The following is a 115,343-nucleotide window of genomic DNA, read 5'->3' as shown; positions in this document are numbered from 1 at the left end:
AGATGGTCGATCTCACTCTCCCGTTCCTCGGGTCGCCGCGCGATGCGTGGCAGTATCCGTTCGGCGGCCTGCTGCGCGCGGGTACTGTGCTCGCGGCGGGCAGCGACTGGTCGGTGTCGAGCCCTGATCCGATGGCGGCAATTCACACCGCCGTCAACCGCAAGGCGGCGCCGGGCCACGAGGAGGGCGAGTACGACGCGTTCCTGCCCGAGCAGGCGATCGACCTCGCGACCTCGCTCACCGCGTACACGGCGGGCTCGGCGTGGGTGAACCACCTCGACGACTCCACCGGCACGATCGAGGTCGGCAAGCTCGCCGATCTCGCCGTGCTCGACCGTGACCCCTTCGCCGGTCCTGCCGACCAGATCGGGGCGACCCGCGTGCTGCAGACCTTCGTCGAGGGCGAGCGCGTCTACGCCGCGGCCCACGCCTGATCGGGCCGCGGCACGCGCGCCTGGCTGCCGGCAGCCCGGGCCGCGGCACGCGCGCCTGGCCGCCGCACGCACGCCTGGCTGCGTCACGCACGCCTGGCCGCCGCACGCGCGCCTGGCAGCATCACGCACGCCTGGCTGCGTCACGCACGCCTGGCTGCCAGCGGCCCGGGCCGCCGGCATCCGTCGAGTTCATGTCCTCTCGCCGAAACCGCACGTTACACACGGCGACGACCTGCGTTCTCGACGAGAGGATACGTATTCGACAGGGGTGGGGACGCCGACGCGCTGGTTGCGGAGGTCCCCGCGCGCTGATCCGGCCCCGACAGGCTGTCCGGCGACCGGGGAAACTCCCGACACCGGCTGGATGCCGCCGCCGCGGTGCGCGCGGGATGATGGTCGAAACCTTCGCATCGGAGTTGATACCCGTGGGCACGACCGTCTTCGAACGACAGCGGCCGGCAGCATCCGTCGTCCATCGATCCCTCGCCGAGACCAGGCACTCGGTGTTCTGGCGGGACGATCTCCCCGAGAGCCTCCTGCCCGACCGCCCCCCGCTGGTGGGTACGCACCGCGCCGATCTCGTCGTCGTCGGCGGCGGCTACACCGGGCTGTGGACCGCCCTGCTCGCGACCGAGCGCGACCCGGGCGCGAAGGTCGTGATCGTCGAGGCCCAGCGCGTCGGCTGGGCGGCATCGGGTCGCAACGGCGGCTTCTGCGAGGCGAGCCTGACACACGGCCACGAGAACGGGATGGCCCGCTGGCCCGACGAGATGCCGGTGCTCGAACGGCTCGGCAGAGAGAATCTCGACCAGATCGAGGCGGCCGAGGCCCGCTACGGCATGGACTTCCAGTTCGAGCGCACCGGCCAGCTCGCGCCGGCGATCGAGCCGCACCAGGTGCAGTGGCTCAAGGACTGGGCCGCCGAGGACGAGGAGGGCGTGGTCTACCTCGACGAGGCCGAGGTCCGGGCATCCGTCGCCTCCCCCACCTACCTCGCGGCGGTGTGGGAGCAGCGCACATGCGGGCTGCTGCACCCCGCGCGTCTGGCCGCCGAGCTCGCCCGTGTGTGCGAGGAGCGCGGCGTCGAGATCTTCGAGCGCTCCCACGTCACGGGGCTCGACACCTCGGGCCCGGGCGCGGTCATAGCGACGGACACCGGCCGCGTCGAGGCATCCCGTGCCGTGCTCGCGACCAACGTCTTCCCGTCGCTCATCAAGCGCAACCGGCTCATGACCGTTCCGGTATACGACTACGTGCTGATGACCGAGCCCCTCACCGCCGAGCAGCTGGCGAGCATCGGCTGGCGCGACCGCCAGGGCATCGGCGACCTGGCCAACCAGTTCCACTACTACCGGCTCACCGCCGACAATCGCATCCTCTTCGGCGGCTACGACGCGATCTACCACTACGGTCGTGCGGTGCGCCCGGAGTACGAGCACCGGCCCGCGACGTGGGAGAAGCTGGCGAGTCACTTCTTCACGACGTTCCCCCAGCTGGAGGGACTGCGCTTCAGCCACAAGTGGGCCGGCGCGATCGACACCTCGACCCAGTTCACGGCCTTCTTCGGCACCGCGCGCGAGGGCCGCGTCGCCTACGCCGCGGGCTTCACGGGGCTCGGCGTCGCCTCGACCCGCTTCGCGGGCGAGGTCATGCTCGACCTGCTCGACGGCGCCTCGACCGAACGCACCGGCCTCGAGATGGTGCGCAAGCGCCCGCTGCCGTTCCCACCCGAGCCGGCCGCTGCGATCGGCATCAACGCCACCCGCTGGTCGCTCGACCGCGCCGACCACAACGAGGGCCGCCGCAACGTGCTGCTGAAGACGCTCGACGCGCTCGGATTGGGCTTCGACTCGTGAACCCGGGAACGGTGACGGATGCCGCGGCCCTGGCGCTCGCGATGACGCCGGTGCCTCACGACCAGGTCACGGCCGGCTCCCCCGAGACGGGGCTCGTCGAACTGACCGAGACGATCGGGGTGTGGGAGCACACGCCCGGCACGTCGACCGACGTCGAGGCCGACGAGGTGTTCGTGGTGCTGTCAGGCTCGGCGACCGTGTCGTTCGACGAGACGTCGCTGCCGCCGATCGAGCTGCGGGCCGGTTCGATCGTGCGACTGACGGCCGGCATGCGCACGGTGTGGACGGTGCACGAGACGCTCCGAAAGGTCTACGTCCTGGGCTGACCGGGTCAGGCGCCGCCCGGGTTCAGCGGCCGGCCGACCTCCGCACCAGCAGCGCGAGGTGCAGGGCGGTCTGCGTCTCGCCGTCGTCGAGGTCGAGTCCGAGCAGCTGCTCGATCAGGGCGATGCGCTGATAGAACACCGAGCGAGACAGATGGGATGCCGAGGCTGCCGCCGTGCGGTTGCCCGGGTGAGACAGCATGGCCTCGAGCACGTCGAGCAGGTCGCCGGAACGGCTCAGGTCGTGAGCGATGAGCGGGGCCAGCATCCGCTCTCCGTGCTCGAGGACGCGATGGTCATCGCGCAGCGCCGTGACCAACTGCACCAGGGGCCGGTTCTCGGCGCGGCGCAGGTGCGGGCCTCGACCGGCACGGCGCCGGCGTCCGCGGGCGAGGTCGACCGCCTCGTGCAGTGAAGCCAGCGCAGCGTCGAGGCCTTCGTCGGCGCCGCGGCCGATCGACACGGTTACGCGGTCGATCTCGGCCGGGTCTACGAGGGCGCGTGCGAAGGCGCGGACCGCATCGTCGTCGAAGATGGCGGTCGCTGGCAACGAGAGCAGCATGGCCGATGCGGGCGCGGCGACGCCGTCGGGAGCCGAGCCGGCCAGCACGCGTCCGCGCAGGGCGCGGGCCGCGGCATCCGCTCGCTCCGTCGCCACGGCCGCACCCGACACGACGATCCCGAACTGCCGCGCGTCGCGCAGCGGCAGGCCCGCCGCCTCGAGCCGTGCGCCCGCACCGCCCACTCCCGCGAACCGCCCGGCGAGCAGACCGTCGATCAGCCGCCGACGCCCGATGCGGGCCCACTCGTCGGCCTCGCCGTCGGCGAGCCGTCCCACCGCGAGGGCGATCGCGCCCTGCTCGAGCACGGCGGTGCGTCCAGCCGGATGCTCGGGCCCCGGCAGCGCGACGAGATTCCCCCACCGGATGCCGCGTGCCTCGACGGGCACGATGAGCCAGTCCTCGCCGCCGGCGGTGGCACCCCGCTCGCGCCGATACTCCGCGCGCCGGTGCGCCGAGCGGGATCGCAGCTCCCACTCGGTGAAGAGCTCGTCCTCCAACGAGAGAGGCACCTCGGCGGCCACGACCTCGTACGCGAGATTCTCGAGCACCACCGGCGCACCCAGGGTCTGCGCCAGCTGGTGCACGATGAAGTCCGCGGGCGATCCCCGCAGCGCCAGGGCGGTGAACCGCTCCCGCACCTCGTCACGAGCGCGCAGCGCATCGGTCTGGCCGCGGATGATGCGATTGTGGACGGCCTCGGTCAGCGTCACGAACTTCAGTTCGCGGTGGAGCACCACCAGCGCCAGCCCGCGATCGCGTGCGGCCTCGACGACGATCGCGGGAACGTATCGGTAATGGGTGCCGAGCTCGAGCACGAGGCCGGATGCGCCGGCGTCGGCGAGCTCGTAGATGAAGCGCCGCAGGTCGCCGGGCTCGGCCGGCCATGACGACCCGGTCGACAGCAGCAGTTCGCCGCCGTCGAGCAGCCGCGGCACCCCCGCACTGTCGGAGACGTGCAGCCAACGCACGCGCGCGTCGAGCGCGTCGTCCCCGACGAGCACCTCGGGAACACCGTTCGCCACCGCCTCGAGGGCGATCACCTCGCGCACGCTGGGCAGCGTTTCATCGGCCGAGAGATCGGCCGGACGATCCGTTTGGATCGCTCGATCTTCGCGACGGTCGGGCACCGGCTCCGCCTCTGCTGCTCTGAAACACTGGACGCGTTCAGCCTATGTGATCGCCGCACGATCTGTCCGGAAGCCGTCAGGAGCCCCATGACCGACACCCTCACCGGCATCCAGCCCGACCTCGAGGCCGACGCGCGGGTGCGCGCCGACGACCGCGGCCACGTCTTCCATTCGTGGAGTGCGCAAGCGCTCATCGATCCGCTTCCGGTCGCGGCGGGCGAGGGGTCGACCTTCTGGGATTACGCGGGCAAGGCCTACCTCGATTTCGGCTCGCAGCTAGTGAACCTAAATCTCGGGCACCAGCATCCGGATCTCGTGGAGGCCATTCAGCGGCAGGCCGGGCGTCTCGCGACCATCCAGCCATCGATGGCGAACGACGTGCGCGGCGACCTCGCACGTCGCATCGCCGAGGTCGCGGGCGACGGCTTCGAGAAGGTGTTCTTCACCAACGGCGGCGCCGACGCGAACGAGAATGCGGTGCGTATGGCCCGTCTGGTGACGGGCCGGCGCAAGGTCCTGTCGATGTACCGCAGCTACCACGGCAACACTTCCACCGCGATCGCTCTGACGGGCGACCCGCGCCGCTGGCCGAACGAGCCCGCCGACGGCTCGGTCGCCAAGTTCTTCGGACCCTACCCCTACCGGTCGCCCTTCCACTCGTCGAGTCCGGAGGAAGAGACGCAGCGCGCTCTCGCCCACCTCGAGCAGACCATCGTGCTCGAGGGCGCGTCCACGATCGCCGCCGTCGTGATCGAGACGATCGTCGGCACAAACGGCGTGCTCGTGCCACCGCCCGGGTATCTCGCCGGCGTGCGCGAGCTGTGCGACCGGTTCGGCATCGTGTTCATCGCCGACGAGGTCATGGTGGGGTTCGGCCGCGTCGGTGAGTGGTTCGCGTTCCAGGCGTTCGATGTCGTGCCCGACCTCATCACGTTCGCGAAGGGCGTGAACTCCGGCTACGTGCCGCTCGGCGGTGTCGTGATCTCGGAGCGGATCGCGGCGCACTTCGACACCGTCGCCTTTCCAGGCGGCCTCACCTACTCCGGGCACCCGCTCGCATGCGCGGCGGGCGTCGCGACGTTCGAGGTCTTCGAGCGCGACGGCATCCTCGAGCGCGTCCGCGACCTCGGCGCGCGCGTCGTGGAGCCTCGTCTGCGCCAGATCGCGGCGCGGCATCCGTCCGTCGGCGACGTGCGCGGCATGGGCCTGTTCTGGGCGATCGAATTGGTGAAGGATGCTGGGACCCGCGAACCGCTCGTGCCGTTCAACGCCACCGGCGCCGAGGCCGCGCCGGTCGCTGCGGTCGCGGCGGCCTGCAAGCGCGACGGCGTGTGGCCGTTCACGCACTTCCACCGCATGCACATCGCACCGCCCCTGGTGATCTCGGAGGACGAACTCGTGCGCGGCCTGGACGTGATCGACCGCGCCCTCTCCGTCGCCGACGAGCACGCCGCCCGGTAGCCTCCTCGGACCCGCAGCGCTGGGCCCGCCCCGCCCGTGCGGCGGCCCGGCCCGCCCGGCCCGGCCCGGGCCAGGCCACCACGCCGGGCCGCCGGCATCCGTCGAGATCATGTCCTCTCGCCGAAACCGCACGCTACGCACGCCGACGACCTGCGTTCTCGGCGAGAGGATACGTACTCGACGGGGGGTGGGCGGCGGGCGGCGGCGTCCGTCGCGGGCAATCCGGTCGCTACCTCGCCTCCGAACAACGTGCAAGCCCGTTCCTCGAATCGATCCGATGCGCGGGAATGAAATTGAAGGCACCGAGGTTGTTTCTTTACTCGGCACAGAACCGTGCCGTAGGAGGGGACAGTGGGCAAGAACTACGTCGACATCGAGAACGACCGGGGCGAGACGCTGCGCTATCGCAAGCACGTCAACGGCCGTGGTCTGATCGCGCATGGAGCGAAGGTGCACCCGAGCGCCATCGTGGAAGCGGGGGCGTATGTCGAACCGGGTGTTCAGATCGCCGCGGGCGCGCATGTCGGCCGCGGCGTGTGGGTGGAGTCGGATGCCGTGATCGGCCCCGACGCCGAGATCGCACCCCATGCCCACATCGGTCCGCGCGCCGCCATCGGCCCGCGCGCGAAGATCGGGGTGCGCACCCAGGTCGGCAGCGAGGCTCGCGTCGCGGGCGGCTCGCTCATCGGCGACGACGAGACGATCGCCGACGGCGAGCGCGTCGCGACCGACCGCCGGGGGCTGCGGCTCGCCGCCTGATCCGGGACGCCGGGGCGCGGCATCCCGCGCTGCCCCACTGCGAAAACACTGGTCGGTGACGCCGACTCGACGTCTCGTTACACGGCGTGTCGCCGTGACGGGCCAGTGTTTTCGCACAACGCGGCGACGGACGGGCGCCGTGCCCTGTGGACAACGGCCAGGGCGCTCGGGCCGATCTGCCTAGCCTGGCGCGGTGAGAGACGACTTCGGCACCCGCCCGACACGCCGGCGGCCCCGAAACCTCGAGCTGCTGCTCGTCGTGGTGGCGGGCGTCGTGGTCTTCGTCGTCGCGATGGTGTGGCGCGGCACCTCCGGCCTGGATGACGGAACGTGGGGCTTCGACGTCGGTCGCCGCGGCATCAGCGTCGACATGGATCGCCGCCTGCACGAGATGCTGCCGACCCCGACCCCGACGCCGCAGGCCACCGAGCAGCGGGCACCGTCGGGCACCGGCATCCCGTCCCGTCCGCTCGCGGCCTTCCCGCTCACCGTGACGCACGTCTACGACGGCGACACGATCGAGGCACGCGTACAGACCCCGAACGACATCGTCACGACCGAGCGGCCGATCCGCATCCGGCTCATCGGCATCGACACCCCCGAGGGCACGCCGTCGCTCGAGTGCTGGGCCGACGAGGCGCGCGCACACCTGGCGCGGCTCGTTCCCGAAGGCTCGACCGTGTGGGCTGCGCCCGACATCGAAACATGGGACGACTACGACCGCCGCCTGTTCTATCTGTGGACCGACGACGGCCGGTTCGTCAACCACGAACTCGTCGCGGCCGGCGACGCCGAAACAATGCGGATCTGGCCCAACGTCGAGCATCACGATCTGCTGGCCGCCGCACAGGCGCAGGCCGAGGCATCCGGAGCCGGTCGCTGGAGCGCGTGCCGCTGACCGTCTACGCGAACAGCACCAGCACGAACCCGATGAGCGGCAGTGTGCCCTGGATGAGCGCGGGCCGCAGGTACTTCATGCCCGTCGTCAGCAGCACGAGGGCAGCAGCCACCATCGACCCGAGGCAGAACAGCACCAGCGCGAGGCCGGCCGCGCGCAGACCGGGGTCCGCCGACCCGGCCAGGAACAGCACGATCCCGATCACCGCGCCGATCGCGAGGAAGAGGTTGTAGAAGCCCTGGTTGTACGCCATCGGCTTCGTCGTCTCGGCGGCGGCCTGGTCGGTGACGCCGAATCGGCGCCAGATGCGCGGCTGCGTCCACTGCACGCTCTCCATCACGAAGATGTACACGTGGAGCAGGGCGGCGAGAGCGGCGAAGACAGTGGCGAGGATGGCGAGCATGAGCGAACGATAGCGCCCCGGCTACCCTGAGGGATATGGCGAAGGGCAGGGCGGGCGGCGGGCGCGGCGGAAGACCGCGACGGGATGCCCTGACCCGGCGCACGGCGAAGGCCAAGGGCTCCCCGCTTGCGGGCAAGAGCGCGGCCGGCCGGCCGCAGCGCACGCCGAAGCCGTCACCCGGTCCTGCGCCGACCCCTCCCGCGTCGGAGCCGGCCGGTCCGTTCCGGCTCGGCGCGATCCCCGGCGCGACGCCCGGCAAATGGATCGACACGTGGAACGAACGGATGCCGCGCACCGCGCTCGAGCTCGTGCCCCTGGCCGTGTCGGACCAGCATCACGCGCTGATCGAGAGCGAGGTCGACGCCGCGCTGGTGCGGCTGCCGATCGACAGGGACGGGCTCGACGTCATCCCGCTCTACGACGAGGTGCCCGTCGTGGTGTGCGCGCGCGACTCCCATCTCACCGTGGCAGCCGAGCTCGACGCCGTCGACCTGGAGGGCGAAGTGCTCATCGTTCCGCGGGACGACGTGCTCGGCATCCGGATCCCCGGCACTGTTGCGCCGCGGTTCGCTCCGCCGCCCGACACCGCAGAGGCCATCGCGACGGTGGCGGCCGGCGTAGGGATCGTCGTGGTGCCGATGTCGCTCGCGCGCCTGCATCAGCGCAAAGACACGGAGTACCGGCCCCTGCGGGGCGGTCCGGTGTCGACGGTCGCCCTGGCGTGGGTCACGGACCGTACGTCGGCCGAGGTCGAGACCTTCGTCGGGATCGTGCGCGGACGCACGGCGAACTCCTCGCGCTGAACCCGCGGCAGGGTGTGCGGGGGATGCCGCCGACCCGGGTCGTACGACATCCCCCGTGGAATCCGCTCGCAAGACCGTGCGCCCCAGACGCATCCCCGGGCGGGTCTCACGCTCCCAGCATCCGGCGCCCCCAGGTGCCGGACTGCGACGAGCAGCTCCGATCACCTGGAGTCGCGAGCTGCGGCGCTGATACATCGTTGCCGGAATTCTTCGCGACCCGCTCAGAAGCCCGCGCCGTGCACTTGGAACGGCGCGACGATGCCGGTGCGCTCGGATGCCGCAGCCAAAGCTTCGGACGGTGATGCCCCTGCCGCGAGGCGCTCGTGCATCGCCCCGAGCAGCTCGCACGCGTCGTCGTCCGCGACGATGACCGGTGCTGCCACAACGCTTCGTGTGCCGGCGTGCAGCCAGATGCGCGTCATCCCGATCGCTTCCTCGCCCCATCGCACGGACGAGCGTCCTCCTTCGCAGGCAGAGAGGATGATGGTGTCAGGAACTTTGTCGATGAGGTCGATGTCATAGCCGAACAGCGTCCCGTCGGAGAGCTCCAGGCCCGAGAACATCGGATTGTCCGCCGCGTGGCGGCCGTGCGCGGCGATGTGGAGCACGTCGACTTCGGAGCCCATCGCGACGAGCGCGTCCACGGTGGCCGTCGCCCCGGAGAGCGTGCGCGCGGCGTGCCAGGCGTGCGATGCGACAGCGGTCTCCTCAGCGCCCCGCGCCACCCGCGGCCCTACGGCGAAACCCGCGGTCGGTCGGTCGGCTCCGGTGCCGTGGCGTCTGTGCTGCCATTGAGTCGCCGAGACCGCGACCGTCAGGACGCGATCCCGGAGAGCAGGGAGCATGGCCCACGGGACTCCGCTGAGAATGCCCGGGATGGTGAGGGCGACTCTCCGGGCATCAGTCGACGACAGCACGTCTGCGAGGAGCGCCGAAGAGAGCGCCGACATCCGCTCTTCGAGCGCGGCGCGCACCACTGAAGCCACGGGACCGGAACGTATCGAAGCCGACACGTCGAGGTCGGCGCGCAGGCCGCTCAGAAGGCGCTGGATGTCCGCCCACGGTCGCAACCGGTGCACCGCAGTGCGGTCCGACGTGACAACGAGTGCTGCCATCTCGACGCCGGTGAACACGTAGGTCACGAAGGCCGTGCCGTCTTCGAGGCCTTCCTGCAATTCGGTGAGAGAGATCCGGTCGTAGGCGGCTCCCGACCGGACGGCCGTCCACTGTCGTTCGCGCGCGCGCTCCCGCAACGCCGCTGCCCGGGGGTCTGAGAGCCAGTCACCTCCCCTGTCGGCGTTTTCCGCTCGCAGCATTCGCAGTTGCGCGAGTTCCGCCGCCATCTCGGGATCGGGCGGCGGGCGAAGAGGCGCGACCTGCTGGCTCAACTGGCGTGCCCGCTCAGACCACTCGAAAACGACGTCCGGACGACCGCTGGCGAGCGCGGACCTCAGTCCCGCGAACATCAGGCTCGCTCCGTGCATCGCCACGGATGTCTGCAGATCGAGGCTTCCGAACGAGCGCTGCCATTCGGCCAGAGTGTCCAGTCCGCGTGCGATGTTGGCCCGGACCTGCGTCGGCCGGCCGTTCCTGCTCGCCCGAGCCGCGCGGACCTCGTGGGTCAGCAACTGCACCTCCATCGAGGCCCGCTTCGGTATCCGCAACACACCCGGAACCAGCCCACCCGTCCGGGCATCGGCGAGCGCGGCAGTGAGCCTGAGTGACGCCGCTTCGTTCTGGAAGCCGTGCCGGACGAGTTGTTCGACTGAGGCAGCGACGGCGGCACGGCTTGCACGCGTGAGGCGCCGCGCCGGCGGAGGCGACCCACGCGACCCGACCTCGCCCGCGAGGGCTGCGCGCAACCGGATCCCCTCGGCGCGCGCCGCCCACGCGTCATTGCCGAGGGCCCGAAACCGCCGCGCCGCTGCCGCGGCGACGGTGCGGGCGCGGTCCGCGTCATGGGAGAGCAGCGAGCGGGCCAACTGGAACTCCGCCTCGGCGCGCGACTGGCGCATCCGGTATGTGCCGAACACGTGCGCCACATGCGCCAGCGTCCGCTCGGCCTCGCGCGGGAGACCGGCGTCCCGTAGGACCTCGGCGCGGTCGAGATCTCCGATCGCCGTCGCGACCGGGGATGCCGCGGCGTCCGGGCGCGCGGCGAGCATTGATTCCAGAGCGCGGACGAGGTCGCCGGACAAGAGCGCGACGTATCCCACGTTGTGTCGCGCCTGCGCCTCGTCCATCGTCATGCCCAGACTCGCGAACGTGGCCGCCGCTGCCTCGAGGTCAGCGTCGGCTTCGCGCAGGCGGCCAAGCTGCATGAGCGCCACACTTCGATTCAGCAAGTTGCGGGCAGCCGCCGGGCGATCGTCCGCCAGGTCGGCGATGGCGCGACTCAGCCATGTCACCGCATCCTCCAGCCGACCACCATGCAGCGAGATCACACCCATCTGACCGGCCAGGATCGCGACCGTGTGAGGTGTCAGGCCCGGCATCGCCAGCGCATCGCGGCAGGTGCGCTCGGCTGCTGCTGGATCCCCGGTCCGGTGCTGCACATACGCCGACGTCCCGAGGATCCGCGCCCGAACGTCCGCTTCGTCTTCCGTGGCGACGGCCGCCGCGCGCGCCAGTGTGCGACGCGCCGCGGCGTACCTGCCGACGACGCTCAGCTCGACGGCAGCGCGGTGCAGCTCCTCTGCAGCACTCGTCACGCTCCTATCTTGGCGAAGCAGACGTGTCTTGGCGAAGCGGGCGCGAGAGCGGGCCCCTTCGGGTCATGGCTCGTCGACCGGCCGATCATCGCGAAGGCGGGCCAACTCCGGTTCGAGGTCGGTGAGCGTCTTGTGCAGAGCGGCCCATCGTTCGTCGGTCGCAGTCAGCGAGCCGTCCATGAGCTGTCCGGCGATGCCGGCGGCGAGCTTGCCCGCAACGTACGGGGCGGCGAATGAGGTTCCGCTCCATACCGCATACCCACCGCTGAAGTCGTCGGGATCGATGGTCTCACGGCGGAGACGACCGGCGTGCTGCCGGGTACCGGGCTGCACGCCTCCCCGGAAGGGCGGCGATGCGCTGAGCACACCCACGCCAGGCGCGTAGGCGCGTACCCATCGGCCGATGTTGCTGAACAGCGCCACGGTGCCGTTCGGGTTCAGCGCCCCGACCGAGACGTGCGGTGCCGCCTCCTGCTGAGGATCTTCCACGCTGAACTCGGCATCCTCCCATGCCCAGAGAGCGGCCGGGAAGGACGGCCGGTCGGTCGCGGCGTTGCCGGAGGAGCACACGATCGCGCACCCGAGCCGCCGCAGCGCCACGAGCCGGTCACTCAGCGCCTGCTCGAACAGCCCGTCCTCGGGCGTCTCGTGGAAGAAGCCGAGCGACAGGTTGAGCACATCGACGAGGAGGCCGCCCTTCTCCACCGGCGTGGCCAGCAGTTCAAGAAGCACATCGAGGGAATCGAGGAAGTCGCTTTCCAGTACCGTGCCCTGGCTGTCGGCGATCCGGAAGGTCACCAGATCGGCTTCCGGACAGACCTGCCGCACGATCCCTGCGATGAACGTGCCGTGGCCGGACGCGGCATCGAGAAAGCCGTCCAGGGGGCCGGAGACGTCACCGGATCCCTCCGGGTCGGTGGGGTCCCACGCCCCGGAGGGGATCTTGTTCCCCTGGGCATCGCGCCGGTCGACGATCGAGTCATCGAGCCACGGGTGCACGCCGCAACCTGTGTCGAAGACGGCGACCACGGGACGTCTGCCCTTGCCCAATGGCAGTCGGCGCTCGGGTGCGGGACCGACGTAGTGCACGACCTGCCGGCCGCCCGTTCCCGGACGAGCGTAGGCGTCAGGACCGGGCGCATTCGTCGAGGTGTAGGGATTGGTTGTCGTGTACGGGTTCGTGGTCGTGTACGGGTTGGTGGTCGTGTACGGATTGGTTGACGTGTAGGGGTTGAGGCCGTCGGTCGACATGACATGGTCCAGACCAACGCCGGACAGGTCGCGCCGGGTGCGAAGTCGCGCGCGCTGCAGCAGTCGCCACGCGTCCACGGGAGGAACGGGCTCGTCGTCTCGCTCGCGCTGGGGGTTCGGGAAGATCCTGACGCGCTGTGCGGCTGCAGGAGCTCGGTCCGCCCGTCGCTCGGCGCCCGCGCTGCGCAGCCCCGCCGAATCGCTCGCCTCGCCGGCGGCGGTCTCGGGCGCGAGACCCCATCCGAACTCCGCAGCCGCGGCTTCCAGCACCGGCAGCAACGGATCCACCTTGGTGATGTCGATGAGCACGCGGCGCGGGAAGTACATCGTCGGATATGCCGCGATGCCCGCCTCCGGCTCAACACTCGTGTCGAGCGGGACGCCCGTGGGCACTTGGGCGTCGAGACGCTCCCGCCAGGACATCCGGTCGTTCCGGTCTCGTCGCGGTGACTCGCCAGGGGGCAGGTCAGACATCTGTTCTCCTCGTCAGACAGCGGACACCCCGGCCCCCAGGCCGCAGCATCCGGATTCCTATACTTCGAACTGCGGGGTCTGGAAGTCGTGCAGGGTGCCGTCGGCGGCGCGCACCACGAGGCGCAGCCGCGCCATGCCGGGCGTGACCTCGTCGAAGGCGAAGCGGCCATGCGCACCCGGATCTGCCGGCCATTCGCGCTCGCCCTGCACGAGGCGGATGGCGAGGACCGCGGCATCCACCCATCCGTCGACGCGGCGTCCGCCGTCCTCCGTGGCCGTCACGTGGAGCAGCACGCTGGTCTCACCGTCGCTGAACTGCAGGGTCGCCGTGTCGCTCTCGCCACGGACGGCGGCGAGGGATGCCTCGACCATCGTGAGCAGCGCATACTCCCGCGAGAGGTCCTCGACCGCGACGGCGGCGACCATGCGATCGACGAGGTCAGCGGGCGCGGGGTCGACCTCCTCCCACATGCGCCGCATGCGCGCGAAGAGCGCCGCGTCGGCGGCGAAGTCCGCGTTCTGGTCGGTCTCCATCCTCACCCCTCCTCCCCCGCGCCCTGGAGGACGGCGCGGAGCTTCGAGAGACAGCGCTGGCGTGTCGGCCCGATCGAACCGACCGGCATCGCGAGGTCCTGCGCGATGCGTGCATAGTCGGGGCGGTCATCGAACGCGACGATCCGCAGCAGACGCTGGCATCGTTCGTTGAGCGTGGCGACCGCGTCCCATAGGCGACGGGTCTCGTCGTCTGCGACCGCGGTCTGCTCGGCGGATTCGTGAACGGGCAGATGGGGCTCGAGCGACTCGACCTCGGTCGGGTCGGCGCGCCGCTGCTGCCGGCTCACCCGCCATGCCTCGCGGCGCGCGCACATGGTGAGCCACCCCGAGATCGCCCGGTCGTCCTGGACGCTCGCATGCCGGCGCACCAGCGTGAGCCACGTCGTCTGCACGACGTCCTGCGCGAGGGCATGGTCGAGTCCGTACGCGCGCACGACGTGCCACAGGGTCGGTGTCATGAGCCGCACCAGGTCGTCCATCGCGCGACTGTCACCCTCGCGCCACCGCACGAACAGCGCGGCGGCGCGCTCCCACCTCGGCTCGGCCGGCTCGACGGGGTCGGCGCCTGCCGCTGCCTCCGCACGCGCCGCGGACGCGTCGCGCGGGTCGTCGGGCAGCGGAGGCCCGGCTTCGGCGCTCGCATGCGTCATAGCGCCCATTGTGTCCACACCTGAAGGAGAGCGGTAGTGCGCGCTTGATACATCCAGTCCCGAGAGCATTCGTGAGACACCGTCCGATCGCGAGACGGTGGGCATTACCCAGCGTCTCGGCTGTCGGATGCAGCCTCACCGGTCCGGCATACAATTCCAGGATGACCACTGCGCCGCTGCTCTACGTGTGCGTGCGGCCGCAGCAGGGCGCAGCAGCCGCGGAGTACGAATCGTTCCGGTCGGCGATGCGCGTGGGTGAGGGCGAGCTGCAGCGACATGACCTCGTGCGCGACCCGCTGCCGCCGGACGTGTTCGACCGCTTCAGCGGATTCGTGATCGGCGGCAGCCCGTTCAACGTCGCCGATCCCGAATCGACCAAGACCGACCCCCAGCGACGACTGGAGTCCGACCTCGAGCGCATCGCCGCGCGCACGGCCGAGGGCGATGGGCCGGCGGCGCTGTTCACCTGCTACGGCATCGGGATCGTGACACGGCTGCTCGGCGGGCGCGTCAGCCGGGCGTTCCCCGAAGACACCGGCCCGGTCACGATCGAGCTCACGGCAGCCGCCGCCGCCGATCCTGTCTTCGGCGGCATCGCGAACCGGTTCACCGCGCTGACCGCTCACAAGGAGGGCACCGAGGCGATGCCGACCGGCGCGATCCAGCTCGCGACGAACCGGGCCTGCCCCGTGCAGGCGTACGTGGTCGGCGACCGGCTGTACGCGACGCAGTTCCATCCCGAGCCGACCACCCAGGCGTTCACCGAACGCATGGCCGTCTACCGCGACGACGGGTACTTCGAAGCCAGCGCCTACGACGAGATCGCCGCACGGGTGCTCGGCGCGTCGCTCACCGAGCCCGCCCGTCTCCTCCGTGCTTTCGCACGCCGCTTTCGGCCCGCAGCCGACTGAGCCCGGCCCAGCCGACTGAGCCCGGCCGCGGCCGACTGAGCCCGGCCGCGGCAACTGAGCCCGGCCGCGGCCGGCGACGCCTCACTCGGCGTTGCGCACCTCACTCGGCGTTGCGCACCTCACTCGGCGTTGCGCACCTCACTCGGCGTTGCGCACCTCATCGGACCTGCGCAGCACCATGCCGACCAGCGACACCAGCAGCACGACGCCGGCCGCGACCAGCGCCGTCACCCCGATCGCTGCGCTCGCCGGCTCGAACACCAGCCGTCCGATCCCGATCCACGCGAGGCCCCATGCCATCGCGAGGGCGGGGGCGATCCTCCAGCCACTCGCCCACGAGACAGCGACGCCGATGAGCGCCACCACGACGAGCACCGCGATCCCCCACGCCGATGCGGCTTCGCCCCAGGATTCCGGAACGGTTCGGGTGAGCCAGGCCGCGGTGTTCGCGACCGTCGCGAGCGCCACCCAGCCGAGGTGCAGGCCCGTGACGCCGTCGATCAGCAGCGCGTCCACGACGCCTCGTCCGGGGACCGCAACCGCACGCTGGAACGTCACGCCGAGCAGCGCCAGGAGTACGACGATCGCGAGCACGGTGAGCGGCAGCGTCGCGAACTGCGCCGTGACCAGCCACAGCCCGTTGAGCACCATCGTGCCGGCGATCAGCCAGCCGAGCGCACGCTGCCGGTCCCGGTCGCGCTGGCTCGGAAGCGCCTGCCACACCGTGTAGGCGAACAGGCCCACGTAGATGACGGTCCAGATCGAGAAAGCCGCGCTCGCCGGCGCGAGATACGAGCCGTCGGCGTCGAGCGCCCCGTCTTGGAGGTCCTGCACGGGCGTGCCGCCGAACAGCCCGGTGCCCACCATGGCGGCGACGATCATGAAGCAGAAGGCGCTGATCACGGCGATCTGACGGACGAGACCTCTGGTTGCCGGCATCCCCCCACGTTAGGGTCGGCCGCGAACCGGCGGCACCTGGTTGACATCGCGGCGCGCGGCCCCTATCGACGCCCGCTCACGCACCGGCCGGTGGCTCGAGCAGCAGTGCGACCCGCTCGTCGAGATACGAAGCAAGGGGCGTGTACCCGCCGGCCGCGCTCCACCGCACGCTCGGCACGCCGTCGATCAGGGCCAAGGGGCCCGTTCGCCCGCCCCGATCGACGGCCGCGGCATCCAGCATCCGCCATCCGATGTGCACGACTTCGCCCTCGTCGAACCCGCCCCGGCGTGCCGCGGCGGCCAGCTCAGCGCGCTGTCGCTGCGATTCGGCGGCGTATCCGCGGCGGGCCTCCTGCCGAGCGCGGATGACATCGCCGGTCGCGAGCACGGCATCGTCGGTGAGCAGCAGCACACCCAGGTGCCACGCCGACCCCCGGCGCACGATGCGCGCTGCACGCGAGATGCCGAGCACGCGGCGCGGCGTGACGAGTTCGCCCAGCGCTTCGCGCGGCGCGTCGCCGAGGCGGCCGCGCGAGGCATCGAGGAGCTCGGCGGTGGTCACGCCATGTCGTCCTGCAGCGTGCCGCCCCGGACGCGCTCGCCTCGCAGCGCCATGCCCAGCAGCGGGAAGACCAGCACCGACAGCATTCCGGTGGCGACCAGCACCGCATGCTGCCAGGAGGTCAGGATGCCTTCCTCGACGCCGATCGCGGTGACGGCGACGATGATCGGCAGCCCCGTCGCGCCCATCAGCGCGATGGAGAGGCGATCGCGACGCGTCGACCCCTCGGGCGCCGACAGCATCGAGGGCAGCCCGCGGATGACGAACAGCGCCACCAGCCCCACCGGCAGCAGGAGGAAGAGCACCGGCTCGTCCAGGAGCGACTGCAGGTCGAACGTGACGCCCGTGTAGATGAAGAAGATCGGCACGAGGAAACCGAACGCCACGCCCTCGATCTTGCTCTCGACAGCCTCGCGGTCGGGCTCCGAGGCGTCGCGCATGATCAGTCGCCAGATGATCCCGGCGGTGAACGCCCCGAGCAGCAGGTCCAGGTCGAGCACGATGCTCAGGGCGACCAGTGCCGAGAGGATCAGGAACACGACGCGGATCGCGAACTGCCCGGACGTGTGCAGCGTCGAGTTGACGAACGCGTGCATCGCGCCCCGCGGCAGCCGGAAAGCGAGCCAGATCGCCAGCGCGGCCACGAGCGCGAAAATGCCGAGGATGACGGTGGAGATACCGGGCTCGCGACCGCCGAGGAAGATCGAGATCGCGATCAGCGGACCGAACTCGCCCACCGCGCCGATGGCTGCGACGGCCTGGCCGAAGGGCGTGCGCATCTCACCGGCATCCCGCAGCATAGGCAGCAGCGTGCCGAGCGCCGTCGAGCAGAGCGCCACGCCGATCACGATGCCCGCCTCGCCCGGGGCCAGGAGGAATCCTGCCGCCACACCGGCGGCGAGGCTGATCAGCCATCCCGTCGCCGCGCGCCGCCCCAGCCGTCCGCGGAACGCCCCGAACTCGATCTCGGTCCCCGCGACGAAGAAGAGCATCGCGAGCCCGAACTCCGAGAGGGTGTCGACGAACGCGCTGGGCACGGCCCAGCCGAGCACCGCGGGACCGACCAGGATGCCGAGCATCAGCTCGAAGACGACGACCGGCACGCGCACCCAGCGGCCGAGTCCCCGCGCCGCCAGCGGCGCGAGCACGGCGAGGAGCGGAATCACCAGCAGCGTCGGCTCGAGGTCGTCCACGGGAGAAGACTACCGACGCGCCGGTGCTGCGCACGGGTGAGTTCGAGATGGCCGACGGCGGGGGCACGCCTGGTGCGCCAACGGGTGGGCTTCACCGGCGAGCGGGTGGGCTATACCGGGCGGGCGGGCGGGTGGATCACACCGGGCGGGCGGGCGGCCGTGGGGACCGTCGCCGAATCCGGGGGCGTCACCACCTCGAGTTCGCGAGCGGCGATCACTCGGCCGCCGGCGCCGCCCGGGCCGCCGCCGCGGATCGACCGGTGCAGGCGCTCCATGCGCTCATCGAGCTCGGCCGCGGTGTCGGCGGCGTCCTTGAGGCTGGCGAGCAGCTCGTCGGGCACGAGCGTCTCGTACTTGTAGTAGATCTTGTGCTCGAGGCTCGCCCAGAAATCCATCGCGATCGTGCGGAACTGCACCTCGACGGGCACCTCGATCCGCCCGGTCGACAGGAACACCGGCACCTCGATGATCGCGTGCAGGCTCTTGTAGCCGTTCGACTTCGGCGCGGCGATGTAGTCCTTCACCTGGACCAGGCGCACGTCGTCCTGCGCGGTCAGCAGGTCGAACAGGCGATACACATCGGCCACGAAGCTGCACGTGATGCGTACCCCGGCGATGTCGGTGACGTGACGGCGGATCGTGGCGAAGTCGCCCTCGATGCCCTTGCGCTGCACCTTCTCGACCAGGCTGTCGGGCGATTTCACGCGGCTCGACACGTGTTCGATCGGGTTGTAGTCGTGCGTGAGCAGGAACTCGTCGCGCAGAATGCCGATCTTGGTCTCGACCTCTTGCAGGCCGAACCGGTACTCCATCAGAAACCGCTGCAGCCCGTCCCGCATCTCTCGCAGCTCCGCCGCCGAGATCGTGAACTCGGTGTCGTCATCGGATGTCGTCACGGGCACCAGCGGCGCGGGGTTCGGCATGCCCTCCACGGTAGGGAGGGCGGCTACGAGAGTCCTGTGAGAACCGGATGCCGCGCGTCTGCGTAGCGCGCCTTGCCCACGTCGAGCGGCCCAGCTACGTCGAATACGCACGTTCCCGCCGAGACCGCACACTGGCGACGCACACGACGTGCGGTTTCGGCGAGTACGTACGTTTTCGACGAGGTGTGGGCACGGAGTCGGGCGCGAGAGCGGGAGTGGGGCGCGGGAGGGGGCCAGGGCCAGGGGCGGCGCTTCGGCTGCGTCGGCCGCAGGGCTTCGTCGGCGCTTCCGCTACGTCGAATACGCACGTTCCCGCCGAGACCGCACGCCGGCGACGCACACGACGTGCGGTTTCGGCGAGTACGTACGTTCTCGACGAGGTGTGGGCAGGGAGTCGGGCGCGAGAGCGGGAGTGGGGCGCGGGGATGCCAGGGCCAGGGGCGGCGCTTCGGCTGCGTCAGCCGCGGGGCTTCGTCGGCCTCGCGGCTGCGTCAGCCTCGCGGCTTCATCGGGCGCGGGGCTTCGTCGGGCGCGGGGCTGCGTCGGCGCTTCCGCTACGTCGAATACGCACGTTCCCGCCGAGACCGCACACTGGCGACGCACACGACGTGCGGTTTCGGCGAGTACGTACGTTTTCGACGAGGTGTGGGCGGGGAGCGGGATGCCGGGGGGTGGAGGCCCGGCGAGGTCAGGCGTCGAGCTCGCGCTGCGCCCGCTCGGACGCCTTCGCCGCCTCTCGGGCCTTGGCCGCGGCGTCAGCACGCTCGGCCTCGATGGCCTCGAGCTTCGCCGCGGCTGCGGCCTCGTCCTCCTCGAGCCGCGCGAGGTCGCGGCGAAGATCGTCGATGCGCTCGCGGACATGGTCGACGCGCTCCTGCGCCTTGGCACGGCGATCGTTCATGCGCGCGAGCGCGCGCTCGGCTTCGTTCGCGAGCCGTTCCGCTTCGCGGGCGGCCTTCTCGGCGGCCTTGCGCGCGCGGCGTTCGGCGAGGTCGTCGCGGCGGGCGGGTTCGGGCGCGCCGGGCAGCGACCCGCCGACGGCGTCGGCGAGCGCCTCGGGCTCGATGTCGCCGGCTTCGAGCGGCTTGACGAGACGGCCGGTCATGACCGCTGCGGCGGCCGCGGCATCCATCACCGCCGCGTTGATCGTCTTCTCGACGTCTTCGCGCGCCGCCGCGCTCACTGCGACACCGGCGTCCTTCGCGAGCTCGACCGCCTGCTTGGCCAGCGCGGCGACCAGCTGCCTACGCTGCTTGCCCAGGCGCGACATCTCGGCGGCGTCGAGATCGTCCTGCGCCTCGCGCAGCGCCGACGACAGCTCGAGTGCCTCACCGAGCTGCCCCTGGCGGGCCAGGAGGTTGACCGCCCAGGCAGCGACGGTGGGCTTGCGCAGCGCCTTCACATCACGGGCGACGACCCCGCCCGCCATGCCGGCGCGGGCATTGCGGGTCTTCGTGAACTCGTCCGGTGGCAGCGCGTACAGCTCGGCGGCGATCTCGTCGAGCTGATCGGAGGCGTCGGCCTGCGGCATCCGCCCATTCTTGCGCGTTCCGGCTGCGAGTCACACGGCCTCGCGCCAAGTGCGGCTTCGAGGTCGTCCCGCACGGCGGTCAGCTCCGCCGTGTGCGGCTGCCGCGGATTCATGGCGGCCGTCGCCAGGGCCCCGGGCCGCGTCCGATCGACGGAAAGGATGCGGCCGACGGTGCACCACCGTGAACAGTGCGAGCATCACGCCCATCGAGACCAGGTAGAACCCGTGCAGCACCCAGATCGGTCCCCAGGGGAGGCTCACGACGTAGATGGTGTGCACGACGTTTCCCACGTTGCCCAGGATCAGCGCGGTCCCGCTGTACGAGCGGAGGTCGCGCGTACGGACGGCTTTGACGACCATGGGCAGGTTCGCCGCGGCGAACAGCACCGTGGAGACCGCACCCGCGACCATGGGAATGTCCATGTCGACGACGCTAGGAGCCAGGACGCGATCGCGGATCGGCTGATCGATGCATCTTGTGGTGAGCGTGTGCATGGTTCGCCCCATGCTGCCGCTGCCGCTGCCGCTGCCGCTGCTGCCGCTGCCGCTGCCGAGAAGTGCCGGGTCAGGCGGAGAGGACCCCGGCCGCCTGCCGGGCGGCGCCGAGTGCGACGTACTCGCCCGGCTCGGGCACCTCGACGGGCAGTCCGAGCACGAGGGGCGCGATCTGGCGTACGGCCTCGGACTGCGCACCGCCGCCGATGAGTACCGCGCGCTCGAGCGGCACGCCGAGGCCACGCAGAGCCTCGAGGCCGGCCGCGAGCCCCGAGAGCATGCCCTCGACCGCGGCGCGCGCGAGGTTCTCACGGGTCGTCGAGGCCAGCGTCATGCCGGTGAGCGATGCCGTGGCGTCGGGCAGGTTCGGAGTGCGCTCGCCCTCGAAGTACGGCACGAGGGTCAGGCCGCCGGCGCCCGGCTCGGCGGCGAGTGCGAGGCGCGACAGCTCGGCGTGGTCGACGCCGAGCACGCGCGCGATCGCGTCGAGCACGCGCGCAGCATTGAGGGTCGCGACCAGCGGTAGGAACCGGCCCGTGCAATCCGCGAAGCCCGCGACCGTGCCGGTCGGGTCGATGGTCCGGTCCTCGCTGACGGCGAACACCGTGCCCGAGGTCCCGATCGAGACGACCACGTCGCCCGGCCCGGCGCCGAGCCCGAGGGCTGCACCCGCATTGTCGCCGGCGCCTGCGCCGACACGCCGGCCCTCGGCATCCGTCACCCACTCCTCGGGTCCGAGCACCCGCGGCAGGATCGCGTCATGGCCGAGCGCGGCAACGAGGAGTTCGCGATCGTAGTCGCCTGAAGCGGGGTCCCAGTAGCCGGTGCCCGAGGCATCCGACCGGTCCGTCACGAGCTCGTCGAGCACCGGTCCGCGCGGCGACTCGCCGGCCGGACCGAACCCGCGCAGCCGCCACGTGAGCCAGTCGTGCGGCAGCGCGACGGCTGCCACACGGGCCGCGTTGTCGGGCTCGTGATCGCGCAGCCATCGCAGCTTGGTGATGGTGAAGGATGCGACGGGCACGAGTCCGGTGCGTCGCGCGAGCTCTCCGGCGCCGAACTCGGTCGTGAGGTCTGCAGCCGCCTGTGCCGAGCGGGTGTCGTTCCACAGCAGCGCGTCTCGGATCACCCGGCCGTCGGCGTCGAGGGCTACCATGCCGTGCTGCTGCCCGCCGATCGCCCACGCCTCGACGCCGTCGAGCCCAGCGCCGTCGAGCCCAGCACCGTCGAGCCCACCGGCGTCGGCGACCGCGGTCTGCAGCGCGTGCCACCACGCCTCAGGATCGACCGACGTGCCGGCGGGGTGCGATGCACGTGCGGTACGAACGACGTCACTCGTCGCGGTGTCGACCACCACGACCTTGCACGACTGCGTCGACGAGTCGACTCCCATCACCAGCGCCATTGCCCCGTCTCCTTCATGTCCCGATTGCTGCTCTTCATGTCCCGATTGCCGCCGATAGGGCCGCTGTATCCGACAGAAAGTGGGACACGCTCAACCGGCGGGAGGGAAGACGGATGCTGTGGCCGACGCGCGGGCGGCCACAGCATCCGTTTCGCGGGTCAGCCGCGGGCGCCGAGCAGGTGCTCGGTCGCGAGCTGCTGCAGGCGGACGAAGCCGAAGCCCTTGCCGCCGAGGTAGGCGCTCGGGTCGAAGTCCTCGTAGGCGGAGCGGTCCGCGAGGAAGTCGTCGTACGACTCGCCCGGGTTGAGCGTGGGCACCGAGAGCTCGTCGACCTTCGCGGCGGCGAGCGCCTCCTGCACCTCGGGGTCGGCGCGGAAGGCCGCGGCGCGCTCCTTGAGCAGCAGGTACGTGCTCATGTTGGCCGCTGCCGAGTCCCACACGCCCTTCTCGTCCTCGGTGCGCGAGGGCTTGTAGTCGAAGTGGCGGGGGCCGTCGTACGCGGGCACGCCGCCCGGGCCGCCGTTCTCGAGCAGGTCGACCAGCGCGAACGCGTTGTGCAGGTCGCCGTGGCCGAACACGAGGTCCTGGTCGTACTTGATGCCGCGCTGACCGTTGAGGTCGATGTGGAAGAGCTTGCCGTGGTACAGCGCCTGCGCGATGCCGGCGGCGAAGTTCAGGCCCGCCATCTGCTCGTGTCCGACCTCGGGGTTCAGGCCCACCAGCTCAGGACGCTCGAGCGAGTCGATGAACGCGATCGCGTGACCCAGGGTCGGCAGCAGGATGTCGCCGCGGGGCTCGTTCGGCTTGGGCTCGATGGCGAAGCGGATGTCGTAGCCCTTGTCGGTGACATAGTCCCCGAGCAGGTTGACGGCCTCGCGGTAGCGCTCGAGCGCCGCGCGGATGTCTTTCGCGGAGTCGTACTCGGCGCCCTCGCGGCCGCCCCACATGACGAAGGTCTTGGCGCCGAGCTCGGCACCGAGGTCGAGCTGGCGGAACACCTTGCGCAGCGCGAAACGGCGCACGTCGCGGTCGTTGGACGTGAAGCCGCCGTCCTTGAAGACGGGGGCCGAGAAGAGATTGGTCGTCACCATCGGCACGATCAGGCCGGTGTCGGCGAGCGCGCCCTTGAGGCGATCGATCTGGTTCTGGCGCTCGGCGTCGCTCGATCCGAATGCGAACAGGTCGTCGTCGTGGAACGTGAGCCCGTAAGCGCCGAGCTCGGCGAGCTTCTCGACCACGTGCACGACATCGAGGGCGTTGCGGGTCGGCCCGCCGAACGGGTCCGTGCCGTTGTAGCCGACGGTCCAGAGGCCGAACGAGAACTTGTCGGCGGGAGTGGGGGTGGGCATGGCGCTCCTTCGCGGGAATTGTTGCTGACGACAACCTATACCAGAAGGGATGCCGCGTCCAGCCTTCGCACGAACGCCACCGCGCCACCGCGTCACCGCGTCTCGCGCGAAGCCGGCGCGGCCGCCCGCATTCAGCCGCCGTCAGCGCGCGCCCGCGCCGGCGGGGGCCGCGGTCGAGGCGCGGATCGCGAGGCGCGGTGTGACCACACGGTGAAGCCCTGCCCCGGTCGGCTCGTGATGATCGATCCGCTCCAGCAGGAGCTCGACGGCGAGCTCGCCGCACTCGGTCAGGTCAGCGCCGACGCTCGTCAGGCGCGGCGACGACAGCTCCGCGACGAACGTGTTGTCAAAGCCCATGAGACTCACGTCGTCGGGGACCCGGATGCTGCTCTCGGACCATCGCGCAAGGAGCCCGAGGGCTACGAGGTCGTTGTAGGCGATGACCGCGGTCGCACCGCTGTCGCGGGCCGCCGTCGCTGCGGCCCGGCCGCCGTCGACGTCGGGCGCGAAGGAGCCCACCTCGATCAGCGTCACCCCGTCCAGCTCGGCCGCAGCCGCACGAGTGCCCTGGGCTCGGCGGCCTTGCGACCACGAGCGCTCAGGCCCTCCGACATACGCGATGCGGCGGTGCCCCAGCTCATGCAAGTGGCCGACCGCGATGCGCGCACCGGCACGCTCATCGATCGTCACGGTGGGGGTGGTCACGCCGAGTTCGCTCAGATCCCGGTTGATCAGTACGCAGTTCGTCGTGCTCGCAACCTCGACGAGACGGTCATCAGGCAACCGCGAGGAGGCCAGGATGATGCCGTCGATCTGCGAGCGCAGCGCCGCGATCTCCTCAGCTTCGACTTCGGCGAGCTCGGTGGTGTCGACGACGACGAGCCCGTAGCCGCGCTCGCGAGACAGTCCCTGCGCTCCCTTGGTGAGCGACGAGAAGTACGGGTTGACGATGTCGGGCACGACGAGGGCGATGACGCCGGTGCGTCCGCGGCGAAGGCTGCTCGCCGCCCGATTCGGCCGGTACCCCAGGTCGTGGACGGCAGCCAGGACTCGATCGCGGGTGTCTTCCGAAACGCGGTGGGGCTCGCGCAGTGCACGAGATACGGTCGCGATCGACACGCCGGAGCGAGCGGCGACATCATGTACGGTCACCAACCTGTGCGCCACCTTGCTGCTCGGAGGAGGCCATTCTCCCGCAGATCCTGCGGGAGCGACACCGACGGAAGCATGTCGTACCGTCACGACCACAATAACGTTTACAGTGGATAATAACGTTTACATTGAAGGAGCACGCCGATGACGGTTCTCCCCGCGGACGAGGCGACGCGCACGTGGGCGCTGCATCCCGACCGGGCACTCCCGTCCGATCCGGGCGTGCGCAGCGTGGCTCGCGAGATCCTCCGCTCCACCCAGCACCTTCCGATCGTGTCGATGCACGGCCACGTCGATGCGGCGATGCTCGCCGACGACGAGCAGTTCCCCGATCCCGCCGCACTGCTGGTGACTCCCGACCACTATCTCGTGCGAATGCTGGTCTCGCAGGCCACGGCGCCGGGAGCCGTCCGGGATGCCGGAGTCCGGACGGTCGCCGATCTCGGCGTGGGACCTGACCCCGAGACCGATCCCCGCGTGATCTGGCGGCGCTTCTGCGCCGGGTGGGAAGCGTTCCGCGGCACCCCCACGAGGTTCTGGCTGGAGCACGTCTTCATCGAGGTGTTCGAGGCACCAGTGCCGCCGTCGGCCGCCACGGCCGACGTGCTTTTCGATCACCTCTCCGATCGCCTGGCGCGCCCCGAGTACCGGCCGCGCGCACTGTTCGAGCGCTTCGGTATCGAAGTCCTCGCGACCACCGACCCGGCGACGGCATCGCTCGAGGCCCACGCGCGCCTCGCCGCCGACGGCTGGGCCGGGCGCGTCATCCCCACCTTCCGCCCCGACCCGCTGCTCGAGCCTGCGCGGGGCGATTGGGGATCGCTGCTGTCGGGGCTGAGCGAGTCCAGCGGCATCGACGCTCTCCGTTACGACGGCTTCCTCGAGGCGCTGCGCGCGCGCCGACGCGCCTTCATCCGCGCCGGCGCGCGGGCGACCGACCACGGGCACCTGCGCCCTGACACGACGCCGCTCGCCGACGCCGACGCGCGGCGCCTGTTCGACGACGCGCGGCGCGGCGAGATCGACTCCGCCGCCGCGGCCGCGTTCACCGCTCACATGCTGTTCCAGATGGCCGAGATGTCGGCCGAGGACGGCCTCGTGATGCAGCTGCACCCGGGGGTCGTCCGTGATCATGACCGCGGTGCGGCGGCCCGATACGGGCACGACATCGGCTACGACATCCCGATCGCCACGGAATTCACGCGCGCGTTGCGCCCCGCTCTCGAGGCGTTCGGACACCACCCGAACTTCCGCATGGTCGTCTTCACGGTCGACGAGACGGTGTACTCCCGTGAGCTCGCCCCGCTGGCCGGGGCATACCCGGGGCTGCGCCTCGGAGCACCGTGGTGGTTCCTGGACTCCCCCGACGCGATGCGGCGCTTCCGCGAGTCGACGACCGACACCGCGGGGTTCCGCAACACCAGCGGGTTCGTCGACGACACGCGCGCGTTCTGCTCGATCCCCGCTCGACACGATCTGTCGAGGCGAGCGGATGCCGGCTACCTCGCGCGCCTGGTGGCCGAGCACCGGCTCGACCTCGACGAAGCGCTGGACGCCGCGGCGGATCTCGCCTATCGGCTCGCCCGCGACAGCTATCCGGCGCCGGCCGGGGCAGCCGCATGACGGCGCTCGCCCCGGCGATGGCCGGCATCCGGTCGGCGGAGGTGCTCGTCTCCAGTCCGTCGCGAAACTTCGTCACGCTGCGCATCACCACCGAGGACGGCGTGGTGGGGCTCGGCGACGCGACGCTCAACGGGCGCGAGCTGGCGGTGGCCTCGTACCTGCGCGACCACGTCGCCCCGCTCTTGGTCGGCCGCGATGCGCACCGCATCGAAGACACCTGGCAGCTGCTCTATCGCTCGGCGTACTGGCGGCGCGGGCCGGTCACGATGTCGGCCATCGCAGCCGTCGACATGGCGCTGTGGGACATCAAGGCCAAGCTCGCGGGCGTGCCGCTCTACCAGCTGCTGGGCGGGGCCTCGCGCAGCGGCGCCCTCGTCTACGCGCACGCGTCGGGCAGCGATCTCGCATCGCTCGGTGACTCTATTCGTGCCCGGCTCGAGGAGGGCCACCGCGCCATTCGCCTGCAAGTCGCGGTGCCGGGCATGGGCGCGATGTACGGCGTGGCCGCCGCGGTGGCCGGCCGCTACGCGTACGAGCCGGCGAAGCGCGCCGGCCTCGCGGTCGAGGAGGGCTGGGACTCTGCGCGGTACATGCGGCACCTGCCCGGCGTCTTCGAATGGGCCAGGGCGGAGTTCGGCCCGGAGTTGCTGCTCCTTCACGACGCGCATCACCGGCTGACGCCGATCCAGGCGGCGCGGCTGGGCCGCGACCTCGAGCCGTACGACCTCTTCTGGCTCGAGGACTGCACGCCGGTCGAGAACCAGGAGTCGCTGCGGCTCGTCCGGCAGCACACCACTACGCCGCTGGCGATCGGCGAGGTGCTCAACTCGGTGTGGGACTTCACCACGCTGATCCAGGAGCAGCTCATCGATTTCGTACGCGCGTCGGTAACCCACTCCGGGGGGATCACGGGCCTGCGCCGCATCTTCGACTTCGCCGCGACGTATCAGGTGCGCTCTGGCAGCCACGGCCCGACCGACATCTCGCCCGTCGGCATGGCCGCGGCGCTGCACCTGGACCTCGCGATCCACAACTTCGGCATCCAGGAGTACATGGAGCACCAGCCGCTCGCCGACGAGGTGTTCCGCACCTCGTACTCCTTCGCCGATGGGATGCTGCATCCCGGCGACGAGCCGGGGCTGGGCGTCGACTACGACGACGCCGCCGCCGCAGGCTTCCCCTATGAACCCGCCTACCTGCCGACGGCTCGGCTCGTCGACGGGACCGTCCATGACTGGTGAGGGATGCCGGCTGCCGGCATTCCGGAGGAGATGACATGACCGTGCACTCGATGTGGCTGCCCGACGACCTCGCCGACCGCGAGGATGCGGGCCTGCGCGACCGTTCGATCGCAATCACCGGCGAGGGCGCCCTCCTCGAGACGGTGCGACGGGATGCCGCGGCACTAGGCCTGCGCCTGGTCGACGTCGCCGGAGGCGACGGCACCGACATCCTCGTCGAGCCGGCTGCCGCAGCCGACGCGCTCGGACCGGAGTCCTTCACCCTGACGCGAGAAACGGCCCGTACGGTCGTCCGCTACGGCGCCGAAGCCGGAGCCCTGTACGGATGGTTCCAGCTGCTGCGTGAGGCGGCCCAGCCCGGGACGCACCACGTCGGAGAGACCACCCGCCACGAGCCGGCGCACGATCTGCGCATGCTCGACCACTGGGACAACGTCGCGGTGCACCCCGTCATGGGGCAGGTCGAGCGCGGGTACGCGGGCGGGTCGATCTTCTACGACGACGGCCGCTTGCGCGACGACCTCACGCGGGTGGAGCGATACGCACGGCTTCTCGCCTCGATCGGGATCAACCGGGTCGCGATCAACAACGTCAACGTCCACGCGCGCGAGGCACGGCTGCTCACCGACGACCTGCCCGGCGTCGCGCGGCTGGCCGGAATCTTCAGAGAGTGGGGTATCCGCACGCATCTGTCGGTGAGCTTCGCCGCCCCCCTCACGCTCGGCGGGCTCGGCACGTCCGATCCTCTCGATGACGGAGTGCAGGGGTGGTGGGCCGAGACGGCGAATCGCGTGTACGCCGCGATCCCGGACTTCGGCGGGTTCGTCGTCAAGGCCGACTCGGAAGGGCAGCCCGGCCCCTTCGCCTACGGCCGCAGCCACGCCGAGGGCGCGAACATGCTCGCGCGCGCACTCGCGCCGCATGGCGGCATGGTGCACTGGCGGGCGTTCGTCTACAACCACCGGCAGGACTGGCGCGATCGCTCGACCGACCGCGCTCGTGCCGCATACGACCACTTCGCCCCGCTCGACGGTCAGTTCGACGACAACGTCGTCCTGCAGGTGAAGTACGGACCGCTCGACTTCCAAACCCGCGAGCCGGTGTCGCCCGTGATCCCCGTGATGCGCGACACGCGCGTGGCGCTCGAGCTGCAGGTCACGCAGGAGTACACCGGGCACCAGCTCCACGCCGTGTACCTCGCCCCGCAATGGCGCGAGATCCTCGACTTCCGGCCGTTCGGCGACGACGGCCCGGCGGTTGCCGAGATCGTCCGCGGCGGGATCGTCGCGGTGTCCAACATCGGCGACGACGCGTTCTGGACGGGGCATCCCCTCGCCCAGGCCAACCTGTACGCCTACGGCCGCCTCGCGTGGGATCCGACGCTCGACCCGGCGGCGATCCTCGACGAATGGATCGCGCTGACTTTCGGATCCGACCAGCGCGTGCGCGACGGCATCCATTCGATCCTCGACGATTCGTGGCGCACCTACGAGTCGTACACCGCGCCACTCGGCGTCGGCTTCATGGTGTCGCCGCAGGGGCACTACGGACCGGCGGTCGACGGCTACGAGTACTCGCCGTGGGGCACGTACCACTTCGCCGATCGCGACGGCATCGGGGTCGACCGCACCGTGGCGACGGGAACCGGCTACGCGGGGCAGTACCCGTCACCGTGGCGCGAGGCGTACGAGTCGCTCGACACCGTCCCCGACGAGCTGCTGCTGTTCTTCCATCACGTGCCCTACACCCATCGCCTGCGCAGCGGATCGACGGTCATCCAGCACATCTATGACACGCACTTCGCCGGTGTCGAGGCCGTCGAGGCGCTCCCGGCCGTCTGGGCCGGGCTCGAAGGCCGGGTGGATGCTGCGCTCCATGCCCGCGTGAACAACCGGCTCGCCGAGCAGGTGCGTTCGGCGGTGGAGTGGCGCGATCAGATCAACACGTACTTCTGGCGCAAGTCCGGCATCCCGGACGAGCACGGCCGCACGATCTACTGACGTCCGGCACCGGAGCCTCTACGACTCGTCGGGTGCGACGAAGCGCGCGGTGATGTCGGCGATCATCGGCCGCGCGGTCACCCGCGCGAACGCGGCGAAGAAGACACCGAGCAGGGCCAGCACCCAGTCCGATGAGAACGCGACGATCGCTGTCGCGAGCACGAGATACGACAGGGCCCCGAGCGTGACGAGGGGTTTGGCGGCGAGGTAGTACAGCGCCAGGCGGGCGGTGTCGCGGGCACGGAAGCGGAAGCACGACGCGATGACGAGGCCGTTCGCCGCCCACACCGCGAGGAAGACCAGCAGCACGATCGAGGCACCGATGAAGAATCCGTCGACGCCGACCGTGCCCCCGAACGCGATGTTCATGCCCAGGATCGTCGCGACCGCGAGCGCGGGGATCCACACGAAGAGCACATCGCGTAGGTTTCCGGCGTACGAGCGCCAGAAGCGCGGCCAGACCGAGAGCTCCTGGTCGCGGGTGCGTGCGGCCATCGCCGACATCGCCGCCGAGAACGCCGGGCCGACCGGTATGAGGCACACGGCGTAGAGCGGGATGTTCGACGGCGCCCGCTCCAGCAGCACGATGCCGACGAAGCCGGGCAGCGCGGCGAGGAGGAAGCACAGCTCGACGATCAAGAACCAGTAGATGACGCCCGTGACGCGCCCGAACAGCTCCCGCCGGGGATCGGGGGCGCCGCCGCCGGTCATCGGCGCCGCCCGTGATCGGTGTGATTCGACATCGGAGACCATCCTGCCTCGTGCGCGGTCGCGCGGCGCGTACGTCATCGAGCTTCAATGATCAGCACGCCGGCAGGGGCGATCTCGAGGGTGTCTCCCCCGCCGATCGTGCGGCCGGTGAGGATGTCGGTGCCGGCGAAGGGCGATGGCACCGCAACCGCACCGTCGGCGTGGTTGAGTACGAAGTCGTACCGCCGATCGCCCACCTCGCGGCTGGTGTGCTCGAGATCCCGCACATCGGCGAACGGTCCGACCAGCCCGTGACGCTCGAGGACGCGGCGCACCACCCAGTCCACGCCGTCCTGGTCCAGGCACGTGGCGACGTACCAGCCTTCGCCGTCGCCGAACGCGTTGCGCGTCACTGCGGGCGTACCCGCGTAGAAGTCCTCGGTGTAGGCACCGACCGCGGTCGCCTCCTGCAGCTGCACGACGTCGAACAGATGGGATGCCGCCACCGTGGTCTCGGCGCCGTCGGGCATCGACAGCACGACCGGCTGCGAGTGCTCGGGCGGGAGAGAGTCGGTCTCGTCGATGCGGATGCCGGTGAGCGAGCCCAGCGGCCCCGGCACGTCCATGAGGAAGGCGTTGTCGTCCTCGTCGACGCGGCCCGACATCACCGTGGTGAGGACGGTACCGCCGCGGCGGGCCACATCCTCCAGTCGCGTGGCGGTGTCGCGCTTGAGCATGTGCAGGAAGGGCGCCACCACGACGTCGTAGGCCGAGAGCTCTGCTGTCACCGGCACCACGTCCACGATCGCGCCCGCCTGCCACAGCGCCTCGTAGTACGACACGACCTGCGCCTCGTACTTCGCGGCGCGGCTGAAGCCGTCCGAGATCTCCAGCGCCCACCACGAGTCCCAGTCGAACAGCAGCGCGACCCTGGCGGGCGTCCGGGCGTTCAGCAAGCGATCGCCCACCGCCTCGAGCTCCGCGCCCAGGGCCGCAACCTCGCCGAACGAGCGCGTATCGGTGCGACCCGCGTGGTTCAGGATCGCGCCGTGGTACTTCTCGGAGGCACCTTTGCTGTGCCTCATCTGGAAGAACAGCACCGAATCCGAGCCGTGCGCGACGGCCTGCCACGACCACAGCCGCATCACGCCCGGTCGCTTGACAGGGTTGAAATCCCGAGTCGCCGTCATCGTCGGCGTCTGTTCCATGAGCCAGAACGGCTGCCCGTCCTTGAGCCCGCGCATGAGCGAATGGCTGAGCGCCATGCGAGAGACCGGCGACCCGTCGGTGGGGTAGTTGTCCCACGACGCGAAGTCCAGGTGCGGGGCCCAGCGGTGGTAGTCGAGGTGGCGATAGATGGCCATCATGTTCGTCGTCGCGGGCAGGTCGGAGTGGGCGCGGATCGCGTCCTTCTCCTCACGGAACGTGCGCAGGATGTTGTCGGTGTTGAAGCGGTGATAGTCCAGCGTCACGCCCTGGAACGCGGTGTGGTTCGGGCCTCGCCAGTGCTCCGAAAGCATGTTGGGCGGCACGATCTGCTCCCAGTCGGTGTAGCGGTGGGACCAGAAAGTCGTGTTCCACGCGTCGTTGAGGCGATCGAGCGTGCCGTACCTTTCCTGCAACCACAGACGGAACTCCGCCGCGCAGTTCTCGCAATAGCAGAGGCCGCCGTACTCGTTGTTGATGTGCCACGCGACCACGGCGGGGTGGTCTGCGAACCGCTCGGCGATCCGGCCCGCGACCGCCGCCGCCAGGCGACGGTAGTTCGGCGAGCTCGCACACGCGTTGTGGCGCACGCCGAACACGTGGCGCCGGCCCTCGAAATCGGTGCGGCACACATCGGGATGCCGGTGCGCCAGCCACGGCGGGACCGCTGCGGTACCCGTGGCCAGGCACACCCTGCGGCCCTCCGCCTGTGCGCGATCGAGGATGCGCTGCAGCGCCGCGAAGTCGTAGGTCTCTTCGTCAGGCTGCGTGAGGGCCCACGTGAAGACGCCGACCGTCAGCAGGTCGATCCCCGCGAGATCGAAGGCCCGATAGTCGGCATCCCACACCCCCTCGTCCCACTGCTCGGGGTTGTAATCCCCGCCGAAGGGGATCTTGCTCATCGCGGGAAGGGACATCGAAGCTCCAGAAATGGGTGATGGCGATCCGTGCGGATGCCGCAGCCCCGCGCCTCACACGGAGGTACGGGGCCGCGGCATCCGTCAGTGTCAGTTGTTCTCTTCGTACCGCTGGGCGGCCTCATTGACGATGTCGATATAGGCGCCCATGTTGAGCCCTTCAAGCTCGGCCACGTACGCGTCCCACTCGTCCATCGGACGCTGCCCGAGGATGAACTGCGCGGTGTTCTGCCATACGTGGTCCTTCAGAGCCGACTGGTACAGCGAGACCTGCTCGCGCTCCACCTCGCTGAGCGGGGCGGGAGGCGGCAGCTCGAGCACGTTCTTCGTCGACATCTTGTCGAGGAACTCCAGAGTCTCTTCCCGCAGCATCGAGCGGTCGAGGTCGAGCGTCGATCCGTGCGCGAGCGACCACACGCCGTTGGAGAACCCGTAGTCGGCCTGCAGGTTCTCAGGCGCGCCGGGGTTCAGCCCCATCGCGGTGATGTTCTCGTTGAGCGTGCGCGTGCCCGAGCCGTCCTTCGCGTAGGTCTCGCCCTCAACGCCCCACTTGGCGAACTCGAGGCCCTCGTCGGAGTAGTAAAGCCAGTCCAGGAACTGCAGCAGCGCCAGGAAGTTCTCGGACTCGGCGGCCTGGCTCGAGAGCATGAACCCGCTGATGAGGCGCTGCCCGTACTGGAAGTTGTCACCGGCGGGACCCGCCGGCACCCGGATCATGGCCATCTCGGCATCGGTGCCGAGCTCTTCGACCGTCGTACGGTAGCGGACGATCTCCTGGTCGTTGGTGCCGATCGACAGCGCCTCTCCCGAAGCGAACTTCTGGATCGCCTGGTCGTCGTCCTGCGTCACAGCCTCCGGGTCGAGCAGTCCCTCTTCGACCAGGGAGGCGTAGAACTCAACGAGATCGCGGTATTCGTCGGTGGCACCGGTGTACGCGAACTCGCCGTCCTTGTGGGTGAGCCCCTCACCGAAGCCCCACCCGGCCTGCGTGCCGAAGTTCGGCGACACGAACCCGAGCGTCCCCTCGAGCGGGCCGTTGGCCGACCAGCGGTCGGTCATGGGGTAGAGGTCGGGGTACGCCTCTTTCACGGCGCGCAGCTGTTCGCGGAAGTCGTCGAACGTCTCGGGCTCGAGGCTGAGTCCCAGTTCCTCCCAGATGTCGCTGCGCACCGCGAACGAGTACTCCGCGCGCGGTTCCTCGCGGAAGCCGGGGAAGAGGTAGAACTTGCCGTCCTCCTGACGCAGCTGATCGAGGTCGGCCTCCAGGTCCCACTTCTCGACCTTGTCCATGAAGTTCGGCATGTACTGCACGAAGTCGCTGGCGGGCAGGATTGCACCGCCCGAGACGAACGACACCTCCTGGCCGGGGTAGGTGACCGAGATGATGTCCGGCGCGTCGCCGGCGCCGATGACGAGCGATTTGCGCTGGTCCCACTCCGAAAGCGGCGCGCTGACGAAGTCGAAGGTCACCTGCTGGTTCGCCTCGAGCTGCTCCAGGATGAGCCAGTCCTCGTCGAGCGGATAGTTGGGGTGATCGCGATAGAAGAGCCCGAACTCGACGGGCTCGGTCGCGCTGAACGTGTCGCCGACGCCGTAGTCCTCCATCGCACCGACATCCTTGCCGGTGAAGTCGAACTCCGACGCCTCGCCTTCGGGTCCGGCGCTCGGGGAGTCGCAGCCGCTGAGGACGAGGGCGCCCGCAGCGAGCAGCGCACCGGCGAGCATCACGCCGCGTCGCGTGCGGCCGATCGCTCGGATCTGCTGTGCCATCAGATTTCCTTTCTTAGGGGGTTGAGAAGATGCGCCTCGAGGACGACGGGTCACTGCTTGACCGAGCCGAGCATCACGCCCGAGACGAAGTACTTCTGGATGAAGGGATAGAGGCAGATGATCGGCAGCACGGTGAGCAGCATGGTGACCGCCTTGACGTTCGAGGCCACCTGCGCCGAATCGCCGGAGCCGCTGCCGGCCCCCAGAGCCTCCGTGCCGGTGGCGGCCGCGAGTAGATTCCTCAGATACACCGTCACCGGATACAGCTGCGCGTCATCCATATAGAGGAAGGCCGCGAACCAGGAGTTCCAGAACGAGACCGCGTAGAAGAGAACCATGGTCGCGATCACCGCCTTGCTCAACGGCAGCACGATCTTCCACAGGATGCCGTAGGTGGTGAGGCCGTCGATCGCCGCCGCCTCTTCGAGGTCGGTCGGGAAGTTCTCGAAGAACGCCTTCATGACCAGGAGGTTGAACACGCTGATCGCGTTCGGGATGACGATGGCCCAGAGCGTGTTCTTGAAGCCGAGGGTGTTGATCAGGATGTAGTTCGGGATCAGGCCGCCGTTGAAGAACATCGTGAACACGGCGACGCCGATGAAGAACGCCCGCGCCTTCAGGTGCCGCTTGGACAGCGCGTAGGCGAACGTCGTCGTGAGCACCATCGCGATCGCGGTCGCCACGACGGTATAGACGACGGTGTTGCCGTAGTTGCGCCAGAACAGCGGGTCGCTCATGACGTAGCTGAAGGTGGTGACATTGAATCCCTGGGGAATCAGGTTCACCTGCCCGGCGCGGATGTAGGCCTCGGAACTGAACGCCTGTGCGACGACGTTGAGGAACGGGTAGAGCGTCACGAAGCAGATCACGACGATGAGCACCGCGTTGACGACGCGGAACACCGTATAGCTGCGGGAGTCGCGGATGCCGCCCTGTACCGCGGGCCGGAAGATGCGATCCACCGCCCTCCGAGGCACGGTGCGCATGCTCTCGGTCACCACAGGCTCGTCCCCACGACTCGGCGCGAGATGGCGTTCGCGCTCAGGATCAGGGTCAGGCCGATGACCGCCTCGAAGAGGCCGATCGCGGTCGCGTAGGAGAAGTTGCTGGAGATGATGCCCACCCGGTAGAGGTATGTCGAGATCACGTCGGCGGTCGGATACAGGAGCGGGTTGTACAAGAGCAGGATCTTCTCGAACCCGACCGCCATGAACGTCCCGATGTTGAGGATCAGCAGCACGACCATCGTCGGGCGGATGCCGGGAAGCGTGACGTGCCAGATCTGGCGCCACCTGCTCGCTCCGTCGATGCGCGCCGCCTCGTAGAGCTGCGGATCGATCGTCGTGAGGGCGGCGAGGTAGAGGATCGTGCCCCACCCGACGGTCTGCCAGATCTCAGAGCTCACATAGATGGGGGGAAACCACTGCGGGAGCTGCATGAACGGTATGGCCTCACCGCCGAGAGCCTCGATGCCCTGGTTGATCGAGCCGCGCAGGGCGGTGAGCTGAAGGACCATGCCGGCGACGATGACGATCGACATGAAATGCGGCAGGTACGAGATCGACTGCACGATGCGCTTGAAGCGGTACGAGCGCAGCTCGTTGAACATCAGCGCGAGGATGATCGGCAGCGGGAAGACGATGATGAGCGCCAGGCCACCCAGGATCAGGGTGTTGCTGAAAGCCCGCCAGAACGTCGGATCGTTGATGAAGAGCTCGACGTAGCGCAGGCCGACCCACTCGTCCCCGAACATGCTGCCGCCGGGACGGAACCGGCGGAAGGCGATCACGTTGCCGGCCATCGGGACGTAACGGAAGATCAGCAGGAAGACCACCGGCAGGATGAGCAGCGTATAGAGCCGCCAGTCTCGCCGAAGCGCCTTCCGCCAGGTCAGCCGAGCCGCGGAGCGCTGCCTGCGCAGACGCCGGGGCCTCCGAGAGCCCGGACTCGTCCGCCCTTGCTCGTCCTTCTCCGTGCGCAGTTCCACCGCCTCGGCGGCGACGACGCTGTTGTCGATCGACATGCGCTCCCTTGCGTTGTGATGCCTCTGATCGGGCTCGAATCGACAGCGAAACTTTCGCCATCGTCCTCGATACGGGTTGACGCTAACTCGCCGTTGCGCGAATGTCAACGTTTTCATTGTATCGTGTGAGCGGTGCGATCCACCTCCGACGTCGGCGGTGGGAATGACGGCATCGATCGGATGGTGAATTGCGTGGCCCGCTTCGACCTCACCCCAGCGGCACTCGAGTCGTACCGCCCGGACGTCGAGGAGCCCGAGGATTTCGATACGTTCTGGCAGGCGACGATCGACGACGCGCGGCGCGTGGACGCCGCCGTGGAGCGCGTGCCCACGGCGTCTCCGCTCGCCCTCGTCGACGTGGACGACGTGACCTTCCCGGGCTTCGCCGGGGATCCCGTTCGCGCGTGGCTCGTCCTGCCGCGGCACCTTCCCCGTCCGCTCCCCGCCGTCGTCGAGTTCGTCGGCTACGGGCGTGGACGCGGCCTCGCCCTGGAGCGTCTGCACTGGCCCGCCGCGGGATTCGCCCAGCTCATCGTCGACACGCGTGGTCAGGGAAGCCAGTGGGGGACGGGTGGCGACACCGCAGATCCGCATGGTGCGGGACCGGCGGCATCCGGTTTCCTCACGCGCGGGATCGACGACCCCGCCACGTACTACTACCGCCGCGTCTTCACCGACGCCGTCCGCGCGGTGGACGCCATCCGCTCCTTCCCCGAGGTCGACCCCGATCGGGTGTCCGTCACCGGCAACAGTCAGGGCGGGGCGATCGCGATCGCCGCTGCCGGCCTGTCCCGGGACTTGATCGGCGCCCTCCCGTCCGCACCGATCCTGTGCCACGTCCGCCGGGGCATCGGTCTCACCGACGCCGACCCGCACTCCGAGGTGACGCGGTACCTCTCGGTGCATCGCGGCGCAGAGCACCGGGTCTTCGAGACGCTGTCGTACTTCGACGGCGTCAACTTCGCCAAGCGGGCGACGGCGCCGGCGCTGTTCGCGGCGGGGCACATGGACACCATCTCGCCGCCCTCGACGGTGTACGCCGCGGCGAACCATTGGGCAGCGGGCGCCGAGGTGGCGGCCTACGCGTGGAACGGGCACGAGGGTGGCGAAGGGCGGCACCAGCTGCGGCAGCTCGAGTGGCTCACCGACCGCATCGGGACGGTGTCTTCGTGAGCCTCCAGACGCTTCCCCGGCTGACGCGCACCGAGCTGACCCGCGCGGGACGCGCCGCCGCGGCGCCGCCGGTGCGGATCGTGCACCTCGGTGCGGGGGCGTTCCATCGTGCGCACCAGGCGTGGTTCACGGCGCACGCGACGGATGCCGCCGCGTGGGGCATCGCTGCGTTCACCGGTCGGCACGACACCGTGGCACGGCAGCTCGCGCCCCAGGACGGCTTGTTCACCCTCGTCGAGCGCGGCCCCGAGACGGACCGCTTCGAGGTGGTCCCGACGATCGCCGAGGTGCATCCCGCATCTGACGCCGCACGGTTCGCCGCCCGCATGGCAGCCCCCGCGACGGCTGTGGTCACCCTCACCGTCACCGAGGCCGGCTACCACCAGCGCCCTGACGGCACGCTCGATCTGCACGATCCGGCTGTGCGGCATGACATCCAGGCTCTGCGAGACGAGCGGTACGCCGCCGTGCGTACGCCCACCGGCCGACTGCTCGTGGGGCTGGAGGCCCGCCGGCTTGCGGGGGCACCCCCGCTGACGGTCGTGCCGTGCGACAACGTGCCGGCAAACGGCGCGCGACTTCACGCCGCCGTCCTGACCCTCGCGAAGCGCACCGGTCTCGAGGCCGCGCTCGCGCGCACGGCGTTCGTCACGACGAGCGTCGACCGCATCACGCCGCACACCACCGAGGACGACCGCGTCGCGGTCGCCGATGCCACCGGCTGGCGCGATGAGGGCGCCGTCGTGGCCGAGCCGTTCGCCGACTGGACGCTCTCGGGCGACTTCGCCGGTGAGCGTCCGGCGTGGGAGGGCGCCGGCGCGCGGTTCGTCGCCGACATCGAGCCGTACGAGCGGCGCAAGCTTCTGCTGCTCAACGGCGGCCACCTCGCCCTCGCGTTCGGGGGGCTGCTTCGTGGCCACACAACGGTGGCGCAGGCGATGGCCGACGAGCGCTGCCGGCGCGATCTCGACGCGTTCTGGGACGAGGCCGCCCGCGCCGCCGGATCCGTCGACACGCGCGACTACCGCGCGGCGCTCGTGCGCCGCTTCGAGAACGGACGCATCGAGCACCGCCTGACGCAGATCACGGTGGACACCGTGACGAAGATCCGCATGCGCATCGTGCCGGTCCTCGCCCACGCGCGCGCCGAAGGCCGGTCGGGCGCCGGCGCGCTGGCGGTCGTGCGCGCGTGGGCCGACGGCATCCGTTCGGAGCGCATCGATGACGAGACGGATGCCGCCGCCGCCCTCGCACGACTGCTCGAGGGCACCGACCCGGGCCTTGCCGCAGACCTCGCGGGCGCGGTGTCGGCCAGGTCCTGACAGCGAACGCGCCGGCGACGCAAGGAGCCGGCCCCGACAACCGAGGAGAGCCATGCACATCGACAAAGCGGAAGTGATCGTCACGAGCCCCGATCGCAACTTCGTCACGCTCAGGCTGACGACCGACGACGGGCTGACGGGCCTCGGCGATGCGACGCTCAACGGCCGAGAGCTCGCGGTCGTGTCGTATCTGCGCGACCACGTCGTGCCGCTCCTCCTCGGCCGCGATGCCCACCGCATCGAAGACACGTGGCAGTTCCTCTACCGCAGCGCCTATTGGCGACGCGGACCCGTCACGATGGCCGCCATCGCGGCCGTCGACATGGCGCTGTGGGACATCAAGGGCAAGGCGGCCGGCATGCCGGTGTACCAGCTGCTCGGCGGCGCCTCCCGCAACGGCCTGCTCGCGTACGGGCACGCGTCGGGCCGCGACCTGCCCGAGCTGTTCGACAGCATCCGCTCGCACCAGGAGCAGGGCTACCGGGCCATCCGGGTGCAGACCGGGGTGCCGGGGCTGAAGTCCATCTACGGCATCGCGTCGAACGCGACGTACGAGGCGAACACCGGCGTGCGGTACGACCACGAGCCCGCCCAGCGCGGCGCGCGCCCGGCCGAGGAGGACTGGGACACCCGGTCGTACCTGCGGCATGTGCCGACGGTGTTCGAGGCGGTTCGGGCTGAGTTCGGGCCCGAGATCCCGCTGCTGCACGACGCGCACCACCGGCTGACGCCCATCCAGGCCGCGCAGCTGGGGAAGTCGCTCGAGCCGTTCGACCTGTTCTGGCTAGAGGATGTCACGCCCGCCGAGAACCAGGAGGCGCTGCGCCTGGTGCGCCAGCACACGACCACACCGCTGGCGATCGGCGAGATCTTCAACACGGTGTGGGACTACCAGCAGATCATCCGCGAGCAGCTGATCGACTACGTCCGCTCCGCCGTAACCCACACCGGCGGCATCTCGCACCTGAAGAAGGTGCTCGACTACGCCGCGCAGTACCAGATCAAATCCGGCATGCACGGCCCCACCGACATCTCGCCGGTCGGTATGGCCGCCGCCATGCACCTGGGGCTGTCGATCCACAACTTCGGCATCCAGGAGTACATGAAGCACGGCGCCAAGACGGACGAGGTGTTCCAGCAGTCGTTCACGTGGCAGGACGGATTCCTCCACCCCGGCGACGTGCCGGGGCTGGGCGTCGAGCTGAACGTAGACGCGGCGGACCGGTACCCGTACGTGCAGGCGTACCTGCCCTACAACCGCCTGGCCGACGGCACGGTGCACGATTGGTGACCGCGCACTCCCGCCTCCGATAGTTTCGAGGATCTAGGATCGGCTCCATGGCAGACGGACAGCGGATCACGCTCGCCGAGATCGCGGCGGAGGCGGGTGTGTCGCTCGCCACGATGTCGAAGGTGCTCAACGGGCGCACCGACGTCGCTCCGGCGACCCGTGCCCGGCTCGAGGAGCACCTCGCGCGCCACGGCTACAAGCGGCGCAACGTCGCGCAGCGCAGCGACTTCGTCGAGCTCGTCTTCCACGAGCTCGAGCCCAGCTGGTCGATGGAGGTCATCGAGGGCGTCGAAGAGGTCGCGCACGCCGCCGGCCTCTCGGTGGTGCTCACGGTGAGCGGCGACCGCCACGCCCCCTCGGCGGACTGGATCGACGGGGTCCTGCGCCGTCGCCCGGTCGGCGTCGTGCTGGTCTTCTCAGACATCGAGCCGCGCTACCGCGAGAAGCTGCGTTCACGCGGCATCCCATTCGTCATCGTGGATCCCGCCGGCGACCCGTCGCCGGACGTACCGTCGGTGGGGTCGGCGAACTGGTCGGGCGGGCTGATGGCCACGCGGCACCTCATCGAGCTCGGCCACCGGCGGATCGCCGCCATCACCGGGCCGGAAGACATGATGTGCTCGCTGGCCCGCGTGGACGGCTACCGTTCGGCGATGAACGCCGCCGGTCTGCCGATCGATCCCGCGCTCATCCGGTTTGGCGACTTCCACCCGGGCGGCGGCGAGCATCACGCGCGCGAGCTGCTGGCGTTGGCGGAGCCCCCGACGGCGATCTTCGCCGGCAGCGATCTGCAGGCGCTCGGGGCGATCGCGGCCGGAGCGGCGGCGGGCTTGCGCGTACCCGACGACCTCTCGGTGGTGGGATACGACGACATCGCGCTCTCGCGGTGGATGAGCCCGCAGTTGACGACCATCCACCAGCCGCTGCGCCGCATGGGCGAGGAGGCCACCCGGCTCGCGCTGCGCCTCGCCGACGGCGCGACCGTCGACACGCTGCGCATGGATCTGGCGACGCATCTCGTAGTTCGCGGCAGCACTGCGGCTGCGCGCACCTGAGACCTCGGCACTCCGTGGGGAGCCGCGGTCGCAGCATCCGTCGCCGGATCAGGTGATCTCGCCGAGGTAGGACGATTTGCCCCCGAACGACCTACGCACGCGAAATCACCTGATCCCGGTTCACCAGCAGAACCCGCGCCGCCGCAGTGGCGTTGCTCGAAAGTTGCGGTTGAGTTTCGTAACGTTTCCGCAACAGAGCGCCCCACGCGAGTGCGAGCGGGATTAGTTTGCGAGCACCACAAATGAAGCGCAAAGGAGCGCGTTGTGACTCGAAGCCGTGCCCGCCTGTCTGTCACCGCGGCGATAGCTACCGCCGCCCTGCTGATCGGTCCGGTCCTTCCCACCGCCGCGACCGCCGCAGAGCCGGTCGTCGTGCTCTCGAGCGACTTCGAGACGTCGGCAGATCCCTGGACGGGCCGCGGAGCGACCATCGCGACGACGGATGCCGCAGCTCACAGCGGCACCCAGAGTCTCGCCATCACCGGCCGCACCAGCAGCTGGAACGGCGCGGCGATCGACGGCGGACTGTTCCAGCCCGGGGTCGAGTACACGGTGTCGGCGTGGGTGCGGCTGCTCGATCCCGCCGGCGCGGCGACCGGCGTGAACCTCGGCATCAACCAGCCCGGGGCGGCGAACGAGTATCCGTGGGTGGGATCGCGGCTCTCGGTGGGCGGGGATTGGGTGCAGCTGACCGGCACCTTCGTCAACGACGCCGCCCACCCGGTCACCCAGTTGTATCTTGAGGCCGAGTCAGCCACCGCGGAGCTGCTGCTGGACGACGTGCTGATCACGGCACCCGAGGCGCCGGGCTCGGGTGGGCCTGAGCCGGGCACCGTCGTCCTCGGCACCGACTTCGAGGACGGGCTCGACGGTTGGGCGGCGCGCGACGGCGGTCCGGGCGCGCCGAGCGTGGCCCTGTCGGACCTCGCCCACGACGGCGCGCAGTCAGCCATCGTCACCGACCGCGTGAACCAGGGCGCCGGCATCGGCCGTGACATGCTCGGCCTCCTCGAGGCGGGCGTCACGTACGAGGTGTCGGCGTGGGTGCGCTTCGTCGACCCGGCCGCCGGCGGCGAGCTGTGGCTGAGCCTGCAGCGGGATTCGAACTTCCAGACGCTCGGGCAGTACACCGGCATCACCGCGGACGGCTGGACGCAGGTCACGACGACCTTCACGATGGGGGCTGCCGAGACCACTGCGCTGCTGTACTTCGAGACCCCGTGGGAAGGCGAGGGTGTGGCGGGCGACACGAGCGACTTCCTCGTGGACGACGTCGTCGTGCGGGTGCCCGAGCCGGCAGTGATCGAGGACCTGACACCGATCACAGACACCCAGCCCTACCCGGTGGGCGTGGCGATCGACAGCCGCGAGACCTCGGGCTCGGCATCCGATCTGCTCCTGCGTCATTTCAATCAGATCACGGCTGAGAACCACATGAAGCCCGAGGCCTGGTACGACGAGGCGGGCGCGTTCCGCGCGCACCCCGACGCCGACGCGCTCATGCAGTTCGCCGTCGACAACGACCTGCGGGTCTACGGGCACGTGCTGGTGTGGCACAGCCAGACACCGGCGTGGTTCTTCCAGAACGACGCCGGCGAGCCGCTGGGAACGACGGACGCCGACAAGCAGGCCCTCCGGGACCGCCTGCACGCGCACATTTTCGCCATCGCCGAAGACCTCAGCACCAAGTACGGACTGTTCGGCGACGGCAACCCGCTCGTGGCCTTCGACGTCGTCAACGAGGTCATCTCCGACAGCGCCGACTTCGCCGACGGCCTGCGGCGCAGCGAGTGGTATCGCATCCTCGGCGAGGACTTCATCGACCTGGCCTTCCAGTACGCCGACGAGGCGTTCAACCAGACCTACGCCGCCGCGGGCGCCGATCGCCCCGTGACGCTCTTCATCAACGACTACAACACCGAGCAGAGCGGCAAGCAGCAGCGGTACAAGGCGCTCGTCGAGCGGCTGCTGTCGCGCGGGGTGCCCGTCGACGGGGTCGGACACCAGTTCCACGTGAGCCTGTCGATGCCGGTCAGCGCCCTCGAGGACGCGATCGTCGTGTTCCAGGACCTGCCTGTCACCCAGGCGGTCACCGAGCTCGACGTCACGACGGGCACGCCGGTGACGCCCGCGAAGCTCATCGAGCACGGCTACTACTACCGCGACGCCTTCCGGGTGTTCCGCGAGCACGCGGCCGACCTGTTCGCGGTGACGGTATGGGGGCTGACCGACGGGCGCAGCTGGCGCTCCTCGTCGGGCGCTCCACTGCTGTTCGACGACGGGCTGCAGGCGAAGCCGGCGTACTACGGCGCCGTCGACACCGAATTGCCCGCGCGACTGAGGACCGCGAACGTGTTCCAGGGCGACGTACCGATCGATGGGGACGCGACCGGGTCGCTCGAGTGGCGCAAGCTGCCACTCAACGTGATCGACGACGCCGCCGCGTTCCAGTTGCGCTGGAGCCCGGACCACCTGACCGCGTTCGTGCGCGTCGAGGATGCGACTGTCCAGGCGACCGACGCCGTGGCGTTCGAGTACGGCGGCGCCGTGGTGACGGTCGGCCGAGACGGCACGAGTTCTTCCGTCGGCGTCGAGGCGGTCGTGGCCGAGCGCACCGGCGGCTACGACCTCGTCGCCTCGCTGCCGCTGGCCACGCCCGCGGCCGAAGGGTCGACCCTCGGCCTGGACGTGCGCGTCACCGACGGCTCGACCGTGCACGGCTGGAACACCCCTAGGCAGGTGGGCACCCTGACCCTCGTCGAGCCGCTGTCGTATCTCGAGGTCGCCGCCACCACGGAGGCTCCGGCGATCGACGGCACGATCGAGGGACTGTGGGATGCCGCGGGCACGGTGTCCACAGACACGCAGGTGGTGGGCACCGACGGGGCGACGGCGACGGTCCGGACGCTCTGGAAGGACCAGACCCTGTACGTCGTGGCGCAGGTCGCCGACCCGGTGGTGGACGTCAGCGGGTCGGATCCCTGGATCCAGGACTCGGTCGAGATCTACGTCGATCCCGGCAACGCGAAGAACGGCTCGTACCGCTACGACGACTCGCAGGTCCGCATCAGCGCGGCCAACGTGGTGTCGTTCGGCACCGGCGACGAGGCGTTCCAGCGGGCTCGCGTGCAGAGCGCCACCGCCCTGGTCGACGGCGGGTACGTCGTCGAGGCGGCGATAAGCCTGCTCGAGTACGGCGGAGCCGACACCTTCCACGGCTTCGACTTCCAGGTGAACGACGCAGCCGATGGTCAGCGCACGTCGATCCGCAACTGGGCCGACCCGACGGGCGCGGGCTACCAGTCCACGGCCCGCTGGGGAGTCGGTCGTCTGCTGCCCGAGGTCGCCGTCCCGACCGCTCCGGTGAACCTGACGCCACCGGTCATCGAGGGCAACCCGCTCGTCGGGTCGCGGCTGACGGCCACTCCCGGCACGTGGGACACGGAGGGGCTGACCTTTAGCTACCGCTGGCAGGCGGACGCGGTCGACATCCCCGGCGCCAAGAAGGCCGAGTACAAGGTCAAGCCGAAGGACGCCGGCTCGGAACTCACCGTGGTCGTCACCGCGACGATCGAGGGATTGGATGCCGCGACCGCCGCCTCGGACCCGGTGACGGTGCCGCCCGGCAAGAAGAAGAAGTAGGGACGGCCGAAGGGATCGCGCAAGCGGTGCCCGGCCCTTTTGGTGTGCGCCTCAACGCGATCGAGCTCCGCAGCGGAATCGAACCCTTATCGCCCGATGGGGTGAACCGTCACTAGCCCGTAAAGGATCCTTGGGTTCTTGCGGTGGTCGCAACACTTGCTGAATGGAGAGTGTTGTGGCGGAGTTGGCGCTGAGGTTCCGGCTGGATGTGGTCCAGCAGGCGTGGGAGTGCTTTCAGGCGGGGCAGTTCGCGAGTGAAGCGGGCGAGCGGATCGGGGTGTATCGGACGACTGCCAAGCGGATGCTGATTGCCGCCGGCGGTGTCAGGCCGCGCCGCGGCCGGGATCTCGAGGGTCGATACTTGTCCTTCGCGGAGCGGGAGGAGATATCCGTGGGGATCGCGTCGGGCCAGTCGATCCGGGCGATCGCCCGGCGGATCGGTAGGGCTCCGTCGACGATCTCGCGCGAGCTCGCACGGAACAGTTTGAAGGGCCGCTATCGGGCCTCGAGCGCGCAGATCGCGGCGCACCATCGTGCGTCACGCCCGAAACGGGCGAAGCTGGCGACCAATCTGCGGCTGCGTGTCAGAGTGGAGCAGGACCTGGCTCAGCGCCGATCGCCGGAGCAGATCGCCGGTCGGCTGCGTCGGGAGTTCCCCGATGACCCGGAGATGCGAGTGAGCGCGGAGACGATCTATCAGTCGCTCTATGTGCAGTCCCGGGGAGCGCTGAAGCAGGAGCTGACCCGGTGTTTACGGACCGGTCGGGCTCTGCGTCACCCCAGCCGGAAGGCCGGGCAGCGCAAGAACCGGATCCCGAACATGGTCAACATCGTGCAGCGGCCGGCGGAGATCGAGGACCGCGCCGTCCCGGGCCATTGGGAAGGCGACCTGATCATCGGGGCGCGCAACCAGTCGGCGATCGGCACTCTCGTTGAGCGGTCCTCGAACTACACGATGCTGGTGCCACTGGCCGACGGATACAAGCCGGAGCAGGTCGCGCCGGCGCTGGCGCGGAAGATTCAGCAACTCCCGCAGCAGCTACGCGGCACACTCGCCTGGGATCAGGGGCCGGAGATGCGGGACTGGGAACAGGTGCGCATCGACACCGGCATCGAGGTGTTCTTCTGCGACCCGCACTCACCCTGGCAGCGCGGCATCAACGAGAACACCAACGGACTACTGCGGCAGTACTTCCCCAAAGGCACCCCGCTCGCGGGCTTCGACGAGGCGCACCTCGACGCAGTCGCCGCCGAACTCAACGACCGACCCCGTAAACGACTAGAGTTCCAAACCCCGAACGAAGTCATCGGTAACATCCTGTTGCGATGACCGCTTGAATCCGCCGATCCGTCAACGGGCACTGCCCGCGAGCGGACCGTCAACGGGCAATCCCCGTCAGCGGTCCTTCCACGGAACGCTCGGCGTGCAGCCGGAGCTTCATTGCTCATTGCCCGATCTGGTTCCTTATCGGGCGGAGTCGGGAAGCGGTATGACTTTCTGGGCGATGAGGTCGCGGGCCTCCGCGCGTAGGGACTGGTCGTTGATTTCAGGTGAGACGACTTGGCGGAGGAACAGGTTGTCCTGTGCTTGACGCTCGTATGTCGATGCGTCGCGGGTGCAGTCGGGGCACCAGTGGCCGCCGGTGAGGATGAGGCGGGCACTACCGGCGAAGACGTGGCCGAGGGCGCATCGCCAAGCGAGGGGCGTCGTGACGTCGCCTGTCGTCGGCTGGCTGAGCAGGTCGCCTCCGCGGAAAGCGGCGGCTTCGACGTAGTCAAGGGCCGACCATTCGGAGCGCGGCTTTGATTCGTCGTAGCCGTGCTCCAGGAACGTGCGGGTGCGTGAGGGCGTGGGAGGCATGAAGGTGTCCCAGCCGCCGATGGCTTGGAAGGCCTGCCGGGAGCCGTAGTGCGCGGCGACTTCGTCGGCGTCGCGTGCGCGAACCGCGGCCATCGTTCCGCGCGGCTTGCGGGTCAGCGGCCGCAGGACGAGGTTCTTCACGATCCAAGGCGGGACCTTTCCGGCCGATCTGACCGAGGCGGGCGCCGCCGCGATCGCGCGGGCGAGCGATTCTGTGAAGGAGTCCTGCCGGAACGGGACGAGCTCCTGAAGGTTGTCGCTGTCGGTGTACCACTGCCCATGGAAGTTCTGCAGCGCGAACCAGTTCCGGTCATACCAGCGGCGGATGTCGAAGACCCCCATCGCGGCACCCATCGCGGTCTGCAGCTGCCAGTTCGTCAGCCGCCAGTCCTCGCCCCCGCCGATGTTGTAGATCCCGCCCCAGAACTCGTCGGGCACATTGGGGGACGACACTCCCACCAGCAGGCGGGCGGAGTCCTCCGCGGACACCCATTCCATGACGCCGGCGAACGGCGAGTGCGTCATGATCGGGTCTCGGATCTCGAGCATGCCGGCATGGAAGATGCCTGTCTGCCGGAGCCACGCCCATCTGGGCAGGCCTGAGTCGACGAGAAGCCGTTCGGCGATGACCTTCGTCTGCCCGTACTCGTCGAACTGCGACACGCGCAGGGGATCGCCCACTCTCCCCCAGTGCACAGGTTCCTGGCGGTCTCCCGTCTCGGCGACGGATCCGATGCCCACGACGGCGACCGAACCCGGATCCCTCTGCGCGCGGACGGCTCGGATGATGTTCTGCATGGAGCCGATGTTCACCCGACGGGCGAGCGCGGGGTTCTCGTCAGCGTGCGGCGAAACGACGGCACCGACGTGCAGCACGACGCCGACGCCCGTGATTGCGGCGAGGACATCGTCATACCGGGTGAGGTCGCCCCAGGCGATCTGAAGGTTGGTCATGTCGCGGAACTCGTCGAGCACGTCGCGGTCGGCGGGGGTCGGCATGGCGAAGGCGCGCACGACGAGCTCGGGGCGCTGGCGGAAGGCACGCAGAGTCGCGCGTCCCCAGTTGCCGGTGGCGCCGGTGAGCAGGACGGTGCGGCGGGAATCGGAGATCATCGGATGTCGCTCCTGTGGCCGGATCAGCCGGCCAGGCTGAGGGCCACCAGCTGCTCGAGCGCCTCATCGGGGATCTTGACGCCGGGGAACCGGGCGAACTGTCCCATCGGCATGGACCCGACCATCTTCAGCATGTTGCCGTTGTCCTCGGCGGCAGCCAGCTGCTCCGGCGTCGCGTTGGCCATCATCGCGTGCATCAGCGCCGGACCCACGGTCGGGTGGCCGAACCACTCTCCGACGGTCGAGTCCAGGCTAAGCGGCTCCGGCCGGTCCATGTCGCCTTCCAGCTCGAGCGGGACGGAGGCGGTGATGTCGGCGGAGGACCGGCCGATCTCGACGCCGAAGGTACCCGGCTGCACGCGCCAGCGGTCCTTCACGGTGTCCCAGTAGGCGAACGCCCGACGCTCCAGCGTCAGCTCCACGGTGCGCGCTTCGCTCGGCTCCAGCTGCACCTTCTGGAACGCGGCGAGTTCACGGACCGGGCGACGCACGGGGGAGTCGGCGGGAGCGACATAGACCTGGACGACGTCCGCCCCGGGGACGGCACCGGTGTTGCGGACGGTGACCCGCACGACCGCGTGGTCCGGACCGGTGGCGACGACCTCGAGTGCCTCGTGGCTGAACGTCGTGTACGACAGGCCGTGGCCGAAAGCGTAGCGCACGGGCTGCTCGGCCGACGTGTAGTACCGGTAACCGACGAAGACGCCTTCGCCATATCGGACGACCTCGTTCTCACCCGGGAAGTTCAGGAACGAGGGAGTGTCTTCCAGGCGGTGCGGGATCGACTCGGCGAGTCGGCCGGACGGGTTCACCGCCCCGGTGAGGACATCGGCGAGAGCTCCGCCGACGGCCTGCCCGAGCGCCCAGCCTTCCACGATCGCGTCGACGGCGTCGTGCCAGGGTTCCAGCGTGACCACACCGCCGTTCGACAAGACGACCACCGTGCGGCCGGCGCGGCCGGCGACCGCGTCGATGAGGGCGACATGTTCGGTGGGGAGGTCGATGGTGGTGCGGTCGAAGCCCTCGGACTGGTCCTTCTCGGAGAGCCCGACGAACACGACCGCGACGTCGGCAGCAGCCGCTGCTTCGGCGGCATCCGCGAGCAGTCGCACCGCGTCGCCGTCGGCCGCGTAGCCGGGCGCGTACGAGACGTTCTGCTCACCGAGCGCGGCGCGCAGCTCATCGAGCGGAATGTCGAGCCGGGTCGGGTTCACGTGCGAGCTTCCGCCTCCCTGGTACTGCGGCTCAGCAGCGAGTTCGCCGAGCACGGCGACCTTCTGCCCCGCCCGCAGCGGCAGCGTCCGGTTCTCGTTGCGCAACAGCACGATGGCGGCCCCCGCCGCGCGGCGGGCCAGCGCGTGGTGAGCTGCCTGTTCGAACGTCGACGGATCCTCGGGCAGACGTGTCTGTTCGACCAACGCCGCGACCCTGGCTGCCGCCTGTTCGACCACGGCGCGGTCGAGGCGGCCGTCGCGCACCGCCTGCAGGATCGCATCGGTGCCCTCGTCACCGGTCCCCGGCATCTCGAGGTCCAGGCCCGCCTGCAGCGCTTCGACGCGGTCCTTGATCGCACCCCAGTCCGAGACGACGAGACCGTCGAAGCCCCACTCTTCGCGGAGGAGCTCGGTCAGCAGCCAGCGGTTCTCAGAGGCGAAGACGCCGTTGATCGCGTTGTAGGCGCTCATTACGGAGGTCGGTGCCGCGTCCTTCACAACCCGTTCGAACGCGGGCAGGTAGATCTCACGCAGCGCGCGCGGGTCGACCTCGGCGCTGACGCGCATCCGGTCGGTCTCCTGGCTGTTCACGGCGAAGTGCTTCACCGACGTGCCCACCCCGGTTGACTGCACGCCGCGGACGTACTCCGTCGCCAGGACGCCGGTCAGCAGCGGGTCCTCGGACAGGTACTCGAAGGTGCGGCCGCCCAACGGAGAACGCTTGATGTTGATCGCCGGCCCCAGGAGCATGTTCACGTTCAGCGCGCGAGCCTCCTCCCCGAGCGCGACCCCCACTTCCCGCATCAGCGCGGGATCCCACGTCGACCCCATCGCGACGCCCGGCGGGAAGCAGGTGGAGGGCAGCGAGTCGTTGAACCCGAGGTTGTCGGCGGTGCCATCCTGGCGGCGCACGCCGTGCGGGCCGTCGACCATCACCATCGATGGCACCCCGGCGCTGTCGCGGGTGGACCAGAAGTCGCGGCCCGAGAGCAGCGCCGCCTTCTCGGCAAGATCCGCGTCGTCTGCCGGCGACTCGGCGACGCTGTAGATGTCAGCGGGGATGTCGTCGCCGGCGTTGAGCGCAGCGAAGCCACGTTCGAGGTCGGCGAGCACGGCGGCCGGATCAGGCAGCATCCCGGTGATCTGCCTCGGTGTGACCTCGTCCTGGCCGCGCAGTCCGCCCGACATGTGCTCAGCCGCACCGGGCACCCACTTGGCGATGACACCGGTCAGCACCTCGAGAGCCGGCTTATGGTCGACGATGTCGGCCATGCGGGAGTCCACGGTGAACTCATACGCGTGCTCCTCATCGACGACGAACGGCTCCGTCCATTCGTGCGTTCCCGCGGCGGCCTCGAAGGTCATGCCCGAGGGGAGCACGACCTCGGCGGTGACGCCGACCGGCACGGTCGCGAAGATCCGCGCCTGGCCGTCTGCCAGCACCCACCCCGCCTCCGCCGTCCCGTACGGGGTGTCGAGCCGGGCCGAGGCGGAAGTCAGCCCGCGCTTCGGGGGATGCGGGGCGATGCGGATGAGCCGGTATCCGGGGGCCGCGGCCGCGAGACCCGCCACCACACGGTGCATCCAGTCCGCGACAGCGCCGAAGGCATAGTGGTTGAACGAGGTCATGCCGCTCGGGTTGACCGTGCCGTCCGGCAGCAGCGAATCCCATCGCTCCCAGATCGTGGTTGCCCCCTGTTCGACCGTGTACAACCAGGACGGGGCATCCGTCTGCAGCAGCAGCCGGTAGGCGACGTCGGCGTGGCCGTTGGCACTGAGGGCATCGGTGATGATCGGCGTGCCGATGAACCCGGTGGCGATCCTGTAGCCGTTGCCGGCCACGATCTCGGCCAACCGGTCGGCCGCCCGCTGTCGCTGGTCGGTGGTATCGAGCAGGTCGAACGCCAAGGCGAGGGCGTACGCGGTGGCCGAGTCGGAGAGCAGGCGTCCCGAGCCTGAGACGTACTCGCGGACGAACGCCCGCCGCACCTCCTCCGCCAGTGCACCGTACTTCCGCGCTTCTGCGGTGCGTCCGAGGAGGGTGGCGGCGTCGGCGACGATGCGGGAGGAGCGCGCGAAGTAGGCGGTGGCGACGATCTCGGGGTAGGTCTGCGCCTGTTCGGGGCGGTTGGCCGGTGCGGTCGGGTCGAGCCAGTCGCCGAACTGGAACCCGGCGCTCCAGACCCGGTCGGCGCCGGCGGCCGCTGTCACCTCGTCCACCCACGCGACCATGCTGTCGAACTGCGTCTCGAGAACGCCGAGGTCGCCGTACGCCTGGTAGACGGTCCACGGCACGACGGTCGCGGCATCCGCCCACCCGGCAGTCGGACCGGTGTAGCCGGTAACGATCGCGGGGACCACCATCGGGGTGCCGCCGTACTTCCTCTGCTCGGCAGAGAGGTCCTTGAGCCACGACACCAGGAACCCCGCGGAGTCATACAGATAGGCAGCGGTGGGCGCGAACACCTGGAGGTCGCCGGTCCAGCCGAGCCGCTCGTCGCGCTGCGGGCAGTCGGTGGGGATGTCGACGAAGTTGCCCTTCATCCCCCACACGACGTTCTCATGCAGCCGGTCCACCAGCGCATCGCTCGTCTCGAACCAGCCGGTGCGGTGCATATCGGAGTGGATCACCTCTGCGGTGACCGCCGCAGGATCGAACTCGCCGGGCCATCCCGTGACCTCGGCATACCGGAAGCCGTGGAAGGTGAACCGGGGCGCCCACGTCTCCTCGCCGACTCCGGCGAGCGTGTAGGTGTCGGTGGCCCTCGCCCCCCGCAGCGGCTCGACGGCGAGCTCGCCGTGCTCGAGCACCTCTGCGTGCCGGAGGGTGATCGTCGTGCCGGCGTCGCCGGAGACCGTGATCCGCAGCCGGCCGACCAGGTTCTGCCCGAAGTCGAGGATCGTCGCCCCCGACCGGGACGTCAGTACGTTCTGCACGGCACGGGTCTCGGCGACCCGCACCGGCGGGCCGTCTGGCGCGACCAGCTCGACGTCGCCGAGCTCGCGCACCGCGACCGACGTCCACCCCTGGGCCGAGGCATCCGTCGTCGACCATGCCGGGTCGAGGTCGCGGGCGTCGAAGTCTTCGCCGTTGTAGAGGTCGGCCGAGCGGATCGGGCCGTTCCCGGCAAGCCAGTCCGAGCCGGACGCGACGGTCTGCCGGGTGCCGTCGGCGTAGTCGATATCGAGCTGGACGAGCACGCCCAGGTCGGTGCCGTAGAGCGCCTTCTTACCGCCCCAGCCGAGGTAGCCGCGCCACCACCCGTCGCCGAGCCACGCCCCGATGACATTCATGCCCGAGCGGACCTGAGCGGTGACATCGTAGGTGGCGTAACGCAGCCGGGATTCGTAGGCGGTCCAGCCGGGCGCGAGTTCGTCGTCGCCGACGCGCTCTCCGTTCAGTTCGAGCTGGAACAGCCCGTGCCCGGTGGCGTAGGCGCGCGCCCGGACGACCTCGCCGTGTTCGGCTGTCGTGAACGAGCCGCGCACCAGCGGAGCCGCGATCGCGGAGTCGTTCGGACCGACCATCTGGGCGGTCCAGTCGGATGCCTCCAGCAGGCCCGCCTCGACCGGTGCCCAGTCGCTCCACTCGCTGGTGGACCGGTCGGCGCCGTGCACGCGCACCCGGATCGCCCGCTGTTCCCGCGAGCGCAACGCGTCGAACGGCCACGGCACGAGCACCGACTCGCCACTTTCGACACGGATGCTCTCACCGTCGCCCTGTTGCACCTCGTAGGCTGCCTGCGACCAGCCGTCCGGCGCATCCGTCGTGATCCACGACAGGCGAGGGCGGGCATAGCCGGTGCCGAGGGCATCGCGGTGGTGCTCGAAGCGGACAGGCGTGACGGTGAGAGACATCTGCGAAGAGCTTTCTGCGAGAGGTGTGTCAGCGGACGGAGCGGATACGGAGCACGACGGCGCCGGCGAGGATCACCGAGACGGCGGCAACGATGAACAGCAGGGTGTAGTTGCGCTCGTCGCCCGTGACGCCGACGAGCAGGATGCCGGACGCGACCAGTGGCGCGATCGACTGCGGGATGGAGGTGGCGAACCCGGTGATGCCCATGAAGCGTCCGGCGTCGGTCTCGCGCTCGGGCAGCACGTCCAGGAGCAGCGCCTGGTCGACCGCGGCGAACAGACCGAGACCGACGGAGGTGATCAGGGACCCGGCGATGAGGAAGGTGATGTCGGGGGCGAACGCCTGCAGCAGCATCCCGACCGCCATGATCAGCCCGCCCAGTAGCACGAACAGCCGGCGTCGCTTGAGACGGTCCGACAGGAACCCTCCGCCGATGGCACCCAGGGTCACCGCGAGGATGCCCCCCAGACTCAGCGTCGCGATGATCCCGGCGACGGACTCCACCGCGATGCCGAGCCGGTCGGCGAAGAAGAACGCCGTGTAGGTCGTGTTGAGCGTGATGCCGGTGTAGAAGAGGAAGCGGCCGAGCCAGTTCCACGAGAAGTCGGGGTGCTTGCGCGGGTTGTAGACGTACTTCGACAGCAGCTGCACGACCGTGATGGGGTCCTTCGGAAGCGCCCGGCTGTCGTCCTCGTGCACGAGGGTGACGAACAGCACGACGAAGAGCACTCCGACCGCACCAGGCACGAGGAAGAGTAGAAGCGGGTCGCCGGTGAAGAACTGGGCGAGGATGACGCCGAAGACCGGCGCGATCTGGGTGGCGAAACTGGTGAGGCCGGCGACCTTGCCGCGCTGCGATTCCGGCAGCCGGTCGGCCGTCGAGATCTGCAGGTTGCCGAGCGTGGTGCCCCAACCCCACTGGGCTAGGATCCAGCCGATGCCCACGACGAAGACGTTCGGCGCGATGGCCATCACGACCAGCGACAGCACGCCGACGAGCATGCCGCCGATCATGAACGGCCGACGGCGCCCGATCCGAGTGCGGGTGCGATCGCTCCAGATGCCCATGAACGGCGAGGTCAGCATCACGAACAGCGCGCCGGCACCAGTGATGTAGCCAAGATACTCGGGGTGGCCGGGAGCCAGCGTGTTGACGCGGATGGTGAGCGAGATCGCCAGCGGGGTGATGAAGGCCATGAAGACGCCGAACTGCGCCAGCACCATGAACCAGATGTATCGAGCGTCCACCTTGGGCAGCTCGGGAGCGGGGTGTGCCGCCTCGTCGAGTTCCACGGCGTTCGCCGGCGGCGCAGGGACGGTCGCAGGAAGCGGGGTGATGAGCGGTTCGTCGTTGCTCGGGGTCATCGTGAGGACTCCATTGTCGGGTTGTACTGCTAGCGCGTGCTAGTGGCTGAGTTAGGATGCTACGGTATCCTCGCTAGCGCGCGCAAGTCATAAGGAGAGGGAATGCCGGGAGTACCGACCAAGCGAGTCACCGCGGCCGATGTCGCCCGGTCTCTGGGCCTCTCTCGGGCGACCGTCGGTTTCGTGCTTAATGACACCCCTGGCCAGACCATCCCGGCCGCGACGCGGGATCGCGTGCTCGCGGAAGCGAAGCGGCTCGGCTATCGCGCAAACAGCGCGGCGCAGGCCTTGGCAAGCGGAAAGAGCCGAATCATCCTTCTCGTCCTGCCTGACTGGCCGCTGGACTACAGCATGCGCACTCACCTCGACGAGGCATCCCTCGCGCTGGACGAAGCCGGCTACTCGCTCGTCACGACGACCCCGCATCCAGGCGGGCAGGCCCGGCCGCTGTGGGAGACCCTCCGCCCGGACGTCGTGATGGGAATGGCGCCATTCACTCGAGAACAGCTCGCCGAGATCCGTGGAAGCGGTGTGCAGCAGATCATTCCGCCAGTAGCCGCAGGCGAGGAAGGCGCCGTCGGGGATCTCGGATTCGCGGACGGGCCACGCCTGCAGGTCAATCACCTCCTCGAGCGAGGGCGCCGACAGCTCGCCTTCGCAGCGTCCCCTGACCCCCGCATCGCGGACCTCGTCGCACAGCGGCGCGAACTCGCGCGGAAGACATTGTCGAAACAGACCGACTCCGGGTTCGTTGCCGAAGCCACCATCAGCGAGATGAACGCGCTGGATCAGCTGCGCGAATGGATAGACCAAGGCGTCGACGGCGTGGTGGCCTACAACGACGACATCGCCGCTCTCCTCCTGGGCGCCGCGCTACGGTCAGACATCGCCGTTCCCGAGCAGCTGGCAATTGTCGGCCACGACGACACCCCGCTCGCGCGTCTCCTCGTCCCGGCACTATCGACAGTGCGCGTCGATAATGCGGGCCTCGGCCGATTCCTCGCCGAGCTCGCGTTGAGCGCCGCTACTGGATCCGCGCCCCCGCACGCCGGCCCTGAGACCGACGCGCACCTCGTGGTTCGCGAGACCACCTAGACATACTTAAGAGGGCATAGCCGGACTATCGGCCCCGCCCCGCGCGGCGGTTCGACTGCCGATCCCTGAGCGGGCAGTGCACGGAGGCGGCACCTTCACGGGCTCGGCGAATCAACATCGGTGCGGTCTCATGGGGAGTCGGCAGCGGCCACGCCGCAACCGGCGATCAATCTCGCCTAATGGCGATCCCGACACAACCCGCGTGCGAGAGCATGTGGGCGCGTGCTCTTGGATGATTCGCGTCCGTTCGTCGCTGCAACAACGGTTCTGTGAGTTGGAGCGCCCTTGTAGTGTAAGCTCACGCGTCAAGGAGGCGCCGGTCGGGGGTTATCAGTGTCTTCTTCTGGTGCACGGACGCGTGCGGAACTCGCGTCGGATTACCCAGGGAATGAATGGCGCGAACGGTTTCTCGACCTGCGCACGCTGGTGCACGTACTTACCCACTCCATCATCGGCTCGGACTTTAAAGCTTCCGATGAACTGAATCGTGCGATCGCCCTCAGTGAGGCGGGAAAAAGGCTCCGTCACCAGCTAGTCGCGAACGAGTCGGTCGAGACGAAGGACGCAAACTTGCTGTGTCTGTTGTCCTTGACCCACGTCGAGCCGCTGATCGACATTGAGCGGATCGACATGAGTCGACTGGTCGAAGCGATCTCGGCGATGATTAGGGAGAGACGGATCATCTACCCGATGATCTTTGGTCGCGATCTCTACGACGCACTGACCGCGCTTGCTCCGGAGGAACGTCGGTACCTGAAGTACAGCGACACGATGCGGCTACTGGAGGGGAAGCCTCAAGGCGTGTTCCACGACGGTCATTTCCTGATGGGGCCATTTGGGCTTCATCGGCTCGAGTTCGAAAGAGATCTGTACCCCACGGTCGAGGTTCCGTTGCAGCATTGCAGCGACATCGCGTGCACTTCTGTGCATCGCGTTCGCCTGACAACAAGCCGCGAAGCGGGTGTCAATCACCACCGTTCAGCTGCCAGCCGAGTGCTCCGTCAGATCGCCCAGGACCCGTCGGATTGGTCCGGGTTTGCCTCGGATCTCGTCGAAGACCGTTTCAATCCATACGAAATCAACGATCCGTCAACACTGCCTTACCTGCTCGGCGACGGGCTAAGCGATGGTGAACTCCGCGCGCTCCTGCGTCGAGTATGGAATGCCAGCTCGGGACGCACGCGAGACTGGGCCGCGAAGTTCGGTCTTGAGGGGGACGTTGCCAAGTGGGCCCCGGATCTCGACCGCGCAAGTCTGCTCAATCTGCTGCTCACTGAACCCAACGAGTTCCTCGCAGAGGCGCTCGACGCCGCAGTCCTCGATGGGGACATCACCGTGCCTGACGGGGAAATCCGTCGCCCAGTCGTCAACCACCGCGCCCGCTCTGGCGCGTGGCAACTGCGTTCCGAACTGAGTTCGATGGGTTATCGAATGATCCCAAGCAGCTCGACGGTCACCATACTCCGACTCACGTCGCTCGCACGGACGTTGTTTGACCCCACCTCACCGAACGAGATGGACGATCTCGCCTGGTTGTTGAGGGGACGCCCGGGCGACACAACAGAGGATCGGCTGGAGAGCTTCCTCCGCACAGCCAGCCCTCGTGAAATTCTGAGCACCTTGGTCCTGTCGCGTGAGGCGAATGCGAAGAAGGCTGCGGACTTCCTAGGCCTCGCCCTTGGGGGCGATGACGACGGTTTCCTGAACGCAATGCTGTGGAAGCTGGGCTTCGTACCAGGTCGGCGCCCTGACATCCGCGACGCCTACTGGGCCAACCACACCAGACTCGAGAAGTTCGTCGTCACCGCGCTCGCGGCCACCGATCCCACCGAAGAGGAGCTGAGATCGGCTGCCTCGAACTACTTTGTCGCGCTTGAGCGCCACCTCTTCGATTCATTGATCTTCGCGACCTGGGCTCTGCTGACGGACCACTCTACGTCGGGCCGGCCCTTCGAGTTCCACCTTCGATCGGCGCGTCAGTTCACAATTGAGACCTTGAATAGTTCCGTCAAACGCAAGGATGGCGTCGAGCGGAACGACCTTAGCGACGGCCCCGTGCTTCAGCAGCTTGTTCAGGGTTTCCTGCGTCTGTCCAACCATCTGGAGAGCCTGCGCGGGCGCGAGGAGAACTACTTGCGACAGCCCGACGAGTACCCGCGTTTCGTAAAGCAGACCGACCTTCAGCGATTCCCCTTCACTCGTACTGTTCCGTACCTGAATCTGACGGCTGCCTCGCAGGTCGGTCTGAGGACGATTCTCCGCGAGGTGAGCACGAAGCTGAATGACTCTGGAATTCTGAGTGCGCGCAACGGTCTCCTCCATGCGGAGGGAAAGCAACGCACGCCCACCATCACCGAGATGAAGTCCGCCCTAGATCGCGCGCGGGAAGTACTTCGGTCCCTCGAGGAGATCGGGTGCGTGCGCGCGACCTTCGAGGTGGTTTCAAGTGAGACGGACCAATGGGGGCGGACGAGCACCCTCCTACGCGCGAACGGCACCGAGATTCGTCTTGCGGGACCGTCGACCTACGAACTCCTCGGAATGCCGTCCCTCCATCGCAAGGTCTATCTCATGCAGGGGGCGATCTTTGCCGCGCCGAACGAGATGCTGAGATTTCGCGAGGGATTCGACTCCGAGTACGCCGACTACTGGCGTGATTTTGTCCGCCGCCCCGAACCGGCAAACCGAGCGTCTGCGGTGCAGATGGTCGATTCGGGTGCAGATTTGGAAGCGGCCCCCGCCGCCCCCTGAGCGGGTTGGACGCGGCGGGATCGCCTACCGTGCGCTACCGGAGCCGTGCGGTATTGCGAGCTTCTCGATCTCGTCGGCGAGTTTGCTGATGGGTCGGCACGCATCTAGTTCCAGGGTCGCGCCGCGACGTAGCAGGGGCTCGATGTCCCGCGCGTATCGGCGAACCTCGGCCTGGTCGCGTTCTGATTTTCCGTAGGGATTGTTCGTACGCGTCGAGAGGCGGTGTAGCAGGACGTCGACCGGTGCGCTGAGAAGAATGACGGCCGCGAAGCGGTCGTAGAAGCGTCCCTGATTATCTACCGTGCCGGCTACGTCCACGGGCGAGGCGGCCGATAGTAGAGGAGCCATTCTCGGTTCGTCCCACGCGCCGTCTGCGCGCACCCATGGGCCGTAGTCCGTGTCGATCGTTCGATGGCCTCGACGCGAGAGTTCGCTCAGCACCGATGACTTTCCGACGCCGGACATTCCAGTGATCAGGATGTGATCCACAACTCGGGAGCATGGTTCTCAGCCGTGCGGCTCCAGCGCGCTTCGTCCCGAAATGTCGGGGACCATGGACGGTTGCCGCTAGCGTTCGGGTAGATCGTGTCGATGACGGAGTCGAAATGGCAGAAGAGAATCCCTGGAACACTGCGCGTCTGATCCCGACGTCTGGGATCAACGGCGCCGAGGAGCAGGAGCGGCGAGCAACGTCAGCACTGCTCGCAGTGATGAGTTCGGTGAAGGAGTACGGCCGCGTCCTTACGGGCCGGATGGGCGCGCCGGCTGGTGTGCTCGAGACCTTCATTGAGGTGCCGTTTCTCTTGGGTGATCGAAAGGTCTTCCCCGACGGCCTCATCCGGGTGAAGCGGGGAAGCAAGGTCTGGACCGCGCTTGTGGAGGTCAAGACGGGCAACAACGAGCTTCAGCGCGAACAACTGGAGAACTATCTCGATGTCGCGCGGGAACACCGCTTCGACGCTCTGCTGACGGTTTCCAATGAGATTCCGCCCGCCGCCGGCGCTCATCCGACGGCCGTCGATAAGCGCAAGTCAAAGTACGTCGCGATGCATCATCTGTCGTGGACGGAAGTGCTGACCGCCGCGGTCATGCAGAAAGAGTTTCGCGGCGTCGCGGATCCTGACCAAGCGTGGATCCTGGGTGAGTTGATCCGCTACCTGGAGCACCCGAAGTCAGGCGCTGTCGAGTTCACGGACATGGGCCAGAGCTGGGTCCCCGTTCGAGACGCGGTATCGAGTGGCACTCTCCGCAAGAGCGATAAAGGCGCCGCGCAGGTCGCGGGCCGGTTCGATGCGCTGCTTCGCTACGGTGCACTCAAGCTCGGGCAGCGACTTGGCGCTGACGTCACTCAAGTGCTGTCGAAGGCTGAGGTCGCCAACCCGGCGCTTCGGGTCGCGGCTGTGACGGACATGTTGGTGAACGAGGGCAAGATGTCGGGCGCGATCCGGATTCCCAACGCCGTCTCGCCCCTGACCGTGACGGTCGATATTCGCGCGGCTCAGATCACGTGCTCGTTCTCGACCGCTGCTCCCGCGGAGGGCAGACCCACAACGCGGGTGAACTGGCTACTTCGTCAGCTGAAAGACGCGCCGGACACACTGCGGGTTGAGGCATTCGCCGCGCGTCAACGAGGCGGGACCGCGGAACTCCTCGGTGCGGCGCGCGAGAATCCGGGCGTACTCATCGTCGATCCCGCAAGAGAAATCAAATCGTTCACTGTCACGTACCTCGGGAAGATGGGTGGCGCGCGACTTGCAGGAAGGTCCGGCTTCATCGACTCAGTCATGGACGCGATCCTCACCTCCTACGACGTCGTAGGACAGCGGCTCAAGGACTGGTCAGCCGCCCCACCTCGACTACGCAAACCCGAAGAGGTCGTCGTGGACGAGCAAGTGCCGAAGGACATTCCCTCGGCCGCGCTGTCATCCCAGGACGACGAGTTGCCGGGTCCCTCGGAGGCCGGCAGCCCCTAACACACCGAGGCGGACCTTCAACGGTCAATCCTCCGTTGAGCGCCTCACTACGTGGATCGGTGAGCGCGCGGATCGGCCAGTTAGCCGGTCCTCCGCTGAACACCCCCACACGTGGGGCATGCGTTGTCGGGCCAGTCAGCGGCGGGATGCTCGTAAGGCCCGCGCGATGAAGATGCACGCAAGGGCACCTCTACTGCAGCCCTGGGAACCACTGTGTTTACCGTTGCGGGGACCTCAAGTAACTCGACGCACGCCTGATCCACTGTGGCCGTGTCCCTGCCGAGAAGGCCGGATCAGACCAGCCACGCCTCCGCGCGAGCGTCGTGGTCCCCGCGCTCCAGTCTCACTTGTGCTGACAAGACGCCACTGCGCACAAGGTAGTCGCCGGCGAAGCCGCTCACGTGCACCTGGCCCTCGGCATCCGTCCTCGTCGTCGTGGGCGGCAGCCACCATTCGCCCTTGATGAGCCTGCGGAGCGCGTCGTAGGCGGGCTTGCGCGACCCGTCGTCCCGCACAAGCCCGATCGGGGCGCCCAGCCATGCCCCGCGGTCGGTGATGCCCCAGTACGTGATCGACTCCACGGCGGGGTGCGAGACCAGGGTGCGGTAGTGGCGCTCGATCTCGTCCGCCTGCCGCGCCTCGCCCTCGGGCGTGCTCGGCCAGTCGTCGACTTGGTAGTCGTTGAGGTCCTCGATGTCGGCCGGCATCAGCGCGCCCGAGACCAGCGAGTTCTCGGTGAAGTGCAGCGGCAGGCCGTACCGGGCGAACCGGTCGGCGATGGCGAGCACCTCGTCCTCACCGCGATAGCCCTGGTGCATGTGGGTCTGCAGCCCGAGCGCGTCGATCCGCACCCCGGCCTCGAGCAGGCCTTCGATAAGGCACTCGTACGCGGTGCTGAGGTCGAAGTCGTTTAGCAGCAGCGTCGCCCCCGGGTCGGCGGCGCGCGCCTCCTCGAAGGCCAGCTTCGCCATGGCGACACGTCCGCGGTTCCAGGCGAGACGCGTCACCGCGTTGTCGTCGCGGTCGAAGACCGGCATGATGACGAGCTCGTTGATGGCGTCCCACGTCGGGATGACATCGCGAAACGCCGACACCTCCCGCCGCACGCGGCTGCGCAAGCGCTGCTCGATCCCGTCCAGGTCGTACGTGCGCAGCCAGTCCGGCTGCACCGTGTGCCAGACGAGCGGATGCCCCTTCACGGCCACTCCGCGATCGCCGAACCATCGCGCCGCGGCGCGCAGGCGCTTGGTCTGCGGAGCGCCTTCGGTCGGCTCGAAGTCGCCCCAGTAGAACGGGAGCGTCGCCGTGTTGAACAACTCGAGCCAGTCGACCGCAAGCGCCTCGTCATCCGGCACGCCACGGCCGTCGGCGAGATCGATCAGGTCGAATCCGATGTTGCCGAAGCCGAGCGCGTGGCCGACCTGCTCTACGACGACGTCGGTCTCGCGCAGCGGGGCGCCGGCTGCATCGAGCACGCGCACGAGTGCGCTCCCCCGCCGATGCCCGAACGGGTCCTCAGCCGCCATCGACCATCCGCCTCACCGCTCGGACACTGAGGTCGTGTCGAGGTCGACCCGCACGTCGGCGTGCAGCCGACGCGTGCCATCGACCACGCGCGTCGTTCCCACGACACGAACGGCCGTCGTCAAAGGGATCTCCCCGCTGGAGCGCCCGAATCCGAACACGATCTCGCCGGACTCCACGATGCGCTGTCCGCCGGCGCCCGTGAACGACAGCAGATCCGCCGGAACCTCGAACGACACCTGCGCGCGCTCGCCCACCTTCAGCGGCACCCGGGCGTACCCGATGAGCCGCTGCACCGGACGCACGACAGAGGCGACCGGGTCGTGCACGTAGAGCTGCACGACCTCGACCCCGTCACGTTCGCCGGCGTTGCCGACGTGCATCGACACCGTGACGACCCCGTCGACGGGCAGCTCGGGGGCCGTGGCCGAGGCATCCGACCACACGAAGTGCGAGTAGCCGAGACCGTGGCCGAACGGGAACGCGGGGGACGGATCGATGTTCGAGACGCCGTTCGGCCGTGCGAGGGTCGAGGCGAGGTACGTCGAGGGCTGGGCTCCGGGATCGCGGGGCACGCTGACCGGAAGCCGGCCGCTCGGATTGACGCGACCACTCAGCACGCCGGCGATCGCCCCCGTGCCCTCTTCGCCCGCGAAGAACGTCTGCACGATCGCCGCGGCCCGCTCCGGAGCCGAGCCCAGCGTGTACGGACGGCCGGCGAGCAGCGTCACCACCGTGGGCTTTCCCGCGTCGAGCACGGCGTCCAGCAGCGCCTGCTGCGCGCCGGGCAGCGTCAGGTCGGCGGCGTCGCAGCCCTCGCCGCTCGTGCCCCGGCCGAAGAGGCCCGCGCGGTCGCCGAGCGCCAGCACCACGACGTCCGCGTCACGGGCAGCGGCGAGCGCCTCGTCGAAGCCGTCGGTCTCGCCCCCGTCGATCGTCGTCCCGGCGGCGTGCACGATCTCGGCGTGCGGGAACTCCGCCGCGAGCGCCTCGCGCAGAGTGGGCAGCGAGATGCCGATGGGGAACTCCGGATGCCGCACCCCCACGTGCGACGGGAACGAATAGCATCCCAGCACGGCGTAGGGGTCGTCAGCCGCGGGTCCGATGACCGCGATGCGGCCGGGGTGGGCGAGAGGCAGCACGCCGTCATTGCGCAGCAGCACGACCGCCTCTTCGGCGATGCGGCGCGCGAGCGCACGGTTCGCCGGCGGGTCGAGGTCGACGCTCCCGCGAACCCCGTCCGCCGACGGGTCTGGAACGCCCGCGAGCGCGTCGGGCACCGGCGACCAGTCCGGATCGAGCAGCCCGAGCTCGGCCTTCTGGCGCAGCACGCGACGCAGCGCCCGGTCCACGAGCGCCTCGTCGACCTCGCCGGCCTCGACCGCGCGCACGAACTCGCCACCGAACGTCTTCACTGTGGGCAGCTCGACGTCGATGCCTGCCGCGAGGGCCGCGGCCGCGGCATCCGTCCACGTCTCGGCCACGCCGTGCAGCTGCCGCAGGAACGCGATCGCGAAGTAGTCGGCGACGACCGTGCCCTCGAAGCCCCACTCGTCGCGCAGCAGGGTGGTGAGCAGGCGCGCGTCGGCGGCTGTGGGGATGCCGTCGAGGTCGGTGTACGAGTTCATCACCGAGCGCACGCCGCTCTCGCGGATCGCCATCTCGAACGGGGGCAGCAGCACGTCGGCGAGCTCGCGCGGCCCGACCGAGACGGGTGCGAGGTTGCGCCCGCCCTTGGAGGCCGAGTAGCCGACGAAATGCTTGAGCGTCGCGACGACGCCCGCCGACTCGACGCCCTGGATGTACGCGGTCGCCACGGTGCCGACGAGGTACGGGTCTTCGCCGATGGTCTCTTCCACGCGGCCCCACCGCGCGTCGCGCACGACGTCGAGCACGGGAGCGAGCCCCTGGTGCACCCCGACCGAGCGCATGTCGGAGCCGATCCGCTCGCCCATCTCGCGCACCAGCGCGGGGTCGAACGTCGCACCCCAGCTGAGCGGCACCGGGTAGGCCGTGGCACTCCAGGTCGCGAAGCCCGCGAGGCACTCCTCGTGCGCGAGCGCCGGGATGCCGAACCGGTTCGCCGCGACGATCCGCTGCTGCGCGCGCTGCAGCGACAGCGCGCCCGTGGCCGGATCGACCGGCGCGGTGCCGAACGGCCGCGTCAGCTGACCCAGTCCCGCCGGCAGGATCGCGTCGAGATCGATGTGGTCGTCCATGTCGTGCTGGTGCGGCGCGACGTCCTCGCCGTCGTCGGATGCCCCGACCCACACGCCGTACAGCTGCGCAACCTTCTCGGCAACCGTCATCTCGGCTATGAGCGCGTCGACGCGCTCGTCGATCGGCAGCGTCGTGTCGTTCCACGCACCGCGAGCCACGGCATCCGTCGCTCCCGCCGTGTCGATCGCGGTTGCCTGTTCGTTCAGGGTCATCCTTTTACCGCTCCTGTCAGTCCGCCGACGATGCGCTTCTCGGCGAGGAGGAAGAACACCAGCGCCGGGATCATCGCCAGCGAGGTGTAAGCCAGGATCGCCCCGGTGTTCTGCGAGTACTGGCTGGAGAACTGCGTCACCCCGAGGGGGAGCGGCCACAGCTCCTGCGGGAGGCTGCCGGTGCTGATCACCAGCAGCGGCAGGAGGTAGCCGTTCCAGCTGGCGACGAAGGCGAGGATTCCGACGGTGATGAGGCCCGGCTTGGACAGGGGCAGCATGATGCGCCAGAAGAACCCGATGCGCGTGGCACCGTCGATCATCGCGGCCTCCTCGAGCTCGGCAGGGATCGCTCGGAGGAACGGCACCAGGATGATGATCGTGGTCGGCAGCGCGAACGCGATGCCCGGGATGATCACGCCCAGGTACGTCCCGTGCAGGCCGAGCGTGCGCAGCAGCAGGGTCAGCGGAAGCGCGGCGACGGTGAGCGGGAACATGAGGCCCGCGGCGAACAACGTGTAGAGCCCCTGGCGCCCGCGGAAGTTGTAGCGGGCCAGCACGAAGGCGGCCATGAGACCGGCGACGACGACGCCGACGGTCGTGGCGACCGCCAGCACGGTGCTCGCGAAGACGTTGCCCCAGAAGCGCGGGGCCCCGAGCACCTCGGCCCAGTTCTGCAGCGTCCACGGATCCGGCAAGCCCGCCGGGTTCGCGTTGAGGTCTGCGGTGGTGCGCAGACCGCCCATGAACACGTAGACGACGGGGCCGACGGCGATCGCCGCGATGACGAGCGCCACGAGGTACACGAAGGGCTGGCCCCAGTCGAACCCGCGCCGGACCGGCTGGACGTCGCGCGGCTCGGTGCCGCCGGTGACGATGGTGGTGGTGGCCGACATCAGTTCGCGCCTTTCGTGATCGATCCCGCCAGGTCGCGGCGCAGCGCGAAGCGCTGATAGACCAGGGCGATGACCAGCGAGATGACGAACAGGATCACGGCGATCGCACTGCCATAGCCCGGCTGCCCGGCGAACTGGCCCTGCTGCACCATGTAGGTCGCCATCGACTCGGTTCCGATCCGCCTCACCGCCGGCGAGACCGTGACCCAGATCATGTCGAATACCTGCAGCGAGCCGATGATCGACAGGAAGGCCCAGATGCGGATCGTGGGGCCGAGGAGGGGCAGCGTGACGTACCGCTGGATCTGCCACCAGCTGGCTCCGTCGATCGCGGCGGCCTCGGCCAGCTCGTCCGGGACTCCCTGGAGGCCGGCGAGCATGAGCAGGATCGCGAATCCGATGTACTTCCACGTGAGGATGAAGAAGATGGTCCACAGCGCGAGCGTGGGGTCGGCGAGCCAGTTCTGGGCCAGCGCGCCGAGTCCGACCGATTCGAGTGTCGCGTTGAGGGCGCCGGAGGGCTGCAGAATGAGGCGCCACGACAGGCCCGCGATGACCTCTGCGAGCACGTACGGCACGAAGATCAGCAGGCGGAAGATGCTGCGGCCGCGCATGCGCCGGTTCAGCAGCAACGCGATGCCGATCGCGATCGGGCCCTGCACGAGCAGGGACATGGCGAGGATGAAGAACGTGTTGCCGATGGCGCGCTGGAACTCGGGCGTCGTCAGCGCGCGCACGTAGTTGTCGAGTCCGATGAAGCGGTCGGAGTCGGCGAGGTGCGACCACTGGAAGGCGGGCGGGAGGTTGTAGAGGCTGTAGACCGCAGCGAGAATCACCGGCAGGATCACGAAGCCGAGGAACAGCACGAGGGCAGGGGTGACGAACAAGACGATCTCGAGGCGCTTGCGCCCCTCGCCTCGCCGCGGTCGGCGCGCGGGTGCAGGGCCCGGGCCCGCGGTGACCGCGGGCCCGGGAGTGGTGAGAGTGGTCATGGCCTACAGAGTCGCTGCCGCGTCCTGCATCCGCTGAACGATGTCTTCGGGCGAACCGGTTCCTGCGAACAGGTTGACGATCCCCTCGTTCATCGCGTTGCCGACGGTGGTGCCGAACGCGGTGTCGAACCAGAGCTGCACGAAGGATGCCTCGGCGAGGCCCTCGGCCACGGCCTTGAGGTTCTCGTCCTCGATCCCGTCCTGTGCTGCCGGAACCGTCGGGATGCCGGAGCCGCTCTCCGCGAAGCGGCGCTGCACGTCTTCGCTCATGATGTAGGCGAGGAGGTCGGCGCACTCCGGCGGGGCATCGGCTGCGCAGCCGAACCCGTCGCCGCCGCCCAGGGCTGCCGTGGGGTCGCCCGCCGCGCCCTCGATGCCCGGCATCGGGAACCAGCCGAGGAAGGCCGGGACCTGCTCGTCAGGGGTGAGACCGCCGATCGTGCCGACGTTCCAGTGACCCATGAGCTCCATGGCCGCCTGGCCGTTGGCGATCATGCCCGCCGAGCTTCCTGCGCCCTCTTGCGGGACGGTGCCCAGGAAGCCGTCCTGGAACGGCTCGATTGCGATGAACTCCTCGAGCTGCTCGCCGGCCTCGACCCAGCACGGGTCGCTGAAGTCGTATTCGGTCTCGGCTGCCGCGAGGGCCTCGGGCGAGCAGGACTTGAGCGCGAACTGGTACCACCAGTGCGCGGCCGGCCAGCCGGCGCCGGCGCCGACCGCGATCGGCACCACGCCCGACTCGCGCAGCGCGCCCACGGCGTCGACGAGCTCGTCGAAGGTCTCGGGCACCTCGACGCCCGCCTCGTCGAACATGTCGGTGTTGTACCAGAAGCCCTCGATGCCGAAGGTGAAGGGGATGGCGTAGGTCTCGCCGCCGACCTGCCACGGGTTCACCGTGGCGCCGACGCTTTCGATCGTCTCGGGGATGAGGTCATCGAGCGGCATCAGATAGCCGTTCTCGACCTGGTCACGCAGCTCGCCACCCGGCCACACCTGGAAGAGGTCCGGCGGGTCGCCCGCTGCCAGCGCGTTGGGGATGAGTGTACGCTGCAGCTCTTCGTTCTGGTACCCGGTCTGCTCGACGTTCACGCCGGGGTTGGCCTCTTCGAACTCGGTCGCGACCTCCTCCCAGATATCGGGCAGGGGGCCGTTGGTGGCGTTGTGCCACCACGTGATCGTGACATCGCCGCCGTCGCCGCCGTCACCTTCTCCGCCTGCGGCGCATCCGGCGAGAGCGCCGGCGGCGATCCCTGTGGCGGCGACTGCGGCGAAGACGCGCATCTTGCTGCGTGTGTTCATCTTCGAACCTCTCGAAAGTTTCGACGTCAACGTCGAAAGTGATGTGGACTCGGCAAGAGTACGACGGAACCAGATTTGAGGTCAAGGCCAACAAATACCGATTCGGCAACGGCCCAGCCCCTACAGTGAGGATGGTGAGCGATCCGACACCGGCAGAAGGCGTCCGTCAGCGCAATCTCGCCCGCCTCCTGCGTCTGGTCCACCTCGAAGGACCGCTCTCGCGCGCCGCTCTGACCGAGTCCACCGGACTGAACCGCTCGACCATCGCCGATCTCGTCGCCGAGCTCGCCCGCGAAGGGCTCGTGATCGAGCGTGCGCCCGACCCGTCGCGCCGTGTCGGCCGCCCTTCCCCGGTCGTCGCCGCCGATCCTCGGGTCGTCGCGGTCGCCGCGAACCCCGAGGTCGATGCGCTCACCATCTCGGCCGTGGGTCTTGACCGCGGCATCCGTCTGCGGGAGCGCATCGAGGTCGACCACCTTCTCACGCCCGACGAGACGGCGCAGCTGATCGCCGACCGCATCGCGCGCTGGCGCGACGGCGCGCTGGCCGGATCGCGCGTGGTCGCCGTGGGAGTCGCCGTCCCCGGCCTCGTGCGCGCAGCCGACGGCCTGGTGCGCAACGCGCCGCACCTGCGCTGGACCGAAGCGCCGGTGCGAGACCTCGTGGCGGAGGCGACCGGGCTGCCCACCGCCGTCGACAACGACGCGACGCTCGGCGCCGTCGCCGAGCACCTCTTCGGCGCCGCGCGCGGCATCGACCATGTCGTCTACCTCAACGGCGGGGCCAGCGGCATCGGCGGCGGTCTCATCGTGCACGGGATGCCGGTGGCCGGCGCCGGCGGCTATGCGGGCGAGTTCGGCCAGAACCGGCCGGGAATCGCCTCGGACGCCGACCGCCGCGCCGACCACGGGGTGCTCGAGGACGAGGTGAGCCGCGCGCGACTGCTCGCGGCGGTGGGCCTGCCATCAGCCGACGAGCCCACGCTCGCCCAGGCGCTCGCCGACGCGGGCCCCGCCGCGGCGGACGAGGTGGCACGGCAGCGCCGCATCCTGTCGACGGCCCTCGCGAACGCGGTGAACGTGCTCAACCCGTCCGTGGTCGTGCTCGGCGGCTTTCTCGCGACGATCGCCGAGGCCGACGTCCCGGGCCTCGCCGAGCTCGTACGTGCGCAGGCGATGGCCGCGAACGGCGACGATCTCGAGATCCGCGTGGCCTCGCTGGCCGAAGACCGCCTGCTCATCGGCGCGGCCGAGGCCGCCTTCGCCGAACTGCTGCGCGACCCCACCTCCTGACGTCAGGCCAGGGCGAGCTCGACGGTCGCGAACGAATGCGGCGGCAGCGTGACCGAGAGCGCGCCCGCCTCGAGCGCGGTCTCCAGCACCGCGGGCGCGACGGCGTCGGGGGCCGCCGCGGAGTTGTGCGCGGTGGCATCCGTCCCCGTCAGCACGCGTGCCCGCGTCACGGTCGCGGCACGCCCGCGCAGGTCGACGCGCACCTCGAGGGGTTCGTCGATCGACAGGTTCGAGAGCGAGAGCAAAGCGGTGTCACCGCTCGGCGACAGCGACGCCGACATCGAGACCGCCGGCACGCCGTCGTCGGCCGCGGGGGCATCGAGCACATGCGCCGCGAGCGCCGTCGCGTCGTGGTGGCCGCGGTTCATCTCGAACACGTGGTACGTCGGGGTGAGCACCATCGCGCCGGAGTCGTCGGTGAGGATCATCGCCTGCAGCACGTTGAGCGTCTGCGCGATGTTCGCCATCTTCAGTCGCCCGGCGTGGCGGTGGAACGCGTCGAAGTGCACGCTCGCCACCAGCGCGTCGCGCACCGTGTTCTGCTGGAACAGGAATCCCGGATTGGTGCCGGGCTCGACGTTCCACCACGTGCCCCACTCGTCCAGCACGAGCCCGATCCTCCGGTCGGGGTCGTACGAGTCCATGACGGCCTCGTGCCGGCGGATCACCCGCTCGACGTCGAGCGCCTTGCGCATCGTGCCGTAGTACTGCTCGGTCGTGAAGGCGGTCGCCGGCTCACTGGCGATGCCGGGACCGGCGTGCGTGTAGTAGTGAAATGAGATGCCCTGGAACACCGGCGCGGGCTGCTGCCCGCACGTGAGGCATCCCAGCGACTCCATCAGGGTGCGTGTCCACTTCACGTCGTCGTCCGAAGCGCCCGCGGCGATGCGGTACAGCTCGTTGCCTCCGTGATTGCGGCAGTAGGTGCCGTACCGGCGAGCCTCGGCGGCGTACTGCTCGGGCGTCATGTTCCCGCCGCAGCCCCACGCCTCGTTGCCGATCCCCCAGAAGGGCACCCGCCACGGCTCGTCACGCCCGTTCTCGCGGCGCAGGCGCGCCATCGGGCTGTCGCCGTCGCGCGTGAGGTACTCGACCCACTCGCTCATCTCGCGCACGGTGCCGCTGCCGACGTTGCCGTTCACATACGCGTCGGCACCGAGCAGGTCGCACAGGTCCATGAACTCGTGCGTGCCGAAGTGGTTGTTCTCGACGATGTCGCCCCAGTGCGAGTTGACCATCTGCGGCCGCTGCTCGCGGGGCCCGATCCCGTCGCGCCAGTGGTAGTCGTCGGCGAAGCATCCGCCGGGCCACCGCAGATTGGGGATCCCGAGGGCGCGCAGCGCCTCGACGACATCGGAGCGGATCCCGCGCACGTTCGGGATCGCGGAGTCTTCGCCGACCCAGAACCCGTCGTAGATGCACCGGCCCAGATGCTCGGCGAAGTGCCCGTACAGGTGGCGGCTGATCACGTCGCCCGGGACGTCGAGGTCGATGACGGCGCGAGCCGTGGTCATGGATTCCTCCAGGTGGATGCGGCCGTGAGCGGCACGAGATCGGGGCGCTGAACGGTGGTGGTGAGCGTCTCGCGGGTGCCCGATGCCGCCGAGGCCTGCAGCAGCGTCATGATCTCGAGCACGTGCAGCGCCATGTCGCCGCCGGCGCGCCCGTCGCCTGCGACGAAGTCGATCAGACCGACACCGCGGCCCGCGTCGACGTATCCGGCCGACGGTTCGAGGGTCTGCCACTGCCCGCCGCGCGGGTGCATGCGCACGTCACCGGCGAAGTGATTGGGGTCGGGCACGATGAGCGACCCGTCCACGCCGTGGACCTCGATCGGCGCGGTCGTGGACGCGATCCCGTCGAAGCTCATCGTGACGGTCGACAGCGCTCCCGAGTCGTGATGCAGGATGCCGGTGAGATGCGTGTCGACCTCGACGGCGATGCTCTCGCCCGCGCGCGGCCCCGATGCGATCACCCGTGTCTCGCGCGAGCGCGAGGCGGCGCCCGAGACCGACGTGACGGCACCGAGCAGCTGCACGAGCGAGGTGACGTAGTAGGGCCCCATGTCCAGCAGCGGTCCGCCGCCCTCGAGGTAGTAGAAGTCGGGTTGCGGATGCCACGACTCATGGCCCGCCGAGATCCACGTGGCCGCCGCCGACACCGGCCGGCCGATCATGCCGCCGTCGATCGCCGCGCGGGCGGTCTGCACGCCGGTGCCGAGCACCGTGTCGGGCGCACCTCCGAGGCGCGTGCCTGCGGCGGCCGCGGCATCCGTCATCCGGCGCGCGTCATCGAGCGTCGCCGCCAGCGGCTTCTCGCCGTACACGTCCTTGCCGTGGGCGATCGCGGCGAGGGCGACCTCGGCGTGCGCGCCGGGGACGGTGAGGTTGAGCACCGTGCGGATGTCGGGGTCGGCCAGCAGGTCCGCGGGGCTCAGCGCGCGGCATCCCGGAATCGCCTCGGCCGCCGCGACGGCGCGCGCGGGATCGAGATCGGCGACGGCGGCGATGCGCACCGCGTCGGCACCGAGGAGCGTCTCGAGGTACTGCTTCGAGATGACGCCGAGGCCGATGATCCCTACCGGGTGCGGGCTGCCCACAGCATTCCCCTCTCGATGATCGTGCGAACGTTCGCGTCTTGCAGGACATCGGGGCTGTGGCCCGGAGTGGCCACGAAGACACGGCCGCGGCCCCAGTCGCGCGTCCACACGGCGGGCGAGACGATGGGCCGGTGCCACGGGTGGTACGGCTGCACCGGGTGCGTCGTGGTGGCCAGCACGTCGTTCAGGTCGTCGTGCAGCACCCAGTACTGCTCGGTGTGCAGCGTGAAGTCGTCGATGCCCGCCATGATCTCGTGGCTGCGGCCGAGGTCGGTGAGCTCCACCGTGTAGTCGAGGTAGTTGTCGGTCTGGTCGCCGTGCACCTCGTCGGGGTGCTTCGAGGGGTGGGTGGCGAACTGCCCGCCGACCAGCTGCAGGTAGTCCGAGCTCGCACGATACGAATCGGCGATGCCGCCGTGCCAGCCCGCAAGTCCGGTGCCGGCGGCGACCGCGTCGCGCAGGCCGCGGACGGCCTCCTTCGAGATCTCCGACATCGTCACGCATTGCACGATGAGGTCCGTCGCGGCCAGCCGGTCGGCGTCGGCGTAGACCTGCGGATCGGTCTCGATCGCGACGTCGAAGCCCTGCGCGCGCAGAAAGGGAACGAACAGCTCGGTCGCCTCGACCGGATGATGGCCGTCCCACCCGCCGCGGACGACCAGAGCGATGCGAGTCATGCGGCGAACTCCGCGAGCGTTCGAGTCGTGAGGAGGTTCGCGTACGTGCGCCCTGGCGCACTCGTCTCGGGTTGCGGACGGGATGTCTTCGTCGTCATCGGAGGCCTTTCCAGCCTCCGACCATGCCACGGGTACGCACGACGGTCGAGCGGTTTGCGCAAAACCTCCGCCATGCGCGAGGGTGTCCCCATGGTGGTCGCGAGATCGGCAGCCCGCGCCTGGGCGGTGCGATGACCGGGCGGGTGACGCTCGCGACCGTCGCCGCGCACGCGGGGGTCAGCGTCGCGACGGCTTCGCGGGCTCTCTCAGGCCGTGGAGATCTCGCACCGGCGACCCGGCGGCGCGTCCTCGCCTCGGCCCGCACGCTCGGCTTCGTGCGCGACCCCACCGCCGGCGGGCGACCGCCCGGCTCTGCGCGCCTGCTCGACCTCGTGCTCGGGTCGTTCCACAACTCCTACTCCGACGAGGTCACCGCCGGCGCACGCAGCGCTGCCGCAGCCGCCGGCTACGATCTGGTGCTCACCGAGGAGCGCGACTCCCCCGACGACGACTGGCCCATGCGCATCCGCCGGCGCGGGTCGGCGGGCGTCGTGCTGGGGCTCATCGCCCCCACCGCATCGCAGCTGGCGGCGCTGAGGGATGCCGAGATCCCGGTCGTGCTGATGGACCCCCAAGCCGAGACATCCCGGGGCCTGACCAGCGTGCGCACGACTGATCGCGAGGGCGGCGTCGCCGCTGCGGCGCATCTGGCGACGCGAGGCGCTACTCGGTTCGCGATCGTGGTCGGTCTGCCGGCGTACCGCTACGGACGCGCCAGGCTGGAGGGATTTCGCGCGGGGCTCGCGGTCGCACACCCCGACACGGAAGCAGTGGTCGTCCCGGCGGACTGGGGGGCGGCCGCCGCACGGGAGGGCCTGATTCCCCTCATGCGCGATCTGGCCGCGAGCGAGCGGCTGGGGGTGTTCGCCTGCTCCGATGAGATGGCGTCCGGAGCGTACGCCGCCGCGGCGGCCACGGGCCGGCGCATCCCCGACGACGTCCTCGTGGTGGGTTTCGACGACCTGCGCGGCGCGCGCTGGCTCACACCGCCGCTCACGACGGTGCGCCAGCCGATCCGCGAGATGGCCGCTGCCGCGGTCACCGCCCTCGCCGACGCGGCGGCCGGCGCGCCGCTGCCGCCGTCCCCGATCGTGCTGCCGACCCGCCTGATCGAGCGCGGCTCAGCCTGACGCCGGACGGACCGGTGGCCGCGGCATCCGAACCGGACGAACCGTCCCCCCACTGCCCGGGGGTCACGCGAGTAGCGTGGGAGCACGTCTGACGGAAGGCCAGCCATGTCGACAGCGACCGATCGCCCCACCCGCACCGAGCGCCCCGCGAGGAGTGACCGCTCCGCCAGGAGTGAAGCCGAGCTGCAGCAGATGGCCAAAGACCACCTGTGGATGCACTTCGCCCGACAGTCGGTGATGACCGAAGGGCCGGGCGTGCCCATCATCGTCAAGGGCGAGGGGCACCACATCTGGGACTCGCAGGGCAAGCGCTACATCGACGGGCTCGCGGGGCTCTTCGTCGTGGCTGCCGGACACGGCCGCAAGCGGCTCGCCCAGGTCGCGGCGAAGCAGGCGGAGGAGCTGGCGTTCTTCCCGATCTGGTCGTACGCGCACCCCGCCGCGATCGAGCTCGCCGATCGCCTGGCCGATTACGCACCGGGCGACCTCAACAAGGTCTTCTTCTCCACCGGCGGCGGCGAGGCCGTCGAGACCGCGTTCAAGCTCGCCAAGTACTACTGGAAGCTGCAGGGCCGGCCCACCAAGCACAAGGTGATCTCGCGAGCGGTCGCCTACCACGGCACGCCCCAGGGCGCCCTGGCGATCACCGGCATCCCGGCCATGAAGGAGATGTTCGAGCCGGTCACGCCGGGCGGATTCCGCGTGCCCAACACCAACTTCTACCGCGCGGCCGACATGGGGGCGCCGACCGGGAGTCTCGAGGAGTTCGGCGTGTGGGCCGCCGACCGCATCGAGGAGATGATCCAGTTCGAGGGTCCCGAGACGGTCGCAGCAGTCTTCCTCGAGCCGGTGCAGAACTCGGGCGGATGCTTCCCGCCGCCGCCGGGCTACTTCCAGCGTGTGCGCGAGATCTGCGACAAATACGACGTGCTGCTCGTGTCGGACGAGGTCATCTGCGCGTTCGGCCGCATCGGCCACATGTTCGCGTGCGACGCCTACGGCTACCAGCCCGACATGATCACCTTCGCGAAGGCCGTCACCAGCGGCTACTCGCCGCTGGGCGGCACGATCGTGTCAGACCGCATCTACGAGCCCTTCGCGCACGGCGACACCGCGTTCTACCACGGCTACACGTTCGGGGGTCACCCGGTCTCGGCCGCGGTCGCGCTCGAGAACCTCGACATCTTCGAGGAGGAGGGCCTGCCCGAGCACGTGCGAGAGAACTCCCCGATCTTCCGCCGGACCCTCGAGAAGCTCACCGACCTGCCGATCGTCGGGGACGTGCGCGGCGACGGCTACTTCTTCGGCATCGAGCTCGTGAAAGACAAGGCGACGAAAGAGACCTTCGACGACGACGAGTCCGAGCGGCTGCTGCGCGGCTTCCTGTCCAAAGCGCTCTTCGATGCCGGCCTGTACTGCCGCGCCGACGACCGCGGCGACCCCGTGATCCAGCTCGCACCCCCGCTCACGATCGGACCCGGCGAGTTCGACGAGATCGAGCAGATCCTGCGCGGCGTGCTCAGCGAGGCCTGGACGCGGCTCTGACTCCGCACCGGCCGGCGGGTCGGCCGGAGGCCGCTCTGGCCGATGGGTGAAAACCCGTGTTCGGGCGTTAGGGTTGGGCCGTGGGCACCATTTACTACGGCGGCTCTGCCATGCCGATCGAAATCGAGGACCGCGCGCTCGCGCACCTGAAAGTCGTCATCGCGACGAAGCTGCGTCGCGACGAGAGCTTCACCGTCTCGTGGCGCCATCCCGACGACCAGCCCCGCGGCCGGAGCACGATCTGGCTGCACCCTTCGATTCCGCTCCGCTTCGTGTTCGATAATCCCGAGCCGGCCGAGCTCAGCCGAGAGTGGGTCGAAGAGCTCGCCAACTCGGCCAACTCGACGGGCGGCATCATGCTCGTCGCGCATCACTTCGACACCGGCGAAGTGCACACGCTCCCCCGCGAGGGCGATGACGCGAACAGCGACGGTGGGTCTTCGGAGAGCGCCCATGTCTCACTCGGGGTCGTCGAGGTCGACCGGCTCGAGATCGACACGCTGAAGGTCTCGGGAGACGAGATCAACGGCGGTCAGCTCACGAGCGCCTGAACCCACCGGCCCGGGTTCGCGAACCGGCCCGCTTCTCGCGGGACTCGGCTCGCGGCAGGCTCAGCCGACCTCGGGTTCGCTCTCGTCAGCGGGTTCGGGCAGGATCGTCAGCCCGACGGGCCCGCTCGCGGCGAGCATGAGTTCTTCGATCCACCTCCGGTTGATGCGAGGCTGGCGGCTGCCGAAGAAGTGGAACTGCAGCGGCACCGCCGGTGCGATCCAGAAACTGCGCCGGCCGCTGCCGTCGCCGACCTCGAAATCGAACATGAAGGGCTCCGAACGACGGAGTTTGTTCATCATGACGATCCGAAGGTGTGCAAGGGTGCGGTCGTCGATGTCGATCGAATTGCCGCTCGTGTCGTAGATGAACCTGCCCATGCCAGGAGTTTAGTGGGCTGACCGCGGCTCGAATGCAGCAAGGAAGAGTGCTTTCGCGCGCGCCGCGACGGCGGGGCGCTCCGATGCCTCGGTCCGCGCCAGTTCGGTGGCCAGCATCCCGGCCGCCATCGTCACGTCAGCAGCCTCGATATGCGCGCCGATGCGCCCCGCCGAGCGGTCGCGATCGACGACCTGCCTCACCAGCGCGGCGAAGCGGGCTCCCAGCCGCGCCACTCGCGGGTCGCTCATGTCTGCCGTGATCAGCTCGATGAATGCCGTCGAGACGACCGCCTGCGACACGACCTGGTCCAGCAGGTCGCCGACGGTGCACTGGGACGGTGCGGCGTACTCCTCCAGGGCGCGCACGTTGTCTTCGAACACCGCGACCGCGAGGGCGGTGCGGTCGGGGAAGTGCCGGTACAGGCTTCCCTGCCCGACGCCGGCGCGTTTCGCGACGGCGCTGAACGGCGAGTTCAGCCCACCCTCGGCGTAGACCTCGCGCGCGGCGGTGATGAGCGCGCGGCGGTTCTCGGCGGCGGCGGCGGGGCCGCGGTTGGGGCGGGAGAGGTCGGCCCGGGGGGATGCGGTTCTGGGCACGGGTGTAGCCTATTACCGGACACAGTTGTCCGGTAGAAAGGACGCACCATGAACACCAGCATCCCGCCGCTGAACGGCGACTCCTCCATCGCGACCTGGCTCGACCACCCCGTCGGTGGTCAGATCCTCCGTGAGCTTCTTGCGCAGGGCGGGCAAAGCGCCGACGCCTTCGTCCCCATCCGCACGCTCCCCCTGAAGCGCCTCGTCGAGCTGAGCCGCGGCGCCTTCAGCCAGGAGACGCTCGACGAGGTCGTGCGCCGAGCCGCGGCGGGCGAGGTGCCCGAGGGTGCAGTGCCCGAGGGTGCAGCGGCCGCGACCGATGCACCGCCGGCGGCCACGGCATCCGTCCCCGCTGTTCCGCTGCGCGAGTGGACCGAGCGGATCGACCGGGGGCGCTTCACCGGACGCACCGTGATCGTCACCGGCGCCGGCTCCGGCATCGGACGAGCGACGGCGTCGCGCGTCGCGCGCGAGGGTGGCCGCGTCATCGCCGTCGACGTGAGCCAGGAGCGCCTCGACGATCTGATCGCAACCCATAGCGGAGCCGACATCGTGCCGCTCGTCGCCGACATCACCGACGACGCCGGCGTCGCGCGCATCGTGGAGGCCGCGGGCGCGACGATCGACGCGCTGGCGAACATCGCCGGGATCATGGACGACATGACGCCGGTGGCGGAGGTGACGGATGCCGTGTGGCAGCGGGTCTTCCGCGTCAATGTCGACGGCACCATGAAGTTGATGCGCGCCGTGATCCCCGCGATGCTCGCCCAGGGCGGCGGCTCGATCGTGAACACGGCCTCGGAGGCCGCGCTGCGGGGATCCGCCGCGGGCGTGGCCTACACCGCGTCGAAGCACGCCGTCGTGGGCCTGACGAAGTCGAGCGCCTTCATGTACGGGCCCAGCGGCATCCGCGTCAACGCCGTGGCTCCGGGCCCCACCATCACGAACATCGAGGCGTCGTTCGCCTCTGCCCTCGGCGCCGAACGCGTGCGCACGGCGATGGCCGTGATGTCGCCGCCCGTCGACGCCGACGCGCTCGCCGCCTCGATCACCTTCCTGCTCAGTGATGACGGCGTCAACGTCAACGGCGTCGTCCTGGCGAGCGACGGCGGCTGGTCCGTCGCCTGACCCCCTCCCCTTCCGCCTTCCCTCTGCTCCCCCCTCCCCTTCCCTCCTCACTCTGGCTCGCCGCGACCATGTCGGTTTCGCACCGAGCATGTCCCTTGTGCCGCGACCATGTCGGTTTCGCACCGAGCATGTCTCACATGGTCGGTGCGAAACCCACATGGTCGGCGTGAGACCCCCATGCTCGGCGAAGAAGGGACATGGTCGCGGAAACCGCGACGGGGGCGAGGGGGCGTTGGGGGTGGGGGCGTTGGGGGCGAGGTGCGTCGGAGGTGGGGGTGGGGGCGGGTCAGAGGCGGGCGAGGGCCTCGTCGAGATCGGCGATGAGGTCGGCGGCGGTCTCGATCCCGACCGAGAGGCGCACCACCTCGGGCGGGACGGCCAGCTCGGTGCCACGCACCGAGGCGTGGGTCATCTCGTCGGGGTAGTTCATGAGGGATTCGACGCCGCCCAGCGACTCCGCCAGCTGGAACAGGTGCGTCGACTCGGCGAAGCGGCGGGCGGATGCCGCATCCGCGAGCGCGACCGACACGATCCCGCCGAACCCGCTCATCTGCGCAGCCGCGAGCTCATGTCCGGGGTGCGACACGAGTCCCGGATAGTACACGCGTGCGACGGCGGAGTGCCCTTCGAGGAAGGATGCCACGGCCTGCGCGTTCTCGCTGTGCCGCTGCATGCGCAGGGCGAGTGTCTTGATGCCGCGCGTGGTGAGCCACGCATCGAGCGGGCCTGACACCGCCCCGACGGCGAACTGCAGGAACTTCGTCTGGGCGTACAGCTCGTCGTCGTTGAGCACGAGCGCACCGCCGACGACGTCGGAGTGTCCGCCGAGGTACTTCGTCGTCGAGTGCACGACGACGTCGGCGCCCAGCGCGAGAGGTCGCTGCAGGGCGGGCGACGCGAACGTGTTGTCGACCACCACGAGCGCGCCGGCGTCGTGTCCGAGGCGTGCGAGTCCGGCGATATCCGTGATGCGCAGCAGCGGATTGCTGGGCGTCTCGACCCACACGATCTGCGCCGGGCGCAGCTCGAGCGCCGCACGAACGGCATCGAGATCGCTCATGTCGACGACGCGCACCCCGATCCCCCAGCCGCCGAGGACTCGTGCGATGAGACGGTAGGTTCCGCCGTAGACGTCGTTGCCGAGCAGCACCTCGTCGCCGGGCTTCAACACTGCGCGAAGCAGGGCGTCTTCGGCCGCGAGGCCCGATGCGAACGACAGCGCATGGGCGCCTCCCTCGAGCGCGGCGAGCTGCGACTCGAGCGCAGTGCGTGTCGGGTTGCCGCTGCGGCCGTACTCGTACCCCTCGCGGAGCCCGCCGATGCCGTCCTGCGCGTAGGTCGTCGAGAAGTGCACGGGCGGGATGACCGCACCCGTCGTGGGGTCGAACGCCTGACCGGCGTGCACGGCGCGGGTCTCGAAGCCGCGGCCGGTCGTGGACTCACTCATGCGTCGTCTCCTTTGTGGGGGGTTGCGCTGTGGCCGGAGCCGCCGAGCTCAGGCGTTTCGTCTCGCTCGTTCCTCGCTTGCTCGACGACCGGGAGATCGAAGCCGTGGTCACTCATCCACGCGTCGTCGTACAAGCGGTCGAGGTAGCCCCGGCCGTGGTCGGGCAGCAGCACCACGACGATCGCGTCCGCGGGCAGGTCGCGCGCCTCACGCAGCGCGGCGACGACGGCCATGCCGCTCGAGCCACCGACGAGCAGCCCCTCCTCGCGCGCGAGGCGGCGGGTCATCTCGAACGACTCGGCGTCGGGGATGCGGTGGATGTGGTCGGGCACCGACGGGTCGTACGATCCTGGCCAGAAGTCCTCGCCGACGCCCTCGACGAGGTAGCCGTGGATCGGCCCGCCGGAGTAGATCGACCCCTCCGGGTCGGCGCCGATCACGCGCACGCCGCCGCCAGACACCTCGTGCAGATAGCGGCCGGTGCCGGTGATCGTGCCGCCGGTGCCGATGCCGGCCACGAAGTGCGTCACGCGGCCGTCGGTGTCGCGCCAGATCTCGGGACCGGTCGTCTCGTAGTGGCTGAGCGGCCCGTTCGGGTTGGCGAACTGGTCGGGCTTGAAGGCGCCCGGGATCTCGCGCACCAGCCGGTCCGAGACGCTGTAGTACGAGCGCGGGTCCTCGGGCGGCACGCTCGTATCGGTGACGACCACCTCCGCGCCGTACGCCCGCAGGACGTCGACCTTGGTGCCTTCGAACTTGTCGGGCACCACGAAGATCATGCGGTAGCCGCGCTCGATCGCGACAAGCGCCAGGCCCACGCCGGTGTTGCCGCTGGTCGGCTCGACGATGGTGCCTCCGGGCTTGAGCAGCCCGTCGCGCTCGGCCGCGTCGATGATGCGGCGGGCGATGCGGTCCTTGGCCGATCCGCCGGGATTGAAGTACTCGACCTTGGCGAGCACCGTCGCGGCAATGCCGTCGGTGACGCGGGTCAGCTGGACGAGAGGGGTGTTGCCGACGAGGTCGGCCACGCTCTTGGCGTAACGCACAGATGAGTCCTGACGTGTTGCCGCGCTCGTGCGCGGGTGGATCTGACGGGGGTCGCGAGAAGGAGGTGAAGCGGAGGCTTCAACAGCAGGAGCGACAACACCGACAGGTCAACACGCGGGCAAGTCTAGACGGGCGCGCGCGTGAGGTCGAGAACGGATGCCGCGACCTTCCGCAGGTCAACCGGCCTTCCACAGGACGTAGACGCGTGAAAACCTCCTGTAGAGGCGCGGTTGACCTGTGGGCGACGTCGGTCGACAGGAGGTTCCGGCCGCAGCCTCACGTCACCCGCACGGGATGCTGCTCACGCGCGTCGCCGACGCACGGCGGGCAATCGTCGCGGACCGACGCGCAGGTGCCGCCGACCCGCGCGTGCCGACGCGCAGGTGCCGGCGGGACGCGCGCAGGTGCCGCGGAACTCGCGCTCGGGCACGAACCAGCGGCGGCCGAGGTGGCAATCGGGCAGCTCTGCATTCGCGAGCCTGCGGTGCAGCGACGTCGAGCTCAGCCCGGCGATCCGCGCCGCCGCGACCTGCAGAGCTCAGCCCGGCGATCCGCGCCGCCGCGACCTGCAGAGTTCAGCCCCGCAGGGCGAGTGCGAAGGGCAGGACAGCGGATGCCCCGGCCCGGCGCAGCTCGCGGGCCGCCACAGCCAGCGTCCACCGACTGTCGACCACATCGTCGACCAGGAACACCGGCCCCTCGGGCAGCGCGAGCTCGGCGGCGGTCAGGCGCCCCCACACCCCGGCGAGGCGGAAAGCGCTGTTTCCGCCCGGCTGCCCCGTCGGGCCCCCGTCGACGAGGTCCAGCGCACCGAGATACGGCAGGCGCCCCACCCCCGAGATGCCGCGGGCGAGCGAGTCCACCAGCAGCGGGCGCGATCGGGACGGCATCGCGACCACCGCGACCGGTCGCTCGGCCCATCCCCACTCAGCGAGCACGCGCACGCACGCCGACAGCAGGTTGGGCGGGACGGCCTGGTCGGGCGCGCCGGCCGCGAACAGCTCGCGCAGCGTGCCGCCCCAGCCGAGGTCGGTCAGGCGGGCGAGCGCCCGTCCTTCGACCGCCTGCTCCTCCGCCGCGATGCGGCCTTTGACGGGCACACCGAGACGGTCCGCACCCGTGGGCCACTGCCGCCGCGGCTCGATCGCGACGCCGACGCGATCGAGAGCCGTGGCCGCGGCATCCGTCGCCTCCGCACCCAGCGCCGACGGATACCAGGCCGCCGCGCAGTTGTCGCACCGGCCGCACGGGGCGGCGGAGTCGTCGTCGAGCGAGCGCTGCAGGAACTCCATGCGGCACGCCGATGTCTCTTCGTACTCGATCATGTGCTGCTGCTCGGCGACCCGCTCGGCCGCGATACGGCGATAGCGCTCGTCGTCGTAGACCCACGGCGAGCCCGTCGCGATCCAGCCGCCCTGCACGCGGGCGACCGCGCCGTCGACGTCGAGCACCTTCAGCAGCAGCTCGAGCGGTGTACGCCGGATGTCGACCGTCGCCTCGAGCGCCGGCGTCGACATCGGGCCGGACGACGCCGAGAGTGCCGTGAGAACCCGCTCGGCACGGTCGCGGTCGGGCATCGACGCCGTCGCGAAGTAGTGCCAGATGTCGCGGTCTTCGGCGCCGGGGAGAAGCAGGACGTCGGCGGATGCCGTGGCCCGGCCGGCGCGACCCACCTGCTGGTAGTACGACACCGGCGACGACGGCGCCCCGAGATGCACGACGAAGCCGAGGTCGGGCTTGTCGAACCCCATGCCCAGGGCGCTCGTGGCGACGAGAGCCTTGACGCGGTTGCCCTTCAGCAGCGCCTCGGACTCCTCGCGCTCGTCGGTGTCGGTCTGCCCGGTGTAGGCGCGGACGTCGTAGCCGTGGTCCCGCAGCAGTCGCGCGGTGTCGTTCGCCGCCGCGACGGTCAGCGTGTAGATGATGCCCGAGCCCGGGAGTTCGCGCAGATGGCTGAGCAGCCACGCCAGCCGGCTCGGAGCGTTCGGAAGGCGCAGCACCCCCAGTCGCAGTGACGTGCGCGCGAGCGGGCCGCGGATGGTCAGCACGTCCGCACCCCCGGCGCCCAGCTGCTCCGCGACATCGGCGACGACGCGGCTGTTGGCCGTGGCCGTCGTCGCGAGCACGGGCACACCCTCCGGCATCCGCCCGATCAGATCGCGCAGCCGCCGGTAGTCCGGCCGGAAATCGTGGCCCCAGTCGCTGATGCAGTGCGCCTCGTCGACCACGAGCAGCCCGATGCGCGGAACCAGCTGCGGCAGCTGCTCGTCTCGGAAAGACGGGTTGTTGAGCCGTTCGGGCGAGACCAGCAGCACATCGACCTCGTCGGCGTCGAGCTGCGCGAGCACGTCGCGCCACTCGTGCGCGTTGGTGGAGTTGATGGCCACCGCCCGCACACCGGCCCGCGCGGCGGCGGCGATCTGGTCGCGCATGAGCGCCAGGAGAGGCGACACCAGCACGGTCGGACCGGCGCCGCGCCGACGCAGCAGCAGCGTCGCCACGAAATAAACCGCGGACTTTCCCCACCCGGTGCGCTGCACGACCAGCGCGCGGCGCCGCTCATCGACGAGGGCTTCTATCGCCTCGAACTGACCGTCGTGGAAGTCGGCGTCTTCGCGACCCACGAGCGCTCGGAGAACTTCGAGGGCCTCGGTTCGGGTCGTGGTCACGGCTGTCACGACCTCCACCCTGCCTCATCCCCCGGACAAGGGGTGACCGATGCACGCATTCGTGCATGCCTGGCCCTCAGCGGCAGGTTCCCCGGAACCTGGGGAGGAGCCCGTGTTAGCGTGATCGGGTCGAGAGGGGGTGCGCGTGATCGAGTCGATCGGCCTCATGCTGCGCCTCCTGGTCGAGGTCGTCGCGGCCGTACTCCGGCCCGCCGCCGAGGTCGTCGCGACCGCGGCCGCCCCCGGAGCCGGTCTCCTCACGGTGGCTGCGGCTACCGCCGCTGCCGCCGCGCTCGCGGCGATGGCGCTCCTGGCCGTCGCGCTGACGCTCGTCGTCGCACCGGCCGGTTCGAGCGCCGCGGCGGCGCACCCGCGACGGGCGATCGCCGACTTCACCCGCCTGACCGAGAGTCACCCGGATGCCCCGGGTCACTCCCGTCCGCGGGCACCGGGAGCCGCGGCCTCGGCCGCGTAGCCCGACCCCACGTCGTCCCCGCTCGTGCGAGCGCGGGATCCGCCGTGTCCGCCGGTGCCGTCGTGGCCATACGCCACGACCCGCCACCGACGAACGGACACCTCCTTGGACCTCTACGCCTTCCCCCCTGTCGCCGCGATCCTCGACGCGGCCTACGCCGGGCTCATGAGCCTGGCCTCGCTGCTCGAACCTCTCGCGGGATCGGCCGCGGCCGCGGCATCCGTCATCCTGCTGACCCTCCTGGTGCGCGCCGCCCTCATCCCGGCGGGGGTGGCGCAGGCGAAAGCGGAGCAGACGCGCAGCCGCCTCGCGCCGAAGCTGAAGGCGCTGCAGCAGCGCCACAAGCGTGATCGCGAGCGCCTGCAGCGCGAGACCATGAAGCTCTACGCCGACGAGAAGGCCTCGCCGCTGGCCGGCTGCCTGCCGATGCTGACGCAGGCTCCGGTGATCGCGATCGTCTACACGCTGTTCCTGCGCGCGTCGATCGCGGGGCACGCGAACGCCCTGCTCACCGAGCAGCTTCTCGGCGTGCCGTTGGGCGCGAGCCTGGTCGGCGTCATCGCCGCCGGCGCACCGACAGCGGCCACGCTGGCGGTGTTCGCCGGGGTCCTCGCCGTGATCGTCGTCGTGGCCGAGATCACGCGGCGTGCGTTCCGGCCCCCGATCGACGACGCACCGGATGCCTCGCCTCTGGCGGGCGCGGGCATGGCCCGAGTCGCCGGAGCCCTGCAGTTCACGACCGCGGTGTTCGCGATGTTCGTGCCGCTCGCCGCCGCCCTCTACCTCGCGACGACGGTCGCCTGGACGCTGGCGCAGCGGGTCGTGCTGCGCCGGATCTATCCCCTTGCTCGGGCGTGATGGGCGGCGCGCCGCGTGCACAGGATCGGAGCTTCTGCCCGCCACGCCGGCGGTCCCGGGCCGCAGCCGGCGTGTCGGCTCCGACCTCCGATTCTGTGCACGGATGACCGGCGGCCGTGGGCCCGTGCGCGAGGATGGACGGATGCGCAGCCTCCAATCCCTGACGGCCGACGGCCTCGCGTTCGTCGCGGATCGGCACCTCGCGACCCTGTCGACGATGCGGCGCGACGGGTCGATCCACGTCGTCGCGGTCGGGTTCACCGTCCACGACGGCATCGTGCGCGTGATCACGTCGGGCGAGAGCCAGAAGGTGCGCAATGTCGAGCGGGACGCACGGGCCACCGTGGCGCAGGTCGCCGGCGCCCGCTGGCTGAGCATCGCCGGACACGCCACGATCCAGCGCGATCCCGAGGCGGTCGCCCACGCCGAGGCGCTCTACACAATGCGCTACCGCCCGCCCCGCGTGAATCCGCGGCGCGTCGTGATCCGGATCGAGCCGACGCACGTCATGGGCTCGGCGGGCCTGCTTTCCTGACCACGGCCTCCGAATCGCGCACGTGGCACCGATTCGGGGCGGTCGGCGGCAAAGTGAGCGGCTCCAACCGGGCGGGACTCTCGCGCCGCTGTCAAGCACGTTCCGCCCGCAGACCGCTCCTGCGAGAGTCTTCTCAGTGACGCTGACGGACGGAGGGCACGGGTGGAACCGACGTTCGGGATCGAGGAGGAGTTCGTGCTGCTCGATCCGCACACCCTCACCGCGGTGGATCGGGCACCGGAGGCCATCGCGGCGCTGAGCGGTGCGCGAGGGGCGGTCGGCAAGGAGTTCTTCCCGTCGCAGATCGAGTTCGCCTCGCCGGTGTTCGCGTCGGCGACAGAAGCGCTGGATGCTGTGTGGGGATTCCGGCGGTCGCTGGCGGCGTGGGCCGGGGCGGAGGGGCTCGTCGCCGCCGGCACGGGCACACCGTTCCGCACCGTGCCGCGCCCCGAGGTCAGCGCCGACATCCGCTACGCGCACATCGCGGCCGACATCGCGGGGGTCACCCCGGATCATCAGATCAACGGACTGCACGTGCACGTCGGCATCCCCGACGCCGAGTCGGGCGTGCGCGCGTCGAACACGCTGCGCGTGTGGCTGCCGACCCTCCTCGCTCTGTCGTCGAACTCGCCGTACTGGCACGGCGAAGACACCGGGTTCGAGAGCTGGCGTGCGATCCACAGCCGTCGCTGGACCACCTACGGCGCTCCGCCCTTCTTCCGCGATGCCGCCGAGCATGAGGCCGCGCGACGGGCGCTGCGGGGCATCGGTGCGACGTCCGATCCGGGCACGATCAACTGGAACGTGCGGCTGTCGGCCCGCTATCCGACGGTCGAGGTGCGCGTGTTCGATGCACAGCTCGATCCCCGCTCGAGCGTTGCACTGGCCGCGATCACGCGTGCCCTCGTTGCATCCGCCGATCTCCCGACGGCTCCCGAGACCCGTCATCGGCTCTCCGCGGCGATGGATCTGACGGATGCCGCGCTCTGGCACGCTGCGCGGTTCGGGGTGAGCGCCACACTCGTCCACCCGTTCTCGGGGCGAGTGGTTCCCGCGCGCGAGGTGGTGCGTGCGCTCGACGAACGCATCCGCCCGCACCTTGCCGATCGCGCGGAAGGGGAGCTTGTCGACGAGTTCGTGCGGAGGACGATCCGCGACGGTCCCGGCGCCACGCGTCAGCGGCGTGCCGGCACCGCCGGGCTCGGACGGCTCGCCATGTTGTATCGCCAGGAGCTCGCCGGCGCGGGAAGTTCCACCGGGCTTTCAGCCTGACGTGTCGCCGGGAGCCGCCAACAGCAGCTCGAGGAGAGCGAGCGCGGCATCTTGCGGCGCGTCGGGGTCGAGCAGCCACTGGGTCTGCAGGCCGTCGGATGCCGCGATCACCAGCGCCGCGACCGCCAGGGCGTCGACGTCGGCGCGGATGCGGCCGGAGCGCTGGTTGCGCCGGACGCGCTCGGCGAGCTCGGCTCGATTGTGTGAGAAGCGCTCCGTCGCGAACTCCCGCGCTGCCGGATGCCCTTCTTCGAGCGCCGTGGCCACGAGGGTCGAGTACAACTGCACCAGCCCCTGAACCTCGCGATTGGACTCGGTCCACCCGCGCATCAGCTCTATGGGCGTCACTTCCGGATCGTCGTGTTCAGGGATTCTGCCGCGGCGCTCGGACTCGCGATACACCGCGACGAGCAGCTCCTCGAGAGAGCCGAAGTAGTGACGGAGCGCGGCATGGGTGACGCCGACCTCCTCGGCGATGGCGCGCAGGCTGGTCCGGTCAGAGCCGCGGCGCGCGAAGACCTCGATGGCGCGATCGAGGATCTCCTGCCTGCGCGCGACGCCCTTCGCGTAGGACCCCCGCGGGGGTGAGGCGGGCTCGTCAGACATGACGGCCATCCTACCCACGCAAAACCTCCACATGGAGGTTTTGCGTGCTACGGTGGCCGGGCGGGGCGAAACGCCACGCGTCATCGACGACCACGAAGGAGCGCGACCGATGCCGGTCCAGACATCCATCCAGCTGTTCACCGTCAATGCGGCACTCGAGGCCGACCTCGACGCGACACTCGCCGCCGTCGCCGCTCGCGGGTTCACGGCGGTGGAGCCGTACGACTTCGTACGTCGTGCCGAGCCGCTCGCGGCCGCCCTTCGCGCTCACGGGCTGGTCGCTCCGACCGGTCACGCATTCCTGGCCTCGACTTCGTTCGTCAATCCGGACGGCAGTGGAACCACCGTCCCCGTGCCAGCACCCGACGTCGTCTTCGACGCCGCCGAGACGCTCGGCATGACGACGGTGATCGACCCCTACACCGCGCCGGCACGGTGGGAGCAGGTCGCGCAGATCGAAGAGACCGCCCGGCTGCTCAACGCCGCCGCCGAGATCGGGGCCGGCCGCGGCATCCGTGTCGGCTACCACAATCACGCGCACGAGCTCGAAGCGACCTTCGACGGCAAGACGGGTCTCGAGGTGCTCGCCGATCTGCTCGATCCGCGCGTCGTGCTCGAGGTCGACCTGTACTGGGTCGCGCGCGCGGGTGTCGACCCGGTGTCGCTGCTGCGCACGCTCGGCGACCGCGTGATCGCCGTGCACGTCAAGGACGGCACCCTCGACCCCGAGGCGATCGCCGCGTATCCCCCAGCCGACCAGGTGCCCGCCGGGCAGGGTGTCGTGCCGCTGCGCGAGGCGCTGGCTGCGGCATCCGCCCTCGAAGTCGCCATCGTCGAGTTCGACCACTTCCCCGGCGACCTCTACAACGCGATCGAGCAGAGCCGCATGTTCTTGGACGGGCTCAGCCTCGACGGCGACAAGGCGGCCGCCTGATGGGCGCCCCGATCGGAGTCGGCCTCATCGGCGCCGGCAACATCAGCGACCAGTACCTGCGGAACCTCACGACCTTCCCCGACGTGCGCGTGCTCGCGGTCGGCGACCTGCTCGAGGACCGTGCCCGCGCGCAGGCGGCCAAGTACGACGTGCCGCGCGCCGGTGGTGTCGACGTCGTGCTCGACGACCCCGACATCGACATCGTCGTGAACCTCACGATCCCGGCGGTGCACGTCGAGGTGTCCGAGGCGATCCTCGCCGCCGGCAAGCACGTGTGGACCGAGAAGCCGATCGGCATCGACCGTGAGGAGTCGCAGCGCCTGCTGTCGAAGGCGGATGCCGCCGGCCTGCGCGTCGGCGTCGCGCCCGACACCGTCCTCGGCCCCGGAGTGCAGACCGCCAAGCGCGCCATCGCACGCGGCGACATCGGGCGGCCGCTCTTCGCCCAGACGACGTTCCAGTGGCAGGGACCGGAGATCTTCCACCCGAACCCGGCGTTCCTGTACGCCAAGGGCGGCGGACCGCTGCTGGACATGGGCCCGTACTACGTCTCGGCGCTCGTGCACGTGTTCGGTCCGGTCGCCGCCGTTGCGGCACTGGGCCTTCAGGGCACGCCGAGCCGCCGCGTGCAGGTCGGTGAGCTGATCGGCCAGGAGTTCCCGGTGGAGATCCCGTCGACGCTGTCGGTGCTCATGGACTTCGAGCAGGGTGGGCAGGCGCAGAGCCTCTACAGCACCGACTCGCCGCTGTACCGCCACGGCATCGTCGAGATCACCGGCACGGAGGGCACCCTCGTGATCCCCGACCCGAACACCTTCGGCGGGCCCATCACCATCACCAGGCCGCTGAAGAAGATGGTCGTGCCGCCCGAGCCGGTCGTGCAGGACGTGTTCGAGGTGCCGCAGGAGGGCGTGCTCGTCGGGCGTGGTCTGGGTGTGCTCGACATGGCGCGCTCGATCCGCGACGGCCGCCCGCATGTGGCCACCGGCGACTTCGGCTACCACGTGCTCGACACGCTGCTCGCGATCGAGGAAGCCGCCGAGACGCGCACCTTCGTGAGCGTCGAGAGCACCGTCGACGAGGTCGGGGCGCTCACCGCCGATTTCGACCCGCACGCCGCGACCCTCTGACGCCAGGATCCGGTTTTCGTGCGGCGCAGGCCGGGCGACCCGCGGCCCGGCGGCTCGGCGGTCCCGCGGTCCGGCCGCCCGCGTCAGTCTCCGGGCTGCGCGAGGGCGGCTCGGGCCGCCTCGACCGCCTCCGGCGCCGCGGCGTACCCGTGCTCGGCGGCCGGGAAGACCCCCGCGCGCACCTCGCGCGCGTAAGCGGCGACGCCGTCCACCATCGCCTCGCCGATGGCGGCATAGCGCTTCACGAAGGCCGCGGTCTTGCCCTCGGTGATGCCGAGCAGGTCGTGCATCACGAGCACCTGTCCGTCGGCGGGGCCCGCGCCGATGCCGATCACCGGGATCCGCAGCTCGGGCAGCACCACGTCCACGACCTCGGCGGGCACCGCCTCGATCACGAGCAGGCTCGCCCCGGCGTCCTGCACGGCCAGCGCCTCGCGTACGAGCCGCTGCGCCGACTCGGTCGTGCGGCCCTGCGCCCGCATCCCGCCGAGCGCCGTCGCCGTCTGCGGCGTGAGCCCGATGTGGGCGACCACCGGGATGCCGGCGGCGACCACCGCCCGGATGCGCGAGAGCCGCGACGGTCCGCCGCCCTCGAGCTTGACGGCATCCGCCCCCGCTTCTTTGACGAAGCGCACCGCGGTCGTGACCGCCTGCTCGTCCGAGACCTCGGTCGAACCGAACGGCACATCGCACACGACGAACGCCGACCGCACACCGCGACGCACCGCCGCGGCGAGCACGAGCATCTCGGCGACGGTGACGGCGACCGTCGAGTCGTGGCCGAGCACGACCTGCGCGCCGGAGTCGCCGACCAGGACCATGTCGACCTCGGCCCGGTCCGCGACGCGCGCCGTCGGAAAGTCGTAGGCCGTGACCATGACGATCGGCTCGCGGGCAGCCTTCATCTCGGCGAGCTGCCGGAGGGTGACCTGTGGACGCATCATGAACCTCCGGGGGTGAGAAGCGTGTTGTCGATCAGGCGCGTGCGCCCGACGCGGGCGGCGATCGCCACGAGCGCCTGGCCGTCGACGGCCGTGATCGGCTCGAACGTCTCGGGGTCGACGATCGCGATGTACTCGAGCTCGATGAGAGCTTCGGCCAGGACGTCCAGGGCCCGGCTGCGCAAGACCTCGGGATCCCGGATGCCGGAGGCCGAGGCATCCGTCACCTCCTGCAGCGCGCGGGGAATGGCGAGAGCCCGCGCACGCTCGTCGGCACCGAGCCGCGCGTTGCGGCTGGAGCGGGCCAGGCCGTCGTCGTCGCGCGACGTGGGGCACACCACGAGCTGCACCGGGATGTTCAGGTCGGCGACCAGCCGTCGCAGCACCCCCACCTGCTGCGCGTCCTTCGCGCCGAAGTAGGCGGCGTCGGGCAGCACCGCGAGCAGGAGCTTGGTGACGATCGTGGCGACACCGTCGAAGTGTGCGCGGCCGCGCTGCGCGCCCTCGAGCGTCTCGGCGATCGGACCGGTGATGCTCACCGTCGTGGCGAAGCCGGCGGGGTACATCTCGGCGGCCGACGGGGCGAAGACCACATCTACGCCTTCGGCCGCCGCCAGGGCGAGGTCGGCCTCTTCCGTGCGGGGATAGGCCGCGAGGTCGGCCTGCTCGTCGAACTGCGTCGGATTGACGAAGATCGACATCACGACGGTGTCGCTGTCGGCGCGGGCGGCGCGCAGCAGCGACGCGTGGCCCTCGTGCAGCGCGCCCATCGTGGCGACGAATCCGATGCGGCCGTCGCGCGACTCGCGCAAGGCGGAGCGCAGCTCGGCGACGGTGCGGACGACGATCACGAGGCGACCTCTCGCCCGCCGGCGAGCGCACGCGTGGCGTCGGTCAACGCGTCGAACAGCGCCACGCGCTCCGGCAGCCGCTCGGCCACGGCTGCGCGCTGGCGGGCGACGGTGTCGTCGTCACCGCGCGCGATCGGCCCGGTGAGCGCGTGCGCGGGACCATGGTCGCTCCAGTTCTGCACGGTGGCGCGAACCAGTGGCACAAGGGCGTCGCGATCGACGCCGGCCGTCGCGGCGAGTTCTTCGGCGAACGCCTCGAGCGTCACGAGGAAGTTCGACGCGATCGAAGCCGCCGCGTGATAGGCGGCGCGGTCGGCTTCGTCGACCCGGAAGGGGTGCATGCCCAGCGTGGTCGCGAGCGCTTCAGCCGTGGCCAGGGCACGTGGCGTCGCTCCGGCGATCGCGGCGGGGACATTCGAGAACGAGGCCTGCGGTCCCGTGATCGCGAGGAGCGGATGGATGCTGAACGCCTCGTGCGGAGCGAGCGGGTCGAGCGGCGTGGCTCCCGAGAAGTGCCCCACCAGAGGCCCCGGCGCCAGGGCCGCGGCAGCCGCACGGATCTCGGCATCCGGCACGGCCAGCAGCACGATCGAGGCATCGCGCGCCGTCGCACCGCGACCCAGCGGACCCTGCACCTCGGCGCCGGCAGCCTGCAGCGCGGCGGTGATCGCGCCGCCGACCCGGCCGGCGCCGACGACCGCGATCGACCCGTCGAGCACGCGACGTGCCGGGGCGAGGGGACGGTCGGGCATCGTCGTCGCCTCCCGTCGTACGCGGCCCGGCTGGACCACGTACAAAAATACCCCGCGCTCGGGGCGCGGGGTCACGGCATCTCCTGCCACTACCAGGATAACGGCACAGGGGGGCCTTGCGGCAAGGGCCCCTCGGGGGCGCATACTTGTCGGTCGCGACGCGTCACCGTCGCACCTGCGCCCGGGAGTCGATGCCATGAACCCTGCCCTCATCAGTCCTTTCCAGCTTCCTGCCCGTCTCGCCGCCAAGGGCGATCCCGCACTGATCGCCGACGACGAGCTGCACTTCGCCGCCGTCTCCGAGAGCCTCGAGCGTTCGATCGCCGAGCTCTCCGACCGCCTCGAGACCGTGCGCCGGCTGCCCGGCGGCGGTGGGCAGGCGGCCCTCGAACGCGACCTCGAGATCCACCGGTTGTCGGGCCGGCTGCGGGCACTGCGCCGTTTCACCCTCGACGCGTGCCTCGGCCGCATCGTGCCCGCCGATGGCGAGCCGGTCTACATCGGCCGATTCGGGCTCACGGACACGGCGGGCCGTCGCCTGCTCGTGGACTGGCGCACGCCCGCGGCCGAGCCCTTCTTCGGCGCGACGCATGCTCGGCCCATGGGGCTGATCAGCCGGCGGCGCTACCGATGGACCGGCGGGCGGGTCACCGACTACTGGGACGAGGTCTTCACCCCCGAAGGGCTGGAGCACGACGCCGTCCCCCACGCCGCGCTCGATGACCAGTCCGCCTTCATCGCGAGCCTCGGCGCGAGCCGATCCCCACACATGCGGGATGTACTCGGCACCATCCAGGCCGACCAGGACGCCATCATCCGCGCCGGGTCACGCGGCGCCCTCGTCGTCGACGGCGGTCCGGGAACCGGCAAGACCGTCGTCGCGCTGCACCGGGCGGCCTACCTCGTGTACTCCGACCCCCACTTGGGTGAAGGCCGCGGCGGTGTGCTCTTCGTCGGCCCGAGCCCCGCCTATCTGTCGTACGTGGCCGACGTGCTGCCGAGCCTCGGCGAGGAGAGCGTGCAGACGTGCACGCTGCGCGACCTCGTCGCCGAGGGCGGTGCGGCGGCAGCCGAGCCCGACGCCGAGGTGGCGCTGCTCAAGGCCGACGCCCGCCTCGTCGATGCGATCGAGCCCGCTGTCGGGCTGTACGAGGAACCGCCGGTCAAGGGCCTTCTCGTCGAGACGCCGTGGGCCGACCTGTGGCTGAGCCCGGACGACTGGGCGGAAGCGTTCGACTCCCCCGAACCCGGGACGCCGCACAACGAGGCGCGCGACCAGGTGTGGGAGACGGTGCTCGACATCCTCGGCGACCAGGTCGACGTCGAGGAGGTGCCGCTGCACCAGCTGCGTCGAGCACTCGCGCGCCATGAGCAGCTCGTCTCCACCTTCAACCGGGCGTGGCCGCTGGTGGAGGCATCCGTCGTCGTCTCAGACCTCTGGTCGGTGCCGGCCTACCTGCGCCGGTGCGCTCCGTGGCTGTCGGCAGAACAGGTCCAGAGCCTGCAGCGACCCGCGGACTCGCCGTGGACCACCGCGGACCTGCCGCTCCTCGACGCCGCGCGGCGCCGGCTGGGCAACCCGGCGGAATCCCGGCGGCGCCGCGAACGCGAAGCCACCCTCGCGACCGAGCGCGAGTACATGGGCCAGGTGATCGAGCGCCTCAAGGAGTCAGGCGACGAGCTGCTGCAGTGGATGGACGGCGACGACCTGCGCAACAGCCTCGTCGACGAAGCGGTGCTGCCCAGCGCCGACCCCGACCAGCTGGCCGGCCCCTTCGCCCACGTGATCGTCGACGAGGCGCAGGAGCTGACCGATGCGGAATGGCGGATGCTGCTGGCCCGGTGCCCGTCGCGCAGCTTCACGATCGTCGGCGACCGGGCGCAGGCGCGGCACGGCTTCGGTGAGACGTGGCAGGAGCGTCTCGAGCACGCCGGCCTGACGGACGTGTCGCTCGCATCGCTCACGATCAACTACCGCACGCCCAGCGAGGTGATGGCCGAGGCCGAGCCGGTGATCCGGGCCGCGATCCCCGACGCCAACGTGCCGACGTCGGTGCGATCGAGCGGCGTTCCGGTCTTGCACGCGCCGACCGTGGAGCGGGACGCGATCCTCGACGAGTGGCTCGCTGCGCACGGCGAGGGCATCGCGTGCGTCATCGGCGACGCGACGTTCGACGGGCGCGAGAGGGTGCGATCGCTGACACCGGAGCTTGCGAAGGGGCTCGAGTTCGACCTCGTCGTTCTGGTCGAACCCGAGCGGTTCGGTTCCGGCATCGAGGGCGCGGTCGACCGGTACGTCGCCATGACGCGTGCAACCCAGCGGCTGGTGGTGCTGCATGGGCCGCGGGATCGCTAGCGCGTCCGCGGCGAGGAGACAACCCCAAGTCGGATCGCGCCGGGAGGGCGTAGACCTGTACCTGTGAAACGGGTCATCTATGCGGGAAGCGACTTTCTGACAGGCGACGCCATCGCTGCGGCGTTGCTGCGGTACAGCGAAGCGCTGGCCGGGGTAGGGCAGGCCGAGACGATCGTGGTTCCCGCTCTCGGGGAGAACGGCGAAGAGTCGAAGGTGCTGGTCCTCGTCGGACCGGCCAGTCAGATCATGGCGCAGGATGTCGACACGGAGCCCGCCGATCTGGTGGTCCCCGGGGCCGTGGAAGATCTCGAGGCGAAGATCCGCGCCTTGACGCCGCACGCCGTCATCGCCGACGAGTGGCCCGACCAGCCGACCTGGACCGACACCACGACAGACGTCATCTGAATGGCTTGCAAGCTCGCTCCCGTGTAGGACGATCTGCCTTGCGGCATCGATCCCTCGGCGCCTTCGGCTGAACCTGCGCCGTCACGCCCCCTGCGGCATCGCGTAGGCGATGTGCACCTTCGAGATGTCGCCCTCGAACGCGAACGGCATCTTGTCGACGTACGCACGCGAGACGGCGCCGCCGTAGGCCCGGCCGATGTCGAGGCAGTCGTTGGCCGAGAACAGCAGCGGCGCGCTCACGGGGACGACCCCCGAGCCGACCTCCTTCCCGTTGACGCGCAGCGTCACGCTGAGCGGCCCGCCGGGCCGGGGCTCGACATAGGCGGTCTCGACCTCGATCGTCGCGTCGCCCGCGCGCAATGGTTCGGATGCCGCGATCGTGGTGCGCTGCACGAGGAACAGGTTGTACTCGTATGTGAGCACCCCGTCGACGATGAAGCAGGTCAGGCCGCCGCCGGCCCCGCCGAGCTTGTAGAGCACGCCGTTCGCGTTCTCGGGCACGGTGGCGTTGATCGTCACGACGTTGGGCTTGTTCCCCAGAGCGGGCGCGCAGAACTCGGGTACGCGCACGGTGTCGCCGCCCATCTCCCACTGCGTGTACGGCACCGCGATGCGGTACTCCGGGTGATAGACGGGCACCCACAGCCCCGCGCCGACCGGGAGCACCTCGTTCTTGGCGGCTTCGATCGCGAAGAGTTCCTTCAGGTCGGCGAGCTTCTGCGGATTCTCGGCTGCGAGGTCATGCGCCTGGCTCCAGTCCTCGTCGAGGTGGTAGAGCTCCCACACGTCGTGGTCGGGCGTCCACGTTGCGATGCCGGGAGGCGCCCCGGGCACCCAGGGGAGGCGAGGCCCGGTCGACGAGGCGATCCAGCCGTCCGAGTAGATCGAGCGGCTCGCCATGATCTCGAAGTACTGCGTGCGGTGACGTCCCTCGGCGGACGGATCGTCCACCGCATACGCGAGGCTCGTACCGTCGATCGGATCCTGGTGGATGCCGTTCACGCTCTCGGGGTGCGAGATCCCGAGCACCTCGTAGATCGTCGGCACGAGGTCGATGACATGGTGGAACTGCGTGCGTGGTTTCATTTCGGGCGCGATGCGCTCCGGCCAGCGCATGAACATCGGGTTGCGCGTCCCGCCCAGGTGGGAGGCCATGAGCTTCATGCCCTGGTACGGCGTCGAGCCCGCCCACGCCCACCCGGCGTGGTACTGGTTGTCGGTCGCGGGGGTGCCCAGCGCGTCGAGCCCGCCGAGCTCCTCGAGGGCCGCCAAGTGCTGCTCGATCGTGGTGGGGATCATGTTCTGAGCGAGCAGCTCGCTGATCGTGCCGTTCTGACCCTCGCCCGATGAGCCGTTGTCGCCCCAGATGTAGACGACGAGCGTGTTGTCGGCGTAGCCCAGCTCTTCCAGGGTGTCGACGAGACGCCCCGCCTGCACGTCCGCGTGCTCGCCGAAGCCGGCGCACACCTCCATGAGCCGGGCTTGGAACGGCTTCTGGTCGTCGGGGATGTCGTCCCAGCCCTGCAGGTTGTCAGGTCGCGGCGTCAGCACGGCGCTGTCGGGAACCCAGCCCGCCGCTTTCGCGCCCTCCAGCGCGCGCTCCCGATAGACGTCCCAGCCGTCGTCGAAGGCGCCCTTGTACTTGTCGGACCACTCCTTCATGATGTGGTGCGGCCCGTGGATGGCGCCGGTGGCCCAGTACATGAAGAACGGCTTGTCGGGCGAGAGCGCCTTGTGGTTGCGCAGCCACCCGATCGCGTCGTCGGCGATGTCCTCGCTCAGGTGGTAGCCCTCTTCGGGCGTCTTGGGCGGGAGCACGCTCGTCGTGTTGCGCACGAGGTTGGGTTCGTACTGCGACGCCTCGCCCGCGAGGAAGCCGTAGAAGTACTCGAAGCCGTAGCCGGTCGGCCACCGGTCGAACGGACCGGCCACCGTCGTCTCCTCTGCAGGAGTGTTGTGCCACTTGCCCCACGCGCCCGTCGAGTAGCCGTAGTTGCGCAGCACCTCCGCGACCGTGGCACTGCTCTTCGGGATATGTCCCGAGTACCCGTCCCAATCGTTGGCGAGCTCCGCGATCTGGCCGTTCCCGACCCGGTGGTGGTTGCGACCGGTCAGCAGCGCCGCTCGCGTCGGCGAGCACATCGCCGTGGTGTGGAACCGGTTGAACCCGATGCCTTCTTCGCGGATACGGCCGAGCGTGGGGGTGTTGACCGCCCCGCCGAGCGGTGCCGGCAGCGCCGGACCGGCGTCATCGATGAGGATGACGAGGATGTTGGGGGCGTCCTCACCGAGGTGACTCTGCGGGGGCAGAGGCGAGTACGTCGATTCGGCGAGAGTCCGGCCCGCGATGCTGCCCGAGGCCTTGGGTGGAAAGGGGAGCGTCCTGGCGGGCGGGAGCGGTGCCCCCACGATCGAGGTGCGCGCGTCATCCGTCATGTCGTTCCCCTTCGTCGCCGGGCAGTCGCCGGTCAGCCGGCTCGCCGTCTGGTCGCAACCCTAGCGACGGCCCGGCACGCATCGCATCATCTGAAATACGTGAAGCGAGCCGCCGGATCATGCGATCTGCATGGTGCGCACACACACCGGGGGCTGTGGACTGGACGGCACGCGAGCAGAGTCGAAGAGGAGGCAGCGGTGGACGACATCGACCGGCTCCGGCTCTACTGCGTCGACGCACCGGAGCTCGCGGCGGATGCCGGGGCCCTCTGGCACGACGCGCTCGATCCGCGCACCGCGGCGCTGGTCCGCATCGGGGCGCTCATCGCGGCCGCGGCGCCGGCCGCATCCATGCGGTCCGCCGTCGAGGACGCCGTTTCGGCGGGTGTGTCACTGCGCGAGATCGTGGCGGTGCTCGACGGCATGGTCGAGCTGGTCGGGCTGCCGCGCACGGTGGCCGCGGCACCGCGGATCGCCGCGGCCCTCGGCCATGCCGACGACCTGATCCCGGATGCTTGAGGCCGAGAGGTTCGCGACGGCGGGCTCACTCGCCCAGCAGCCCGAGTGCCCTCGCACGCTCGACCGCGCCGTTGCGGGTGGTCACGGCGAGCTTGCGGTAGATGGACCCGACCTCCGAGCTCACGGTGTTGCGGGAGATGAACAGGCGCTGACCGATCTCGGCGATCGTCAGGTGCGTCTGCAGGTAGGGCAGCAGCCTGAGCTCGGCCGGGGTCAGCGGAACGGAGCCGCCGGCAGCCGGCTCGGCATCGAGGGCCGCGCGCAACTCCTGTACCTGGGCGGTCACCACGCCCACGTCCGGACGCCTGCGCACCAGATCGTCGATCTCTCGAACGAGATGCCGCGCCGCCGACCGGTCACCGACGGCCACATGCGCCACGGCGAGCTGGATGCGCGCCCGGATCGACAGGTGCGAAAGGAGATGCGTGCAGCCGACGCGAGATCGCATCGCGCGCGCGAGCAGCCCGCCGCCGCGCTCGCGATCGCCGGCGTGGAAGGCCACCCGGGCCGCGACGGCGAGTGCGAGGGTCGTGGTGGGGTAGCCGTCCATGTGACTCTCATCGATCACGGCGACGCCGCGATCGGCGTGCTCTGCGGCGGTCGCCCACTGACCCGACTCGATCGCGAGGAGCGCCAGTTCGGGCTCACTCAGGATGAGAGTGTCGGAGTTGCCCATGATGGTCGCGACGTCGATCGCCTCTTCGAACGCCGTCTTCGCCGCGGCGGTGTCGTCGACGAGGAGGCACGCTTCACCCCACAGGTGGAGCGCCTGGTCGCGCCACGGGCTCGTCACCGGTTCATGGCGGACGGCGAACGCGGCGTCGGCCACCACCTGCGCATGGCCCTGTTCGCACATCGCGGCCCGGACCATGGCCCGCGCCGATTCGAACGGCACCCGATACTCCTCGGGAAGCGAGCCGATATCGAAGGCGTTGAGGCTCCGCGCCCAGCGCTCCCCCGCCGGGACGTCGCCCAGGAGGACCGCGGTCCACGTCACGATCACCAGCAGTGACGGGTGGGCGAGTACGAGGTCGTCACCCAGCGCCGACAGCCACCGCGTGATCGTTCCGACTTCACCCATCTGATACATCGGCAGGCTGAGGTCCGCGATCCGGTCCGCGGCACGCTCGAACTCTCCGGCGTGCAGCAGATGCTCCACGGCCTGCGCAGGGGCATCGTTGGCGTCGTGCCAGTCGGCGGCGCGCCGGTGCAGTTCTGCCACGGCGGCTGCGCCCTCGGCGCGCTCGAGGTCGGTGAGGAGGAACTCCTGGAACAACGCGTGGAGGCGATACCAGCTGCGGCGCCGGTCGACGGCGACGAGGAAGAGGTTGGCGGCTTCGATCTCGCGCAGGCGGGCTCGGGAGTCCTCGATGCCGAGCACCGCGTTGCACGACGGCGCCGAGAGCTGCTCGAGCACGGCGGCGCGACGCAGGAACTCCTGCATGTCTTCAGGCAGCCGCATGACGCACTCGCGGTAGAGATAGTCGGCGAGATACCGATCGTCGCCCGTGACCGATGCCGCGTCCCCGCCGCTTCGTGCGACCAGTGCGCACAGGAAGAGCCCGGTCGGCCACCCCTCGCACCGCTCGACGATGGACTGGAGGTCGGCGTCGCCGACATCCACGGCGCCGGCCTCGTCGAAGATCGTCCGGGCGCCGGCCCGATCCAGCGACAGATCCGCCACCGTGATCTCCTCCGCGTCGCCGGCGACGCGGAGGCGTGCGACGAGCGGCAGCTCGCGACGACCTGCGAGGACGACCTGCGACCCTTCGGGCAGCCGCGTGAGGAGCACTTCCAGCGCATCCTGACAGCCGGGCGAATCGGCCCAGTGAAGGTCGTCGATGAAGAGGACGAAGCTCTGCGGTGCTGCGGCGAGCGCGCCGGCGAGCAGAGGCGCGGAGCGGCCGAGCGCGGATGCGCCGACCCCGCGCATGTCGGCCATGACCGCGTCGACCGAGGGAGCGAGCGAGACAGAGGCCGCCGCGATCACCGAAAGGAACGATGCCGGGTCGTCGTCGGAGCGGTCGAGAGAAACCCATGCGACGTTCCGCGTGTCGGTGGCGGCCCATTCGGCCAGCAGCGTCGACTTGCCGTAGCCGGCAGGCGCGGTCACCGCCACGACGCGGGCCGGGCTCGTGCGTGCGCGCTCGATGAGCTGTCGCCTGCTGACGGAACCGTTGCGTCGTGGAGGGGTCTGGATCTTGCTGCCGAGCAGCAGCGCCTGCAAGCCGGGCTCCCCGCGGTCCGACTCGCGGAGGGTCTCCGCCATGTCGCGATCCTAGGGGTGGTGCCCAGCGCCCCACAATCTGCGCCGCGGTGCATGGCCGACGTGCTGTCCACCGGGAGATGCGGGACACCGCGAGCCGAGGCATCCGTCCCCTCGATCGTCGCTGGGCTCCGCCTGCCACGGCAGCAGACACAGCGCCGCCTCAGCGCGGGTCGAGGACGACGTCGGCCACGCCCGCGGCCGGCACCTCCACCGCCCGGGTCTCGTCGCCGTGGGTGATGCGCGCCGTCACCGCCTCCGCCGAGATGTTGCGCATCCGCGCACGCACGCCGTCGGCCACCGGACGCAGCTCCACGAGCACCGCGTCAGCGGGCTCGACCTGCACGGGAGCGCTGGGCGGCATCACCGGGACCGTCGCGGAGTGGCGCGCCTGCAACGGCTCGAGCAGATCGCGGCCATAGCGGCGCACGTCTTCGGCGCCGACCGCCGTGACCGGCCGGAACCGGTAGCGGAATCGACGCGTGACCTCCTGCCGCGCCGGGAAGTTCGTGAAGTGCAGGTTGTTCATGAGCCAGCTGTGCACGTGGCCACACGGCGCGGCGAGTTCGGCCGCCCACTGGCCGGTGTGGTAGCCACCCAGCTGCACGAGAGGGGCGTCGGAGGATCCCCACAGCACCCCCCGGTCGCGCCCGGCGACACCCACCGCGTGCTGGATCGAGTACCAGTCCTTGCTGGTGTCGGGCAGCTGCTCCCTGTCGGCGGCGAACACCGCGCCCGCCGTCTCGAGCAGGAACTCCGGCTCGACGACCGCGAACGGGAACGACACGAACACACTCTCGGGCCCGAACCGCTCGGGCTTCGAGATGTGCACCTCGAGGACGATGTCGGCGGGGCGATCGACGGAGTCATCGGCGATCACGAGCGTCGAGATCACGTTCGGGATGCCGGGTGCCGAGGTCTCCCACCGGATCTCGGTCACTCCGCCGCCACGGGCGACGCGCACCGGCGCGGTGCCGCGGGCCACGACGCGCTCGAACCGCGGACCCGGATGGTCGGGGTGGAAGAGCTTGGGCGACGTCGTGATCATGGGATGCTGCGACCCGGCCTCCACCACCTCGTCGACGACGGCGCCGAGGGGCACCTCGGCCGTGGCGTCCACGAGCTCGCGGCCGTCGTTCTCGTCGACGAGCGAGACGACGCCGCCACGCGAGGCGTCGACGCTCACGCGATACCGCCCCGCGACGATCGGCCCGGTGGCGTCCTCGAACACCAGTGGCTCGGGCACGGGCACGGGCACGGGCAGAGCGATGATGCCGAACGGGCCGACGTCGGCCAGTGCGCGCGCACGCCGGGTGCCGGCGACCTCGACGTCGACGAGCTCGCGGCGCGCGGACTCGGTGGGATTGACCACGACGACCGCCCCGCCGTCGGTCGCCCCGATGGCGGCGGCATCCTGATCCTCGCCCTGCGCGTACGCGTAACGGAACCAGCCCTCGATGGCGAGGTCTCGCGCGTGGTCGAATGCGTCGTACGCGAACGCGGACTTGGCGTTGTGATGCGAGTGGGTGAACGTCGAGTGCGGCTTGGAGTACGTCTCCCAGCTGCCCCACGTGTGCTCTCCGTACAGCAGCAGCTGCTCGTCGACGTGCTCGAGCGTCTCGGCGATCTCGGCATCGGAGCGCAGCCGCACAGGCCCCCGGCGATACCCGAGCACGTCGAACCCGGCTTCGTGCCGTGACCCCGCGAGCGCCGCCAGCGACAGTGTGCTCTGCGCGGCCCGGGCGAACGTGCGCGCCTCTCGGTACACCGCGACTTCGCGCGCCGTCGACCCGTGGCCGTGCGACCACCAGTCCGCCCACTCGCCCCGCACCGTCGGCAGATCGAACCCCTCGGCCTCGGCCTCGAGTTGGTCCAGCGCCTCGTCGATCGTCGCGGTGCGCATCGGCCGTTCCGGATGCCGCTCGTTCCAGTGGCGCACGATATCGAGGAAGAGCGGAGTCGGCCACCGGTTGTCGTTACCGGCGTGGACGACGGCAGTGCTCCACGGATAGTCGGAACGGTGCTCCAGCTCGTCGACGAACTGCGAGATGCGCTCCTCGGCGAGCTGGGCATCGCCGTCGACGATGCCCCACTCCTCACCGAAGCCGTAGTGCGTCGACAGCCACACGAAGATCCGACGGCCCGACGGTCCCTCCCACCAGAAGCCGCTCGGTTGAGTGAAGGGCGCCCGCCCGTGGTCGGGGTTGAGCGCCATCACGAGACGACTGAGCCCCGCGTCGCGCATCTGATCGACGACGCCCCACGCGATGCCGTTGACGTCGCCGTGCTGCTGCGTGCGCACGTCGATGCCCGCTCCCCGGATCTGCGCGAGGTGCTCGTATGCCGCGTCGAACTCGAACGTACTCGGCAGCTGCGTCATGTTGAGGTAGCCGCCGGTGACCGACAGGGCGCCGCTGCGCGTGAGCTCGGCGAGGCGCTCGATCTGCTCTGGGCGCGCGCGTCTGAGGAACGCCAGCACCGGCCGGGCGACCTCGAAGGTCCAGCGGAAGCCGTCGGGACCGGTCGTCGGCAGCTCGCCGGCGATCTCGAGCACCCGGTCGACGATGCTGCTGTGCATCCGGTCGATCAGGCGCGGACTGTTGGTGTAGCCGACGTCGTGGTGGGTGTGGCCGATGAGGAGGATCTGCCGGATGGGCATGGCGAGTGCGTTCCTTATGGCTTCGGGGGTTCGGAGTGGTTCGGTTCGTCGTGTCGCCCGAGGCGAGGAAGGGGCGGGCCGACCGAAGTCGACCCACCCCCGTGCCTCAGAGCGAGCGCGCCGGTCAGCCGGCGGTTGCGCTCTCGTACGCGCGCATCGCGGCCTGCTGCGCGTCGGCAAGAGCCTCCTCGGGCGTCTTGTCGCCGAGCAGGGCTGCGGTGACGGCGTTGTTCAGTTCGTTCTGGATGTCCTGGCCGGCCGGCGACGAGCCGAACGACCGTCCGTAGTCGAGCACGTCGTAGTACGTGGCGATCGTCTGGTCGAAGCCGGCGTTGCCCGTCTCGACGACGTACTCCTCGCGGATCGACTGGTCGGGGCCGGGCGAGCCGGTGAACAGACCGGTGTTGATGCCGCCGTCCTCGGCGCGCGTCTCGGCACGTGCCGCGGCTGCCGCATCCCACGCGCCTTCGCTCGTGAGCTCGATCATCCATGCGCATGCTGCGGCCGGGTTCTCGGCACCGGCCGGGATCACGAACGCCGTCCCACCCGACACCGAGAACGGCTCGCCCTCGCTGTTCATGAACGGCACGGCCTCTATCTGGATCTGGTCGACGTAGGGCGAGAGCACGTTCGGGTACCACTGGGCGTTCACCTGCGCGCCGACCTGGTCGGTGACGTACTGGTTGCTGTCGCCGAAGGTGTCGAACGAGTCGGTGAAGCTCTTGACCGCCGCGTAGCCTCCCTGAGCGTCGTTGATCTGCTTGAGCAGCTCGATCCCGGCGATGTTGCTCGGGTCATCGAGCGTCGGCGCCCCCTCGTCGTCGATCAGCTGACCTCCCTGACCGAGGATCCACAGTGCCGCCTGCCCGGTCGAGACCGGGTCGAAGCCCAGCACCGCCGGCACACCGCCGGACTCCTGGTACATCTTCTCCACCGCGCCCAGGAGGGCGTCGGGGTTCGATGTGTCGATCTCGGCGTTCGTCACGCCCGCGGCATCCATCACACGCTTGTTCAGGATGATGGCCGGCGGCTGGTAGAACTGCGGCACCGCCCAGGTGGCATCCTCATACTCCACGTCGTCCACGACGAACGGATACCAGTAGTCGTCCGGGGTGACGCCCTGCGCTTCGAAGCACGCGTCCAGGGGGATGATGAGGTCCTGTGCCGCGTACTGCGTGACGTACCGGCGGTCCATCTGCACGACGTCGGGCACGTCGCCGCTGGCGATGCGCGTGGTGAACTTCTGCGCGTCGAAGCCCGTGGCATCCAGGTCGACCTCGACATCGCTCAGCTGCTCGGCGGCATAGTCCAGTCGCGACTGGCCGACGTCGTCGGCGTTTTCGAAGCCCCACGCCGACAGGCTGCCCGTGGGCTCAGCGGTGAAGTCGACGTCACCACCGGTGCCGCCACCGCCACCCCCGCCACCGCAACCGGCGAGCACGACGGCTGACGCCGCGATGGCGGCGATTCCGATAATGCGCTTGCGCATCTGTTTCCCTTTCGATCGGGGCGGCTCCGTCACCACCACCGCGTGTCAGCTCCAATGTGGGAACCTTCCCACATGAAACTACTCATTTCATCACGGCGGGGCAACGGATGTGCCCTGTTGTTTATTGGTTTGTGATGTGTACGTTGTGGAATCGATGCCAGCTCGGTCGTGGCATCCGGATCATCCCTTCCGCCCCTGCGTGGCGACGCCCTCGATGAAGTACCGCTGACCGAAGGCGAAGATGATGAGCATCGGCAGCGTCACCATCAGCGAGGCCACCATCACGTACTGGTAGTCGCCTTGGCCACCTGCGGTGGGACTGTATTTGGTCATCGCATACGCGATACCCAGCGGGGCGGTGAAGTCGTCGACCGACCCGGCGTTCAGATAGATCAGCGCAGCCTGCAGGTTGTTCCAGCTCGCTTGGAACTCGAAGAGGAACACGATCACGAACGACGGGATCGACAGCGGCATCGCAATGCGCCAGAACAGTCCCCAGTAGCTCGCGCCGTCCAGGCGCGCCGCTTCGAACAGCTCCTTCGGCAGCCCGAGGAAGAACTGTCGCTGCAAGAAGATGTAGAACGCCGACCCGAAGAGGTTCATGCCCCACAGCGGCACCCACGTGCCGAGGAAGCCGGTCTCCTTCCAGATCAGGTAGATCGGGATCATGGTGACCGCGCCGGGCAGCATCATGGTCGCCAGCACCAGGCCGAACAGCAGGTTGCGGCCGGGGAACTTGAAGTAGGCGAAACCGAACGCCACGATCGAGCTCGACACGGCGACGGCGGTGGCCGCCAGCAGTGCGATCGCGACACTGTTCCACATCCAGCTGAGGAGGGGCAGCTGGTTCCATACCTCGACGTAGTTCTCGGGCACCCAGGTCTTGGGGATCAGCGAGTTGTCGAAGACCTCGCCGCGGGGCTTGAAGCTCGCCGCCAGCAGCCACACGAAGGGGTAGAGGAACAGCATCCCGAAGCCGATCAGGACGATCGTCAGGATGATGTTGCCCAGCAGCGTCTTGGGCCGGGCGAAGTGACGACGCCAGCGCGACCGCTTCGGGACGGTGAGGGCGACGGTCGCGGCCTCGGGGGTGGCCCGGGTCACACCCGGGGTCTGCAGCGACGCCGACATCAGCGGTCTCCCTCGTAGTAGACGAAGCGGTTGCCGAACTTCACCTGGATGACCGTGATGATCATGATGATGACGAACAGCAGCCACGCCATCGCGGCGGCGAAGCCGAAGTTGAACTGACGGAACGCCTGCTGGAACAGATAGATCGCATAGAAGAGGGATGCTTCTGGCGACGCGTTGCTCTGATCTCGCCAGAAGAGCAGGAAGGCCTGGTCGAAGACCTGGAACGCCGCGATCGAGAGCACGATGACGTTGAAGAACATCGCGCCCGAGATCATCGGCATCGTGATCGAGAAGAACTTGCGGATCGGCCCCGCGCCGTCCAGCGAGGCCACTTCGTACAACTCCTGAGGCACGTTCTTGAGCGCCGCCAGGAAGATCACCATGGTGCCGGCGACGGTCCACAGCGTCATGATCACGATGCTGGGCTTCACCCAGTCGGGATCGACGAGCCATTGCGGGCCCTGGATGCCGAAGAGCCGCAGGAACTGATTGATGGCGCCGGTGTTGCCATTGAGCAACAGGAAGAACACGGCGGCGGTGGCCACGGCAGGAGTCATCTTGGGCAAGTAGTACAGGGTCCGCCAGAAGCCGGCACCGCGCGAGGCGCGGTTGAGGAGCATCGCGAGGACGAGCGCGAAGATGATCTCGAGCGGCACGGCCATCACGACGTAGAACAGCGTGTTGGCCAGAGAGACGCCCACCCGCGGATCGTCGAAGAGCCGCGCGTAGTTGTCGATGCCGACAGGCCGCGCGGTGTTCGTCGCGAGGTTGTAGTTGCTGAACGAGATGTACAGGCTGTAGGCCATCGCGCCCGCCGTGAAGACGAGGAACCCGATGATCCAGGGCGAGATGAAGAGATAGCCCGCGATGGCCTCGCGCTTGTTGTAGTGCGTCTTGACCTTCGGCGCGCGGTCCTTCTTCTTGCGGCCGCGGCTGCCCTTCTCGGCGCGTTCTTCGAGTGCCTCGACGTAGGCGTCGGGCTGCGACGTGAGGCTCATCTCGGCGCCTCGCTCAGCGCGGGCCGCCAGCCGGTCCTTTTCGTCATCTCACTTCTCCACCTCGAGATGTGGCATCGTTACCACATGCCAGTGACTATACGGCGGGACCTCCGCTCGCCGCAACCGCGCCCGCCCGACCACGCGCTGATGCTAGGTACGCACGCCGCTGCAGCCACGGGGGTTGCGCATCCCGGCGGCACTGTGCTTCTCACGGGGTGGCTCTCGTGATCACGGCGGACGTCGCGATATACGCGGCGACCTCGGCCGGCGTGTGCGCGGCGGTCGCCGCCGCACGAACCGGTGCCCGCGTCGTGCTCGTCGAGCCCGGCCACCACGTCGGCGGTATGACCAGCGGCGGCCTCGGCTACACCGACGTGGGCGACGTGCGCGCGCTCGGCGGGATGGCCGCCGAGTTCCGCGCCGCCGTCGCCGACCACTACGGGGTGGCGGTGGGGGCGTACGCCGGACCCGAGCCCCACGTGGCGGAGCAGATCTTCCTGCGCTGGCTCGACGAGGCCGGCGTCACGCTCGTGGTCGACGCCGCGCTCGCGAACGTCGATGTGCGGGATGGGCGGATCACGCGGCTGACCCTTCGGGACGGTTCGGTCATCGAGGCCGGGGTGTTCGTCGATGCGAGCTACGAAGGGGATCTGCTCGCGGCATCCGGGGTCTCGTACGCCGTCGGGCGCGAATCACGGGCTCTGTACGGCGAAGAGTTCGCCGGGCGGCGCGAGGTCGTGCCGGGACGCCATTCGATGCCCGCGTGGATCTCGCCGTTCCGCGACGACCCGTCAGGGCTGGAGTCTGGACCGCTGCTGCAGCAGATCAAGCCGGAACCCATGGCCGAGGTCGGCGAGGGCGACGGCGGCGTGATGTCGTTCGGCTACCGCGTGTGCCTGTCGCGCGCGGCCGACCGCATCCCGTTCCGCCGGCGTGAGGGCTACGACGACGCGCACTGGGAATTGGGCCGCCGCATCTTCGCCGACGCCGAGCGGCGCGGCGACGTGCACCCCGCGGGGCGGTATCTCGGACTCGAGCCGAATCTGCCGGGCGGCAAGGCCGACGGCAACTCACTCGGACCGTTCTCGCTCAGCGTGCTGGACGGAAGTGCCTGGGAGTACCCGGATGCCGCTCCCGAGCGCCGCGAACAGCTCCGGCTGCACCACCTTCACCACGCCGAGGACTTCCTGTGGTTCCTCGCCAACGACCCCGGCGTGCCGGCGAGCGTGCGCAGGGGCATGCGGGAATGGGGACTGCCCGCCGACGAGTTCGCCGACACCGGGCACCTGCCGCACCAGCTGTACGTGCGTGAAGCGCGCCGGATGGTGACGGATGCCGTCCTCACGGAGCACGATCTGCGGTCGGGGGCCGTTCCGCCCGACGTCGTGGCGCTCGGGTCGTACCACCTCGACATCCGGGAGGTTCAGCGGGCTTGGCGCTGGGTGCACGAGCATCCCGACCCGATCGCGATGGTGGTCAGCGAGGGCTACCTCTCGGTGCCGGTGCCGATCTACGGCATAGGGTACTCGGCGCTGGTTCCGCGGCGCGAGGAATGCTCGAACCTCGTCGTCGCGGTGTGCGTCGCGGCATCCCACGTCGCGTTCTCTTCGATCCGCATGGAACCGCAGTATCAGATGCTCGGTCACGCGGCCGGAGTGGCCGCGGCCCTCGCGGCTCGAACGGGGGGCGCAGTGCACGAGGTCGATGTCGAGGTGTTGCAGCGACGGCTGCGCGACGGCGGGGCGGTGCTCGGCGTCGCCATATGATGGGCGACGTCTCAGACCCCGGTTCGGAAGGGGGCCGCAATGGCTTCGGGCGATCTCACCCATCTGCAGGAGGGTGCCGTCATCCCCTTCGGCGGCGACCGCTTCACGACGGTCCCCGCTGAGCTCGCCGAGGTGTTCCAGCCCGGCGATCACCTGCACATCGTGCAGACGACGGGTGCGCTGCTCCATGTGCCCGCGGCGGTGCGCGAGGCCGTCCGCGAGCAGGTCGATGCCGCGGTGGCCGCGTTCGAGCGGCTGAGGACCGCCGGCACCGATCCGGTGCACGCGTTCTACGTCGCCTTCGCCGACGCGCTGGCCGACGACGGCGTCTGGTCGCAGATCTCGGGGGCGAACGCGGCCGACGTGGCGCGGGCGGAATCGCTCGGCCGCTCGACCACGCGCCTGCGCGTCTCGGACCGTATGCGGGAGGACATGATCGAGGGTCTGCGCGGCTGGGCCGCCCACGTTCAGAACGCTCCCGCCGCCGACGTGGTCTCCCGCGTCGAGCACGATGACTGGGTCGTCGAGACGGTGGCCGCGCCGTTGGGCGTCATCGCGTTCGTGTTCGAGGGTCGTCCCAATGTCTTCGCCGACGCCGCGGGTGTGCTCGCGACCGGCAACACGGCGGTCCTGCGCATCGGCGGGGACGCGCTGGCCACGGCCCGGGCGATCCAGGACCACGCGCTGCGTCCGGCGCTCGAGCGATCGGGCCTGCCGGACGGCGCGGTCCGCCTCATTCCCGTCCGCGAGCGCTCGGCCGGCTGGGCGCTCTTCAGCGACGCGCGCCTGGCCCTCGCCGTCGTCCGTGGGTCGGGCACGGCCGTCACCGAGCTCAGCAGCGTCGCGCGGCAGAGCGGCATCCCGGTCAGCTCGCACGGCACGGGTGGGGCCTGGCTCGTCGCCGACAGCACCGCCGACCCCGTGCGCTTCGCCGGCGTCGTGCGCAACTCGCTCGACCGCAAGGTGTGCAACACGCTCAACGTGGCCGCCATCGTGCGCGATCGCGCAGACGAACTGGTGCCGCTGCTGCTGGCGGCGGCCGACGAGGCGGCTGCCGCCCGGGGCGGTGTCGCACGCGTTCATGTCGCCCGTGGGAGCGAGTCGTGGCTCCCCGCCGACGACCTGACTCGCACCATCGAGGTGCGACGTGCCGAGGGCACCGTCGCCGAGCCGCGCGCCACACTCATCGGGATCGAAGAGCTGGGCACGGAGTGGGAGTGGGAGGAGACGCCTGAGCTCAGCCTCGTGGTGGTCGACGACGTGGATCAGGCGGTGCGCTTGTTCAACGCGCACAGCCCCCAGTTCGTCGCGACGCTCATCTCGGAGGATCCCGCCGCGCACGCGCGCTTCCGCGAGAGTGTGAACGCGCCGTTCGTCGGCGACGGATTCACCCGCTGGGCTGACGGTCAATACGCGCTGCACCAGCCCGAGCTCGGCCTGTCGAACTGGCAGAACGGCCGCCTGCTGGGCCGCGGGGGCATCCTCACCGGCGCCGACCTGACCACGCGTCAGACATTCGCCCACCACGAGAGCGCAGACCAGCACCGCTGAGACCGGCGCGGTATCACCTCCCCCGGGGTTGCTCGAGAGGGCGGGCTCAGTACCATGCAAGCCATGGCCATCAAGCTCGAGAATGTCGGCATCGCGGTTCGCGACATCGAGGAGGCGATCGCGTTCTTCACCGACCTCGGCCTCACCCTCCTCGGTCGTGACACCATCCGCGGGGACTGGGCCGACACCGCCGTCGGGCTCGACGGCAATCACGCCAAAATCGCGGTGCTGCAGACGCCGGACGGTCAGGGCCAGCTCGAGTTCTTCGAGTACATCCATCCCGAGGCGATCGAGACGGAGCCCACTCGCCCCAACGAGATCGGGATGCATCGCGTGGCCTTCTCGGTTGACGACATCGACGAGGCGCTGGCGATCGCCGCGCGGCACGGCTGCTACCCGCTCCGCGGCGTCGCCACCTACGAGGACGTGTACAAGCTCACGTACCTCCGCGGTCCGAGCGGCATCCTGGTGATGTTCGCGCAGGCGCTTCAGAAGGACTAGCCTCACGCGGCGGGCCCCGCGCTGCAGCGAGCGCGGGGCCCGACTCGCGCCGGCGGGCGGGTCAGTCGAGCGGGTCGACCCCGAACTGCTCGGCCAGTTCGGTGATGACCGCGTGTGCGCCCTGGATCGACACGGATGCGACGAACGTGCCGTCATCGACCGTGACGACTTCGCCCGTCAAGCGCTCCCACAGCGGGTTCGACTCGAACTGATCACGCTGCGCGCGTGACGCGTCGCCTTCGGCACCGTCCGGCTCCCACGAGCTGACGAGGATGATCGACGCGTCGGCCTGCAGGATGTTCTCGGCCGACAGCGGCACGAAGATGGACTCTGTGGTGTCGGGGGCATCCGCCGGCCGAGGCAGTCCCATGTCGGCCATGATCTCGCCGATGAACGAGTCGCTCGAGTAGAGCCGGGCGGTGTCCTCGCCGGCGAAGCGCACCAGCGAGTACGTGGTCTCGGGATCCTGCGCAAGGATCTCCTCGCCCACGGCCGCGGCGCGGTCCTCGTACTCCGTCACGGCGGCGACGGCTTCGTCCTCGAGTCCGAGCGCCGTGCCGAGCAGCACGACGTTCTCCTTCCACGTCGGACCGGTGCTCACTGAGAAGACCGTCGGCGCGATCTTCGACAGCTGCGGGTAGAGCGCCTCCTGCCGCACCTTCGCCGAGATGATCAGGTCGGGCTCCAGCTCGAGGATCTTCTCCAGATCGGGCTCGGCGATGGTACCGACGTTCACCGCGTCGGCCGTCGCGTCGCTCACGTCGCCGAGGTACGGCGCGAACGGGTTCTCCGGGTCCTGCCGGTACTCGGCGTATCCGACCAGCTCGGCGCCCAGCAGCAGGGTCGCGTCGACGTAGCTCGGATCGAGGGCCACGACCCGGATCGGTCGCTCGGGGATGGTCGTCTCTCCCATCGCGTGCTCGATCGTGAGCGGGAATCCACTGTCGGAGGAGGCCTCGGGCGCGGGCGATTCGGCAGTCGAGGACTGACATGCGGCCAAGCCGAGCACGAGCGCGCCGGCGGCGATCACCGACAGGGTGGAACGGAGTGAGGACATGAAGTTGGCGGGTTCTTTCTCGTCACGGTTAGGATGGGATGTCGCGCGCAGGAAGCTAAGGCTTACCTAACTTCGCGCCCTCGAATCTAGCAGACGACGAAACGCGCCCGTGATCCCCATCTCCCCACCGCGGCGGCGCCCGAGCCGCCCGGTCGTGCTCGCCGGCGCAGTCGCTGCGATCGTCGTGGCAGCGGTGATCAGCGTGTGCGTCGGCGGCATGGCGACGTCGCCCGTCCAGGTGTTCACCGCGCTCTTCGCACCCACGGGGACCGACGCCGACGTGGCCATCACCGGCCTGCGTGTGCCCCGCACCGTGCTCGGAATCGTGGTCGGCGCGTGCCTGGGTCTTGCCGGCACTCTCGTGCAGGGCCATACCCGCAATCCGATCGCCGACCCCGGACTGCTCGGCATCTTCCAGGGCGCGGCACTGGCGATCGTCCTCGTCGCGGCGACCGGCGACCCCTCGGGTCCGGTGCAGGCGCTCTTCTCCTTCATCGGAGCGCTCGGCGCGTCCGCGCTGGTGTTCGCGATCGCGGCGAGCGCGCGCGGGGGCGCGACACCCATCACGCTCGTCCTGGCTGGTGTGGCGGTGTCGGCGCTGTTCGGGGCGCTCGTGACCGCCACCGTTTTGATGAACCTCGACGCGCTCGACGCTCTGCGCTTCTGGCAGGTGGGGTCGCTCGCGACGCGCAACGGGGCGCTGGCGTACATGTGGCCGTTCGTGGTCGTCGGCGCGGTGCTGGCGCTGGCGAACGGGCCGGCACTCAATGCGCTGGCGCTCGGACCGCAGGCCGCGGCATCCCTCGGCGTCTCGCTGCGTCGGGCGCGCATCCTCGGAATCGCCGCCATCACCCTCTTGGCGGGCGCGGCGGTCATGCTCGCCGGACCGATCGCCTTCGCCGGATTGATCGTGCCGCACATCGCTCGAGCGCTGGTCGGCGCCGATTACCGGTGGCAGCTTCCCGCGTCCGCTCTGATCGGCAGCGCGGTGCTGCTCGTCGCCGACACGATCGGGCGCGTCATCGCCCAGCCGGGTGAGCTCTCGGTCTCCGTCGTGCTCGCCGTTGCCGGCGCACCGTTCTTCATCGCACTGGCGCGCCGTGGCCGGGTGGTTTCCCTGTGACCACCACGGATTCGCGTCGCCCGTTGCTTCCGGTCATCCGTTGGGGTCCGGTATCGGTGCTGTGGCGACCGCGCGCGCTGGTCGTGGTCGCGATCCTGCTCGTGGCGACGCTACTCGCCTGTGCGCTGCACGTGTCGCTCGGCGGCAGCTCGATCGACTTCTTGGCCGTGCTGAGCACCCTGTTCGGTGCTCCGCCCGACCCGCGGACCGAACTCGCGGTGATGGAGTTCCGGATGCCGCGCACGGTCGCCGCGGTCGTGTCGGGGTCGGCGCTCGCGGTCGCCGGCGCGATCACGCAGACCATCGCCCGCAACCCGCTGGCGAGCCCCGACATCCTCGGGGTGACGGCGGGCGCCTCGCTCGGCGCGGTCGGCGTGCTGGTGCTCGCGGGCGGTGGCGCAGGCGGGCTCTCGGGAGCCGCAGCGCTCATCGGGATGCCGGCAGCCGCGTTCCTGGGCGGCCTGCTCGCCGGGCTCGCGGTGTTCCTCCTCGCGTATCGCGGATCGGTCGACGGCTATCGCATCGTGCTGGTCGGCCTCGGCGTCTCGTGGCTGGCCACGAGCCTGGTGACGTGGCTGCTCACCCTCGGCGACGTCACGAACGCCGCGCAGGCGCTCACCTGGATGTCGGGCTCGCTGAACGCCGAGGAGTGGACGCTCGTCGGGCCGCTCTCCATCGCGGCGCTCGTACTCATGGGGGCGACCGGGTTCCTCGCCCGGCCGCTCTCGCTCACCGCCTTCGGAGAGCCCACGGCGATCGCGCTCGGCGCACGGGTCAACCGGTCGCGCGGCCTGGCTCTCGTGGCGGCTGTGCTGCTGGCATCCCTCGCGACCGTCATCGCCGGGCCGCTCGTGTTCGTCGCGCTCGCGGCGCCGCAGATCGCGCGCATGCTCGTGCGGTCCGCGACACCGCCGCTCGCAGCATCCGCCCTCGTCGGCGCACTCATGGTGCTGCTGGCCGACGTGCTCACCGCTCGCCTGTTCCCCCTCCCGCTCCCCGCGGGCGTCGGGACGGCCATCATCGGGGTGCCCTACCTGGTCTGGCTGCTGATCACCACGCAACGGAGAACGTCATGACCTCACGCCTGTGCGCGCGCTCGCTCACGCTCTCGTACGACGGCCGGCCCGTGGTCTCAGGGCTGGACTTCGAGGTGCCCGACGGTCAGGTCACCGCGATCATCGGACCGAACGGATGCGGCAAGTCGACGCTGCTGCGAGCGCTCGGCCGCGTGATGGCGCCCGCCGAGGGCGACGTGCTGCTCGACGGGGTGTCGTTGCGCGGCATCCCGACCCGGCAGGTCGCGCAGCAGATCGCGCTGCTGCCGCAGAGCCCCGAGGCACCCGCGGGACTCACCGTCGCCGAGCTCGTCGCGCGCGGGCGGCATCCACACCAGCGCTGGTACGAGCAGTTCGCGCGTGCCGACGAGTCGGTCGTGCGCGAGTCCATGGCGGCGACGGGCGTAGACCACCTCGCCGACATGCCGATCGACGAGCTCTCGGGCGGGCAGCGGCAGCGCGCGTGGCTGTCGATGTCGCTCGCGCAGCAGACCGAGATCGTGCTGCTGGACGAACCGACGACCTACCTCGACCTCGCTCATCAGGTCGAGGTGCTCGAGCTCGTGCGCGACCTGAACCGGCACCACGGACGCACGGTGCTCATGGTCCTTCATGACATCTCACTCGCGGCCCGGTACGCCTCGCAGATGGTCGCGATGAAGGACGGTGCGATCGTCGCGTCGGGGACCCCCGACGAGGTCGTGACAGCGGAGCTGCTCGCCGATGTGTTCGGCCTGCACGCGGCGATCGTCCGCGAGCCGGTGCAGGGCCGGCCGCACGTCATGCCGTTGGGGCTGGCCGGTCAGCTCACGCCCGATCGCGGGCCCGGCGAGGTCTGAGGCCGGGCGCGACGTCACGCCTGCTGCGCGAGGTGGCGTCCGAGGGTTTCGAGCAGTCCTCGCGTGCCTTCCTCGCGGCCTGCGCCGTCGGCCCAGAACTGGTCGAAGAAGACTCCGTGCTCCACGTGCGTGAGCCGGGTGCCGTCGGAAACCTGCTCGAACTCGAACGACGCCACCGAGGTGGACATGTGGATGCCGTCGAGCCACATGTCGTACGTCGTGACGATGCGAACGTGCTCGACGATGTCGGTGTAGACCGCTTCGTACCGGGTCACCGGGCCACCGTGGAACTTCGCCTCGTCGATGTCGCGCCCGCCGACGCGGAAGTCGAACGCCCACTCCCGGGGCTCGAAGGTGTCGTCGTCGCCGAGCCAGTTCCGCTTCTGGTCCGCCTCGGCGAACGCGCGCCAGACCCGCTCGAGGGGCGCGGGATAGTCCCGGGTGAGAGTGAAGCCGGAGTGCGCGAGTCGGCGCTCGATCGTCATCGGTTCGTCCTATCTGCTGAAGGTCACGTGAATCGTGCCGCTCTCGGCGACTTCAGTCTTCACGGCGTGTGTCTTCTCCAGGCCACGAAAGTCATCCCACACGCGGTTGCCGCGGGCCAGCACGATCGGCGCGATCATGAGGTGCAGCTCGTCGACCAGTCCCGCGCGCAGGAACTCGTGTGCGGTGCGCACCCCGCCCCCGACCCGCACGTCGAGTCCGCCGGCGGCGGCGACCGCCTCGGCCAGCACGTCCTCGATCGCGCCACTGCGGAAGTGGAAGGTCGTCCCACCCTCCATCGGGATCGATGGCCGGGGTGCGGAGTGGGTCAGCACGAAGACCGGAAAGCCGAACGGCGGCCGATCGCCCCACCACCCCTTCCACTCCGGGTCGTCGGGGTAGGTGTGGAGGCCGAACATCGCGGCGCCGATGATCTCGGCGCCCACGCCCGTGAAGGCCGCGGTGGCGTACGCATCGTCGATACCGGTCGTCCCCTTGCCGCTCGTGTCGCCGAGGACCTTCTCCCGGAAGGTGCGGGTCGCCGCGTAGGCCGCCGTCAGAGGACCCCAGTCCTCACCCATGGGATTGGCGGCTGCCGGGTCGGCGGCCGTGGTGTAGCCGTCGAGCGACGAGAACAGGTCGACGCGGACACGGGTCATTTCAGCTCCTCAGAGGTTGTGCGGGCCAGGTGGATGCCGAGGCGGTCCGCCTGGCGCTCCGCGGGGGTTCGTTGCAAGCCGAGCCAGAGATGCAGGACGTCCAGCCCGCCAGGGCGCAAGCTCACGGTTCGGACGCGTCCCTGCTTGTTCGAGGTGATCACTTTCGCGTCCTCGAGGATCCGCAGGTGCTGAAGCAGCGAGGGCAGCGTCATCGAAAACGGCGCCAGCAGGTCGGATACGACGGCGGGGGACTTCGCCAATCGCTCCACGACCGCCCGCCGAGTGGGATCCGCGAGTGCGCGCAGCACCGCGTCCAGCTCGGCATGATAGTTAGGCATATGCCTAACTATTGCCGACGTGCGGGTTCAGGTCAAGTCCCACCGAATCGACGAGTCGAACGGCCCCCGATCGCCCCTCAGCGAGTGTCGTAGGTAATTACTACTGTTGGGGTATGGCGGATGCTTCCGAGATCGATCCTTCGGACCTGTGGGGTTGGGAGGGTGTTCCGGATGCTGCGGAGTGGATGCCGGTGCCGGATGCGGTGGATCTGGTGACGGAGACGGCGACGATGATGTCGGTGTTCGCCGCGGAACGCTTGGTGCGGATCGATGCGATGCGGCGGGAAATGCTCGCTGAGGCGGTGGGGCGTGGTGTCGGGGTGTTGGAGATCGTGGAGCGGTCGATCCGGTTGGAGTTGGCGGCGGCGATGCGGGTCACCGAGTACACCGCCGGCAGGCTCCTGGTGCTCGCGGAGGCGTTGACGGGCCGGTATCCGGGGGTGTTGGCGTCGTTGTCGGCGGGGCGGATCACGGAGAAGCATGCCGAGGTGTTCGTCGATCTCATCGACGAGGTCCCGACGGAGCTACGCGGCCAGGTCGTTGAGAAGGCGGTGGGGTTGGCGGAGGCGGAGCCGGTGGGATCGTTCCGGCGGGCGCTGCGCACTTTGATCGACACGGTGCAAGCCCGCACTTTGGAGGAGCGGCATCGGGACGCGGTGCGGGAGCGGCGGGTCTGGGTCGAGCCCGGGCGGGACGGGATGGGCACCCTGTGCGTGTATGCGCCGCTGGTGGAGGTGCAGGCCATCCACGGTCGGGTGACCGCGATCGCCAAGACCATCACCGGCCGCCGGAACGACCGCGACCAGCACGACCGCGACGCTGAGGACACTCGCGCGTTGGATCAGGTGCGCGCCGATGTGGTCTGTGACCTGCTCATCGACGGCACCACCGACACCATCCCCGCCGCGGCGCACGGGATCCGTGCCACCGTGGTCGTCACCGTCCCCGCGCTGGCCCTGCTGGAGGATGAGGTGGCGGAGAGTTGTGATCCGCCGGTGGTGGAAGGCATCGGCCCCATCCCGTTGCCCCGGGCGCGGGAGTTGTGCGGTGGGGACGGGAGATGGATGCGGGTGCTCACCCACCCCGAGACCGGGATGGTCCTCTCCGTCGGCCGCGACCGGTACGAACCCCCCGCCGCACTCCG

At 69.7% G+C, this 115,343-nt stretch carries 91 protein-coding genes and 1 pseudogene (1 of these 92 running past the window's edge); 41 read left to right on the top strand and 51 right to left on the bottom strand.

Features of this window, described 5'->3' with window-relative positions; translation table 11 throughout:
- The 3 genes from K0817_RS15620 to K0817_RS15610 form a co-directional block, all read left to right on the top strand.
- A protein-coding gene (locus tag K0817_RS15620) for an amidohydrolase (protein ID WP_219982572.1) crosses the window boundary here: on the top strand, positions 1-434 show its 3' portion. Its footprint begins 1,222 nt before the window's first position; the window shows 434 of its 1,656 coding nt (coding positions 1,223-1,656); its start codon lies beyond the left edge, outside the window; its stop codon occupies positions 432-434.
- Positions 435-859: 425 nt separating this feature from the next.
- A complete protein-coding gene (locus K0817_RS15615) occupies positions 860-2,290 on the top strand; it encodes an FAD-dependent oxidoreductase (protein WP_219982571.1) in 1,431 nt (476 codons plus the stop codon).
- On the top strand, positions 2,287-2,616 hold the full coding sequence (locus K0817_RS15610; protein ID WP_253735436.1) for a cupin domain-containing protein: 330 nt from the start codon (positions 2,287-2,289) through the stop codon (positions 2,614-2,616). The genes K0817_RS15615 and K0817_RS15610 overlap by 4 nt, the downstream gene beginning before the upstream one ends.
- Before the next feature lie 22 nt (positions 2,617-2,638).
- Here the strand turns inward: K0817_RS15610 and K0817_RS15605 are convergent, their stop codons facing one another.
- A complete protein-coding gene (locus K0817_RS15605; protein ID WP_308211909.1) occupies positions 2,639-4,303 on the bottom strand; it encodes a PucR family transcriptional regulator in 1,665 nt (554 codons plus the stop codon).
- A gap of 87 nt (positions 4,304-4,390) precedes the next feature.
- Between K0817_RS15605 and K0817_RS15600 the strand changes: the two genes are divergently transcribed.
- From K0817_RS15600 to K0817_RS15590, 3 genes are all read left to right on the top strand, one after another.
- Positions 4,391-5,764 (top strand): aspartate aminotransferase family protein, encoded by a 1,374-nt coding sequence (locus K0817_RS15600; protein WP_219982783.1) that lies wholly within the window; start codon positions 4,391-4,393, stop codon positions 5,762-5,764.
- A gap of 351 nt (positions 5,765-6,115) precedes the next feature.
- A complete protein-coding gene (locus K0817_RS15595) occupies positions 6,116-6,523 on the top strand; it encodes a transferase (protein WP_219982570.1) in 408 nt (135 codons plus the stop codon).
- A 193-nt stretch (positions 6,524-6,716) separates the two neighbouring features.
- Positions 6,717-7,421: a thermonuclease family protein gene (locus tag K0817_RS15590; RefSeq protein WP_219982569.1), complete on the top strand. Its 705-nt coding sequence runs from the start codon at positions 6,717-6,719 to the stop codon at positions 7,419-7,421.
- A 4-nt stretch (positions 7,422-7,425) separates the two neighbouring features.
- Here the strand turns inward: K0817_RS15590 and K0817_RS15585 are convergent, their stop codons facing one another.
- Positions 7,426-7,824 carry a DUF1304 domain-containing protein gene (locus K0817_RS15585; protein WP_219982568.1) on the bottom strand — a complete coding sequence of 133 codons (399 nt, stop codon included), beginning with the start codon at positions 7,822-7,824 and terminating at the stop codon, positions 7,426-7,428.
- Positions 7,825-7,859: 35 nt separating this feature from the next.
- On the opposite strand from K0817_RS15585, the gene K0817_RS15580 reads away from it, so the two are divergent.
- Positions 7,860-8,627, top strand: a complete 768-nt coding sequence (locus K0817_RS15580) for a LysR substrate-binding domain-containing protein (protein ID WP_219982567.1) — start codon at positions 7,860-7,862, stop codon at positions 8,625-8,627.
- Between the two features lie 221 nt (positions 8,628-8,848).
- Here the strand turns inward: K0817_RS15580 and K0817_RS15575 are convergent, their stop codons facing one another.
- The 4 genes from K0817_RS15575 to K0817_RS15560 all read right to left on the bottom strand — a co-directional run bounded on the left by K0817_RS15575 (position 8,849) and on the right by K0817_RS15560 (position 14,268).
- Positions 8,849-11,338, bottom strand: a complete 2,490-nt coding sequence (locus K0817_RS15575; RefSeq protein ID WP_219982566.1) for a CHAT domain-containing protein — start codon at positions 11,336-11,338, stop codon at positions 8,849-8,851.
- Positions 11,339-11,401: 63 nt separating this feature from the next.
- Entirely contained in the window at positions 11,402-13,063 is a 1,662-nt protein-coding gene (locus K0817_RS15570) for a S8/S53 family peptidase (protein ID WP_253735435.1), read from the bottom strand.
- Between the two features lie 57 nt (positions 13,064-13,120).
- Positions 13,121-13,597, bottom strand: a complete 477-nt coding sequence (locus K0817_RS15565) for a hypothetical protein (RefSeq protein ID WP_219982565.1) — start codon at positions 13,595-13,597, stop codon at positions 13,121-13,123.
- A gap of 2 nt (positions 13,598-13,599) precedes the next feature.
- Positions 13,600-14,268 carry an RNA polymerase sigma factor gene (locus K0817_RS15560; protein WP_219982564.1) on the bottom strand — a complete coding sequence of 223 codons (669 nt, stop codon included), beginning with the start codon at positions 14,266-14,268 and terminating at the stop codon, positions 13,600-13,602.
- Positions 14,269-14,429: 161 nt separating this feature from the next.
- On the opposite strand from K0817_RS15560, the gene K0817_RS15555 reads away from it, so the two are divergent.
- The gene (locus K0817_RS15555) at positions 14,430-15,179 is read left to right on the top strand and encodes a GMP synthase (RefSeq protein ID WP_219982563.1); all 750 of its coding nucleotides are present in this window, start codon (positions 14,430-14,432) and stop codon (positions 15,177-15,179) included.
- 138 nt (positions 15,180-15,317) lie between these two features.
- Here K0817_RS15555 and K0817_RS15550 read toward each other — a convergent pair whose 3' ends face one another.
- The 9 genes from K0817_RS15550 to K0817_RS15510 form a co-directional block, all read right to left on the bottom strand.
- Complete coding sequence (locus K0817_RS15550; RefSeq protein ID WP_219982562.1) at positions 15,318-16,118, bottom strand: tryptophan-rich sensory protein; 801 nt, start codon at positions 16,116-16,118, stop codon at positions 15,318-15,320.
- Positions 16,119-16,194: 76 nt separating this feature from the next.
- Positions 16,195-16,680 (bottom strand): glutaminase, encoded by a 486-nt coding sequence (locus K0817_RS15545; protein WP_219982561.1) that lies wholly within the window; start codon positions 16,678-16,680, stop codon positions 16,195-16,197.
- The gene (locus K0817_RS15540; RefSeq protein ID WP_219982560.1) at positions 16,677-17,873 is read right to left on the bottom strand and encodes a cation:proton antiporter; all 1,197 of its coding nucleotides are present in this window, start codon (positions 17,871-17,873) and stop codon (positions 16,677-16,679) included. The genes K0817_RS15545 and K0817_RS15540 overlap by 4 nt, the downstream gene beginning before the upstream one ends.
- 110 nt (positions 17,874-17,983) lie before the next feature.
- A complete protein-coding gene (locus tag K0817_RS15535; protein WP_301340022.1) occupies positions 17,984-18,796 on the bottom strand; it encodes a GTP pyrophosphokinase family protein in 813 nt (270 codons plus the stop codon).
- Between the two features lie 688 nt (positions 18,797-19,484).
- On the bottom strand, positions 19,485-20,327 hold the full coding sequence (locus K0817_RS15530; RefSeq protein ID WP_219982559.1) for a transposase: 843 nt from the start codon (positions 20,325-20,327) through the stop codon (positions 19,485-19,487).
- Positions 20,328-20,357: 30 nt separating this feature from the next.
- Complete coding sequence (locus K0817_RS15525) at positions 20,358-20,750, bottom strand: hypothetical protein (protein ID WP_219982558.1); 393 nt, start codon at positions 20,748-20,750, stop codon at positions 20,358-20,360.
- A 142-nt stretch (positions 20,751-20,892) separates the two neighbouring features.
- Positions 20,893-22,227 (bottom strand): xylulokinase, encoded by a 1,335-nt coding sequence (gene xylB / locus K0817_RS15520; RefSeq protein ID WP_219982557.1) that lies wholly within the window; start codon positions 22,225-22,227, stop codon positions 20,893-20,895.
- Positions 22,228-22,385: 158 nt separating this feature from the next.
- Positions 22,386-23,576 carry a xylose isomerase gene (gene xylA / locus K0817_RS15515; RefSeq protein ID WP_219982556.1) on the bottom strand — a complete coding sequence of 397 codons (1,191 nt, stop codon included), beginning with the start codon at positions 23,574-23,576 and terminating at the stop codon, positions 22,386-22,388.
- Positions 23,577-23,717: 141 nt separating this feature from the next.
- Complete coding sequence (locus K0817_RS15510; RefSeq protein ID WP_219982555.1) at positions 23,718-24,728, bottom strand: LacI family DNA-binding transcriptional regulator; 1,011 nt, start codon at positions 24,726-24,728, stop codon at positions 23,718-23,720.
- Between the two features lie 144 nt (positions 24,729-24,872).
- On the opposite strand from K0817_RS15510, the gene uxaC reads away from it, so the two are divergent.
- The 3 genes from uxaC to K0817_RS15495 are packed head-to-tail and all read left to right on the top strand — an operon-like array spanning position 24,873 to position 29,592.
- On the top strand, positions 24,873-26,351 hold the full coding sequence (gene uxaC / locus K0817_RS15505) for a glucuronate isomerase (protein ID WP_219982554.1): 1,479 nt from the start codon (positions 24,873-24,875) through the stop codon (positions 26,349-26,351).
- Entirely contained in the window at positions 26,348-27,592 is a 1,245-nt protein-coding gene (gene manD / locus K0817_RS15500; RefSeq protein ID WP_301340020.1) for a D-mannonate dehydratase ManD, read from the top strand. Before uxaC ends, manD (K0817_RS15500) begins: the two co-directional genes overlap by 4 nt.
- Before the next feature lie 35 nt (positions 27,593-27,627).
- Positions 27,628-29,592 (top strand): alpha-glucuronidase, encoded by a 1,965-nt coding sequence (locus tag K0817_RS15495; RefSeq protein WP_219982550.1) that lies wholly within the window; start codon positions 27,628-27,630, stop codon positions 29,590-29,592.
- A gap of 18 nt (positions 29,593-29,610) precedes the next feature.
- Here K0817_RS15495 and K0817_RS15490 read toward each other — a convergent pair whose 3' ends face one another.
- The 5 genes from K0817_RS15490 to K0817_RS15470 all read right to left on the bottom strand — a co-directional run bounded on the left by K0817_RS15490 (position 29,611) and on the right by K0817_RS15470 (position 36,198).
- Entirely contained in the window at positions 29,611-30,303 is a 693-nt protein-coding gene (locus K0817_RS15490) for a DUF624 domain-containing protein (protein WP_253735434.1), read from the bottom strand.
- Between the two features lie 74 nt (positions 30,304-30,377).
- Positions 30,378-32,390, bottom strand: coding sequence for a beta-galactosidase (locus tag K0817_RS15485; protein ID WP_253735433.1), 2,013 nt, complete (start codon positions 32,388-32,390; stop codon positions 30,378-30,380).
- Positions 32,391-32,495: 105 nt separating this feature from the next.
- Positions 32,496-34,175, bottom strand: a complete 1,680-nt coding sequence (locus tag K0817_RS15480; RefSeq protein WP_253735432.1) for an extracellular solute-binding protein — start codon at positions 34,173-34,175, stop codon at positions 32,496-32,498.
- A gap of 50 nt (positions 34,176-34,225) precedes the next feature.
- A complete protein-coding gene (locus tag K0817_RS15475; protein ID WP_219982779.1) occupies positions 34,226-35,161 on the bottom strand; it encodes a carbohydrate ABC transporter permease in 936 nt (311 codons plus the stop codon).
- 8 nt (positions 35,162-35,169) lie between these two features.
- Entirely contained in the window at positions 35,170-36,198 is a 1,029-nt protein-coding gene (locus tag K0817_RS15470) for a sugar ABC transporter permease (RefSeq protein WP_219982538.1), read from the bottom strand.
- Positions 36,199-36,390: 192 nt separating this feature from the next.
- On the opposite strand from K0817_RS15470, the gene K0817_RS15465 reads away from it, so the two are divergent.
- The 6 genes from K0817_RS15465 (at position 36,391) to K0817_RS15440 (ending at position 46,011) form a co-directional block, all read left to right on the top strand.
- Positions 36,391-37,371 (top strand): acetylxylan esterase, encoded by a 981-nt coding sequence (locus K0817_RS15465; protein WP_219982778.1) that lies wholly within the window; start codon positions 36,391-36,393, stop codon positions 37,369-37,371.
- Positions 37,368-38,693: a mannitol dehydrogenase family protein gene (locus tag K0817_RS15460; RefSeq protein ID WP_219982536.1), complete on the top strand. Its 1,326-nt coding sequence runs from the start codon at positions 37,368-37,370 to the stop codon at positions 38,691-38,693. Before K0817_RS15465 ends, K0817_RS15460 begins: the two co-directional genes overlap by 4 nt.
- Before the next feature lie 52 nt (positions 38,694-38,745).
- Entirely contained in the window at positions 38,746-39,984 is a 1,239-nt protein-coding gene (manD, locus tag K0817_RS15455) for a D-mannonate dehydratase ManD (RefSeq protein ID WP_219982534.1), read from the top strand.
- Positions 39,985-40,031: 47 nt separating this feature from the next.
- The gene (locus tag K0817_RS15450) at positions 40,032-41,039 is read left to right on the top strand and encodes a LacI family DNA-binding transcriptional regulator (RefSeq protein ID WP_219982533.1); all 1,008 of its coding nucleotides are present in this window, start codon (positions 40,032-40,034) and stop codon (positions 41,037-41,039) included.
- A gap of 264 nt (positions 41,040-41,303) precedes the next feature.
- Positions 41,304-44,681, top strand: coding sequence for an endo-1,4-beta-xylanase (locus tag K0817_RS15445; protein ID WP_219982531.1), 3,378 nt, complete (start codon positions 41,304-41,306; stop codon positions 44,679-44,681).
- A gap of 163 nt (positions 44,682-44,844) precedes the next feature.
- Complete coding sequence (locus K0817_RS15440) at positions 44,845-46,011, top strand: IS30 family transposase (RefSeq protein WP_374209557.1); 1,167 nt, start codon at positions 44,845-44,847, stop codon at positions 46,009-46,011.
- Between the two features lie 135 nt (positions 46,012-46,146).
- Here the strand turns inward: K0817_RS15440 and K0817_RS15435 are convergent, their stop codons facing one another.
- From K0817_RS15435 to K0817_RS15425, 3 genes are read right to left on the bottom strand one after another with little or no spacing between them, the layout of a single operon-like run.
- Positions 46,147-47,655, bottom strand: coding sequence for an NAD(P)-dependent oxidoreductase (locus K0817_RS15435; RefSeq protein ID WP_219982529.1), 1,509 nt, complete (start codon positions 47,653-47,655; stop codon positions 46,147-46,149).
- Between the two features lie 23 nt (positions 47,656-47,678).
- Positions 47,679-52,727, bottom strand: a complete 5,049-nt coding sequence (locus tag K0817_RS15430; RefSeq protein ID WP_253735431.1) for a family 78 glycoside hydrolase catalytic domain — start codon at positions 52,725-52,727, stop codon at positions 47,679-47,681.
- Between the two features lie 28 nt (positions 52,728-52,755).
- Positions 52,756-54,093, bottom strand: a complete 1,338-nt coding sequence (locus tag K0817_RS15425; protein ID WP_219982528.1) for an MFS transporter — start codon at positions 54,091-54,093, stop codon at positions 52,756-52,758.
- 102 nt (positions 54,094-54,195) lie between these two features.
- On the opposite strand from K0817_RS15425, the gene K0817_RS15420 reads away from it, so the two are divergent.
- Both K0817_RS15420 and K0817_RS15415 read left to right on the top strand, forming a co-directional pair.
- On the top strand, positions 54,196-55,188 hold the full coding sequence (locus K0817_RS15420) for a LacI family DNA-binding transcriptional regulator (RefSeq protein WP_219982526.1): 993 nt from the start codon (positions 54,196-54,198) through the stop codon (positions 55,186-55,188).
- Between the two features lie 333 nt (positions 55,189-55,521).
- Positions 55,522-57,939, top strand: coding sequence for a hypothetical protein (locus tag K0817_RS15415; protein ID WP_219982524.1), 2,418 nt, complete (start codon positions 55,522-55,524; stop codon positions 57,937-57,939).
- 24 nt (positions 57,940-57,963) lie between these two features.
- Here K0817_RS15415 and K0817_RS15410 read toward each other — a convergent pair whose 3' ends face one another.
- Positions 57,964-58,428: an AAA family ATPase gene (locus K0817_RS15410; RefSeq protein ID WP_219982523.1), complete on the bottom strand. Its 465-nt coding sequence runs from the start codon at positions 58,426-58,428 to the stop codon at positions 57,964-57,966.
- A 116-nt stretch (positions 58,429-58,544) separates the two neighbouring features.
- Between K0817_RS15410 and K0817_RS15405 the strand changes: the two genes are divergently transcribed.
- A complete protein-coding gene (locus K0817_RS15405) occupies positions 58,545-59,912 on the top strand; it encodes a hypothetical protein (RefSeq protein WP_219982522.1) in 1,368 nt (455 codons plus the stop codon).
- 293 nt (positions 59,913-60,205) lie between these two features.
- Here the strand turns inward: K0817_RS15405 and K0817_RS15400 are convergent, their stop codons facing one another.
- From K0817_RS15400 to K0817_RS15380, 5 genes are read right to left on the bottom strand one after another with little or no spacing between them, the layout of a single operon-like run.
- Complete coding sequence (locus tag K0817_RS15400) at positions 60,206-61,438, bottom strand: endo-1,4-beta-xylanase (RefSeq protein ID WP_219982520.1); 1,233 nt, start codon at positions 61,436-61,438, stop codon at positions 60,206-60,208.
- 12 nt (positions 61,439-61,450) lie between these two features.
- The gene (locus K0817_RS15395) at positions 61,451-63,868 is read right to left on the bottom strand and encodes a glycoside hydrolase family 3 N-terminal domain-containing protein (protein WP_219982519.1); all 2,418 of its coding nucleotides are present in this window, start codon (positions 63,866-63,868) and stop codon (positions 61,451-61,453) included.
- A complete protein-coding gene (locus tag K0817_RS15390) occupies positions 63,865-64,761 on the bottom strand; it encodes a carbohydrate ABC transporter permease (RefSeq protein ID WP_219982517.1) in 897 nt (298 codons plus the stop codon). The genes K0817_RS15395 and K0817_RS15390 overlap by 4 nt, the downstream gene beginning before the upstream one ends.
- A complete protein-coding gene (locus tag K0817_RS15385; RefSeq protein ID WP_219982515.1) occupies positions 64,761-65,753 on the bottom strand; it encodes a carbohydrate ABC transporter permease in 993 nt (330 codons plus the stop codon). Before K0817_RS15385 ends, K0817_RS15390 begins: the two co-directional genes overlap by 1 nt.
- A 3-nt stretch (positions 65,754-65,756) precedes the next feature.
- The gene (locus K0817_RS15380) at positions 65,757-67,052 is read right to left on the bottom strand and encodes an ABC transporter substrate-binding protein (RefSeq protein ID WP_219982513.1); all 1,296 of its coding nucleotides are present in this window, start codon (positions 67,050-67,052) and stop codon (positions 65,757-65,759) included.
- A 131-nt stretch (positions 67,053-67,183) separates the two neighbouring features.
- On the opposite strand from K0817_RS15380, the gene K0817_RS15375 reads away from it, so the two are divergent.
- Positions 67,184-68,344 (top strand): ROK family transcriptional regulator, encoded by a 1,161-nt coding sequence (locus K0817_RS15375; protein ID WP_219982511.1) that lies wholly within the window; start codon positions 67,184-67,186, stop codon positions 68,342-68,344.
- 2 nt (positions 68,345-68,346) lie between these two features.
- Here K0817_RS15375 and K0817_RS15370 read toward each other — a convergent pair whose 3' ends face one another.
- Genes K0817_RS15370 through K0817_RS15360 form a run of 3 tightly spaced genes read right to left on the bottom strand, consistent with a single transcriptional unit; the run spans position 68,347 to position 71,620 of the window.
- Positions 68,347-69,858: an alpha-N-arabinofuranosidase gene (locus K0817_RS15370; protein WP_219982509.1), complete on the bottom strand. Its 1,512-nt coding sequence runs from the start codon at positions 69,856-69,858 to the stop codon at positions 68,347-68,349.
- Positions 69,855-70,943: a Gfo/Idh/MocA family protein gene (locus tag K0817_RS15365; protein ID WP_219982508.1), complete on the bottom strand. Its 1,089-nt coding sequence runs from the start codon at positions 70,941-70,943 to the stop codon at positions 69,855-69,857. Before K0817_RS15365 ends, K0817_RS15370 begins: the two co-directional genes overlap by 4 nt.
- On the bottom strand, positions 70,922-71,620 hold the full coding sequence (locus K0817_RS15360; RefSeq protein WP_219982506.1) for a ThuA domain-containing protein: 699 nt from the start codon (positions 71,618-71,620) through the stop codon (positions 70,922-70,924). The genes K0817_RS15365 and K0817_RS15360 overlap by 22 nt, the downstream gene beginning before the upstream one ends.
- Before the next feature lie 230 nt (positions 71,621-71,850).
- Between K0817_RS15360 and K0817_RS15355 the strand changes: the two genes are divergently transcribed.
- The 3 genes and pseudogenes from K0817_RS15355 to K0817_RS15345 all read left to right on the top strand — a co-directional run.
- The gene (locus K0817_RS15355) at positions 71,851-72,849 is read left to right on the top strand and encodes a LacI family DNA-binding transcriptional regulator (protein WP_219982505.1); all 999 of its coding nucleotides are present in this window, start codon (positions 71,851-71,853) and stop codon (positions 72,847-72,849) included.
- 105 nt (positions 72,850-72,954) lie between these two features.
- The gene (locus K0817_RS15350) at positions 72,955-74,394 is read left to right on the top strand and encodes an aspartate aminotransferase family protein (protein ID WP_219982503.1); all 1,440 of its coding nucleotides are present in this window, start codon (positions 72,955-72,957) and stop codon (positions 74,392-74,394) included.
- 80 nt (positions 74,395-74,474) lie between these two features.
- Positions 74,475-74,774, top strand: a pseudogene (locus K0817_RS15345) (hypothetical protein); the annotation flags it as partial.
- A 231-nt stretch (positions 74,775-75,005) separates the two neighbouring features.
- Here K0817_RS15345 and K0817_RS15340 read toward each other — a convergent pair.
- Both K0817_RS15340 and K0817_RS15335 read right to left on the bottom strand, forming a co-directional pair.
- The gene (locus tag K0817_RS15340; RefSeq protein ID WP_219982502.1) at positions 75,006-75,323 is read right to left on the bottom strand and encodes an ATP-dependent DNA ligase; all 318 of its coding nucleotides are present in this window, start codon (positions 75,321-75,323) and stop codon (positions 75,006-75,008) included.
- Between the two features lie 9 nt (positions 75,324-75,332).
- Positions 75,333-75,920, bottom strand: a complete 588-nt coding sequence (locus K0817_RS15335) for a TetR/AcrR family transcriptional regulator (protein WP_219982501.1) — start codon at positions 75,918-75,920, stop codon at positions 75,333-75,335.
- A 48-nt stretch (positions 75,921-75,968) separates the two neighbouring features.
- Here K0817_RS15335 and K0817_RS15330 point away from each other — a divergent pair, with 48 nt between their 5' ends.
- Positions 75,969-77,048: an SDR family NAD(P)-dependent oxidoreductase gene (locus K0817_RS15330; RefSeq protein WP_219982500.1), complete on the top strand. Its 1,080-nt coding sequence runs from the start codon at positions 75,969-75,971 to the stop codon at positions 77,046-77,048.
- 286 nt (positions 77,049-77,334) lie between these two features.
- On the opposite strand, the gene K0817_RS15325 is transcribed toward K0817_RS15330, so the two are convergent.
- From K0817_RS15325 to K0817_RS15315, 3 genes are all read right to left on the bottom strand, one after another.
- Positions 77,335-78,495: a cystathionine gamma-synthase gene (locus K0817_RS15325; protein ID WP_219982499.1), complete on the bottom strand. Its 1,161-nt coding sequence runs from the start codon at positions 78,493-78,495 to the stop codon at positions 77,335-77,337.
- On the bottom strand, positions 78,492-79,541 hold the full coding sequence (locus K0817_RS15320) for a pyridoxal-phosphate dependent enzyme (protein WP_253735430.1): 1,050 nt from the start codon (positions 79,539-79,541) through the stop codon (positions 78,492-78,494). Before K0817_RS15320 ends, K0817_RS15325 begins: the two co-directional genes overlap by 4 nt.
- Positions 79,542-80,117: 576 nt before the next feature.
- Positions 80,118-82,220, bottom strand: coding sequence for a RecQ family ATP-dependent DNA helicase (locus K0817_RS15315; protein WP_219982498.1), 2,103 nt, complete (start codon positions 82,218-82,220; stop codon positions 80,118-80,120).
- A 136-nt stretch (positions 82,221-82,356) separates the two neighbouring features.
- Here K0817_RS15315 and K0817_RS15310 point away from each other — a divergent pair, with 136 nt between their 5' ends.
- The 4 genes from K0817_RS15310 (at position 82,357) to K0817_RS15295 (ending at position 85,351) form a co-directional block, all read left to right on the top strand.
- Positions 82,357-82,686, top strand: coding sequence for a DUF6412 domain-containing protein (locus K0817_RS15310; protein WP_253735429.1), 330 nt, complete (start codon positions 82,357-82,359; stop codon positions 82,684-82,686).
- A gap of 105 nt (positions 82,687-82,791) precedes the next feature.
- Positions 82,792-83,544 carry a YidC/Oxa1 family membrane protein insertase gene (locus tag K0817_RS15305; RefSeq protein WP_219982497.1) on the top strand — a complete coding sequence of 251 codons (753 nt, stop codon included), beginning with the start codon at positions 82,792-82,794 and terminating at the stop codon, positions 83,542-83,544.
- A gap of 142 nt (positions 83,545-83,686) precedes the next feature.
- Positions 83,687-84,079: a PPOX class F420-dependent oxidoreductase gene (locus K0817_RS15300; RefSeq protein ID WP_219982496.1), complete on the top strand. Its 393-nt coding sequence runs from the start codon at positions 83,687-83,689 to the stop codon at positions 84,077-84,079.
- Between the two features lie 162 nt (positions 84,080-84,241).
- A complete protein-coding gene (locus tag K0817_RS15295) occupies positions 84,242-85,351 on the top strand; it encodes a YbdK family carboxylate-amine ligase (protein WP_219982495.1) in 1,110 nt (369 codons plus the stop codon).
- Here the strand turns inward: K0817_RS15295 and K0817_RS15290 are convergent.
- Positions 85,343-85,966 carry a TetR/AcrR family transcriptional regulator gene (locus tag K0817_RS15290; protein WP_219982493.1) on the bottom strand — a complete coding sequence of 208 codons (624 nt, stop codon included), beginning with the start codon at positions 85,964-85,966 and terminating at the stop codon, positions 85,343-85,345. The two genes, K0817_RS15295 and K0817_RS15290, sit on opposite strands and share 9 nt — an antisense overlap.
- Positions 85,967-86,066: 100 nt before the next feature.
- On the opposite strand from K0817_RS15290, the gene K0817_RS15285 reads away from it, so the two are divergent.
- Complete coding sequence (locus K0817_RS15285) at positions 86,067-86,891, top strand: sugar phosphate isomerase/epimerase (RefSeq protein WP_219982492.1); 825 nt, start codon at positions 86,067-86,069, stop codon at positions 86,889-86,891.
- Positions 86,891-88,021: a Gfo/Idh/MocA family protein gene (locus K0817_RS15280; RefSeq protein ID WP_219982491.1), complete on the top strand. Its 1,131-nt coding sequence runs from the start codon at positions 86,891-86,893 to the stop codon at positions 88,019-88,021. Before K0817_RS15285 ends, K0817_RS15280 begins: the two co-directional genes overlap by 1 nt.
- An 83-nt stretch (positions 88,022-88,104) precedes the next feature.
- Here K0817_RS15280 and panB read toward each other — a convergent pair whose 3' ends face one another.
- Genes panB through K0817_RS15265 form a run of 3 tightly spaced genes read right to left on the bottom strand, consistent with a single transcriptional unit; the run spans position 88,105 to position 90,565 of the window.
- Positions 88,105-88,965, bottom strand: a complete 861-nt coding sequence (panB, locus tag K0817_RS15275) for a 3-methyl-2-oxobutanoate hydroxymethyltransferase (RefSeq protein ID WP_219982490.1) — start codon at positions 88,963-88,965, stop codon at positions 88,105-88,107.
- Positions 88,962-89,813, bottom strand: a complete 852-nt coding sequence (panC, locus tag K0817_RS15270; RefSeq protein WP_219982489.1) for a pantoate--beta-alanine ligase — start codon at positions 89,811-89,813, stop codon at positions 88,962-88,964. Before panC ends, panB begins: the two co-directional genes overlap by 4 nt.
- Positions 89,810-90,565 (bottom strand): Rossmann-like and DUF2520 domain-containing protein, encoded by a 756-nt coding sequence (locus K0817_RS15265; RefSeq protein ID WP_219982487.1) that lies wholly within the window; start codon positions 90,563-90,565, stop codon positions 89,810-89,812. The genes panC and K0817_RS15265 overlap by 4 nt, the downstream gene beginning before the upstream one ends.
- Positions 90,566-90,761: 196 nt before the next feature.
- On the opposite strand from K0817_RS15265, the gene helR reads away from it, so the two are divergent.
- Together helR and K0817_RS15255 are read left to right on the top strand one after the other, a co-directional pair.
- Entirely contained in the window at positions 90,762-92,921 is a 2,160-nt protein-coding gene (helR, locus tag K0817_RS15260; protein WP_219982486.1) for an RNA polymerase recycling motor ATPase HelR, read from the top strand.
- A gap of 63 nt (positions 92,922-92,984) precedes the next feature.
- Positions 92,985-93,326, top strand: coding sequence for a hypothetical protein (locus K0817_RS15255; protein ID WP_219982485.1), 342 nt, complete (start codon positions 92,985-92,987; stop codon positions 93,324-93,326).
- Between the two features lie 81 nt (positions 93,327-93,407).
- Here K0817_RS15255 and K0817_RS15250 read toward each other — a convergent pair whose 3' ends face one another.
- Positions 93,408-95,762, bottom strand: coding sequence for an arylsulfatase (locus K0817_RS15250; protein ID WP_219982484.1), 2,355 nt, complete (start codon positions 95,760-95,762; stop codon positions 93,408-93,410).
- A gap of 198 nt (positions 95,763-95,960) precedes the next feature.
- Between K0817_RS15250 and K0817_RS15245 the strand changes: the two genes are divergently transcribed.
- Positions 95,961-96,281, top strand: coding sequence for a carboxymuconolactone decarboxylase family protein (locus K0817_RS15245; protein ID WP_219982483.1), 321 nt, complete (start codon positions 95,961-95,963; stop codon positions 96,279-96,281).
- Between the two features lie 25 nt (positions 96,282-96,306).
- Here the strand turns inward: K0817_RS15245 and K0817_RS15240 are convergent, their stop codons facing one another.
- The 5 genes from K0817_RS15240 to K0817_RS15220 form a co-directional block, all read right to left on the bottom strand.
- Entirely contained in the window at positions 96,307-98,550 is a 2,244-nt protein-coding gene (locus K0817_RS15240) for an AAA family ATPase (protein ID WP_219982482.1), read from the bottom strand.
- Between the two features lie 160 nt (positions 98,551-98,710).
- On the bottom strand, positions 98,711-101,206 hold the full coding sequence (locus K0817_RS15235; protein ID WP_219982481.1) for a hypothetical protein: 2,496 nt from the start codon (positions 101,204-101,206) through the stop codon (positions 98,711-98,713).
- A 124-nt stretch (positions 101,207-101,330) separates the two neighbouring features.
- Entirely contained in the window at positions 101,331-102,695 is a 1,365-nt protein-coding gene (locus K0817_RS15230) for an ABC transporter substrate-binding protein (protein WP_219982480.1), read from the bottom strand.
- 180 nt (positions 102,696-102,875) lie between these two features.
- Positions 102,876-103,826 (bottom strand): carbohydrate ABC transporter permease, encoded by a 951-nt coding sequence (locus tag K0817_RS15225; protein WP_219982478.1) that lies wholly within the window; start codon positions 103,824-103,826, stop codon positions 102,876-102,878.
- The gene (locus K0817_RS15220; RefSeq protein ID WP_219982477.1) at positions 103,826-104,827 is read right to left on the bottom strand and encodes a carbohydrate ABC transporter permease; all 1,002 of its coding nucleotides are present in this window, start codon (positions 104,825-104,827) and stop codon (positions 103,826-103,828) included. Before K0817_RS15220 ends, K0817_RS15225 begins: the two co-directional genes overlap by 1 nt.
- 215 nt (positions 104,828-105,042) lie before the next feature.
- Here K0817_RS15220 and K0817_RS15215 point away from each other — a divergent pair, with 215 nt between their 5' ends.
- From K0817_RS15215 to K0817_RS15205, 3 genes are all read left to right on the top strand, one after another.
- A complete protein-coding gene (locus tag K0817_RS15215; protein ID WP_253735428.1) occupies positions 105,043-106,593 on the top strand; it encodes an FAD-dependent oxidoreductase in 1,551 nt (516 codons plus the stop codon).
- A gap of 39 nt (positions 106,594-106,632) precedes the next feature.
- Positions 106,633-108,144 (top strand): aldehyde dehydrogenase family protein, encoded by a 1,512-nt coding sequence (locus K0817_RS15210; RefSeq protein WP_219982475.1) that lies wholly within the window; start codon positions 106,633-106,635, stop codon positions 108,142-108,144.
- A 63-nt stretch (positions 108,145-108,207) separates the two neighbouring features.
- Entirely contained in the window at positions 108,208-108,645 is a 438-nt protein-coding gene (locus K0817_RS15205) for a VOC family protein (RefSeq protein WP_219982474.1), read from the top strand.
- Between the two features lie 61 nt (positions 108,646-108,706).
- Here K0817_RS15205 and K0817_RS15200 read toward each other — a convergent pair whose 3' ends face one another.
- Complete coding sequence (locus K0817_RS15200) at positions 108,707-109,702, bottom strand: ABC transporter substrate-binding protein (protein ID WP_219982473.1); 996 nt, start codon at positions 109,700-109,702, stop codon at positions 108,707-108,709.
- A 109-nt stretch (positions 109,703-109,811) separates the two neighbouring features.
- Here K0817_RS15200 and K0817_RS15195 point away from each other — a divergent pair, with 109 nt between their 5' ends.
- The 3 genes from K0817_RS15195 to K0817_RS15185 are packed head-to-tail and all read left to right on the top strand — an operon-like array spanning position 109,812 to position 112,719.
- On the top strand, positions 109,812-110,825 hold the full coding sequence (locus K0817_RS15195) for an iron ABC transporter permease (protein ID WP_253735427.1): 1,014 nt from the start codon (positions 109,812-109,814) through the stop codon (positions 110,823-110,825).
- Positions 110,822-111,901, top strand: a complete 1,080-nt coding sequence (locus tag K0817_RS15190) for an iron chelate uptake ABC transporter family permease subunit (RefSeq protein ID WP_253735426.1) — start codon at positions 110,822-110,824, stop codon at positions 111,899-111,901. The genes K0817_RS15195 and K0817_RS15190 overlap by 4 nt, the downstream gene beginning before the upstream one ends.
- The gene (locus tag K0817_RS15185; RefSeq protein ID WP_219982472.1) at positions 111,898-112,719 is read left to right on the top strand and encodes an ABC transporter ATP-binding protein; all 822 of its coding nucleotides are present in this window, start codon (positions 111,898-111,900) and stop codon (positions 112,717-112,719) included. Before K0817_RS15190 ends, K0817_RS15185 begins: the two co-directional genes overlap by 4 nt.
- A 14-nt stretch (positions 112,720-112,733) precedes the next feature.
- Here the strand turns inward: K0817_RS15185 and K0817_RS15180 are convergent, their stop codons facing one another.
- Genes K0817_RS15180 through K0817_RS15170 form a run of 3 tightly spaced genes read right to left on the bottom strand, consistent with a single transcriptional unit; the run spans position 112,734 to position 114,199 of the window.
- Positions 112,734-113,204 carry an SRPBCC domain-containing protein gene (locus K0817_RS15180; protein ID WP_219982471.1) on the bottom strand — a complete coding sequence of 157 codons (471 nt, stop codon included), beginning with the start codon at positions 113,202-113,204 and terminating at the stop codon, positions 112,734-112,736.
- A 9-nt stretch (positions 113,205-113,213) separates the two neighbouring features.
- Positions 113,214-113,861 (bottom strand): dihydrofolate reductase family protein, encoded by a 648-nt coding sequence (locus tag K0817_RS15175; protein ID WP_219982470.1) that lies wholly within the window; start codon positions 113,859-113,861, stop codon positions 113,214-113,216.
- Complete coding sequence (locus K0817_RS15170; protein ID WP_219982469.1) at positions 113,858-114,199, bottom strand: helix-turn-helix transcriptional regulator; 342 nt, start codon at positions 114,197-114,199, stop codon at positions 113,858-113,860. The genes K0817_RS15175 and K0817_RS15170 overlap by 4 nt, the downstream gene beginning before the upstream one ends.
- A gap of 113 nt (positions 114,200-114,312) precedes the next feature.
- Here K0817_RS15170 and K0817_RS15165 point away from each other — a divergent pair.
- Positions 114,313-115,343, top strand: a 1,031-nt coding sequence (locus tag K0817_RS15165) for a DUF222 domain-containing protein (protein WP_219978935.1), incomplete at its 3' end; no start/stop codon positions are given.

Source organism: Microbacterium sp. HD4P20, assembly GCF_019449275.2.
Lineage (GTDB): Bacteria > Actinomycetota > Actinomycetes > Actinomycetales > Microbacteriaceae > Microbacterium.
Note: the sequence above shows the minus strand (reverse complement) of the source record. Positions and strands in the feature narration are given on the sequence as shown.

Coding starts and splice junctions, on each gene's coding strand:
- K0817_RS15280 (WP_219982491.1), top strand. CDS start 86,891: ATGGGCGCCCCGATCGGAGTCGGCCTCATCGGCGCCGGCAACATCAGC.
- K0817_RS15380 (WP_219982513.1), bottom strand. CDS start 67,052: ATGAACACACGCAGCAAGATGCGCGTCTTCGCCGCAGTCGCCGCCACA.
- K0817_RS15555 (WP_219982563.1), top strand. CDS start 14,430: ATGACCACTGCGCCGCTGCTCTACGTGTGCGTGCGGCCGCAGCAGGGC.
- K0817_RS15225 (WP_219982478.1), bottom strand. CDS start 103,826: ATGTCGGCGTCGCTGCAGACCCCGGGTGTGACCCGGGCCACCCCCGAG.
- K0817_RS15350 (WP_219982503.1), top strand. CDS start 72,955: ATGTCGACAGCGACCGATCGCCCCACCCGCACCGAGCGCCCCGCGAGG.
- K0817_RS15175 (WP_219982470.1), bottom strand. CDS start 113,861: ATGACCCGTGTCCGCGTCGACCTGTTCTCGTCGCTCGACGGCTACACC.
- K0817_RS15420 (WP_219982526.1), top strand. CDS start 54,196: ATGCCGGGAGTACCGACCAAGCGAGTCACCGCGGCCGATGTCGCCCGG.
- K0817_RS15525 (WP_219982558.1), bottom strand. CDS start 20,750: ATGGACATTCCCATGGTCGCGGGTGCGGTCTCCACGGTGCTGTTCGCC.
- K0817_RS15450 (WP_219982533.1), top strand. CDS start 40,032: ATGGCAGACGGACAGCGGATCACGCTCGCCGAGATCGCGGCGGAGGCG.
- K0817_RS15360 (WP_219982506.1), bottom strand. CDS start 71,620: ATGACTCGCATCGCTCTGGTCGTCCGCGGCGGGTGGGACGGCCATCAT.
- K0817_RS15370 (WP_219982509.1), bottom strand. CDS start 69,858: ATGACCACGGCTCGCGCCGTCATCGACCTCGACGTCCCGGGCGACGTG.
- K0817_RS15340 (WP_219982502.1), bottom strand. CDS start 75,323: ATGGGCAGGTTCATCTACGACACGAGCGGCAATTCGATCGACATCGAC.
- K0817_RS15490 (WP_253735434.1), bottom strand. CDS start 30,303: ATGACCGGCGGCGGCGCCCCCGATCCCCGGCGGGAGCTGTTCGGGCGC.
- K0817_RS15390 (WP_219982517.1), bottom strand. CDS start 64,761: ATGTCGGCCACCACCACCATCGTCACCGGCGGCACCGAGCCGCGCGAC.
- K0817_RS15530 (WP_219982559.1), bottom strand. CDS start 20,327: ATGCCGCAGGCCGACGCCTCCGATCAGCTCGACGAGATCGCCGCCGAG.
- K0817_RS15565 (WP_219982565.1), bottom strand. CDS start 13,597: ATGGAGACCGACCAGAACGCGGACTTCGCCGCCGACGCGGCGCTCTTC.
- K0817_RS15400 (WP_219982520.1), bottom strand. CDS start 61,438: ATGGCGGCTGAGGACCCGTTCGGGCATCGGCGGGGGAGCGCACTCGTG.
- K0817_RS15210 (WP_219982475.1), top strand. CDS start 106,633: ATGGCTTCGGGCGATCTCACCCATCTGCAGGAGGGTGCCGTCATCCCC.
- K0817_RS15470 (WP_219982538.1), bottom strand. CDS start 36,198: ATGTCGATCGACAACAGCGTCGTCGCCGCCGAGGCGGTGGAACTGCGC.
- K0817_RS15375 (WP_219982511.1), top strand. CDS start 67,184: ATGGTGAGCGATCCGACACCGGCAGAAGGCGTCCGTCAGCGCAATCTC.
- K0817_RS15475 (WP_219982779.1), bottom strand. CDS start 35,161: ATGCGCACCGTGCCTCGGAGGGCGGTGGATCGCATCTTCCGGCCCGCG.
- K0817_RS15200 (WP_219982473.1), bottom strand. CDS start 109,702: ATGTCCTCACTCCGTTCCACCCTGTCGGTGATCGCCGCCGGCGCGCTC.
- K0817_RS15205 (WP_219982474.1), top strand. CDS start 108,208: ATGGCCATCAAGCTCGAGAATGTCGGCATCGCGGTTCGCGACATCGAG.
- uxaC (WP_219982554.1), top strand. CDS start 24,873: ATGACGGTTCTCCCCGCGGACGAGGCGACGCGCACGTGGGCGCTGCAT.
- K0817_RS15180 (WP_219982471.1), bottom strand. CDS start 113,204: ATGACGATCGAGCGCCGACTCGCGCACTCCGGCTTCACTCTCACCCGG.
- K0817_RS15425 (WP_219982528.1), bottom strand. CDS start 54,093: ATGACCCCGAGCAACGACGAACCGCTCATCACCCCGCTTCCTGCGACC.
- K0817_RS15435 (WP_219982529.1), bottom strand. CDS start 47,655: ATGATCTCCGATTCCCGCCGCACCGTCCTGCTCACCGGCGCCACCGGC.
- K0817_RS15290 (WP_219982493.1), bottom strand. CDS start 85,966: ATGGCCGTCATGTCTGACGAGCCCGCCTCACCCCCGCGGGGGTCCTAC.
- K0817_RS15235 (WP_219982481.1), bottom strand. CDS start 101,206: ATGCCCATCCGGCAGATCCTCCTCATCGGCCACACCCACCACGACGTC.
- xylB (WP_219982557.1), bottom strand. CDS start 22,227: ATGGCGCTGGTGATGGGAGTCGACTCGTCGACGCAGTCGTGCAAGGTC.
- K0817_RS15550 (WP_219982562.1), bottom strand. CDS start 16,118: ATGCCGGCAACCAGAGGTCTCGTCCGTCAGATCGCCGTGATCAGCGCC.
- K0817_RS15220 (WP_219982477.1), bottom strand. CDS start 104,827: ATGAGCCTCACGTCGCAGCCCGACGCCTACGTCGAGGCACTCGAAGAA.
- manD (WP_301340020.1), top strand. CDS start 26,348: ATGACGGCGCTCGCCCCGGCGATGGCCGGCATCCGGTCGGCGGAGGTG.
- K0817_RS15300 (WP_219982496.1), top strand. CDS start 83,687: ATGCGCAGCCTCCAATCCCTGACGGCCGACGGCCTCGCGTTCGTCGCG.
- K0817_RS15600 (WP_219982783.1), top strand. CDS start 4,391: ATGACCGACACCCTCACCGGCATCCAGCCCGACCTCGAGGCCGACGCG.
- K0817_RS15560 (WP_219982564.1), bottom strand. CDS start 14,268: ATGACGCATGCGAGCGCCGAAGCCGGGCCTCCGCTGCCCGACGACCCG.
- K0817_RS15230 (WP_219982480.1), bottom strand. CDS start 102,695: ATGCGCAAGCGCATTATCGGAATCGCCGCCATCGCGGCGTCAGCCGTC.
- K0817_RS15355 (WP_219982505.1), top strand. CDS start 71,851: ATGACCGGGCGGGTGACGCTCGCGACCGTCGCCGCGCACGCGGGGGTC.
- K0817_RS15440 (WP_374209557.1), top strand. CDS start 44,845: ATGGAGAGTGTTGTGGCGGAGTTGGCGCTGAGGTTCCGGCTGGATGTG.
- K0817_RS15580 (WP_219982567.1), top strand. CDS start 7,860: ATGGCGAAGGGCAGGGCGGGCGGCGGGCGCGGCGGAAGACCGCGACGG.
- K0817_RS15240 (WP_219982482.1), bottom strand. CDS start 98,550: ATGGCGGAGACCCTCCGCGAGTCGGACCGCGGGGAGCCCGGCTTGCAG.
- K0817_RS15385 (WP_219982515.1), bottom strand. CDS start 65,753: ATGACCACTCTCACCACTCCCGGGCCCGCGGTCACCGCGGGCCCGGGC.
- K0817_RS15185 (WP_219982472.1), top strand. CDS start 111,898: ATGACCTCACGCCTGTGCGCGCGCTCGCTCACGCTCTCGTACGACGGC.
- K0817_RS15170 (WP_219982469.1), bottom strand. CDS start 114,199: ATGCCTAACTATCATGCCGAGCTGGACGCGGTGCTGCGCGCACTCGCG.
- K0817_RS15250 (WP_219982484.1), bottom strand. CDS start 95,762: ATGACGGATGACGCGCGCACCTCGATCGTGGGGGCACCGCTCCCGCCC.
- K0817_RS15570 (WP_253735435.1), bottom strand. CDS start 13,063: ATGTCTGACCTGCCCCCTGGCGAGTCACCGCGACGAGACCGGAACGAC.
- K0817_RS15395 (WP_219982519.1), bottom strand. CDS start 63,868: ATGACCCTGAACGAACAGGCAACCGCGATCGACACGGCGGGAGCGACG.
- K0817_RS15485 (WP_253735433.1), bottom strand. CDS start 32,390: ATGAGCAAGATCCCCTTCGGCGGGGATTACAACCCCGAGCAGTGGGAC.
- xylA (WP_219982556.1), bottom strand. CDS start 23,576: ATGCCCACCCCCACTCCCGCCGACAAGTTCTCGTTCGGCCTCTGGACC.
- K0817_RS15585 (WP_219982568.1), bottom strand. CDS start 7,824: ATGCTCGCCATCCTCGCCACTGTCTTCGCCGCTCTCGCCGCCCTGCTC.
- K0817_RS15480 (WP_253735432.1), bottom strand. CDS start 34,175: ATGGCACAGCAGATCCGAGCGATCGGCCGCACGCGACGCGGCGTGATG.
- K0817_RS15405 (WP_219982522.1), top strand. CDS start 58,545: ATGGCAGAAGAGAATCCCTGGAACACTGCGCGTCTGATCCCGACGTCT.
- helR (WP_219982486.1), top strand. CDS start 90,762: ATGAACCCTGCCCTCATCAGTCCTTTCCAGCTTCCTGCCCGTCTCGCC.
- K0817_RS15325 (WP_219982499.1), bottom strand. CDS start 78,495: ATGAGTGAGTCCACGACCGGCCGCGGCTTCGAGACCCGCGCCGTGCAC.
- K0817_RS15430 (WP_253735431.1), bottom strand. CDS start 52,727: ATGTCTCTCACCGTCACGCCTGTCCGCTTCGAGCACCACCGCGATGCC.
- K0817_RS15495 (WP_219982550.1), top strand. CDS start 27,628: ATGACCGTGCACTCGATGTGGCTGCCCGACGACCTCGCCGACCGCGAG.
- manD (WP_219982534.1), top strand. CDS start 38,746: ATGCACATCGACAAAGCGGAAGTGATCGTCACGAGCCCCGATCGCAAC.
- K0817_RS15265 (WP_219982487.1), bottom strand. CDS start 90,565: ATGCCCGACCGTCCCCTCGCCCCGGCACGTCGCGTGCTCGACGGGTCG.
- K0817_RS15535 (WP_301340022.1), bottom strand. CDS start 18,796: ATGCCGAACCCCGCGCCGCTGGTGCCCGTGACGACATCCGATGACGAC.
- K0817_RS15330 (WP_219982500.1), top strand. CDS start 75,969: ATGAACACCAGCATCCCGCCGCTGAACGGCGACTCCTCCATCGCGACC.
- panB (WP_219982490.1), bottom strand. CDS start 88,965: ATGATGCGTCCACAGGTCACCCTCCGGCAGCTCGCCGAGATGAAGGCT.
- K0817_RS15285 (WP_219982492.1), top strand. CDS start 86,067: ATGCCGGTCCAGACATCCATCCAGCTGTTCACCGTCAATGCGGCACTC.